107 protein-coding genes and 2 pseudogenes are annotated in these 112,413 nt (G+C 59.5%); 40 read left to right on the top strand and 69 right to left on the bottom strand.

The genetic code is table 11. The features are described 5' to 3' along the window. Positions 1–188 precede the first annotated feature (188 nt). The 3 genes from V6F78_RS07805 to V6F78_RS07795 form a co-directional block, all read right to left on the bottom strand. The gene (locus V6F78_RS07805) at positions 189–653 is read right to left on the bottom strand and encodes an inhibitor of vertebrate lysozyme family protein (protein ID WP_047278632.1); all 465 of its coding nucleotides are present in this window, start codon (positions 651–653) and stop codon (positions 189–191) included. 2 nt (positions 654–655) lie between these two features. Continuing rightward, the gene (locus V6F78_RS07800) at positions 656–820 is read right to left on the bottom strand and encodes a DUF1328 domain-containing protein (protein WP_019828122.1); all 165 of its coding nucleotides are present in this window, start codon (positions 818–820) and stop codon (positions 656–658) included. 84 nt (positions 821–904) lie between these two features. Beyond that, positions 905–1,189, bottom strand: a complete 285-nt coding sequence (locus tag V6F78_RS07795; protein ID WP_047296259.1) for a hypothetical protein — start codon at positions 1,187–1,189, stop codon at positions 905–907. A 436-nt stretch (positions 1,190–1,625) separates the two neighbouring features. On the opposite strand from V6F78_RS07795, the gene algB reads away from it, so the two are divergent. Further along, complete coding sequence (gene algB / locus V6F78_RS07790) at positions 1,626–2,972, top strand: sigma-54-dependent response regulator transcription factor AlgB (protein ID WP_047296261.1); 1,347 nt, start codon at positions 1,626–1,628, stop codon at positions 2,970–2,972. 10 nt (positions 2,973–2,982) lie between these two features. After that, positions 2,983–4,770 (top strand): ATP-binding protein, encoded by a 1,788-nt coding sequence (locus V6F78_RS07785; protein WP_070414043.1) that lies wholly within the window; start codon positions 2,983–2,985, stop codon positions 4,768–4,770. 7 nt (positions 4,771–4,777) lie between these two features. On the opposite strand, the gene V6F78_RS07780 is transcribed toward V6F78_RS07785, so the two are convergent. The 7 genes and pseudogenes from V6F78_RS07780 to V6F78_RS07750 form a co-directional block, all read right to left on the bottom strand. Further along, a complete protein-coding gene (locus V6F78_RS07780) occupies positions 4,778–6,418 on the bottom strand; it encodes an EAL domain-containing protein (RefSeq protein WP_332726934.1) in 1,641 nt (546 codons plus the stop codon). A gap of 15 nt (positions 6,419–6,433) precedes the next feature. Beyond that, a complete protein-coding gene (locus V6F78_RS07775; protein ID WP_332726933.1) occupies positions 6,434–7,210 on the bottom strand; it encodes an N-acetylmuramoyl-L-alanine amidase in 777 nt (258 codons plus the stop codon). Between the two features lie 55 nt (positions 7,211–7,265). Further along, positions 7,266–9,290: a diguanylate cyclase gene (locus V6F78_RS07770; RefSeq protein WP_332726932.1), complete on the bottom strand. Its 2,025-nt coding sequence runs from the start codon at positions 9,288–9,290 to the stop codon at positions 7,266–7,268. After that, complete coding sequence (locus V6F78_RS07765; RefSeq protein ID WP_048375127.1) at positions 9,287–10,165, bottom strand: endonuclease/exonuclease/phosphatase family protein; 879 nt, start codon at positions 10,163–10,165, stop codon at positions 9,287–9,289. Before V6F78_RS07765 ends, V6F78_RS07770 begins: the two co-directional genes overlap by 4 nt. A 14-nt stretch (positions 10,166–10,179) precedes the next feature. Beyond that, complete coding sequence (locus tag V6F78_RS07760) at positions 10,180–10,821, bottom strand: thiol:disulfide interchange protein DsbA/DsbL (RefSeq protein WP_047296314.1); 642 nt, start codon at positions 10,819–10,821, stop codon at positions 10,180–10,182. A gap of 198 nt (positions 10,822–11,019) precedes the next feature. After that, positions 11,020–11,640, bottom strand: coding sequence for a c-type cytochrome (locus V6F78_RS07755; RefSeq protein WP_047296315.1), 621 nt, complete (start codon positions 11,638–11,640; stop codon positions 11,020–11,022). Positions 11,641–11,686: 46 nt separating this feature from the next. Beyond that, positions 11,687–11,939 (bottom strand): annotated as a pseudogene (locus V6F78_RS07750) (c-type cytochrome). A gap of 215 nt (positions 11,940–12,154) precedes the next feature. On the opposite strand from V6F78_RS07750, the gene yihA reads away from it, so the two are divergent. Further along, complete coding sequence (gene yihA / locus V6F78_RS07745) at positions 12,155–12,799, top strand: ribosome biogenesis GTP-binding protein YihA/YsxC (protein ID WP_169858407.1); 645 nt, start codon at positions 12,155–12,157, stop codon at positions 12,797–12,799. Between the two features lie 268 nt (positions 12,800–13,067). Here yihA and polA read toward each other — a convergent pair whose 3' ends face one another. Beyond that, positions 13,068–15,836: a DNA polymerase I gene (polA, locus tag V6F78_RS07740; protein ID WP_047296318.1), complete on the bottom strand. Its 2,769-nt coding sequence runs from the start codon at positions 15,834–15,836 to the stop codon at positions 13,068–13,070. Positions 15,837–15,910: 74 nt separating this feature from the next. On the opposite strand from polA, the gene V6F78_RS07735 reads away from it, so the two are divergent. Next, complete coding sequence (locus V6F78_RS07735) at positions 15,911–16,201, top strand: DUF2782 domain-containing protein (protein ID WP_047278657.1); 291 nt, start codon at positions 15,911–15,913, stop codon at positions 16,199–16,201. Between the two features lie 57 nt (positions 16,202–16,258). Beyond that, entirely contained in the window at positions 16,259–17,209 is a 951-nt protein-coding gene (locus V6F78_RS07730) for a homoserine kinase (RefSeq protein WP_094990160.1), read from the top strand. Positions 17,210–17,289: 80 nt separating this feature from the next. Here the strand turns inward: V6F78_RS07730 and V6F78_RS07725 are convergent, their stop codons facing one another. Continuing rightward, on the bottom strand, positions 17,290–18,210 hold the full coding sequence (locus V6F78_RS07725) for a zinc ABC transporter substrate-binding protein (protein ID WP_047279542.1): 921 nt from the start codon (positions 18,208–18,210) through the stop codon (positions 17,290–17,292). 66 nt (positions 18,211–18,276) lie between these two features. Here V6F78_RS07725 and V6F78_RS07720 point away from each other — a divergent pair, with 66 nt between their 5' ends. The 4 genes from V6F78_RS07720 to V6F78_RS07705 are packed head-to-tail and all read left to right on the top strand — an operon-like array spanning position 18,277 to position 21,082. Then, on the top strand, positions 18,277–18,759 hold the full coding sequence (locus V6F78_RS07720; protein WP_047278664.1) for a Fur family transcriptional regulator: 483 nt from the start codon (positions 18,277–18,279) through the stop codon (positions 18,757–18,759). Then, on the top strand, positions 18,759–19,547 hold the full coding sequence (gene znuC / locus V6F78_RS07715; RefSeq protein ID WP_047278667.1) for a zinc ABC transporter ATP-binding protein ZnuC: 789 nt from the start codon (positions 18,759–18,761) through the stop codon (positions 19,545–19,547). The genes V6F78_RS07720 and znuC overlap by 1 nt, the downstream gene beginning before the upstream one ends. Next, entirely contained in the window at positions 19,540–20,328 is a 789-nt protein-coding gene (gene znuB / locus V6F78_RS07710; RefSeq protein WP_047296324.1) for a zinc ABC transporter permease subunit ZnuB, read from the top strand. The genes znuC and znuB overlap by 8 nt, the downstream gene beginning before the upstream one ends. 37 nt (positions 20,329–20,365) lie before the next feature. Beyond that, a complete protein-coding gene (locus V6F78_RS07705; RefSeq protein ID WP_332726931.1) occupies positions 20,366–21,082 on the top strand; it encodes a PA5502 family lipoprotein in 717 nt (238 codons plus the stop codon). A gap of 68 nt (positions 21,083–21,150) precedes the next feature. Here the strand turns inward: V6F78_RS07705 and katE are convergent, their stop codons facing one another. After that, complete coding sequence (katE, locus tag V6F78_RS07700) at positions 21,151–23,289, bottom strand: catalase HPII (protein WP_332726930.1); 2,139 nt, start codon at positions 23,287–23,289, stop codon at positions 21,151–21,153. A 308-nt stretch (positions 23,290–23,597) separates the two neighbouring features. On the opposite strand from katE, the gene V6F78_RS07695 reads away from it, so the two are divergent. The 3 genes from V6F78_RS07695 (at position 23,598) to V6F78_RS07685 (ending at position 26,132) form a co-directional block, all read left to right on the top strand. Then, positions 23,598–24,605, top strand: a complete 1,008-nt coding sequence (locus tag V6F78_RS07695; RefSeq protein WP_047278675.1) for a methionine ABC transporter ATP-binding protein — start codon at positions 23,598–23,600, stop codon at positions 24,603–24,605. Next, positions 24,605–25,279: a methionine ABC transporter permease gene (locus V6F78_RS07690; RefSeq protein ID WP_047296338.1), complete on the top strand. Its 675-nt coding sequence runs from the start codon at positions 24,605–24,607 to the stop codon at positions 25,277–25,279. Before V6F78_RS07695 ends, V6F78_RS07690 begins: the two co-directional genes overlap by 1 nt. Before the next feature lie 82 nt (positions 25,280–25,361). Further along, a complete protein-coding gene (locus V6F78_RS07685) occupies positions 25,362–26,132 on the top strand; it encodes a MetQ/NlpA family ABC transporter substrate-binding protein (protein ID WP_332726929.1) in 771 nt (256 codons plus the stop codon). Between the two features lie 87 nt (positions 26,133–26,219). On the opposite strand, the gene V6F78_RS07680 is transcribed toward V6F78_RS07685, so the two are convergent. The 9 genes from V6F78_RS07680 to coxB are packed head-to-tail and all read right to left on the bottom strand — an operon-like array spanning position 26,220 to position 34,423. Further along, entirely contained in the window at positions 26,220–26,855 is a 636-nt protein-coding gene (locus V6F78_RS07680) for an SCO family protein (protein ID WP_047296342.1), read from the bottom strand. Next, entirely contained in the window at positions 26,852–27,751 is a 900-nt protein-coding gene (gene cyoE / locus V6F78_RS07675) for a heme o synthase (RefSeq protein ID WP_047296344.1), read from the bottom strand. The genes V6F78_RS07680 and cyoE overlap by 4 nt, the downstream gene beginning before the upstream one ends. Beyond that, the gene (locus V6F78_RS07670; protein ID WP_047296345.1) at positions 27,739–28,818 is read right to left on the bottom strand and encodes a COX15/CtaA family protein; all 1,080 of its coding nucleotides are present in this window, start codon (positions 28,816–28,818) and stop codon (positions 27,739–27,741) included. The genes cyoE and V6F78_RS07670 overlap by 13 nt, the downstream gene beginning before the upstream one ends. A 10-nt stretch (positions 28,819–28,828) precedes the next feature. Beyond that, positions 28,829–29,422, bottom strand: a complete 594-nt coding sequence (locus tag V6F78_RS07665) for a hypothetical protein (protein ID WP_047296346.1) — start codon at positions 29,420–29,422, stop codon at positions 28,829–28,831. Beyond that, the gene (locus tag V6F78_RS07660; protein ID WP_094990156.1) at positions 29,397–30,134 is read right to left on the bottom strand and encodes an SURF1 family protein; all 738 of its coding nucleotides are present in this window, start codon (positions 30,132–30,134) and stop codon (positions 29,397–29,399) included. The genes V6F78_RS07665 and V6F78_RS07660 overlap by 26 nt, the downstream gene beginning before the upstream one ends. 11 nt (positions 30,135–30,145) lie before the next feature. Then, entirely contained in the window at positions 30,146–31,033 is an 888-nt protein-coding gene (locus tag V6F78_RS07655) for a cytochrome c oxidase subunit 3 (protein ID WP_047278692.1), read from the bottom strand. 12 nt (positions 31,034–31,045) lie between these two features. After that, the gene (locus tag V6F78_RS07650; RefSeq protein WP_047296349.1) at positions 31,046–31,615 is read right to left on the bottom strand and encodes a cytochrome c oxidase assembly protein; all 570 of its coding nucleotides are present in this window, start codon (positions 31,613–31,615) and stop codon (positions 31,046–31,048) included. A 56-nt stretch (positions 31,616–31,671) separates the two neighbouring features. Further along, a complete protein-coding gene (gene ctaD, locus V6F78_RS07645) occupies positions 31,672–33,261 on the bottom strand; it encodes a cytochrome c oxidase subunit I (RefSeq protein WP_047278696.1) in 1,590 nt (529 codons plus the stop codon). A gap of 34 nt (positions 33,262–33,295) precedes the next feature. After that, the gene (coxB, locus tag V6F78_RS07640) at positions 33,296–34,423 is read right to left on the bottom strand and encodes a cytochrome c oxidase subunit II (protein WP_047278698.1); all 1,128 of its coding nucleotides are present in this window, start codon (positions 34,421–34,423) and stop codon (positions 33,296–33,298) included. A gap of 331 nt (positions 34,424–34,754) precedes the next feature. On the opposite strand from coxB, the gene V6F78_RS07635 reads away from it, so the two are divergent. Next, entirely contained in the window at positions 34,755–35,396 is a 642-nt protein-coding gene (locus tag V6F78_RS07635) for a hypothetical protein (RefSeq protein WP_047296350.1), read from the top strand. Between the two features lie 88 nt (positions 35,397–35,484). Here the strand turns inward: V6F78_RS07635 and V6F78_RS07630 are convergent, their stop codons facing one another. The 3 genes from V6F78_RS07630 to V6F78_RS07620 form a co-directional block, all read right to left on the bottom strand. After that, positions 35,485–36,216 carry a carbonic anhydrase gene (locus V6F78_RS07630; RefSeq protein WP_047278703.1) on the bottom strand — a complete coding sequence of 244 codons (732 nt, stop codon included), beginning with the start codon at positions 36,214–36,216 and terminating at the stop codon, positions 35,485–35,487. 93 nt (positions 36,217–36,309) lie between these two features. Then, positions 36,310–36,792 (bottom strand): DUF523 domain-containing protein, encoded by a 483-nt coding sequence (locus tag V6F78_RS07625; RefSeq protein WP_047296351.1) that lies wholly within the window; start codon positions 36,790–36,792, stop codon positions 36,310–36,312. After that, a complete protein-coding gene (locus tag V6F78_RS07620) occupies positions 36,789–37,424 on the bottom strand; it encodes a 2OG-Fe(II) oxygenase (protein ID WP_169858431.1) in 636 nt (211 codons plus the stop codon). Before V6F78_RS07620 ends, V6F78_RS07625 begins: the two co-directional genes overlap by 4 nt. A 152-nt stretch (positions 37,425–37,576) precedes the next feature. Here V6F78_RS07620 and V6F78_RS07615 point away from each other — a divergent pair, with 152 nt between their 5' ends. Then, complete coding sequence (locus V6F78_RS07615; protein WP_047296353.1) at positions 37,577–38,329, top strand: DUF2059 domain-containing protein; 753 nt, start codon at positions 37,577–37,579, stop codon at positions 38,327–38,329. Positions 38,330–38,338: 9 nt separating this feature from the next. On the opposite strand, the gene V6F78_RS07610 is transcribed toward V6F78_RS07615, so the two are convergent. Continuing rightward, entirely contained in the window at positions 38,339–39,286 is a 948-nt protein-coding gene (locus tag V6F78_RS07610) for an alpha/beta hydrolase (RefSeq protein WP_169838829.1), read from the bottom strand. 109 nt (positions 39,287–39,395) lie between these two features. Between V6F78_RS07610 and V6F78_RS07605 the strand changes: the two genes are divergently transcribed. Both V6F78_RS07605 and V6F78_RS07600 read left to right on the top strand, forming a co-directional pair. After that, positions 39,396–39,980 carry a DUF6436 domain-containing protein gene (locus V6F78_RS07605; protein WP_047296358.1) on the top strand — a complete coding sequence of 195 codons (585 nt, stop codon included), beginning with the start codon at positions 39,396–39,398 and terminating at the stop codon, positions 39,978–39,980. Between the two features lie 28 nt (positions 39,981–40,008). Next, the gene (locus tag V6F78_RS07600; RefSeq protein ID WP_047296360.1) at positions 40,009–42,390 is read left to right on the top strand and encodes a penicillin acylase family protein; all 2,382 of its coding nucleotides are present in this window, start codon (positions 40,009–40,011) and stop codon (positions 42,388–42,390) included. A gap of 18 nt (positions 42,391–42,408) precedes the next feature. Here V6F78_RS07600 and ubiA read toward each other — a convergent pair whose 3' ends face one another. Beyond that, the gene (gene ubiA / locus V6F78_RS07595) at positions 42,409–43,299 is read right to left on the bottom strand and encodes a 4-hydroxybenzoate octaprenyltransferase (protein ID WP_047278716.1); all 891 of its coding nucleotides are present in this window, start codon (positions 43,297–43,299) and stop codon (positions 42,409–42,411) included. Then, positions 43,299–43,853, bottom strand: a complete 555-nt coding sequence (locus V6F78_RS07590; protein ID WP_169835784.1) for a chorismate--pyruvate lyase family protein — start codon at positions 43,851–43,853, stop codon at positions 43,299–43,301. Before V6F78_RS07590 ends, ubiA begins: the two co-directional genes overlap by 1 nt. 209 nt (positions 43,854–44,062) lie before the next feature. Here V6F78_RS07590 and V6F78_RS07585 point away from each other — a divergent pair, with 209 nt between their 5' ends. The 4 genes from V6F78_RS07585 (at position 44,063) to V6F78_RS07570 (ending at position 46,469) form a co-directional block, all read left to right on the top strand. Continuing rightward, positions 44,063–44,230, top strand: a complete 168-nt coding sequence (locus V6F78_RS07585; protein ID WP_041071620.1) for a rubredoxin — start codon at positions 44,063–44,065, stop codon at positions 44,228–44,230. A 34-nt stretch (positions 44,231–44,264) separates the two neighbouring features. Beyond that, positions 44,265–45,413 carry an NAD(P)/FAD-dependent oxidoreductase gene (locus tag V6F78_RS07580; protein ID WP_047296364.1) on the top strand — a complete coding sequence of 383 codons (1,149 nt, stop codon included), beginning with the start codon at positions 44,265–44,267 and terminating at the stop codon, positions 45,411–45,413. A 189-nt stretch (positions 45,414–45,602) separates the two neighbouring features. Then, positions 45,603–45,878, top strand: a complete 276-nt coding sequence (locus V6F78_RS07575) for an HU family DNA-binding protein (RefSeq protein ID WP_047278724.1) — start codon at positions 45,603–45,605, stop codon at positions 45,876–45,878. Positions 45,879–46,085: 207 nt separating this feature from the next. Beyond that, positions 46,086–46,469, top strand: a complete 384-nt coding sequence (locus tag V6F78_RS07570; RefSeq protein ID WP_047278726.1) for a hypothetical protein — start codon at positions 46,086–46,088, stop codon at positions 46,467–46,469. 48 nt (positions 46,470–46,517) lie between these two features. Here V6F78_RS07570 and V6F78_RS07565 read toward each other — a convergent pair whose 3' ends face one another. The 6 genes from V6F78_RS07565 to exbB all read right to left on the bottom strand — a co-directional run bounded on the left by V6F78_RS07565 (position 46,518) and on the right by exbB (position 53,348). Further along, a complete protein-coding gene (locus V6F78_RS07565) occupies positions 46,518–47,918 on the bottom strand; it encodes an aminoacyl-tRNA deacylase and HDOD domain-containing protein (RefSeq protein ID WP_047296373.1) in 1,401 nt (466 codons plus the stop codon). Positions 47,919–47,996: 78 nt separating this feature from the next. Continuing rightward, positions 47,997–50,072, bottom strand: coding sequence for an ATP-dependent DNA helicase RecG (gene recG / locus V6F78_RS07560; protein WP_332726928.1), 2,076 nt, complete (start codon positions 50,070–50,072; stop codon positions 47,997–47,999). A gap of 8 nt (positions 50,073–50,080) precedes the next feature. After that, positions 50,081–51,001, bottom strand: coding sequence for a hydrogen peroxide-inducible genes activator (locus tag V6F78_RS07555; protein ID WP_047278730.1), 921 nt, complete (start codon positions 50,999–51,001; stop codon positions 50,081–50,083). A gap of 161 nt (positions 51,002–51,162) precedes the next feature. Then, complete coding sequence (locus V6F78_RS07550; protein WP_047278733.1) at positions 51,163–51,912, bottom strand: TonB family protein; 750 nt, start codon at positions 51,910–51,912, stop codon at positions 51,163–51,165. Continuing rightward, on the bottom strand, positions 51,909–52,334 hold the full coding sequence (exbD, locus tag V6F78_RS07545) for a TonB system transport protein ExbD (RefSeq protein WP_047278735.1): 426 nt from the start codon (positions 52,332–52,334) through the stop codon (positions 51,909–51,911). The genes V6F78_RS07550 and exbD overlap by 4 nt, the downstream gene beginning before the upstream one ends. A gap of 6 nt (positions 52,335–52,340) precedes the next feature. Then, positions 52,341–53,348, bottom strand: coding sequence for a tonB-system energizer ExbB (gene exbB / locus V6F78_RS07540; RefSeq protein WP_047296377.1), 1,008 nt, complete (start codon positions 53,346–53,348; stop codon positions 52,341–52,343). Between the two features lie 185 nt (positions 53,349–53,533). Between exbB and V6F78_RS07535 the strand changes: the two genes are divergently transcribed. Beyond that, positions 53,534–54,391: an NAD-dependent epimerase/dehydratase family protein gene (locus V6F78_RS07535; RefSeq protein WP_048375156.1), complete on the top strand. Its 858-nt coding sequence runs from the start codon at positions 53,534–53,536 to the stop codon at positions 54,389–54,391. A 45-nt stretch (positions 54,392–54,436) separates the two neighbouring features. Here V6F78_RS07535 and V6F78_RS07530 read toward each other — a convergent pair whose 3' ends face one another. From V6F78_RS07530 to V6F78_RS07505, 6 genes are all read right to left on the bottom strand, one after another. Further along, positions 54,437–55,180 carry a hypothetical protein gene (locus V6F78_RS07530; protein WP_047279567.1) on the bottom strand — a complete coding sequence of 248 codons (744 nt, stop codon included), beginning with the start codon at positions 55,178–55,180 and terminating at the stop codon, positions 54,437–54,439. 70 nt (positions 55,181–55,250) lie between these two features. Then, the gene (locus V6F78_RS07525) at positions 55,251–55,631 is read right to left on the bottom strand and encodes a RidA family protein (RefSeq protein WP_047279568.1); all 381 of its coding nucleotides are present in this window, start codon (positions 55,629–55,631) and stop codon (positions 55,251–55,253) included. 34 nt (positions 55,632–55,665) lie between these two features. Further along, complete coding sequence (gene spoT, locus V6F78_RS07520; protein ID WP_047278746.1) at positions 55,666–57,771, bottom strand: bifunctional GTP diphosphokinase/guanosine-3',5'-bis pyrophosphate 3'-pyrophosphohydrolase; 2,106 nt, start codon at positions 57,769–57,771, stop codon at positions 55,666–55,668. A 60-nt stretch (positions 57,772–57,831) separates the two neighbouring features. Then, positions 57,832–58,095, bottom strand: coding sequence for a DNA-directed RNA polymerase subunit omega (gene rpoZ, locus V6F78_RS07515; RefSeq protein WP_016782707.1), 264 nt, complete (start codon positions 58,093–58,095; stop codon positions 57,832–57,834). Between the two features lie 168 nt (positions 58,096–58,263). Continuing rightward, positions 58,264–58,884 (bottom strand): guanylate kinase, encoded by a 621-nt coding sequence (gene gmk, locus V6F78_RS07510; protein ID WP_169838824.1) that lies wholly within the window; start codon positions 58,882–58,884, stop codon positions 58,264–58,266. A gap of 13 nt (positions 58,885–58,897) precedes the next feature. Beyond that, positions 58,898–59,761 carry a YicC/YloC family endoribonuclease gene (locus tag V6F78_RS07505; RefSeq protein WP_169838823.1) on the bottom strand — a complete coding sequence of 288 codons (864 nt, stop codon included), beginning with the start codon at positions 59,759–59,761 and terminating at the stop codon, positions 58,898–58,900. A 284-nt stretch (positions 59,762–60,045) separates the two neighbouring features. On the opposite strand from V6F78_RS07505, the gene rph reads away from it, so the two are divergent. Both rph and V6F78_RS07495 read left to right on the top strand, forming a co-directional pair. Continuing rightward, positions 60,046–60,768, top strand: a complete 723-nt coding sequence (gene rph / locus V6F78_RS07500; protein ID WP_047278753.1) for a ribonuclease PH — start codon at positions 60,046–60,048, stop codon at positions 60,766–60,768. Positions 60,769–60,800: 32 nt separating this feature from the next. Beyond that, positions 60,801–61,175 (top strand): DUF4870 domain-containing protein, encoded by a 375-nt coding sequence (locus tag V6F78_RS07495; protein ID WP_047296380.1) that lies wholly within the window; start codon positions 60,801–60,803, stop codon positions 61,173–61,175. Positions 61,176–61,274: 99 nt separating this feature from the next. On the opposite strand, the gene V6F78_RS07490 is transcribed toward V6F78_RS07495, so the two are convergent. Further along, entirely contained in the window at positions 61,275–61,478 is a 204-nt protein-coding gene (locus tag V6F78_RS07490; RefSeq protein WP_047296383.1) for a hypothetical protein, read from the bottom strand. A gap of 229 nt (positions 61,479–61,707) precedes the next feature. Then, positions 61,708–62,487 carry an exodeoxyribonuclease III gene (locus tag V6F78_RS07485; protein WP_047278759.1) on the bottom strand — a complete coding sequence of 260 codons (780 nt, stop codon included), beginning with the start codon at positions 62,485–62,487 and terminating at the stop codon, positions 61,708–61,710. An 83-nt stretch (positions 62,488–62,570) separates the two neighbouring features. Here V6F78_RS07485 and pyrE point away from each other — a divergent pair, with 83 nt between their 5' ends. Further along, positions 62,571–63,212: an orotate phosphoribosyltransferase gene (pyrE, locus tag V6F78_RS07480; RefSeq protein WP_047278761.1), complete on the top strand. Its 642-nt coding sequence runs from the start codon at positions 62,571–62,573 to the stop codon at positions 63,210–63,212. Positions 63,213–63,276: 64 nt separating this feature from the next. On the opposite strand, the gene argB is transcribed toward pyrE, so the two are convergent. From argB to coaBC, 4 genes and pseudogenes are all read right to left on the bottom strand, one after another. Next, complete coding sequence (gene argB / locus V6F78_RS07475) at positions 63,277–64,182, bottom strand: acetylglutamate kinase (protein WP_047278764.1); 906 nt, start codon at positions 64,180–64,182, stop codon at positions 63,277–63,279. 25 nt (positions 64,183–64,207) lie between these two features. After that, positions 64,208–65,593, bottom strand: a pseudogene (locus V6F78_RS07470) (phosphomannomutase/phosphoglucomutase); the annotation flags it as partial. 316 nt (positions 65,594–65,909) lie between these two features. Further along, positions 65,910–66,365, bottom strand: a complete 456-nt coding sequence (gene dut / locus V6F78_RS07465; RefSeq protein ID WP_047278770.1) for a dUTP diphosphatase — start codon at positions 66,363–66,365, stop codon at positions 65,910–65,912. A 5-nt stretch (positions 66,366–66,370) separates the two neighbouring features. Further along, positions 66,371–67,579, bottom strand: a complete 1,209-nt coding sequence (gene coaBC / locus V6F78_RS07460) for a bifunctional phosphopantothenoylcysteine decarboxylase/phosphopantothenate--cysteine ligase CoaBC (RefSeq protein ID WP_047278771.1) — start codon at positions 67,577–67,579, stop codon at positions 66,371–66,373. Positions 67,580–67,702: 123 nt separating this feature from the next. Here coaBC and radC point away from each other — a divergent pair, with 123 nt between their 5' ends. Next, on the top strand, positions 67,703–68,377 hold the full coding sequence (gene radC, locus V6F78_RS07455) for a RadC family protein (protein ID WP_047279572.1): 675 nt from the start codon (positions 67,703–67,705) through the stop codon (positions 68,375–68,377). Positions 68,378–68,380: 3 nt separating this feature from the next. Here radC and V6F78_RS07450 read toward each other — a convergent pair whose 3' ends face one another. Continuing rightward, positions 68,381–69,967, bottom strand: coding sequence for an ABC transporter substrate-binding protein (locus V6F78_RS07450; RefSeq protein WP_332726927.1), 1,587 nt, complete (start codon positions 69,965–69,967; stop codon positions 68,381–68,383). Positions 69,968–70,479: 512 nt separating this feature from the next. Here V6F78_RS07450 and rpmB point away from each other — a divergent pair. Beyond that, positions 70,480–70,713 (top strand): 50S ribosomal protein L28, encoded by a 234-nt coding sequence (rpmB, locus tag V6F78_RS07445; RefSeq protein WP_019410280.1) that lies wholly within the window; start codon positions 70,480–70,482, stop codon positions 70,711–70,713. An 11-nt stretch (positions 70,714–70,724) separates the two neighbouring features. Next, complete coding sequence (rpmG, locus tag V6F78_RS07440) at positions 70,725–70,880, top strand: 50S ribosomal protein L33 (protein WP_003437824.1); 156 nt, start codon at positions 70,725–70,727, stop codon at positions 70,878–70,880. 123 nt (positions 70,881–71,003) lie between these two features. Here rpmG and V6F78_RS07435 read toward each other — a convergent pair whose 3' ends face one another. The 4 genes from V6F78_RS07435 to V6F78_RS07420 all read right to left on the bottom strand — a co-directional run bounded on the left by V6F78_RS07435 (position 71,004) and on the right by V6F78_RS07420 (position 72,862). Beyond that, positions 71,004–71,615 carry a hypothetical protein gene (locus V6F78_RS07435; RefSeq protein WP_332726926.1) on the bottom strand — a complete coding sequence of 204 codons (612 nt, stop codon included), beginning with the start codon at positions 71,613–71,615 and terminating at the stop codon, positions 71,004–71,006. A gap of 9 nt (positions 71,616–71,624) precedes the next feature. After that, the gene (locus V6F78_RS07430) at positions 71,625–71,924 is read right to left on the bottom strand and encodes an I78 family peptidase inhibitor (protein WP_047296392.1); all 300 of its coding nucleotides are present in this window, start codon (positions 71,922–71,924) and stop codon (positions 71,625–71,627) included. Positions 71,925–71,986: 62 nt separating this feature from the next. Next, entirely contained in the window at positions 71,987–72,283 is a 297-nt protein-coding gene (locus V6F78_RS07425; RefSeq protein WP_332726925.1) for a hypothetical protein, read from the bottom strand. A gap of 216 nt (positions 72,284–72,499) precedes the next feature. Next, positions 72,500–72,862 carry a cupin domain-containing protein gene (locus V6F78_RS07420; RefSeq protein ID WP_047278777.1) on the bottom strand — a complete coding sequence of 121 codons (363 nt, stop codon included), beginning with the start codon at positions 72,860–72,862 and terminating at the stop codon, positions 72,500–72,502. Between the two features lie 237 nt (positions 72,863–73,099). On the opposite strand from V6F78_RS07420, the gene V6F78_RS07415 reads away from it, so the two are divergent. Further along, entirely contained in the window at positions 73,100–74,593 is a 1,494-nt protein-coding gene (locus tag V6F78_RS07415) for an aldehyde dehydrogenase (protein WP_047279577.1), read from the top strand. Positions 74,594–74,738: 145 nt separating this feature from the next. Further along, the gene (locus tag V6F78_RS07410; RefSeq protein WP_047296506.1) at positions 74,739–75,884 is read left to right on the top strand and encodes an MFS transporter; all 1,146 of its coding nucleotides are present in this window, start codon (positions 74,739–74,741) and stop codon (positions 75,882–75,884) included. On the opposite strand, the gene V6F78_RS07405 is transcribed toward V6F78_RS07410, so the two are convergent. Together V6F78_RS07405 and V6F78_RS07400 are read right to left on the bottom strand one after the other, a co-directional pair. Continuing rightward, entirely contained in the window at positions 75,881–77,437 is a 1,557-nt protein-coding gene (locus V6F78_RS07405; RefSeq protein WP_332726924.1) for a phospholipase D family protein, read from the bottom strand. The two genes, V6F78_RS07410 and V6F78_RS07405, sit on opposite strands and share 4 nt — an antisense overlap. A gap of 24 nt (positions 77,438–77,461) precedes the next feature. Next, entirely contained in the window at positions 77,462–78,886 is a 1,425-nt protein-coding gene (locus V6F78_RS07400) for an aminotransferase-like domain-containing protein (protein WP_332726923.1), read from the bottom strand. 181 nt (positions 78,887–79,067) lie between these two features. Between V6F78_RS07400 and V6F78_RS07395 the strand changes: the two genes are divergently transcribed. After that, the gene (locus V6F78_RS07395) at positions 79,068–79,301 is read left to right on the top strand and encodes a DUF1127 domain-containing protein (RefSeq protein ID WP_047278787.1); all 234 of its coding nucleotides are present in this window, start codon (positions 79,068–79,070) and stop codon (positions 79,299–79,301) included. Positions 79,302–79,310: 9 nt separating this feature from the next. Here V6F78_RS07395 and V6F78_RS07390 read toward each other — a convergent pair whose 3' ends face one another. Beyond that, the gene (locus tag V6F78_RS07390; protein WP_047296501.1) at positions 79,311–80,612 is read right to left on the bottom strand and encodes an NAD(P)/FAD-dependent oxidoreductase; all 1,302 of its coding nucleotides are present in this window, start codon (positions 80,610–80,612) and stop codon (positions 79,311–79,313) included. 147 nt (positions 80,613–80,759) lie between these two features. On the opposite strand from V6F78_RS07390, the gene V6F78_RS07385 reads away from it, so the two are divergent. Then, on the top strand, positions 80,760–81,113 hold the full coding sequence (locus V6F78_RS07385; protein WP_047278792.1) for a YkgJ family cysteine cluster protein: 354 nt from the start codon (positions 80,760–80,762) through the stop codon (positions 81,111–81,113). Between the two features lie 24 nt (positions 81,114–81,137). On the opposite strand, the gene V6F78_RS07380 is transcribed toward V6F78_RS07385, so the two are convergent. After that, entirely contained in the window at positions 81,138–81,626 is a 489-nt protein-coding gene (locus V6F78_RS07380) for an Lrp/AsnC ligand binding domain-containing protein (protein WP_047278794.1), read from the bottom strand. Between the two features lie 156 nt (positions 81,627–81,782). On the opposite strand from V6F78_RS07380, the gene dadA reads away from it, so the two are divergent. The 7 genes from dadA to V6F78_RS07345 all read left to right on the top strand — a co-directional run bounded on the left by dadA (position 81,783) and on the right by V6F78_RS07345 (position 88,938). Next, positions 81,783–83,084, top strand: coding sequence for a D-amino acid dehydrogenase (gene dadA, locus V6F78_RS07375; RefSeq protein WP_047296499.1), 1,302 nt, complete (start codon positions 81,783–81,785; stop codon positions 83,082–83,084). Continuing rightward, positions 83,056–83,409, top strand: a complete 354-nt coding sequence (locus tag V6F78_RS07370; RefSeq protein WP_047296497.1) for a RidA family protein — start codon at positions 83,056–83,058, stop codon at positions 83,407–83,409. Before dadA ends, V6F78_RS07370 begins: the two co-directional genes overlap by 29 nt. 98 nt (positions 83,410–83,507) lie before the next feature. Beyond that, the gene (gene alr, locus V6F78_RS07365; protein WP_332726922.1) at positions 83,508–84,584 is read left to right on the top strand and encodes an alanine racemase; all 1,077 of its coding nucleotides are present in this window, start codon (positions 83,508–83,510) and stop codon (positions 84,582–84,584) included. Between the two features lie 127 nt (positions 84,585–84,711). Beyond that, positions 84,712–85,260 carry a cupin domain-containing protein gene (locus V6F78_RS07360; RefSeq protein WP_047278802.1) on the top strand — a complete coding sequence of 183 codons (549 nt, stop codon included), beginning with the start codon at positions 84,712–84,714 and terminating at the stop codon, positions 85,258–85,260. Between the two features lie 182 nt (positions 85,261–85,442). Continuing rightward, the gene (locus tag V6F78_RS07355; protein WP_047278804.1) at positions 85,443–85,853 is read left to right on the top strand and encodes a c-type cytochrome; all 411 of its coding nucleotides are present in this window, start codon (positions 85,443–85,445) and stop codon (positions 85,851–85,853) included. A gap of 299 nt (positions 85,854–86,152) precedes the next feature. After that, positions 86,153–86,899 carry an S-type pyocin domain-containing protein gene (locus V6F78_RS07350; protein ID WP_332726921.1) on the top strand — a complete coding sequence of 249 codons (747 nt, stop codon included), beginning with the start codon at positions 86,153–86,155 and terminating at the stop codon, positions 86,897–86,899. A 110-nt stretch (positions 86,900–87,009) separates the two neighbouring features. Next, a complete protein-coding gene (locus V6F78_RS07345; protein ID WP_332726920.1) occupies positions 87,010–88,938 on the top strand; it encodes an acetyl-CoA hydrolase/transferase C-terminal domain-containing protein in 1,929 nt (642 codons plus the stop codon). Between the two features lie 69 nt (positions 88,939–89,007). Here V6F78_RS07345 and V6F78_RS07340 read toward each other — a convergent pair whose 3' ends face one another. Together V6F78_RS07340 and rep are read right to left on the bottom strand one after the other, a co-directional pair. After that, on the bottom strand, positions 89,008–89,580 hold the full coding sequence (locus V6F78_RS07340) for a xanthine phosphoribosyltransferase (protein ID WP_047296491.1): 573 nt from the start codon (positions 89,578–89,580) through the stop codon (positions 89,008–89,010). A 56-nt stretch (positions 89,581–89,636) separates the two neighbouring features. Further along, positions 89,637–91,646 carry a DNA helicase Rep gene (gene rep / locus V6F78_RS07335; RefSeq protein ID WP_047278813.1) on the bottom strand — a complete coding sequence of 670 codons (2,010 nt, stop codon included), beginning with the start codon at positions 91,644–91,646 and terminating at the stop codon, positions 89,637–89,639. 263 nt (positions 91,647–91,909) lie between these two features. Here rep and V6F78_RS07330 point away from each other — a divergent pair, with 263 nt between their 5' ends. Continuing rightward, complete coding sequence (locus V6F78_RS07330; RefSeq protein WP_047278816.1) at positions 91,910–93,577, top strand: putative bifunctional diguanylate cyclase/phosphodiesterase; 1,668 nt, start codon at positions 91,910–91,912, stop codon at positions 93,575–93,577. Positions 93,578–93,598: 21 nt separating this feature from the next. Here the strand turns inward: V6F78_RS07330 and V6F78_RS07325 are convergent, their stop codons facing one another. Continuing rightward, complete coding sequence (locus V6F78_RS07325; protein WP_048375178.1) at positions 93,599–94,984, bottom strand: NorM family multidrug efflux MATE transporter; 1,386 nt, start codon at positions 94,982–94,984, stop codon at positions 93,599–93,601. A 152-nt stretch (positions 94,985–95,136) separates the two neighbouring features. Here V6F78_RS07325 and V6F78_RS07320 point away from each other — a divergent pair, with 152 nt between their 5' ends. Continuing rightward, a complete protein-coding gene (locus V6F78_RS07320; protein ID WP_332726919.1) occupies positions 95,137–96,057 on the top strand; it encodes a LysR substrate-binding domain-containing protein in 921 nt (306 codons plus the stop codon). Between the two features lie 33 nt (positions 96,058–96,090). On the opposite strand, the gene V6F78_RS07315 is transcribed toward V6F78_RS07320, so the two are convergent. The 11 genes from V6F78_RS07315 to V6F78_RS07265 form a co-directional block, all read right to left on the bottom strand. Then, the gene (locus V6F78_RS07315) at positions 96,091–97,323 is read right to left on the bottom strand and encodes a VWA domain-containing protein (RefSeq protein ID WP_070412870.1); all 1,233 of its coding nucleotides are present in this window, start codon (positions 97,321–97,323) and stop codon (positions 96,091–96,093) included. Between the two features lie 63 nt (positions 97,324–97,386). After that, on the bottom strand, positions 97,387–97,890 hold the full coding sequence (locus V6F78_RS07310) for a lipoprotein (protein WP_047278824.1): 504 nt from the start codon (positions 97,888–97,890) through the stop codon (positions 97,387–97,389). A 4-nt stretch (positions 97,891–97,894) separates the two neighbouring features. Further along, positions 97,895–98,629 (bottom strand): hypothetical protein, encoded by a 735-nt coding sequence (locus V6F78_RS07305; RefSeq protein WP_047278827.1) that lies wholly within the window; start codon positions 98,627–98,629, stop codon positions 97,895–97,897. Between the two features lie 33 nt (positions 98,630–98,662). Further along, positions 98,663–100,210, bottom strand: coding sequence for a formylglycine-generating enzyme family protein (locus V6F78_RS07300; protein ID WP_047278829.1), 1,548 nt, complete (start codon positions 100,208–100,210; stop codon positions 98,663–98,665). Beyond that, positions 100,200–101,423 (bottom strand): ABC transporter permease, encoded by a 1,224-nt coding sequence (locus V6F78_RS07295; protein ID WP_048375183.1) that lies wholly within the window; start codon positions 101,421–101,423, stop codon positions 100,200–100,202. Before V6F78_RS07295 ends, V6F78_RS07300 begins: the two co-directional genes overlap by 11 nt. Then, the gene (locus tag V6F78_RS07290) at positions 101,407–102,111 is read right to left on the bottom strand and encodes an ABC transporter ATP-binding protein (protein ID WP_169839496.1); all 705 of its coding nucleotides are present in this window, start codon (positions 102,109–102,111) and stop codon (positions 101,407–101,409) included. Before V6F78_RS07290 ends, V6F78_RS07295 begins: the two co-directional genes overlap by 17 nt. Before the next feature lie 10 nt (positions 102,112–102,121). Beyond that, positions 102,122–104,065: a vWA domain-containing protein gene (locus tag V6F78_RS07285; protein WP_332727050.1), complete on the bottom strand. Its 1,944-nt coding sequence runs from the start codon at positions 104,063–104,065 to the stop codon at positions 102,122–102,124. Between the two features lie 41 nt (positions 104,066–104,106). After that, a complete protein-coding gene (locus V6F78_RS07280; RefSeq protein ID WP_332726918.1) occupies positions 104,107–105,138 on the bottom strand; it encodes a hypothetical protein in 1,032 nt (343 codons plus the stop codon). 3 nt (positions 105,139–105,141) lie between these two features. Next, on the bottom strand, positions 105,142–107,850 hold the full coding sequence (locus tag V6F78_RS07275; RefSeq protein WP_048375189.1) for a putative virulence factor: 2,709 nt from the start codon (positions 107,848–107,850) through the stop codon (positions 105,142–105,144). Then, entirely contained in the window at positions 107,847–110,918 is a 3,072-nt protein-coding gene (locus V6F78_RS07270; RefSeq protein WP_047278841.1) for a virulence factor SrfB, read from the bottom strand. The genes V6F78_RS07275 and V6F78_RS07270 overlap by 4 nt, the downstream gene beginning before the upstream one ends. 18 nt (positions 110,919–110,936) lie before the next feature. Next, positions 110,937–112,352 carry an SrfA family protein gene (locus V6F78_RS07265; protein WP_047296474.1) on the bottom strand — a complete coding sequence of 472 codons (1,416 nt, stop codon included), beginning with the start codon at positions 112,350–112,352 and terminating at the stop codon, positions 110,937–110,939. Positions 112,353–112,413 lie beyond the last annotated feature (61 nt).

Below are 112,413 nucleotides of genomic sequence, written 5' to 3'. Positions count from 1 at the left end.
AAGTGATCATTTTGCTATTAGTCGATAAAAGGTCGACGTTCGCAAAGGCGCCTCAGCCACATGTGTTTTGAAAAAAATGAGCCGTGAGAAGGTTTTACGCATAAGAAAGAGATTTTTCAGACGAAAAAAAACCAAGGTATGACCTTGGTTTTTTCACTGATCAACAGCTGAAGAAACTGCCCAACGGGTTAGTACCAGTTAGGGTCTTTCTTCAATTGTTCTTTAAGCAGTGCTTGCATACCGACATCAGGCTGACCCAAGAATCGATAATCGGCATGACGCGTCGGCGACTTGTCTGCCGGCAAACCCGCCGGGACTTCAACCAACATGGCGTAAGCGTCTTTCTTGTCGAGGCTGACCGCCACAATAAGACGCTTGTTTAAGCAGGTTTGCGCGGTTTCGCAAAGCGGGCCGACCAAGTAAGCATCGCCGTCTTCAGTCACCGCATTCATCTGCTCGGCACTGCCCGACAGGTTCATCACCCATTCCGGCAGTCGCTCTTCCTTTTTAACGACCTTTTGCCATGCATCGCGGTAAGCAGGGTCATTTAACAGTTCGTTGGCACGGGTCTGGCCATCGTTGGCGGCCATGACCATGGCGCTGCTGCCCATGAGCAGGGCAGCGGCCATTGCCTTAAAGGATCGGCTAAACATGGTTACCCTCGACCGCGGCGACCAAAGATGAAGGACACGACGAACATCACCAGGAACACGACAAAGAGAATCTTGGCGATACCCGTGGCGGTGCCAGCGATACCACCAAAGCCCAGAACGGCTGCGATGATGGCGATAATCAGAAAGGTAATTGCCCAACTCAACATGGTGATTCTCCTTATTACTGTGGGAAAGCGTGTCTGTATCAATGCAGCCCCTCAAGCCCGCAAGGGTCTCAAGGTTGTGAACACTTAAAACACCCAACGTTCCGGCGGCACTTCAGTATTTGCGATTTGCGTCTCATCGGCTGCCGTCAGGGCGTAGCCGGCGATCACCTCGGCGCTCGAGCCGATCGCACTGAAGTGCGTCTGCTGAGCGGGTTGGTGCAAAACTGTTTGTGCAGGTGGTGAAACCTGCTCAAAACGAACGAGCTGCTGACCACCGATCAACGTGACCAGAAGCGCCAAGCTGGCGAACAGGCCTTGCTGAAGCTGAAGCGAAGAAACGCGAATGCGGGATAGACCTAGACGATTCATGCTCAGACTCCTGCCACTCGGTGGTCATTGTTGGGTTGAGTCCGCCAGCGTTAACCGCTGCAAGACTGCGTTACAGGAGTTATTGCAGGCGGCATGCCAACTTTTTAACAACCATAAAACCCTTATAAATCAACGACTTATAAATAATAACAAAATGCGCTAGCGAGCATCCTGCACGATGCACGGAGGTTGGGTCGGGCGTTCTGCACGACGGACTGAGGCCGAGTTCCACTCAGGCCGGGAAGGGATGGCACAATGCAATTGTTTTAGTGAGAAGGGATGACCGGCGCCGGAGCTGAAAATCACGTTAAATCAGTGGGTTACAGCATGCAGGCAAGTGGCTACCCTGCTAGCCTCTGAATCATTCGTGAAAAATCATGCAACTTGCCCGATGATTCCGACACTAACCAACATCACTCACTAAGGAACGTAGGAAATGGAGTCAGCCAAAGAGCACCAAGGCCGCATTCTGCTGGTCGACGATGAGTCCGCCATCCTGCGTACATTCCGCTACTGCCTCGAAGACGAGGGGTACACCGTGGCCACGGCCAACAGTGCCGCCCAGGCCGAAGCCCTGCTGCAACGCCAAGTGTTCGATTTGTGCTTTCTGGACCTGCGCCTGGGCGAAGACAACGGCCTGGATGTGCTGGCCCAAATGCGCGTTCAAGCCCCCTGGATGCGCGTGGTTATCGTCACCGCGCATTCCGCTGTAGACACCGCGGTCGACGCCATTCAGGCAGGCGCGGCAGATTATCTGGTCAAGCCATGCAGCCCGGATCAACTGCGACTGGCCACGGCCAAACAGTTGGAAGTGCGTCAGTTGTCGGCGCGCCTTGAGGCGCTGGAAGGGGAAGTGCGCAAGCCTAAAGATGGCCTGGACTCCCACAGCCCGGCGATGATGGTGGTCCTGGAGACCGCGCGCCAGGTGGCCAGCACCGACGCCAACATCCTGATTCTGGGCGAGTCGGGCACCGGTAAAGGGGAACTGGCGCGTGCCATCCATGGCTGGAGCAAACGGGCGAAGAAGTCCTGCGTCACCATTAACTGCCCCTCATTAACGGCCGAGTTGATGGAAAGCGAGTTGTTCGGCCACACCAAAGGCGCGTTCACCGGCGCCAGCGAAAGCACTCTGGGCCGCGTCAATCAGGCCGACGGCGGGACATTGTTCCTCGATGAAATCGGCGACTTCCCACTGGCGTTACAGCCAAAACTGCTGCGCTTCATTCAAGACAAAGAATATGAGCGCGTCGGTGACCCGGTCACACGCCGTGCTGACGTGCGTATTCTGGCCGCCACCAACCTTAACCTTGAAGACATGGTGCGCGATGGCCGCTTCCGCGAAGACTTGCTCTATCGCCTGAACGTCATCACGTTGCACTTGCCACCCTTGCGCGAGCGTAGCGAAGACATCCTGACCCTGGCCGACCGCTTTCTGGCGCGTTTCGTCAAAGAGTACGCACGCCCCGCCCGCGGCTTCAGCGAAGAAGCCCGTCAGGCACTGGCCAATTATCGATGGCCCGGCAATATCCGCGAACTGCGCAACGTAGTAGAACGCGCCAGCATCATTTGCCCACAGGAAGTCGTTGACGTCAGCCACTTGGGCATGGCCGAGCAAACCACGCCAAACGCCCCGCGTATCGGGGCGGCATTAAGCCTCGACCAGCTGGAGAAAGCGCACATCGGCGCGGTACTGGCCACCAGCGACACCCTCGATCAAGCCGCCAAAACCCTCGGCATTGACGCCTCAACGCTGTATCGCAAACGTAAGCAGTACAACCTGTGAGTAATCTTCGATGAAACTCGCTATCAAGCTTCGAACACGCCTTTTTTTGAGCATTTCAGCGCTGATTACCGTGGCGCTGATGGGGTTGGTGCTCGGCGTGTTCGGCGTGATGCAAATGGCTAAAACCCAGGAAGCGTTAATCCGCAATAACTTCATCACCCTCGATCTGGGCCTCAAGCTGCGTCAGACCCTGGGGGATCAACTGATCCTGATGCTGCACAACGAGCCCGATACCGAAGCCCTTATAACCTCGTCCCAAAAGTACTTGAAATTGCTCGACGAGGGCATTGAGCACGAGCGCAAGCATGACTTGCCGAGCGGGTTTGCCAAAGCGCGAACCGATTACGTGAGCTTCCTCAAGGCGTTTAATCAGACGCACCACCGGGGCATTAATCTCAGTAACGACAATGAACTCACCGCACGCTTTAATGCCTTGCGCAACGGTCTGATTGACGAACACCGCAAGGCGCTCGAAACCATTAACACCGCACAGGCTCAGGCGCGTGAACGGGCCATGGTAATCGCCACGGTGCTGGGGCTAGTGGGCGTTGCGGTGCTGATCATCGGCTTTATTACCGCCCACGGGATCGCCCGACGTTTTGGCGCGCCCATCGAGGCGCTGGCCAAAGCAGCCGACAACATCGGTAAAGGCAATTTCGAAGTGGTTTTGCCGCTGTCTTCCGCCACCGAGATGAACCTGCTGACGCGGCGTTTCGGCATCATGGCCGAAGCCTTGCGCCAGCATCAGGCAACCAACGTCGATGAGCTGTTGGCCGGGCAACAACGGCTACAGGCAGTGCTCGACAGCATTGACGACGGGTTGTTGATGATCGATCAAGAGGGCCGTCTGGAACACCTGAACCCCGTCGCTCAGCGTCAGCTAGGCTGGGACGAAGGCCGTCTGGGCCAGCCGCTGGGCGAAGCCTTGCAGCGTCCGGAGCTGGATCAACAGCTGTTGACCGTATTACGCGGCGGCAGCCTGGAACGCTTGCCGGAAGACCTGAGCGTCGACATCGAGGGTGAGACACGCCTGCTGACGTACAGCCTGACCCCGGTCAGCCAGCCCAAAGGCCCGATCCTGGGCGCGGTGATGGTGCTGCATGATGTGACCGAGCAGCGGGCGTTCGAGCGGGTTCGCAGCGAGTTTGTGTTGCGGGCCTCTCACGAGCTACGGACCCCGGTGACCGGCATGCACATGGCGTTCGGTTTGTTTCTGGAGCGTGCGCATTTCGATGCGCAATCACGTGAAGCGGACTTGCTGAACACGGTCAACGAAGAAATGCAGCGGCTGATGCAGCTTATAAACGATCTGCTGAACTTCTCCCGCTATCAGAACGGCATGCAAAAACTCACCTTGGCACCGTGCGACCTTCAGGAAATGCTGGAGCAGGCGCAAGCCCGATTTGCTGACCGGGCCAACGCCAAAGATGTCGAGTTTGTGATCGACCTGCAGTCGCCACTACCGCGCCTCAATGCCGATCAGGCGCAATTGGAACGCGTGCTGGACAACCTGATAGACAACGCCTTGCGCCATACCCCTATTGGCGGGCAAATCCGCCTGCAAGCGCGGCGCCATGGAGAGCGGGTGATTATCAGCGTCGAAGACAATGGCGAAGGCATCGCCTACAGCCAGCAAGGCCGTATTTTCGAGCCCTTCGTGCAAGTAGGCCGTAAAAAAGGCGGCGCAGGGTTGGGGCTGGCGTTGTGCAAGGAGATTGTGCAGTTGCACGGCGGGCGCATCGGCGTCTACTCGCGTCCTGGCCAAGGCACCCAGTTCTATATGGCGCTGCCGTTATAGGCGCGGCTTACACGTCGTCGTCAGCACGACGTGGGCCGAGCCGTCGGCCACCGGTGATGCGCTCCCGGAACTGGTGCGCATTCAGCGGTTTCTCAAACAGCCAGCCTTGCCCATAGACCACGCCCTCGCTGCGCAACAATTCAACCTGATAGTCATGCTCGATGCCTTCAGCGATCACCTTGAGGTTCAGGGCGTGAGCCATGCGGATGATGTGTGGCGCCACGCCGCTGCTGGCCGCGTCATAGCCCAGCGCATCAATGAATGCCTTGTCGATTTTCAGGCAGTCCACGGGCAAGGTTTGCAGGTACGCCAGGCTGCTGTAGCCGGTGCCAAAGTCATCAATCAGGATCGAATGCCCCTTGTCGCGCAAGGCTTGAAGCTTGAGGCGCGCGACTTCGACATCGATCATGCCGCGCTCGGTGACTTCAAACGCGATCTGGCTGGCCGCCACCTCGTGAATGGCCAACAGACGCGCCACCACCTTGCCAATGCGCGGCTCCATCACGTCACACGCAGACAGATTAATTGAGACATACAGCTGCGGATTGGCGCGCAACACCGGCCCCAATTGCTCCAGGGTGCGCTCCAAGACGAAATCGGTCAGTTTACGAATCTGCCCTGTGCTTTCTGCCAAGGGAATGAACAACTCCGGACTGGTCATGGTGCCATCTGCATGTCGCCAGCGAATCAACGCTTCAGCCCCTACAAACTGGCGGGTGTTGAGGTCGACAATCGGTTGGTAACGCACCTTGAATTCGCCCCGCCGCAGGGCGCCCTGCAACTCGCCGCCCAGTGACTGACGCTGACGGGCCAAGTGCAACACCAGCGCCCCCATGCACAGCGCAATCAGCAGGCTGCCGGGGAGCATCCACCACAGCTCTGCCAGATACGCCTTGGCCTCGGCACGCGGCAGGCTCAACACCAATTGATAGTCGGAACTGTCCGTGGGCAAGCGGTACAACATGCGGTAATCGGTGACCACCACTTCGCCGTCGTCCGGTGGCCAGCCTGCACTGGGCGGCCAGTCCTGAGCCTGCCCCAACACAGGAAGCGCCCGTTTGCCCTCGTCGACCACCACCAACAGACTGCCACCGGGGGGCAAATCCACCGCGTCGCTCAAATGCCCGCGAGAAGTGGTGACTTCAAAATCGCCGCGACCCAGCATCAACCCGGCGAGATTGTCGTCCGGTTCATTGGGGCTGGTCAGCCAGTAACGATAGACCGGGCCTTTTATGTCGGGCTCGCGGCCGGGTGAAGGGGTCAGACTCAGACGCGCAGGCCAGTTGGAGCAGATCTGGGAACCATCATAGAAAATGGCTTCATAAATGAAGCGGTACTGAAAACTGACCTGCTGCAACTGGTCAATCATCGAGGGGCCGCAATCGCGCAGCGGCTGATTGTTCAAATCATCCAACCCTTTGCGCAGTTGGTTGAACAGTTGCTCAAGACGCTCAAGCAACCGTTCGCCATGCACGCTCATTTGCTCGCGCTCGCGCATCTGAACCTGATGCATGGCAATCGGTACGCTCAGCGCCAGCAACAGGCTGGCACTGAGCAAGGTCGCCAGTATGGCCAGCGACCATGGACGATAAAGAGCATTGCGCAGGCTGTTGGTAAAAGTCCGCAGCGTCAAACGTCCTGAGGCCAATCCCTGCTCCTGATCCTATTGAGTGGTGTTCAGCACATTTAACATAGCTGCCGTTTCCGCGTCCGGGAGGCCGTCAAAGCGAGAAGGGCGGAAACGCATCTGGAACGCGGCCAAAACGTGTCGCGTCGCGACGTCCAGTTCACCTGTTTGCGGTGTTTCATAGCCGAACAGGGCCAATTGTTGCTGAAACCAGGTGATGCTCGGCAGCTGTCGGTCATACACAGCCTGAGCGCGGGCAACCGCCTGGGCATTGGGCCAGACGCCGAAACCTGCGTCTGCCAGACGTTTCCAGGGGAACAGCGGGCCGGGGTCGAGCTTGCGCGTCGGCGCAATATCGCTGTGACCGATGATGTTCTGCGGGTCGATTTTGTAGCGCGTGGAAATGTCCTTGAGCAGGGCGATCAGGGTCTGGATCTGACCTTCGGTATACGGGTACCAGACCCGACCTTGAGGCGTGTCGCGAAAGCCCTTGTTGACGATTTCGATGCCGATGGAGCTGGAATTGAGCCAGGTGCGGCCTTTCCATTGGCTTTCGCCGGCGTGCCAGGCGCGCTGGTTTTCATCCACCAGTTTGTAGAGGGTCGGCGGGGTATCGCCAATCAGGTAATGGCTGCTCACAGGACCGTGGGTGAGCAACGCAAGCGAGCGCTCCAGCGAGGTCGATGTGTAATGCAGCACGATGAATTGCACACGGCTGTCGTAGTTGACCGAAGGATGGCTGGTGTCCATGCGCGGCCCGCTGGCACAACCGGCCAGCAGCAGGGCAGACAAAATCAGGGTGATTACTTTCATGGTTTAGGTTTTAGCGTAAGGGCAGACAGGCAACAGCATAACGTAAGGCTGGCGTTTAACCCTGTTCAATGGTGTTGCGGCCTGCCGCTTTGGCGCGGTACAGCGCTTGATCCGCGCGCTTGAGGACCTGATCGCTGCGCTCGCCGGACTTGAACGCGGCCAGGCCGATCGAAACCGTGACGGTCACAGGCTCGCCCTTAAAGTGAAACGGGCACGCCTCGATGGCAGCCCGCAGCGTGTTGGCCAGTTGCATACCCACCGCCATGCTCGTCGCGGGCATCAGCATGACGAACTCTTCCCCCCCAAAACGCGCAATAAAGTCGTTAGGGCGCAGGCGCTTGCGCAACTGAGTGGCGATGATCTTCAAGACTTTGTCGCCCGCCAGATGACCATAGCCATCGTTGATGCGTTTGAAATGATCCAGATCGAGCATGGCCACCAGCAGCATGTTGCCGTGTTGTTGCCATTGTTCGACCTCGTGGGCCAATCGCTCGCCCCACGCCGCCCGGTTGGGCAAGCCGGTTAACGGATCAATCAGGGCCTTTTGCCGCTGCTCTTCAAGGTGCTCGCGGTAGCCTTGGGCTTCCTGCTCCATATGCGCCACCCGCTCGGCCAAGCCTTGCAGGTGCGTGGCAACTTCCTGTTCGCGGGCATCGCGCTGTTGCTGATGCTGGTCCATGGTGCCCAGCAACGCCTCCAAGCGGCTTTCGAGGATGTGTTTAAGGCTGTTGAGGTCCGCGGCGTCTTGCACGCTGCTCTGCAGATCGTCGACGTGTTCGCGCAGTTGGGTGTGCATGTCATCGGCTGCGGTACGGCCTTCAGCATGGCCCGCACTCGCCGCCTGGAGATTGCCTTGAAAGGACTCCAAGCGCTCGTTGAGCTGCTTGAGGTAAGCCTCGAACTCATGTTGACCGCTGTCCGTGATGGCCAACATCAACACGGCAAGATCGTCGAGGATCGGCAGTAATTCGTACCAGTTCAGACCTTTTTCGAGACGGCTGCGCATCGCCTCGGCTTGCGGGCGATGATGCTCCGGCAACGAAAGATCGCTCAACAAGCCCAGCAGGGTCGATTCAATGTGCGAAGCGACCGAGCTATAGGACGGCTCGGGCGTGTCGGGCAGTGCGTAAACCGGGTCTTCTTCGGCACTGAGCGGTTCAAGCGCATCAGGGTCGGGGGCCAGCGATTCAGAAACGGGCGACACCCCGGCCTCGACCCGCTCAGCTTCGGCCTGGGCGAGCACCGACTCCAGCGCGCCACTCGAGCCCTCATCTGCATCGGTTTCGATAGCATCAGGCACCTCCACCGCTGCGGCCTGCGCAACAGGCTCAAGGGGTGGCAGCGACAGGATTTCGACTTCAATGGGCGAGGGTTGAAGCGCCTCGGGCGCCTGTTGCGGTACCTCCGCGACTTCCACATCGGGTTGCGGCACAGGCGCAGGCTCGACAGCCGGCGCGGGCTGCACTGCAAACGGTTCAGCACTGACGGCCACCGGGTCTGCGTTGATGGGCTGCGGGCTCGAGGTTTCGAACTCCGGCGCAGCCTTTTGCGCGTCTGCGCTGCCAAACAAACGTTGCAGCAAGCCCGGCTTCTGCGGCTCTGCATCGTTGAGTTGAGGCGCAAGCGCCTGCCCCTGCAAGGCACTTAGTTCGCCCAAAAGCAGCGGAATCTCACGCGCCTGTGTCACGCGGCTGTCGAGCTGCTTGGCAAAGGTCTTCAGGGGCTTTCGGACATCCCTGGGCAGGGGCAGCGCCTGCAACTGATTGACCAGCGTATTGAGCGCAGTACTGATCTGTTCGACACGGGTTTCACGGCGCTGCTCGGAGTCGAGCACGGCCTTTTCAAGGCGTGGCATAAGGGCTGCCAGCGCCGCGTCCATCTCGTCCGTGCGCACCGCCTCGCGCATCTCTTTCATGCACTGATCGACCGTACGGTCAGAACCTTCGGCGGCCAGCGTGCTGCGCACCAGTCCACGGCGCAGCAAGTCGAGCCGTGCGTTCCAGCGACGCTCGAGTTTTTCTTGGTGCTCGATGCTTTTAAGGTACTTCTCTTTCCAGCGCTTGGCGTCGTCGGCGGTCATGCAGGGGGCTCACTGGCGGGGGGACTCAACACGGGCAGTGAGTCGACACCCACCGAACCGGGCAAACGTATTTCAACCGCGACCGGTAAATGGTCTGAAATGGGTTGATCCAGTACCTGAACCCGCTCCAGGGTCAGGGTTGGACTGAGCAAAATATGATCAAGGCAACGCTGCGGACGCCAACTGGGGAAGGTGGCTTCCATTTGCGGGGCCAGTAAGCCTAGATCGCGCAGTGGCGAAGTATGTAACAGATCACTGGCATGGGTGTTCATGTCCCCCATCAACACTTGGTGCTGATAGCCGCCAATCAGCTCGCGTACATACGCCAGTTGCAAGGTTCGGGTCTTGGTGCCCAACGCCAGGTGCATCATGACGACGACCAGAGCGTCCGCTCCTTCACCAAACCGCACCAGAATCGCGCCACGACCCGCAGGGCCGGGCAGCGGGTGGTCTTCAATCGCGGTAGGGCGCAAACGGCTGAGCACCCCGTTGCTGTGCTGGGCCAGGCGCCCGAGATTGCGATTGAGTTGTTGATACCAGTAAGGGAATTCGCCCTGCTGGGCCAGGTACTTGACCTGATTGATGTAGCCGGAACGGTGGCTGCCGCCGTCCGCCTCTTGCAGCGCAACCAGATCGAAGTCGCTCAGCAGGTCGCCGATTCGATCCAGGTTGCCAGTGCGCCCCTTGTGCGGCAACACGTGCTGCCAACTGCGGGTCAGGTAATGACGATAACCCTGGGTGCTGTTGCCGACCTGAATATTGAAACTGAGCAGCCGCAAACGACGATCATCCGATAACCCACGGGTTACCAGAGGGTCGTCATTGACCTGCGGCTCATGCAGGCCAACGATGCGATCATTCTTCCAGCGCCGCACAGGAAAGGCGCCCCTTACTTCGCAGCCTCTGCACGCTCTTTGGCGATCAACTGATCGGCCACGTTCAAGGTTTGCTCAGGGCCACCTGAAGTACCCAGGTCAAAACGGTACTTGCCGTTGACGATCATGGTAGGCACACCGGAGATTTCATATTTTTTGGCAAGTTCTTTGGCTTTAGTGATTTGGCCCTTGATGGCGAACGAATTGAAGGTCGACAGGAACTTGTCTTTGTCTACGCCTTGAGTGGCCAGGAATTCAGCCATTTCATCAGGCTTGTCCAGGCGCTTGCCTTCTTTTTGGATGGCGTTGAACACCGCATTGTGCACTTTATGCTCAACACCCATGGCTTCAAGGGTCAGGAACATTTGCCCGTGAGCATCCCATGGGCCGCCGAACATGGCAGGAATACGCACAAAATTCACATCCGCAGGCAGCTTCTCGACCCATGGGTTAATCACTGGCTCGAACGAATAGCAATGCGGGCAGCCGTACCAGAACAACTCAACAACCTCGATCTTGCCAGGCTCAGCGACCGCAACAGGACTAGACAACTGAACGTATGTTTTACCCGCTTCGAGCGGTACATCGGCAGCGTGGGCCGACATGCCAAACAGGCTGGCACTGACGAGAGCGGCGCTGAGGATCAGATTACGCATGCTTTACTCCTGGACAAATAAGGTCGCTGTCACGTGACCTGTATTCAGACAGGCCCGCGCAGTCTTGAGTTCGGTAGTGTAACGGCAGATGCCATAAAAAAGGGCAGCCAACGCTGCCCTTTTAAACTCACACTCAAGGATTAAACGATCGTTAACATGGCCAACGACTCTCGCCTTGGCTCATCGACCGCAGAAACCTTAGTGCAGACCTTGAATGTAGCTGGCCAGGGCTTTGATGTCCTTGTTGCTCAGCTTGGCCGCGATACTGCGCATGACCATGGTGTCGCCGTCGTTTGTACGGTCGCCTTCACGGAAAGCTGTCAGTTGTTTCTCGATGTAGCCGGCATGTTGGCCACCCAGGTGCGGGAACCCGGCGGGTGCGTTGCCCTGACCGTCTGGCGAGTGGCAACCGGTGCAGGCTGGCAGGCCTTTCTCAACATCCCCACCACGGAACAATGCTTGGCCACGCTCGACCAGTTTTGCGTCAGCCGCGCCGACAGAGCCCTTCTGGCTGGAGAAATAAGCGGCAATGTCTGCAAGGTCCTGGTCACTCAGGTTGGTCAGCATGCCGGTCATTTCCAGCACCTCACGCTTGCCGTCCTTGATTTCGTGCAGCTGTTTGAGCAGGTATTTGTCACCTTGCCCAGCCAGCTTCGGGAAGTTTGGCGCCATGCTATTGCCGTCGGGACCGTGACAAGCGCCACATACAGCGGTTTTTGCCTGACCGGCAGCAGCATCGCCCACAAGAGCAGTGCCTGCGGCCTGGGCAACACCGGTGACGCCCAAGGTCAACAGCAGACTCACGAGTAATTTGTTCATCAGCTAATCCAACTACGGCTAAGGGTTAAAGAGTTATGGGCCGGGCTCACTCATTCATCACACGATGATCATTACGGTAAACCTCGACACTGCAGTCCATGCACAAACCACGCGGCGGCATCGCCTTGAAACCCTGGGTCACGTGCTGCACCAGCGTTTTCATACCCTGTTTGCCTCTAGTCTCAGGCTTTCCGACGACCGGTTTCGGGTCGGTTGGCGCGGGCCAGAACGTCAGGTCATACAAACGCGGTTGTACACGGCTTCCGGATCCTGTGTAGCCTGAGCGCTATTCGCGGCATCAAGACACCGACAGCCAGCAGTCATAAAACGACCTTTCAGGGTTGGGAGCTTGCTGCGTTCTAATGCGCAACCTAGGTCAATCGCTCCCGTGTACTTCATCCTACGCTGGGACAAAGCGCACACAAAATCTGCGGCATTATATACTGGCGTCACTGAAACGGAAACGACACTGCTCGCCGCGTCCATTCCTGACGCCGCTCACATCGGAAATCCCATGCAACTCAAGAACCCCATTCTCGGTCTGTGCCAACAGGCTAAATTCATGCTCAGCGCCGCCAAAGTCGATCAATGCCCTGACGATCAAGGCTTTGAAGTCGCTTTTGCCGGCCGTTCCAACGCCGGTAAATCCAGCGCCCTGAACACCCTGACACACGCCAGCCTGGCGCGCACCTCCAAAACCCCGGGCCGCACCCAACTGCTGAACTTCTTCCAGCTCGACGAAGAACGGCGCCTGGTCGACTTGCCGGGTTACGGCTACGCCAAAGTGCCCATCCCGTTGAAACTCCACTGGCAGCGCCACCTGGAAGCCTACCTGGGCAGTCGTGAGAGCCTCAAAGGGCTGATTTTGATGATGGATATCCGTCATCCCATGACTGACTTCGACAAGTTGATGCTCGACTGGGCGGTGCAAAGCGGCATGCCGATGCACATCTTGCTGACCAAAGCCGACAAACTGACCTTCGGCGCCGCCAAGGGCGAGTTGTTGAAAGTGCAGTCGCAAATCCGTAAAGGCTGGGGCGACGCGGTGACCATCCAAATGTTCTCGGCCCCCAAGCGCATGGGCCTGGAAGAGGCGTACACCGTGCTCGCAAACTGGATGGAACTGCCGAACAAAGGCGAAGAAAACGCGGGCGAGTAACAAATCGCAGGCAAAAAAAACCCCGGACTTCGTATGGGGAGGGGGAAGTTCGGGGTTCAAGTACTGAACCGCTAGGGCGGGGTTCAGAATTCTGCCAACACTTAACACAACATTAGGAGCATTGAAGGGCTTCACCACCCATTCAACAGATCTGAGTGGTGAAGGAGGATTTAGTTCCAGACGCCTAAAAACTCTTTGATCTAAGCAAATTCCCTTCAGAACTAATGGCAAATTGCCTGTGACGATCAGTCGCAGGCAATTCAGCGTTTTAGTGCGCCTCATCCCAGTTATTACCGACGCCCACTTCCACCACCAGTGGCACATCCAGCGTGGCGGCGTCACTCATGTGTACGCGCAGCGCTTCGCTCACCTGTTCCACCAGGTCTTCGCGCACTTCCAGCACCAATTCGTCGTGCACTTGCAGGATGACGCGCGCCTCAAGCCCCGAAGCGCTCAACCAGTTATCCACCGCCACCATGGCTTTCTTGATGATGTCAGCCGCCGTGCCCTGCATCGGTGCGTTGATCGCGGTGCGCTCGGCGCCTTTGCGCAAGGCCGGGTTCTTCGCATTGATCTCGGGCAAGTACAGGCGACGGCCGAAAATGGTCTCGACATACCCTTGCTCAGCCGCCTGCGTGCGCGTGCGCTCCATGTAGTCGAGTACGCCGGGGTAGCGTGCGAAATAACGGTCGATGTACGCCTGCGACTGCTTGCGGTCGACCCCGATTTGCTTGGCCAGACCGAAAGCGCTCATCCCGTAGATCAAACCAAAGTTGATCGCCTTGGCACTGCGTCGCTGGTCCGTGGTGACATCGCTCAGCTCAACCCCGAACACTTCCGCCGCGGTCGCACTGTGTACGTCCAGATTATTGCGGAAGGCATGCAACAAGCCTTCGTCCTTGGCCAGATGCGCCATGATCCGCAGCTCGATTTGCGAGTAGTCCGCCGCCAGCAATTTGTAGCCTGGTGGCGCGACGAATGCCTGACGAATCCGGCGACCTTCCGCCGTCCGAATCGGGATGTTCTGCAGGTTCGGATCACTGGACGACAAACGGCCTGTCGCCGTGACCGCCTGGTGGTAGGACGTGTGAATCCGCCCCGTACGCGGGTTGATCTGTTCAGGCAGGCGATCGGTGTAGGTGCTTTTCAGCTTGCTCATCGAACGGTACTGCATCAGCACTTTGGGCAGCGGGAAGTCTTGCTCAGCCAACTCGGCCAGAACGGCTTCAGCGGTTGAAGGCTGACCTTTGGCCGTCTTGCTGATAATGGGCAGGCCCAACTTTTCGTACAGGATCACGCCCAATTGCTTAGGGGAGCTGAGATTGAATTCTTCGCCCGCAATTTCAAACGCCTCACGCTCCAGCGCGACCATTTTGTCGCCCAGTTCAACGCTCTGCACACCCAACAGCTTGGCGTCCACCAAGGCACCCTGGCGCTCGATGCGCGCCAATACCGGTACAAGCGGCATCTCAATGTCGGTCAGCACGCTGTTAAGGCTCGGTATCGCCAGCAGTTTTTCATGCAGGACATTGTGCAAACGCAATGTCACATCGGCGTCTTCGGCGGCGTAAGGGCCAGCCTGTTCCAGCGAGATCTGGTCAAAGGTCAGCTGCTTGGCCCCTTTGCCGGCAATATCCTGAAAACTGGTGGTGCTGTGACCCAGATACTTGAGCGCCAGGCTGTCCATGTCGTGGCGAGTGGCCGTGGAGTCGAGCACGTAGGACTCCAGCATGGTGTCGAAAGCAATGCCTTGCACACTGATCCCACACGCCGGATCGCCGCCGATCGCGCAGTTGGCGAGGATGTTCATGTCAAATTTGGCATGTTGCCCGACCTTGGCCTTGTTCGGGTCTTCGAGCAGCGGCTTAAGGGCGCGCAGCACGGTGTCACGGTCCAGTTGCTCAGGCACGCCCATGTAGGAATGCGTCAACGGAATGTAAGCCGCTTCACCCGGCTTGACTGCAAACGACAGCCCCACCAACTGCGCTTGCTGAGCATCCAAACCGGTGGTTTCGGTATCAAACGCGATCAGTTTGGCGTCCTGTAACTTCTTCAGCCACACCTCAAAACGGGCCTGATCGAGGATGGTTTCGTACTGCACCTCGGTATCGGCGCTCTCGACAGGCGCTTCCTGGGCAATCACCTGACCCGCCCGCTTGGCTTCGCGCTCGACTTCAGCGATCCAGCTCTTGAACTCCAGCTCGGTGTACAACGCGATCAGCTTTTCGCAATCGGGCGCTTTGAGGTGCAGGTCTTCAAGGCCGATATCCAGCGGCACATCGATTTTGATCGTGGCCAATTGATACGACAAAAATGCCATTTCCCGGTGTTCTTCAAGCTTCGCGGGCAGGTTTTTGGCCCCGCGAATGGGCAGCGTCGGGACGATGTCGAGTTTTTCGTACAAGTCGACCAGACCGCCGCCCACGCCAACCAGCAAGCCAGACGCCGTCTTCGGGCCAATGCCCGGAACACCCGGAATGTTGTCGGAGGAATCACCCATCAGCGCCAGGTAGTCAATGATCTGCTCGGGCGAGACGCCAAACTTCTCTTTCACACCTTCAACGTCCAGCACACTGCCGGTCATGGTGTTGACCAAGGTGATGTGACCGTCAACCAGTTGCGCCATGTCCTTGTCGCCGGTGGAGATCACCACCGGGCGGTCTGCGGCGGCGCTGCTGCGCGCCAGGGTGCCGATCACGTCGTCCGCTTCAACGCCTTCGACACACAGCAGGGGGAAGCCCAGCGCGATCACGCTTGCATGCAAGGGCTCGATTTGCACGCGCATGTCATCGGGCATGCTCGGTCGGTTGGCCTTGTATTCGGCGTACATGTCATCGCGAAATGTCCCGCCCTTGGCATCGAAAACAACCGCGAACGGGCTGTCCGGATACTGCTTGCGCAGACTTTTCAGCATGTTCAACACGCCCTTCACGGCACCTGTCGGCAGGCCCTTGGACGTGGTCAGCGGCGGCAGCGCGTGGAAAGCGCGGTACAGATATGAAGAACCGTCCACCAGGACGAGGGGTGCTTGGCTCATGAGCAGGATCAACCTTTTCCGCGAGTCCGGCGCTAGAATGTCCGGACCAATGACGACAAAGGGACAAGGTTATCATGCGTACACTTAATCGCCTGTTGCTCACCGGCTTGATTGCAGCCATTCCGCTGGTAACCTTCGCGGCAGATGAGGCACCTTCCGCCGATCCGGAAGTCACCATTCGCACGGAAGGCGACAAAACTATCCAGGAATACCGTCAAAACGGCTTCCTGTACGCCATCAAGGTCACCCCAAAAGGGGGCAAACCGTACTTTCTGGTACGCGCTGATGGTTCAGAAGGCAATTACATCCGTTCCGACCAGCCGGATATGCTGATTCCATCGTGGAAAATTTTCGAATGGAAATAGCGTCTTAACTTTAATCGGCGCCGCACCCTCGCGGCGCCCGTACTGGCAGTTTTAACCATGTCTGTTTTCACGCAACTGGCTCGTCCCGAGCTGGAAACCTTTCTTGCACCTTATGGGCTCGGCCGTTTGCTCGACTTCCAGGGGATCGCCGCTGGTAGCGAAAACACCAATTACTTCATCAGCCTGGAGAAGGGCGAATACGTTCTGACCCTGGTTGAACGCGGTCCTGTAGACGAAATGCCGTTCTTCATTCAATTGCTGGACGTGCTGCACGACGCCGACTTGCCGGTGCCCTACGCTTTGCGCACGCTGGACGGCCAGGCCTTACGTGAACTCAAAGGCAAACCGGCGCTCCTGCAACCGCGCCTGGCGGGCAAGCACATTCGCGAAGCCAATGCTCAGCACTGCACACAAGTCGGCGAGCTGCTGGGCCATTTGCATGTGGCGACCCGCGACAAGGTGCTTGAGCGCAAGACAGACCGAGGTCTGGACTGGATGCTGGCCGAAGGCCCCGCGCTGAAAAAGGACCTGACCGCTGAAGCGGCCCGGCTGCTGCAACTCGCACTCGATGAGATCAGCGAACGCAAATCGCAGATTCTGGCGCTGCCACGGGCCAACCTGCACGGCGACCTGTTCCGCGACAACGCGATGTTCGAAGGCACGCACCTGACCGGCCTGATCGACTTCTACAATGCCTGTTCCGGGCCGATGCTGTACGACGTGGCCATTGCACTGAACGACTGGTGCGCAGACGAAGCAGGCCACCTGGACGCTCCCCGTGCCCGCGCCTTGCTGGGTGCCTACGCAGCATTGCGCCCGTTTACCGCCAGCGAAGCCGAGTTATGGCCCACCCTGCTGCGCGTCGCCTGTGTGCGTTTCTGGCTATCGCGCCTGATTGCAGCACAGACGTTCGCAGGCCAGGACGTACTGATTCACGACCCGGCCGAATTCGAACGACTGTTGGCCGTTCATCAAAACGTCAGTATTCAATTGCCGTTCGCGCTGTAACAAACACGGCCACGCCGTGCGATTGAGGGGCAGGGCTGCGATCACCGTGATAGCGCAGCCCGCCCCTCAGCGGCGCCAAGTTACAAATTTTCCAGACAACCCGCCAGGTCGTTGCCCAGTTTCTCCAGCAACTGCTCATAGCCTTGAGCCGTCGCCGGGGTGTAGCCGCCCAATGCATCCAGTTCTGCCAAGGTCACGGGCATCCCGGCCGTCAGCGTCTGCGCCAGACGCGGACGCAGCGGCGGCTCGCTGAACACACAGGTTTTGCCCACTGCCTGCAATTGCTTACGCATGGCGGCCACATGCTGAGCGCCCGGCTGGACTTCCGATGCCACGCTGAATACGCCCGCATGCTTGAGGCCGTAAGCGCTCTCGAAGTAATCGTACCCCTCGTGAAACACAAAGAACGGCTTGTCGGCCACGCCTGCCAGACGCGCCTTGAGCCGCGCATCAAGTGCGTCCAGGCGTTCGTTGAAGGCCTTCAGGTTGCGCTGATACGTCGCCGCATTGGCCGGGTCTTTCTCACTCAGGTCAGCCGCCATTTTGGCTGCGATAACCCGTGCATTCGCAGGCGCCAGCCACAGGTGAGCATCCAGCGTACCAGGGCGATGATCGTGATCGTGTTCGGCAGCATCCTCAGAGTGGGAATGGCTGTCCTCGGTAAAGTGGCGCAGCGTCAGGCCAGGCAAGGTCTGTACCGAGACCGACGGAGCCGTGCGCCCCGTCAGCACGCGCGGCAGGAACCCTTCCATGTCCGGGCCGATCCAGTACAGCAGGTCGGCCGATTGCACACGCCGTACGTCGGATGGCCGAAGCGCGAAGCTGTGCGGCGATGCGTTGGGCGGCAGCAACACGTCTGGCTTACCGACGCCGTCCTGCACCGCCGCAGCGATCAGCTGCAAAGGCTTGATGCTGGTCAGCACGTTAACGTCCGCTTGAGCAGGGCCAATCACCAACAAACTGGCGCTGAAAGCAATAAAAATCGAAAAAAGACGGGGCACGATGAGCACTCAGGGTGGTTGAAACGGGTAACATAATAACGTCTCTCTCAGAAATCGTCGCCGCCCATGCCTATTACACCGCTTGCCAGCCGCCCTCACGACCACTCCCATTGCGTTCACAGCGCCCTAAGCGAGGCCGATACCTTGTGCGCGCAAAAGGGCCTGCGCCTGACCGCATTGCGCAAGCGGGTGCTGGAGCTGGTCTGGCAGAGCCATAAACCGCTGGGCGCCTACGACATTCTGGCTGTGCTCAGCGAACAGGACGGCCGCCGCGCCGCGCCTCCGACCGTGTACCGGGCACTCGACTTTCTGCTGGAAAACGGCCTGGTGCACCGCATCTCATCTCTGAATGCCTTTGTGGGGTGCAGCCACCCCGAGCACCCGCATCAGGGGCAGTTCCTGATTTGCCGCACCTGCCACGCCGCCATTGAGCTGGAGCAAAAATCCATCAGCGACGCGATTATCAGCAGCGCACACGATGTCGGCTTTACTGTCGAAGGCCAGACGGTCGAAGTCGTCGGCTTGTGCGCAGGCTGCCGGGAGGCTTGATGAGCGCTGCATTGATTCGCCTTGAACACGTCACCGTGACCTACTCGGGGCAAAACGTGCTCGACAACATCGAGCTGAGCGTCGAGCCGGGCCAGATCGTGACGCTGATCGGGCCCAATGGCGCGGGTAAAACCACACTGGTCAAAGCCGTACTGGGCCTGATAAAGCCGACGAGCGGCAGTGTGTGGCGCAAACCCAAACTGCGCGTGGGCTACATGCCCCAAAAACTGCACGTCGATCCGACGCTTCCGTTGTCAGTGCTGCGTTTTTTGCGCCTGGTACCGGGGGTTGACCGGGCTCAGGCGCTCGAAGCCCTGAAAGAAGTGGGCGCAGAAAAGGTCATCGACAGCCCGGTGCAGAGCGTGTCCGGGGGCGAAATGCAACGCGTGCTGCTGGCCCGCGCCTTGCTGCGCAAGCCTCAACTGCTGGTGCTCGACGAACCCGTACAAGGTGTGGACGTCGCCGGTCAGTCCGAGCTGTACGCCCTGATTACCCGCCTGCGCGACCGTCATGGTTGCGGCGTGTTGATGGTGTCCCACGACCTGCACCTGGTAATGAGCACCACTGACCAGGTGGTGTGCCTGAACCGTCATGTCTGCTGCTCAGGCCACCCGGAACAGGTCAGCGGCGACCCCGCTTTCGTCGAGCTGTTCGGCAAAAACGCACAAAGCCTGGCGATTTATCACCACCATCACGACCATGCCCATGACTTGCATGGTTCGGTGGTCAACGCAGACGCCCAAAGCACACACCCCCACGTTCATGGAGAAGGCTGCAAGCATGGCTGATTTTCTGGTTTACGCCCTGCTGGCAGGCTTGGCTTTGGCGATGGTAGCAGGGCCTTTGGGCTCGTTTGTGGTGTGGCGGCGCATGGCCTATTTTGGCGATACGCTGTCCCACGCGGCCTTGTTGGGCGTAGCGCTGGGTTTCTTGCTGGACATCAGCCCGGCCATTGCCGTGACGGTCGGTTGCCTGTTGCTGGCCATCCTCTTGGTGACCTTGCAACAACGGCAACCACTGGCTTCAGACACGCTTCTGGGAATTCTCGCACCCAGCACCTTGTCCCTCGGCCTGGTCGTACTAAGCTTCATGCATGAAGTGCGAATCGACCTGATGGCCTACCTGTTCGGTGACCTGCTGGCGATCAGCCCGACCGACCTGATGTGGATCGTGGGCGGCAGCGCCGCGGTACTGGCGCTATTGGTCGCATTGTGGCGGCCGTTGCTGGCGATTACAGTGCACGAAGAGCTGGCCATGGTCGAAGGCTTGCCCGTCGCCGCATTGCGCATGACCTTGATGCTGTTGATTGCTGTCGTGATTGCCGTGGCAATGAAAATTGTCGGGGTGCTGTTGATTACATCGCTGCTGATCATCCCGGCAGCGGCGGCTCAACGCCATGCCCGTTCCCCTGAGCAAATGGCCCTCGGGGCCAGCGTTCTGGGGATGATGGCCGTGTGTGGTGGCCTTGCGCTGTCATGGTTCAAGGACACACCGGCTGGCCCTTCAATTGTGGTCTGTGCCGCTGCACTGTTTCTGCTGAGTTTTGTTCTGCCCCGTCGAGGGGTGTAGACTTGCTCGTTTTTTGCGCACTTAGAGAGCCGCAGGAATGAAGCTGTTCAATTACCGTTATGTGCTTCTGGTCGCATTTTCCGTGCTGCTGGGCGCCTGCCAAAGCACACCGTCTGCCGACCAGCTCGCGCAGCAGCAACGCGCTGCAGCCATCGCTCAGCTGGAGCAAAACCTGGCCAGCAGCGAACTGGCGACCGCCGAAGACGAACTGGCGGCCCTGCAAGCGCAAACCCCGGACGACCCCCAGTGGGTGCAGTACCAGCGCCAACTGGCCGAAGCCTACCTGCAACGCAGTCAAATCTACCTGCAAAAGGGGGATGTGAATGCGGCTGCCACGGCCCTGAGCCGCGCCCGCACCCTGATGCCCAAAGCGCCGGCGCTGACCAGCGGCGTCAACAGCGCCATTGCCCATGCACGCAAAGCCGAACTGGACAAGGCAGAAGCCGCCCTCAAAGCGGCTGAAAAACGGCCACCGGCCAAGGTCATCGACCCGGCAGCAGAGAGCACCACCGTTGCGCTGAACATCACCGATATCAAGAAACTTCGCCATCAACTGGACCTGATCGCGCAGGACATCGTCAATTATCAGTGCGCCGTGACGTTACAAGTGCCGCGCACCGCCGATTACCCATGGCTGGCGACCCTGATCACCAAACGCGTTAAAAAGCTCAAGCCCGGCTTCGACTTCAAACTTGATCGCCACATCGTGCGCCACGTCCCGGCGCAAATGGTGCTGATTCCAAGCAAGCCTTAACCGACAGGCTCCAGACGTAAAAAAACGCGCTTGCAGGCTCTGCAAGCGCGTTTTTTTTCAGGCTCACCTTATGCCGGGATTGCTTTGGCCTTCGGCTCGCGCGCCCAGACACGATGCTGGCCAATGGCAGCAAAGAACGCCTTGAAGTCCTTGGCATCCTTGAGCACCAACAGCCCCTCATCCGCCTGCAAATGCAGCACATCCAGCAACTGCTTGGCTTCGCCGTGCAGCGCAATCGCTTTCAGGTGTTTGTAGGCTTCCAGTACGTAATGCAAAGCTACGCCATCGCCGCTGAGCGCTTTGATCGATGCTGCGCCGCCCGGCACATACACCGCGTCGAAAACCACCGAGGGCATGCCTTCCATCGACGCATCCACTGGCAACGCCTTGCCATCCGCTGTTTTCACAGGCGCTGAAGTCGGCCCGAGCAGCTTGGCATGCGCGCCTTCAGCCGCCAGCGCCTGCTTAAGTGCATCAATCGCGGCACCCTCGACGCCGTTGGCAGCCAAAATCGCCACTTTGCGAGTCTTGATATTGCCTGGCAGCAGGTTGGCCTGGCTTAGCGCAGGGGACTGGCTAACCGTGGTTGCGCGAGCCTCCACCGTGCCGGCTTTAGGCGCTGGCAGACCGAGGTTTTCAGCCACACGCTTGGCCAGTTCGAGATCGATGTTGGCCAAAATCTCGTTTACCTGACGCGCGCGGATGTGTTCGCGCTCCACCTTGCCCAGCTCAAAGCTATACGCCGCAATGATGTGCTCTTGCTCGTGCTTGCTCATGCTGTGGAAAAACAGCCGTGCCTGGGAGAAGTGGTCGCTGAACGACTCACTGCGCTGGCGAATCTTGTTCGCATCAATACGCTCAGGGTAGCTTTCAAAACCGCCATCCTGTGCCGCTGGAGGGGTTTCTTTCGGCCAGCCGCCATCAATCGAGTTAGGCTCGTAAGACGCCCGACCTTTATGAATGGTGCTGCGGTGCTGTGCATCACGCTGGTTGTTATGGAACGGCGCGACCGGGCGGTTGATCGGGATCTCATGGAAGTTCGGCCCGCCCAGACGGCTGATCTGCGTATCGGTGTACGAGAACAGACGACCTTGCAGCAACGGGTCATTCGAGAAATCGATACCGGGCACGATATGACCAGGGCAGAACGCAACCTGCTCGGTCTCGGCAAAGAAGTTATCCGGGTTACGGTTGAGCACCATTTTGCCCAGAGGCGTGATCGGCACCAGCTCTTCCGGGATCAATTTGGTCGGATCGAGGATGTCGAACTCGAATTTGTGCTCGTCTTCTTCGGCAATGATTTGAACGCCCAGCTCCCACTCCGGGTAATCGCCGACTTCAATCGACTCCCACAGATCACGGCGATGGAAGTCGGTGTCTTTACCGGCCAGTTTTTGCGCTTCGTCCCACACCAGTGAGCAGGTGCCAGCACTTGGGCGCCAATGGAATTTGACGAAATTGGATTGACCTTCGGCGTTGACCAGCCGGAAGGTATGCACGCCAAAACCTTGCATGCTGCGCAGGCTTTTCGGGATGGCGCGGTCAGACATCGCCCAGATAACCATGTGCGCGGACTCGGGCACCAGTGAAACAAAATCCCAGAACGTGTCGTGGGCTGAACCGCCGGTAGGAATTTCGTTATGCGGCTCAGGTTTTACTGCGTGTACGAAGTCAGGGAATTTGATGGCGTCTTGAATGAAAAAAACCGGCATGTTGTTGCCGACCAGATCGAAGTTGCCTTCATCGGTAAAAAATTTCACGGCAAAACCGCGAACGTCGCGCACCGTATCACCCGACCCGCGAGGTCCTTGCACCGTGGAAAAACGCACAAATACCGGGGTTTTCTTGCTCGGGTCTTGCAGGAAACCCGCTTTGGTCAGGGCGGTGTGGGCTTCGTACGTCTGAAAGTAACCATGGGCGCCGGTGCCCCGGGCGTGGACGATACGTTCTGGAATGCGTTCGTGGTCAAAATGCGTGATCTTCTCGCGCATGATGAAGTCTTCAAGCAACGAAGGGCCTCGGGCGCCGGCTTTCAAGGTGTTTTGATTGTCTGAAATTTTCACCCCTTGATTGGTGCGCAACGCCTGATCGGTGGCGTCATCCCGGAAGCGTTCCAGGCTCTCCAGTTTGACGTTCGTGTTGCCACGATCCAAGGTGTCGGTTCCGGCCATCTGGCTCTTGTTCGAAGACGGTTTTTTGGTACTCATCAGACTTCACTCCTTGTAGGCAAAAGCCCCATGGGCCGGGCTTTGTAGACAAATCTCCCGAAACGGGATGTGAGTTGCTTCAGGGTCTGTTCCCGTTTGATCGCCGCCGCTTTCATTGAAACGTGAACAGACCCTAGTACTGACTTGTCACCCTTAGCGGCGTTCCTTTTTTCTGACCTTTGATCGTCTTATTGCCAAATCGATGGTTGGAGCGCAAATAAATGCTAAGAACCTCTATACGGACAGGCTAAAATGCGCGCCCGGCTAACCGCTGATCTTATTTTTTCGCGCCCCACAAGGTTCGCTACGTGATTGAGTTCCATAACGTTCATAAAACTTACCGGGTCGCCGGTAAGGACATTCCCGCGCTGCACTCCACCAGTTTGCGTGTCGAGAGCGGCCAGGTATTTGGTCTGATTGGCCATTCCGGCGCGGGTAAAAGTACATTGCTGCGCCTGATTAACCGCCTCGAAACACCGAGCGGCGGGCAGATCATCGTCGACAACGAAGACGTCACGGCGATGGATGGCAACGGCCTGCGCCGTTTCCGTCAACAAGTCGGCATGATCTTTCAGCACTTCAACCTGCTGGCCTCCAAGACCGTGGCGGACAACGTCGCGCTGCCTCTGACGCTGGCCGGTGAATTGTCCCGCAACGAAATCGACAAACGCGTCGCTGAACTGCTGGCGCGGGTAGGCTTGTCCGACCACGCCAAAAAGTACCCGGCGCAACTGTCAGGCGGCCAGAAACAGCGCGTGGGTATCGCCCGCGCCTTGTCCACCCAACCAAAAGTGTTGCTCTGCGACGAGGCCACCAGTGCCCTCGACCCGCAAACCACGGCTTCGGTGTTGCAGCTACTGGCCGAAATCAACCGTGAGTTGAAGCTGACCATCGTGCTGATTACCCACGAAATGGACGTTATCCGTCGCGTGTGTGATGTGGTGGCGGTCATGGATGCGGGCAAGATCGTCGAGCAAGGCCCTGTGGCCGACGTGTTCTTGCACCCCAAGCACCCGACGACCAAACGCTTCGTGCAGGAAGACGAGCAGATCGATGAAAGCGAACAGCGTGACGACTTCGCTCACGTGCCAGGCCGTATCGTGCGCCTGACGTTCCAGGGCGAATCCACCTACGCGCCATTGCTGGGCACCATCGCCCGTGAAACCGGGGTGGACTACAGCATCCTGGCCGGTCGTATCGACCGCATCAAAGACACCCCTTATGGGCAACTGACCCTCGCCATCACCGGTGGCGACATGGAAGCTGCTTTCGCGCGCTTCACCGCCGCAGACGTACATATGGAGGTGCTGCGCTAATGGAAACCCTCTTGAGCTTCTTTTCCAACATCGACTGGTACGAAATCTGGCTGGCCTCCGTCGACACCCTGATCATGCTCGGCGGTTCGCTGCTGTTTACGGTGTTGCTCGGTTTGCCGCTGGGCATTCTGTTGTTCCTGTGCAGCCCGCGCCAACTGCTGGAACAGAAAGCCCTGTATTCGGCCCTGTCGTTCGTGGTGAACATTCTGCGTTCGCTGCCGTTCATCATCCTGCTGGTCGTGATGATCCCGTTCACCGTCCTGATTACCGGCACCTCGCTGGGCGTCGCCGGTGCGATTCCGCCATTGGTCGTGGGGGCCACGCCGTTCTTTGCGCGCCTGGTCGAAACGGCGTTTCGGGAAGTGGACCGCGGCATCATCGAAGCCACTCAGGCAATGGGCGCCAACACGCGTCAGATCATTACCAGTGCGTTGTTGCCTGAAGCACGTCCCGGTATCTTTGCGGCAATTACGGTGACAGCCATTACGCTGGTCGGCTACACCGCCATGGCGGGTGTGGTTGGCGCGGGCGGTCTGGGCGATCTGGCCATCCGCTTTGGTTATCAGCGCTTCCAGCCTGACGTGATGATCGTGACAGTGGTGATGTTGCTGATTCTGGTGCAAATTCTGCAAACCGTTGGCGATCGGCTGGTGGTGCACTTTTCGCGCAAGTGAGCGCGACCCTCGTTAATAAACGTAACCGCCAGCCTACGGGCTGGCAGGCGCCTGAAGTCAGGTGTTCACAAGGAGTTGCTGGATGAAGAAGTTATTTGCTGCGGTCGCCGCTATTGCGGCATTTTCAGCCCACGCGGGCGATCTGACGGTGGCGGCCACCCCGGTGCCGCACGCCGAAATCCTTGAATTCGTGAAGCCAGCCTTGGCCAAAGAAGGCGTCAACCTCAAGGTCAAGGTCTTCACCGACTACATCCAGCCCAACGTGCAAGTTGCCGAAAAGCGCCTGGATGCCAACTTCTTCCAGCACCAGCCCTACCTGGATGAGTTCAACAAGGCCAAGAGCACCCACCTGGTCAGCGTGGCCAACGTTCACCTTGAGCCGCTGGGCGCTTACTCGTCCAAGTACAAAAAGCTTGAAGAACTGCCCAATGGCGCAACCGTGGTGATCCCCAACGACGCCACCAACGGCGGCCGTGCCCTGTTGCTGCTGGACAAGGCGGGCGTGATCAAGCTCAAAGACTCGACCAACATTCTCTCGACGATTAAAGACGTTACTGAGAACAACAAAGGCCTGAAATTCCGTGAACTGGAAGCGGCCACCATCCCGCGTGTGCTCACCCAGGTAGACCTGGCGCTGATCAACACCAACTACGCGCTGGAAGCCAAGTTGGACCCGGAAAAAGACGCACTGGTGATCGAAGGCAGCGACTCGCCTTACGTGAACATTCTGGTGGCTCGCCCGGACGACAAAGATTCGGCTGATATGAAGAAACTGGTTGATGCGCTGCACACGCCGCAAGTGAAAGCGTTCATCAATGAGAAGTACAAAGGCGCCATCGTTCCGGCGTTCTAATGCCTCAGACCCTCGCCTGATCGCTGCCGCAGGCTGTGAGCTTTGATCCGCAAGCTCGCAGCCTGTGCCCGCAGCAACCGCTTTGCCTTATTTCCTTTCGACCAAACCCGGCAACTGGGCAACCATTTTCTGGTTGTTGAACGGTGCGCGGATGAAACCCCGCTGAGTGCCGTCCGGGCCAATCAGCGCCAGATTGCCACTGTGGTCGACCGTATAGTTGGGTTTGCTGGTATCCGCCGGAATGAACGGAATACTCACCGCATTGGCCAGGGTTTGCAGCTCTTCAATCGAACCGGGCGTCAGGCCCACGAACTGCGGATCGAAGTAACCCAGGTACTGCTTGAGCTGCTGCGGCGTATCACGGTTCGGATCGACGCTGACCAGCACGATTTGCAGTTTGTCTTGCGCGGCTTTGGGCAGCTCACTTTTGATCTGACGCAGCTGGGCCAGGGTGGTCGGGCAAATATCGGGGCAGAAGGTGTAACCGAAGAACAACAAGCTCCACGTGTCGGTCAGTTCATTCATCTGCACCGGCTGACCGTCCTGATTGGTCATCTTGATTGCCGGTAACGGACGGCTCTGCGGCAGCAGAATGATGCCCGCATCGATCAGCGCCGTATTGTCGCTCTGGCTGTTGCCGGACATGATTTTGTTAAACGTCAGGCCCATGACCAATGCCACCAGCGCAACGAGGATGTAGACGGTTTTTTGAGTTTTAGTCATAGGTTCAACACTGAGTAATGGTCGACAAGCAGCGCGATGAACAACGCGAACAGGTAGTAAATAGAGTACTTGAAGGTGTTGATCGCGGCGTGCGGCAGGGTGCCACGGTACAGCACCCACGCCCAATACAGAAAGCGTGCGCCCAACCCTAGCGCACACACCAGATAGAGCAAGCCGCTCATGCGAATCACAAACGGCAGCAGGCTCACGGCCAGCAGCACACAGGTGTAAAGCAGGATGTGCAACTTGGTGTACTGCTCACCATGGGTCACGGGCAGCATGGGAATGTCGGCTTTCGCGTATTCAGATTTGCGATGGATCGCCAGCGCCCAAAAGTGCGGCGGGGTCCAGGCGAAGATAATCAGCACCAACAGCAGCGGTTCGGCAGTCACATGCCCGGTCACGCAGACCCAGCCCAACAGCGGCGGCGCAGCCCCGGCCAGCCCGCCGATCACGATGTTCTGCGGCGTGGCGCGCTTGAGAAAACCTGTGTAAATCACTGCATACCCCAACAACGACGCCAGGGTCAGCCAGGCCGCCAGTGCATGGGTGAACACCCATAACACCCCCAACCCCGACACGGACAACAACAGGGCGAACGCCAGCGCAGAACCCGCTGAAATCCGGCCCTCGGCCAACGGACGCTTTTGAGTACGCGCCATCAGCGCATCAATGCGCCGGTCCACCACATGATTGACCGCCGCAGCGCCTGCGGCACACAAACCAATGCCCAGATTGCCAAAGACCAGCACCGTCCACGGCACACCTGCGCGCGTGGCGAGGAACATGCCCACCAACGAGGTGATGAGCATCAACATCACCACCTTGGGTTTAGTCAGCTCCAGGTAGTCGCGCCAGGACGCCGGACGTGAACGCTCAACGGTCAAGGTCGCCATGGCAGTTCTCCTTTAAGCATGATCGAGCCGGGCACCGGTGGCCGAGGACTGAAACGCCAGCGGGCAAGACGCGGTGCCTTGACCCTGACCAGTGCCGTACGTGCGTGGTAGTTGACCAGCACCAGCGTCAACAACAGGGCCGCGCCGCCAGCGTTATGCGCCACGGCAACCGCCAGGGGCAGACCGAACAGCACGTTGCTGATCCCCAGACTCACTTGCAGGCCCAGCGTCAGCATCAGTAACCCCGCCAGCCGCGTCATGCCCACCCGCCGCAGCTGCCAGGCCAGCCCCAACAGCACCACCGTGAGCACCAGCGCGCCCAAACGGTGGGTGAGATGAATCGCTGTGCGCGCGTCGCTGTCCAGTTGGCCGCCCAAATAGTTCGGCCCTATGTGTTGGGTCAGATGAAAACCGTTGGCGAAATCGGCCGACGGCCACCATTGACCGTGGCACGTCGGCAGGTCGACACACGCCACGGCGGCGTAGTTGGAACTGACCCAACCACCCAGCGCGATTTGTCCAATCGCCAGCACCAGCCCGGCAGTCGCCCAACGCTGTAAACGGCGGGGCACGGCAAGCGCTGGCAGCACGCCCGATAAACGCAGGGTCAGCAAAAACAGCAAACTCAAGGTCGCGAAACCGCCCAGCAAATGCCCGGTCACCACCTGCGGCCAGAGTTTGAGCGTGACGGTCCACATGCCAAAGGCCGCCTGCGCCAGCACCACCAACAGAATGAACAACGGCAATTTGAGTGGCTGGCCGGGCAGTGTGCGCTGGCGCCAGGCCCGCGCCGCCAACAGCACAATCACCAGCGCCAGGGTGCCTGCGAAATAGCGATGCACCATCTCGCTCCGGCCTTTTTCGACGTGTACCGGGGTGTCGGGAAAGTGCCGTTGGGCATGCGCCAGTTGTGCATCGGTTTTGGGCACGCTGATGAAGCCATAGCAGCCGGGCCAGTCCGGGCAACCCAGCCCGGCGTGGGTCAAACGCGTGTAGGCACCGAGTAACACCACCACCAGTGCCAGCACGGTGGCAAGTAATGCGAGACGAAATCCGGCTTTGGCCATGACGGTTTTCCTACCCGATGTTGGACAGTTTCAACAGGTGGCGCAGGTCGTTGAGCACGTCCTTGCCTTTGACACTGGGGTCGTAACGCAGCACCAGATTGCCGTGCGGGTCGATGATCCACAGCTGAGCGCCGCCATTGCCCTGCGCGCCCCGGGTATACGCTGGCAAGTCCATCGCGTAACGCTGCAACTGCGGGTATTCGCGTTGCAGCCTTGCCACATAGTCAGCGTCCAGCGCCTGCGCGCTCGCCAGCGCATGGGTGGCACGGGAGGCATCGCGGCCCAGGCCGATCTGTATCTGCCGTGCCAAGTACACCAATTGCTGACACGCCACCGTGCAGGTTTGTGGCGCGGTCACCAGCAACTGCCAGCGCTGCTCGTCCGTTTGCACGCCCAGCTCAGCGCGGGTCGGGCCGTTACCTATCAGTTCACCGTGATAGCTGCGGCTTTCGGGCACCCAGAACTTGAGCGTGTACATCCCGGTGGCCAACACCATCGGGCCGATGGTCAGCAACAGAATAAGGATCAACTGCAGCCGTCCACGGCGCCGCGAAGCCGGTGCCGCGTGGTGAGCCGTTTCAGACGGATTGATGGCCGTTCCCATGGCGCTTCTCCCGAGCGTTATGCCAACCGAGGTACCCATAAAGCCCGCACAACGCCAGCGCCATGGCGAACCATTGCACGGCATACGCGGTGTGTTTTTCCGGGCCCATGCCCGTGGCGATCACTGGCCAGTCGGCCTGATACGCCGCAAGGCCGGGCGCAATACGCACTTCATCGTTAAAACCGCTTCGCCCCAGCTCAGCCCACACCTTGGCGGGGAAGACTGCCGTCACCAGCCGCGGCCAGTTACCCGTGGCCGGGTCGGCCTGCAGCTGGAAGGGCGTACCGGGCGACTCATACACCCAGCCTTCCAGCTCCACTAATTGATCCGGGGTACTGAACACCGGCGGCGTGCGCCGACTGGGCCATTCGATCCAGCCCCTATTGAGCAACAGCCACTGGCCACTGGCCTGATCCTGAAAAGGCTGCAACAGCTCCACCCCGACCTTGCCGTCTCGCACCCGGTTGTCCAGCAGCAGGCTGTGCTGCGCATCCAGATGCCCACGCAACTGCACACGGCGGAAAGCGGGCGTTGAGGTGCTCATTAATTGGCCCACATTGAGGGGCGCGGCGGTCCGGTGTACGGCATAGCTGTCGAGCAGGGTGCGTTTTTGCTCGGCACGCCCCAGTTGCCAAACCCCCAGAAACACCAGCACCGGCAAAAGCGCCAGTACCACCACGGTGGGCACACGTCCGGGCGCGAAGGCGGCCATGGTCGCGGCGTCTACAGCACGTAGACAAACAGGAACAGCGCCACCCACACCGCGTCCACAAAGTGCCAGTACCAACTGGCCGCCTGAAAGCCGAATTGATGTTCGGCGTTGAAATGCCCGCGCACGATACGCACCAGCATCACCAACAGAATCAGGGTGCCGATGGTGACGTGGGCGCCATGGAATCCGGTGAGCATAAAGAAGGTCGCGCCATACACCCCTGAGCCGAGCGTCAGCCCCAGCTCTTTATAAGCGTGAATGTATTCCTCGGCCTGAAAGCCCAAAAAAGCGATGCCCAGCACCACGGTCAGGCCCAGCCAGGCTTTCAATGCACCACGCTGGCCCTTGTTCAACGCATGATGGGCAAGGGTGAGGGTGACGCTGGAACTGACCAGCAATACCGTGTTCAGCAGCGGCAAGCCCCACGGGTTGATGATGTCTTTGGGCGCCGGGTAAAGCACCGGATCAGGGGTGTTCAGCAATGGCCAGGCGAACTGAAAGTTGGGCCACAGCATGTGTGCCAGCCCCTTGCTGCCCTCACCGCCCAGCCACGGGCCCGAGAAATGGCGCACGTAAAACAGCGCGCCAAAAAACGCCGCAAAAAACATCACTTCCGAAAAAATGAACCACGTCATGCCCCAGCGAAACGAACGGTCCAGTTGCGGGCTGTACAGCCCGGCGCGGCTCTCTTTAATCACCGCGCCGAACCAGCCGACCATCATGTAGGCCACCAGCAGGCTGCCGACAAAAAAGATTAGCGGTCCATGGGATTCAGGGCGCGTGGCCTTGAGGTCGTTGAACCACGTGGCCAGCCCCCACACCGTGACCAGCAGGCCGACCGTGGCAATGATCGGCCACTTGCTCTGCGCCGGGACATAGTAGTGATCGTGAGTTGCCATGGAGCGTTCTCCTTATCGGGCTGGCCGTTGAGCGTCATTGCCAGCAGCGGCAACGGGCGGATGGCGCGCAGTGATATCGAACAGCGTGTAGGCCAGCGTCAGGTGTTTCACGTCCTTGGGCATGTCGCGGTCGACGATAAAACGCATGGGCATTTCGATGCGCTGTCCCGCTTGCAGCACTTGCTGGGTGAAACAGAAACATTCGGTCTTGTGGAAGTACTGCGCCGCCTCGGCCGGGGAAATACTCGGCACCGCCTGGGCCGACATCGGGTGGTCAGACGGGTTGGACGCCACAAACACCATCTCGTACACGCCGCCGGGGTTGACCACTAACTGATCGCCCTTTGGGTAAAACTCCCACACCATGCCCACGTTGTTGGTGGCCAGAAACTGCACCCGCACCTGCCGCCCGGTGTCCACCACCTGCGCGCCCTCATACTGCCCGGCGGTCTTGCCGTTAATGCCGAAGGCTTTGCACATCACGTCGTAGAGCGGCACCAGGGCAAAGCCGAAGGCAAACATCACCACCACCATCAGCAACAGGCGCATGACCAGGCGTTTGATCGATGTTGAGTCAGCCATGAATCCTCCTGACCCTCTGCCAGCCCTCCCGAAGAGGGTTGGCAGAGGGCACCGGCTCACTTGATTTCAGGGGGCGTCGTAAAGGTGTGATACGGCGCGGGCGAAGGCACGCTCCATTCCAGACCTTCGGCACCGTCCCACGGTTTGGCAGGCGCTTTGGGCCCGCCGCGAATGCACTTGATGACGATGAACAGGAACAGCAACTGCGTAGCGCCAAACATGAACCCACCGATCGACGACACCATGTTGAAGTCGGCAAATTGCAGGTTGTAGTCAGGAATCCGACGCGGCATACCGGCCAGTCCCACGAAGTGCATCGGGAAGAACGTCAGGTTCATGCCCACGAAGGACAGCCAAAAATGCAGCCTGCCGAGGGTTTCGTCGTACATATGCCCGGTCCACTTCGGCAACCAGTAATAGGTCGAGGCGAAAATGCCGAAGATGGCGCCCGGCACCAGCACGTAGTGGAAGTGCGCCACCACGAAATAGGTGTCGTGGTACTGGAAGTCCGCCGGGGCAATGGCCAGCATCAGCCCGGAAAACCCGCCGATGGTGAACAGAATCACAAACGCCACGGCAAACAGCATCGGCGTCTCGAACGTCAGCGAGCCTTGCCACATGGTGCTGGCCCAGTTGAAGACTTTGACCCCGGTGGGCACGGCGATGAGCAACGTGGCGTACATGAAGAACAACTCGCCCACCAGCGGAATGCCCACCACAAACATGTGGTGCGCCCAGACGATGAAGGACAGGAAGGCAATGCTGGCCGTGGCGTAGACCATTGAGGTGTAACCGAACAGCGGTTTGCGCGAGAAGGTCGGGATGATGGCACTGATCGCGCCGAAGGCCGGCAGGATCATGATGTACACCTCGGGATGACCGAAGAACCAGAACACATGCTGGAACAGCACCGGGTCCCCGCCGCCGGCCGCGCTGAAAAAGCTGGTGCCGAAATGGATGTCCATCAACATCATGGTGACCACGCCTGCCAGCACCGGCATCACGGCGATCAGCAGGAACGCGGTAATCAGCCAGGTCCAGACAAACAGCGGCATTTTCATCAACGTCATGCCGGGCGCACGCAGGTTAAGGATGGTGGCGATCACGTTGATCGCGCCCATGATCGAACTGATGCCCATCAGATGGATGGCAAAGATGAAGTACGTCACGCTCTCGGGTGCATAAGTGGTGGACAAGGGGGCGTAGAAGGTCCAGCCAAAATTCGGCCCGCCCCCGGCCATGAACAAGGTCGACACCAGCATCAGAAACGCCGCCGGCAGCAGCCAGAAACTGAAGTTGTTCATGCGCGGCAAGGCCATGTCGGGCGCGCCGATCATCAGCGGAATCATCCAGTTGGCCAACCCGACGAACGCGGGCATCACCGCGCCAAATACCATGATTAGGCCGTGCAGGGTGGTCATCTGGTTAAAGAACGCCGGCTCGACGATCTGTAAGCCCGGCTGGAACAGTTCGGCACGGATGACCATCGCGAATGAGCCACCGAGCAAAAACATGCAGAAGCTGAACCACAGGTACAGGGTGCCGATGTCTTTGTGGTTGGTGGTCAGCACCCAGCGCATCAAGCCTTTGGCCGGGCCGTGAGCGTGGTCGTCCGCGTGCCCGTGGTCGTCGATAACAGCACTCATGTCCTGACTCCTTGCGCGCACATCAATGAGCGGCTCATTTGCCTTGCGCCTGTTTCAGCGCGAGCACGTCTTTGGGGGTGACCATGTCGCCCTTGTTGTTGCCCCACGCGTTGCGTTCGTACGTCACCACCGCCGCGATGTCGACTTCCGACAGTTGCTTGCCGAAGGCGGCCATGGCCGTGCCCGGCTTGCCGAAATACACGCGATGCAGGTGATCGGCGGCGGGGCCGGTGGCAATCGGAGAGCCCTTGAGCGCCGGGAACATCGGCGGCAACCCTTGGCCTTCGGCCTGGTGACAGGCGACGCAAGCGGTGTGGTAGACCTTGTCACCCCGAGCGACCAACTCGTCGAGGGTCCACTCCTTGCTGGTCAGTTCTTTAAGCTGCGCAGCCTGTGCTTTGCGTTCGGCAAGCCAGGCGTCGTAGTCAGGCCGGGTTTTGACATCCACCACAATCGGCATGAAGCCATGGTCCTTGCCGCACAACTCGGCGCATTGCCCCCGATAAACGCCGGGCTTTTCAACGCGGGTCCAGGCCTCGTTGATAAACCCCGGAATGGCGTCGCGCTTGACCGCGAACGCGGGCACCCACCACGAGTGGATGACGTCGGCCGAGGTCACCAGAAAGCGCACTTTGGCGCCAATCGGCAGCACCAGCGGCTCATCGACTTCGAGCAGGTAATGTTCGTCCTTGGGGGCTTTGTTATGGATTTGATCGGCGGGGGTGGCCAGGTTGCTGAAGAACTCGACGTCTTGACCCAGGTATTTGTAATGCCATTTCCACTGATAGCCCGTGACCTGGATATCGACATCCGAATCACTGCTGTCGTAGATGTTGATCAGGGTTTTGGTGGCGGGCACCGCCATCGCCACGAGGATAAGAAAGGGCACGACCGTCCAGAGGATTTCGACCGTGGTGCTCTCGTGGAACTTGGCCGCTTGCTGGCCCGTGGAACGCCGGTGAACGATCATTGACCAGAACATGGCGCCGAACACGATGAGGCCGATCACCACACAGATCCAGAAAATGGTCATGTGCAGGTTGAAGACCGCCTGGCTGACCTCAGTCGCGCCGGGCGTCATGTTCACGGTCCAGGCGGCCTGCGCCTGGCTGAAAACGGACCACAACAGCAGGCCCATCCATAGGTTTGGATGTCGCTTCATTGCGGGTTCCCCTTTATTTTTCTTGTTATTGCGCCGGTCTATACCTGCGTTACAAGGGGGCGGTTTTCAAACCAGTGAACCTTGACCGCCGAGCCTCGCCTGCTCAGGCAGTCGGGCATCATCAGAAAACGTTTACAAAATCGAGTATAGCCAGCGCCTTCAACCCCGCAACGCGCTGGCTGAAAACTGTAAAAAACTGACCCCAACGACAAATGGCACTCACTGCCCGCTCACAAAATGAATAACAATACGCGCCCTCTGAAAAAGGCCCTCTGATTCACGGGGCCATTTTTCAACGATATTCCCTGTCTAGTGTCTCCCTGGAGTTCCCATGAACACCGCCGCCATCCGCGAGCAGATCTTGTGTGCCCAAGAACATGAGGCCGATACGGGCCTGCTCGCTCGCCAACTGGAAACCAAACTGCCGCACCTTCACACCGCCATCCGTGTGCCTGAAGAAGACCACCCTAAAAATCTGGTGATGACCCGTTTTGTCAGCGCCTACATCGATCAAGTGCCTGACTTGCTGGAGGCGGCCAATGAAGTCGCGCGCGAAGCGGGCATCGAGTCGCAGATCACGCCGGTGCTGAAAATTGCCGAACAGTTTTTCGTTCAGCCGCCAGCCGTAATGAACGGACACGTCGGTCTGGAAGGTTTGCTGGATGAAGCGTATCTGGCCCACCGCCTGGTGGAAGAGGTCAACGACCTCTATATCAAGCATTTCAACCAGCCGCTGATCCCGCTGGACACCACGGTGGCCAATGTAATCGCCCACCACTTGATTGGTGAAACCTTTGCCAATCAGTTGGATGAAGTGGTTCACCACGCGGTTGATTGCATGCTGGACGACGAATGTTTCACGCTGGAATCGGTGGAAGCCTACCGCGACAAACTCACCAGCCCGGACACCGGCGCTGCCTGGAAGCGCTGGCCGTGCCTGTCCAAACAGTTGGGTGTCGGTTTGAATTTGTAAGCTGACACCTGTCGCACGGGCTCAATGACGTGCGACGGCGCCGCCGCCGAATCAGCCTCTGGTGTTCGGCGGCGACGCTGGGCAACGGTTAGAACCGCGCCTTGGGCGTTGCACTCGGGATCGGGTTGGTCCCGTCGAGCGGCAGGAAAGCGCCTTTATCGGCGTCATACGCTTTGATCTGGCTGGTTTCGATGTCATACACCCAGCCATGAATGAACAAATGCCCGCTGGCCATGCGCGAAGCCACTGACGGGTGCGTGCGCAAATGCTGCAACTGAGCGATGACGTTTTCTTCGGTCAGTACGTGCATGCTTTCGGCTTCATTGGCGCAGTTGCAGTTGTCCTGCACCATGGTTTTAGCGACTTCCACGTGATGCAACCAGGCGCGTACCGTCGGCATTTTTTTCAAACTGGCCGGGTTCAGCACCGCGCGCATCGCGCCACAGTCCGAGTGGCCGCAAATAATGATGTGCTGCACACCCAAGGCCAGAACGGCGTATTCGATGGCGGTTGAAACACCACCGTTCATCTGACCGTACGGCGGAACAACGTTGCCCACGTTACGGGTCACAAACAGATCGCCCGGCGCGCTTTGGGTAATCAATTCAGGCACGATCCGCGAATCCGCACAGGCAATGAACATTGCCCGCGGACGTTGTGCGGTGGCGAGCTTTTTAAAGAAGGCTTCTTGTTCAGGAAAAATTTCGTGATGGAAATGCAAAAAGCCATCAACGATATGGTGCAAGGCTGCGTCGGCGCTTTCAGCGGGTGAAGGGCCAGTGGCCGAAGCAGCAGGCTGCGGTTTTTGTTTATCACTCATCGCGTATTCCCCAAGGCAAAGTGGCACCGGATGTTACCTGAACTCAAATCGGGGCTCTACGCCAAACCGGCGCATGGCCCCGACGATTGCGGGTCATTGTTCCAGCGCTTTGGCCGCATCATCGAGTTCGAGTTCACTGAACACTTGCACGCCAGCCTCACTCAGTAGCGCGGCCGTCACGCCCTGACCGGCCACTTTGGTTGCGCTGAAACTGCCATCGTAGGTTAGCCGGTTGCCGCATGAAGGGCTGTTGGCCTTGAGAATCGCCACGCGGATGCCGTGTTTTTGCACCAGTGCCAGCGCTTGCCGGGCGCCCGATACAAAGGCCTCGGTGACATCGTCGCCGTCTGTCGTTATCACCGCAACCTTGCCGCTGAGGACTTCAATGCCCTGGCCTCCGGGAATTTCGGCCGCCGCGCGCGGCGTGGGCAAACCGCCCGCGACCTCAGGACAAAGTGCAATCACCCGGCCTTGCGCTTGCCACTCCAGCAGTTGCGGATACGGGCCGCTGGCGCCTGCGTCATACCGCACGCGATGCCCCAGCAAGCAGCGGCTGACCAGCACTTTGGACTTCACAGCACGATCTCTGTGGGACGACGCCGGAACCAGCCCGTCAATGACAAGCGGTCACGGGTCGCGGGCATCACTTCATGCGGAACTTCACCCGACAGGAACACCACCAGACAACCGCCCGTCGGCAGCACATCGTATTCGCCGCGGTCATTGAGGTACATGCGCAGGTGTCCACCATGCTCGGGCAACCACGCCTGATTGAGGTACACCACGGCCGACACCATGCGCCGGTCGTCGTCGCGAAAACGGTCCAGATGCTTGAGGTAAAACGCGCCGGGCGGGTACATCGCGAAGTGGCTTTCGAAGTCCTCCAGGCCCAAAAAAAGCCTGCGGTTCATGGCGACTCGCAGGCTTTCCATCAAGCCGAGATAACTGTCACAGGCCAGCGCTTCTCCGGGCTCCAGCCATTGAATGTGGTCCCCGCGGATCCCCTCGCGGACCTCCTGATTCAGCCCGCGCCCGACCGCAGCCGGGGTCAGTTCCCCTTCGGCCGAACGTTTGCGGCACTCAGCCGCCAACTCAAAGGTCAAAGCCTCGGGCAGGAAGATGTTTTGCTGTGACCATCCCTGTGCGTACAGGTCGTCGACAATGCGCAGTAATAGCGGGTGATCAGAGGATATGTGCATGGCGCGCATAGTATCCATACGCCTCAAAATCTGACAGAGCCATATAGCGGTGTTCCACGAAAAAATACCGCTCGCACTTTAAAAGCCCTTTGGACCAGACGAATTCTCGACAAGTCCTACGCCACACCCGGACAATAGCGACTTGTTGACAGGAGTCCTTCATGCGCCGCTTGGTTTTATCGTTGCTTATTTTTTGTTCATTACCCGCATGGTCAGACAGCCTGGATGATTTGTACAAGGTCGCTGGCTGGTCGGATCAACGGGCGCATTTCAATGACGCGCTGACGGCAGCCCAAGAACGCTATCGCAGCAATTTGCCGCCCGCTGTGTATCAAGCCCTGGTCAACAACAGCAGTCAGCGTTTCGACCCGCAAGCCATGGACACCCGCGCCAAGGATCAGATGCGCAAGCATCTGCCCGAACCGGCCCCGGCACTGGCTTTTTTCCAGTCCGAGCTGGGGCGCAAGATTGTCGCGGCCGAGCTGCTGGCCACGCGTCGCGACCAGTTGGCCCAGCACGCCCAAGGTTTGCCGCGCATCGAAGCCAGCGCCACCCGCCAATTGTTGATTAATCATTTGTCCAACGCCTTGCCGGCGCGCGAAGCAGGGGCGGAAGTCAGCCTCGCGATTGCGGGCGTGGCGGCAGACAGCCTGAGCTCGATGATCCCGGGACTGCTCGGCGGCGGTCAGGCCCAAGGCATGCTCAACGGTCAGCGCCAGCGGCTGATGGAGCAGATCGGCGGCGAGCTGGATAACACGTTGCTCTATGTGTACCGCGACTTGTCCGATCCCGAGCTCGAAGAATTCGTCACTTTTGCAGAGTCGCCGGAAGGCAAAGCGTATTACCAGGCCGCCTTGAGCGCCGTGCGCGCCGGGCTGGCGGTCGGGCAGAGCACCTCAAATCTGGCGCCGTAACCTTACGGGTTACGCGTCGAAGTGCTGGTCCAGAAACGCGAAATAGCGATCGCGTATGTCATCCGTTTCATTGGCCAAATGATGGCGGGCGCCGGGTAGCAACAACACGTGCGGCTGATGGAATTTGCTTTTGAGCACCTGCAGGTTGTGTCGCCAATCCACTGTTTTGTCCGCGTCGCCCTGAATGATCAGCGGCTGACGCGCGCTGGGTGTTGCGCCTTCAATGCGCGGGATCCAGCGGGCCAGCGCACCGACCCAGGCGGTCGGTAAACGCAGCGGCTGCAACGGATCGGCCTGCAAAAACGGCATGAAATCAGGGTTATTGGTGTTTTCACTGAAACGCCGGGCAATGCCTTTGACGAACGGCCGCAGCAGGTAATAGCTGAATTTGGACCAATGCCAGTCCTTGGGCCGTACCAACGGGGCCATCAATATCGCCTGCCCTTGTGCCGGGCTGCTGTCGCCCTGCCGCAACACATGATCCAGCACGATCGCGCCGCCGGTGCTTTGCCCGTACAGGTGCCACGGCTGAGGCAGCGACAGTGATTGCGCCTCAATGAACAGGCCCTGCAAGGCTTCCTGATACTGATAAAAATCCCCGATGCTGGCCCGCTCGCCACTGGACAGGCCGTGCCCCGGCAAGTCGCAGGCAATGACCGCAAAACCCCGATTGAGCCCCCATTCAATGATGTGGCGGTACAACCCCATGTGGTCGTAAAAACCGTGTATCACGAATAGCGTGCCCACTGGCGCAGCCTCCGGCCACCACACTTGGCTGACCAGGTCGTAGCCCGCCGCACTGTAGCGCCCCAGTTGCCGCTTCACGGGCGTGGCGCGATGAGGGAAGTCCAGCCCGTAAAACCGTTGGTACGCCAACCCCTCACTCGATATCGGGCCCTCTGCGGCCAAGGGCTGCAAACTGGCGCGCAAGGTATCGGGGGAAAACGGGGCAGGCATAAGGGGTTCCAGGCAGGGCGCGTGTGCGCAAAACAGGCTTTATAGAACGTCGATATTCTTCTGTCAGGTCAAGCATGGCAAGCTACGCGGCCTTCGAGGACCTAATTTGATGCCTGTGCCCACTTTCAAAACCCTGCTTGCCTGCGTGCTGATCGGTGTCTGTGCGGCCGGATTATGGGCCGCTTATGACTGGTTTCAAGGCCAGTACATTCGTCCCTTCAGTGAGCAGACCGCGCTGTTCGCCGGGGATGTGCTGAGCCTGCCCGCCGAGCTGTCCGGGCCGGGCCCCATCCGCGTGGTGCATTTCTGGGACCCGGCCTGCCCGTGCAATGTCGGCAATCAGCAGCACTTGAGCGAACTGTTGGCGCATTACGTGCCACTGGGCATTGAGTTTTATGCGGTGCAAAAATCAGGCACTCAAGGCCAACTGCCCGAGAGCCTCGGCGCGATCAAATCCCTCGCCCAACTGCCCGGCGCCGAACACGTGAGCGCCAGCCCTGCCGTCGCCATCTGGGACCACAGTGGTCAACTGGCGTACTTTGGTCCTTACAGCGAAGGGGCCACCTGTAACGCCAGCAACAGTTTTATCGAGCCGATCCTGCAAGCGCTGAGCACCGGTCGTCCGGTAAAAGCCACGCACACCATGGCTGTGGGCTGTTATTGCCCGTGGCAGGCCGATCACGTCGCCCCGTGATGGCGTTTTAACGAACAGGAGCTCGCCCATGAAACGTAACCTGACTGTCATCGCCCTTATCGTCGCCTCCGTGGCCGGGGGTGGTGTCTGGTACGTGCAGAGCAAATTGCCCACGCGTCAGGGGCAGGTTGAGCTGCCCACACTGCAAGAGCCCGTCACCGTGCGTTACGACGAGCGCGGCGTGCCGCACATCCGCGCGGGCAATCAGCTGGATATGTACCGGGCGCTGGGGTATGTGCAGGCACAGGATCGGCTGTTCCAGATGGAAATCATGCGCCGCCTGGCCCGGGGTGAACTGGCTGAAGTGTTGGGCCCTAAACTAGTGGACACCGACAAACTGTTTCGCAGCCTGCGCATTCGCGAGCGAGCGGCCAGTTATGTCAGTGAACTGGATCAGCAATCGCCCGCCTGGCAGGCGCTGCAAGCGTATCTGGACGGTATTAATCAATACCAGGCCACCCACGCCACACCCGTGGAGTTCGATCTGCTGGGCATCACGCCCCGCGCGTTTACTGCCGAAGACACCATCAGCGTCTCCGGTTATATGGCTTACAGCTTTGCGGCCGCTTTCCGTACCGAGCCGCTTCTGACCTATGTGCGCGATCAACTGGGCAGCGATTACTTGAAGGTCTTTGACCTCGACTGGCAACCCAAAGGGGTCTTGCCCCCGACGCTGGCGGCCAATGACTGGAAATCCCTCGGCGCACTGGCGCAGCTCAGCGACAGCGCCTTGAGTCAGGCCGGGTTGCCGCAATTTGAAGGCAGCAATGCCTGGGTCGTGTCAGGCAGACGCACGCAAAGCGGTAAGCCACTGCTGGCGGGCGATCCGCACATCCGCTTTTCAGTGCCGTCGGTGTGGTACGAAGCGCAGCTGTCGGCCCCTGATTTTGACCTGTACGGCTATCACCAGGCGCTGGTGCCGTTCGCGTTTCTGGGCAACAACCGCGCGTTCGGCTGGAGCCTGACGATGTTCCAGAACGATGACCTGGACTTGATCGCCGAGAAGACCAACCCTGCCAACCCGAATCAGGTCTGGTATCAGGGCCAATGGGTCGACATGACCCGCACCGAACAGGAAATTGCCGTCAAGGGCCAGGCCCCCGTGACGCTGGTACTGCGTCAGTCGCCGCACGGGCCGATCATCAACGACGTGCTGGGTGGCATCGCTGGCAATACGCCCATCGCCATGTGGTGGGGCTTTCTGGAAACCAAAAACCCGATTCTGGAAGGTTTTTACCGGCTCAACCGCGCGGACACGGTCAGCAAAGCGCGTCAGGCCGCGACGTACATCCACTCGCCGGGGCTCAATGTGGTCTGGGCCAATGCCTCAGGCAACATCGGCTGGTGGGCCGCCGCGCAATTGCCCAAACGTGCGGCCGGGGTGAACCCGGCGTTCATTCTGGATGGCAGCACCGCGCAGGCCGACAAGCCCGGGTTTTACCCGTTCAGCGCCAACCCGCAGGAAGTGAACCCGCCGCGTGGCTATATCGTGTCGGCCAACTTCCAGCCGGTCTCACCCGCCGGCATTGAGATTGCGGGCTATTACAACCTGGCGGACCGCGGCCAGCAGCTCGATCGACAGCTAAGCGCCCCCGGTGTGAAGTGGAACCTGAAAAACAGTCAGGCGCTGCAACTGGGCACCACCACAGGTTATGGGCCGCGCGTGCTCACCGCCCTGCTGCCGGTACTGCGCAAGGTGGTGAGCGACCCGGCCGAACTCAAACTGGTGGAGCAACTGGCGCAGTGGCAAGGCGACTACCCGCTGGAGTCCACCAGTGCCACGCTGTTCAATCAATTGCTGTTCAGCCTGGCCGATGCCGCGATGCAGGATGAGTTGGGCGATGCCTTCTTCGACATTCTGCTGACCACCCGGTTGGTGGATGAAGCGCTACCTCGCCTGATTGCCAATCCGGCATCGCCGTGGTGGGACAATCGCCACACCCTGGCCAAAGAGTCGCGGGCCGACACGGTGCTGGTCGCTTGGCAAAACAGCATCACTGCGCTCAAAGCCACCTTAGGGGACGATCCCGCGCACTGGCAGTGGGGACGGGCGCACACGCTGACCCAAGAACACCCGCTGGGCAAACAGAAGCCGCTGGACTGGCTGCTCAACGTCGGCCCGTTCGACGCGCCGGGGAGCCATGAAGTGCCCAATAACCTGTCGGCCAAACTCGGGCCGGCGCCGTGGCCGGTGAGTTACGGCCCGTCCACGCGGCGTTTGATCGATTTCGCAGACCCGACCCACACCCTGACCATCAACCCGGTGGGCCAGAGCGGGGTGCCGTTCGACAAGCACTATAAGGATCAGGCGCAAAGCTACATTGAAGGCCAGTACGACAAACCGTACCTGGAAGAAGCCGATGTGCAGCTCAACACCCGTAGCACCTTGCGCTTGATGCCCCAGCCGTAAGCGCTGATCTGACCAGGGTCAGGCCAGGGCGTAGTTGAGGACGATGCCGACGAAGATTGCCAACCCGGCCCAGTGGTTGTGCAAGAAGGCCTTGAAGCAACGCTGCGGATCGCGGTCGCGGGTGTACCAGAACTCCCACACGAAGCAGCCCGCAGCCACCAGCAGACCCAGGTGGAACCAGCCGCCCAACTCAAAATGCGTCCCGGCCAGCCACAAGCAACCCAGCGCCAGGCCTTGCAGGCTGAGGTTGATCACGCGATCCGCATCACCGAACAGGATGGCGGTGGATTTGACACCGATTTTCAGGTCGTCTTCACGGTCAGTCATGGCGTAGTAGGTGTCGTAGGCCACGGTCCAGAGCAGGTTGGCGATGTACAGCAACCAGGCCGCCGCAGGCAGGCTGCCGGTTTCGGCCGTGAACGCCATCGGCATGCCCCACGAGAACGCAGCACCGAGCACCACTTGCGGGTAATAGGTGTAGCGCTTCATGAACGGGTAGCTGGCCGCCAATGCCAGGCCCCCGAAGGACAGCCAGATGGTGGTCGCATTGGTGCACAGCACCAGCAGGAAGCTGACCCCCATGAGCAGGGCAAAAAACACCAATGCTTCTTTACTGCTGATTTTTCCGCTCACCAAAGGGCGTTGTTCAGTGCGTTTGACGTGGCCGTCGACCTTGCGGTCCGCAAAGTCGTTAATCACGCAGCCACCGGCCCGGGTCAGGATGACGCCGAAGACAAAAATCAGCAGGTTGCTCAGGGACGGCACCCCTTTAGCGGCAATCCACAGCGCCCACAGGGTGGGCCACAGCAGCAGGTAAATGCCGATGGGTTTGTCCATGCGCGTCAGTTGGATGAAGTCCCATGCGCGGGGGTTCAGGCGATTGAGAGATTTGAGCAAACGCACGTACATCAGTTGGTCTCCGGCCGGGCACTCACTGCGGCCCACAGGTTGGGTAAAAACACTTCAGCCACCAGCACACTCAACGACCCGCGCATAAAACGTGAGCGCCGCGCCCACAGGTTGTCGGTGCGGTCGGCGTCCGGCAACCAGTCCCGAGGGTAGCGGCACACCTGCAACGGGCCACGCTCGAACGCCTGATCGCTGAACAACAACTCGCCCAGCGAACGCGTGCCCAGCGCGTCCATATTCAAACCACCCGCTTCAAGGGCGGACTTGGACGCCACACTGCGGGCAAACACCCACGGCACCTGATGCCCGCGTAAATACACTTCACGCACCCAGCCCAGACTGCCAGCGGGCAACTCGAGGGCGCGGCATTCGTCCTCGCGCAGGGTTTGCCAGCCTTCAAACAGTGGCGACACGCTGAAGTGGTCATTCGACACAGCAGTGAGGCGGCGGGTCAGGGAGCCTTCATCGAACAACCAGTCGAGGGTGAGGGCGTCGGGCAGGGCGCCAAGCTGACTTTGCTCAAGCCAGACGGGGGAGATCAACGGGGAAGTCATGTGCGGCACAGTCGGTCATAATTGGCAGCCATTGAGGGCGCCGAGCTTATCACGCTGCCCTTGCCCTGAGCGCTTGAGTAGCGATTGGTCGTCATCAGGCTTGCATCTGCGGCGTGCGATCAGTACAAAACGCCCTGATTTCACCTAGCACCACGTGCCGTTGTTAAGAAACCGTGGGCTTGTCTAAGCCTGAACCCGAGGAAATCCCCATGAAAAAGTGGCAATGCATCGTCTGTGGACTGATTTATAACGAAGCCGATGGCTGGCCGGATGACGGCATTGCGCCCGGCACCCTGTGGCAAGACGTGCCCGAAGACTGGCTGTGCCCGGACTGCGGCGTCGGCAAACTGGATTTCGAGATGATCGAAATCAACTGATCCTTTTTTGAGTTTGACCCCTATGGAGAATGGAATGAACGCACCTGTCGTGATCGTGGGCACCGGGCTGGCCGGCTACAACCTGGCTCGGGAGTTTCGCAAACTGGACAGCGAAACCCCACTGTTGTTAATCACGGCCGATGACGGGCGCTCCTACTCCAAGCCCATGCTCTCCACCGGTTTTGGCAAAAACAAAGAAGCCGACGGCCTGAGCATGGCCATGCCGGGCGCGATGGCCGAGCAACTCAAGGCCCAAGTGCGCACCCATACGCGCATCAGCGGCATCGACCCCGGCCATAAACAATTGTGGATCGGTGAAGAAGCCGTCCCGTATCGCGACCTGATTCTGGCGTGGGGCGCGCAGACGGTGCAGGTGCCGGTAGAAGGTGACGCTCAGGACGCGATTTTCCCGATCAACGACCTGGAAGACTACGCACGCTTTCGCGCCGCGGCTGCGGGCAAGCGCCGTGTGCTGATATTGGGCGCCGGTCTGATTGGCTGCGAATTTGCCAATGACCTGATCGCTGGCGGCTATGAAGTGGACCTGGTCGCCCCGTGCGAACAAATCATGCCCACCCTGCTGCACCCGGCCGCCGCCACGGCGGTGAAAACAGCCCTCGAAGGGCTCGGCGCACGCTTTCACCTCGGGCCGGTGCTGACCCGCCTGCAACGGACTGAGGACGGGCTGCACGCACAGCTGTCCGACGGCAGCGTCATCTCGTGCGACGTGGTGGTGTCCGCCATCGGTTTGCGCCCGCGCATCGACTTGGCGGCGGCTGCCGGGATTCGGGTCAATCGCGGGATCGAAGTGGATCGCCTGCTCAAAACCTCCCACGCCAACATTTTCGCGCTCGGGGACTGCGCCGAGGTGGAAGGCCTGAGCTTGCTGTACGTGATGCCGTTGATGAGCTGCGCCCGCGCGCTCGCACAAACCCTGGCGGGCAACCCGACGGCCGTCAGCTACGGCGCCATGCCGATCACCGTCAAAACGCCGGTGTGCCCCTTGGTGGTCTCGCCTGTACCCCGTGGCTGCGAAGGCGTGTGGTCGGTTGAAGGCGCTGGCGCTGATATCAAGGCGCTGTGCCGCGATGCTGATGGCAAATTGCTGGGCTATGCACTGACAGGCGAAGCCGTTCGCGAGAAATTGGCGCTCAACAAAGAGCTGCCTGCGCTTTTGGCGTAAATGCTGCGAATTCTGTCGCATATGCCTTTGCCTTGGGGCAACAAAGGCCGGATCGATGCTGGCGTCGGCTTTGGCCGCATGCCATTCTCACACCGGTCTGCCGCAGCGTAGAGCCTGCGGCGCCTTAGGCGTTGCTCCACAGAGAGCAGCACGGACATAACAACAAAAAACCGTCAAAGAGGCTTCATCATGCGTAAACCAGATCTCGCCGCCGCCATCGCTGAAAAGGCTGACCTCACCAAAGAACAAGCCAACCGTGTCCTGAATGCGGTACTGGAAGAAATCACCGGCGCCCTGCATCGCAAAGACACCGTCACGCTGGTCGGTTTCGGTACGTTCCTGCAGCGCCATCGCGGCGCCCGTACCGGTCAAAACCCGCAAACGGGCCAGCCGGTCACGATCAAAGCCAGCAACACGGTTGCATTCAAGCCTGGCAAATTCCTGAAAGACAGCGTCAACCCTTAGTCTTCGCCCGGCCATTAGCTGCACCTGGCCATGAAGAATGGGCACGCTGGCCCGGCCAGTCGCCCATTCTTGATAGACAATGAGACAATCGTGCGGCCATAAGTGGCAAAATCTCGCCTATCTACGCCTATCCCTACAGATATATGGCGTTCCCTGAGCAAATCGCTACACTGCGCCGGCCATTTATTTTTCCCTGAGGCCGCGTAGATGAAATTTCGTTTTTTGCTCTGGATGCTGGGCTTCCTGATGAGCAAGGCCAGCCGTAAAAACCCCGCGTTCCAGCAGCAACTGGTGGACAAGGATCTGGTGTTCCAGCTGCAAACCCTCGATGGCAAGGTTGCCCGTCACTTCAAGGTCAAAAACCAACGCATCACCAGCCACGCCGGGCTGTACCCGGAACCGGCTTTTGCGATTGCGTTCAAGGATGCGGCGTACGGGTTTGCGACCCTGCAGGCCAAGAACAAGCAATTGGCATTCATGACCGGGATTCAGGACAAGTCGATTCAGATCAAGGGTAATCCGGCACAGGTGATCTGGTTTCAAGGCCTGACCAAATACCTCAAACCGCGCAAAAAACCAAAAGCCCAGTGAATCCTGACCCTCTCCCGCCGGGAGAGGGCATTGAGTGGCGTGGCGGCTTTACGCCTGACTGAACTGCGCTGCCAGCTCACGCAGCAGCACCTCAGCCTCCAGCACTTTGCTGACCACGTCTTCGGCTTTCTCGCGCGTCACGCCAAGGCTTTCAAACAACGCGTCCGGCAGCGGCTCATAAGGCCCGTGACCGATGCTTCGGCTACGCAACAGGCCAACGGCCACACACACCAGATTCGGATACTGGGCATGTTCCCCGGTGTAATGCGGGTCGTGCTGGAAGCGCAGCGCGGTCGCCAACTCGTCAGGCATGTCCCAGTAACGCATCAGCCATGCGCCGATTTGCTCGCGCGTAATGCCCAGCAAATGGTGTTCGACAAGGCTGTGGCTGACGTGAGGGTTCACTTCCAGATGCCGGCAAATCAGCGAAAAGTGTGGCGGAAACACGTGCGCCAACAGCAGATAACCGAAGTTGTGCAGCAAACCCGCCAGATAGGTCAGACCGGTTTCAGGGCGGCCGGCCCGGGACATGGCGCGGGTCAACCCTTCAATGACCGCCGCCGTGTAAATCGACTGCTGCCAGTAAGGCGTGCTCGATTGCGGATGGTCCTTGGGCAAGCTCAGGGTTTTGCCCAAGGCCAGACCTAACGCCAGATTAATCACCAGGTCAAAACCCAGTACCCGCACGATGGCATCTTCTACGGAGCGAATCTTGCCCGGCGACGCGTAGTACGGCGACGCCGCCCAGCTCATTACTTGAGCCGCCAGCGCCGGGTCGGTTTCGACAACCCCGGTGATGTCGTCGATGGTGGCGTTGGGATCGACGCGCAAGCGGATGATTTTGCGTGCGGTTTCGGCCAGCGGTGGAATCTCGATGGTGGCTTCCAGCCGCTGCTGGATGCGGCGCGCCGTAAACGCATGCACCGCCTCAGTGATGGCTTCGCTGTCGTCATCGGGCCGATCAAGGTTGAGTTTGATCCCCGCCAGCGGTTCGGCAAAACGGCCCGCGCTGGCTTTGGTCAGCATGCTTTTGAAGTCCTCTTGCGAGATCTCCAGCAACAGGCCCGACTCCCCGGCATTAATCAGCAGCAGCGGCTGTTGCAGCAGTTGCTCTTCATACAGACAAGGCGAACTGGTGAGCGCCGGCAACCCCGGCAACAACGTCAGTTCGTGTTTGCCGAGCATGCGTTCCAGCGCGGCCGGAGCCACAGCCGTCATGCGCCGACCGGTCAGTTCCGCCAAACGGTTGAGGTCGAGCAAATGGCTCTGCGGGAACAGCACCATGAGTGCACCGACCGAATCATCGAGCAGTGCGGCTTGGACCTTGCGGGCGGGATTCAGGCCGGGGTGGTCAATGACTTCCCGGTATGGGATGGCCAACTCGCCGAGCAATTCCCGGATAACGGAGGGTGTGCTCGGGGAGGTTGGGGCGCTGGCGACTTCAGTCATGATGTGTGTCCGGTTCTTACAACTCGAATGTGGTTATCAGGCAGTTAATCGGCCGCTGATCTATTTACTGAACGCGCTTTAGACTTGCCCGTATTGCTGGCCATGCCGCAACCATCGGTCCAGCAACGGACTGACATGGGTTGGCCAACGCTCCAGGAGGGCTTGCGCGGCATCACGCACCGCAGGCAGCAGGTCAGCATCGCGCATCAGGTCCGCGACCTTGAATTGCAGCAGGCCTGTTTGCCGGGTGCCGAGCATTTCGCCGGGGCCACGCAGCTCCAGGTCTTTTTCCGCGATAACGAAACCATCGTTGGTCTCGCGCATGATGCCCAAACGCTGACGGCCGATTTGCGACAGCGGCGGGTGGTACAACAGCACGCAATGGCTGACGGCGCTGCCACGCCCGACGCGGCCGCGTAACTGGTGCAATTGCGACAGGCCCAGACGCTCGGGGTTTTCGATAATCATCAGGCTGGCGTTGGGCACGTCGACCCCGACTTCAATCACGGTGGTAGCAATCAGCAATTGCAGCTCACCGGCCTTGAAACACGCCATGACTTCGGCCTTTTCTGCGGCTTTCATGCGGCCGTGAATCAAGCCGACGCGCAGCTCGTCCAAGGCGCTGGACAGGTCTTCAAACGTAGTTTCTGCCGCCTGGCAGGTCAGCTCTTCAGATTCTTCGATCAAGGTGCACACCCAGTACGCCTGACGGCCTTCGGCACACGCAGCGCGCACCCGCTCGATCACTTCGACACGCCGGGTGTCGACCACCAGCACGGTGTTGACGGGCGTGCGGCCGGGGGGCAATTCGTCGAGGATCGACGTGTCGAGGTCAGCGTAAGCACTCATGGCCAGCGTGCGCGGGATCGGGGTGGCGGTCATGATCAATTGGTGCGGACATATCACACCGCCCGCCCCCTTATTGCGCAGGGCCAGCCGCTGCTGAACACCGAAACGGTGCTGCTCGTCGATGATGACCAGGGCCAGGTTCTTGAACTGCACTTGATCCTGAAACAACGCGTGCGTGCCCACCACCATCGGCGCGCCATTGGCGATCTGCTCCAGCGCAGAGGCGCGTGCCTTGCCCTTGAGCTTGCCCGCCAGCCACGCCACTTCAAGCCCCAGCGGTTCCAGCCAGCGTTTGAAGCTGATGAAGTGTTGCTCGGCGAGGATCTCCGTTGGCGCCATCAATGCCACTTGATAGCCTGCCTCCAGCGCCTGCAACGCCGCCATGGCCGCGACCACCGTTTTACCGGCGCCAACATCGCCCTGGATCAGACGTAGCATGGGCTCGTGCTGACTGAGATCGTAGGCAATTTCGTTGCCCACACGGACCTGGGCACCCGTGGGCGAAAACCCAAGATTGTTCAAAAATTGAACAGGCAGCTGTTTGGCCTTGGGCAAAACCGGAGCACGCAGCGACCGCAGGCTTTCACGCAGCCGCTGCTGGGAGAGCTGATGGGTGAGCAGTTCTTCGAAAGCCAGCCGGTGTTGAGCCCAATGATGGCCGAGGGCAAGCTCTTCTACATCCGCATCGGCCGGCGGCTGGTGCAAATAGCGAATCGCTTCGTCCAGCGGGGCCAGTTGGTAGTCTTTGGCCAGCTCCGGCGGCAGCCAGTCCGGCAGGCTGCGCGGTCCCAGCATGGCCAGGCATTGCTGGCTTAACTGGCGCAGCCGTTGCTGGGTCAAGCCTTCCGTCGTGGGGTAAATCGGAGTCAGGGTGGTGTCCACCGGAGGCGGCTCATCGCCCGTGATGGCGCGGTACTCCGGGTGGTAGATTTCCAGCCCCGATGCGCCGGGACGCGCTTCGCCGTAACACCGTACTTCGGTGCCGCGCTTGAGGCTTTCCTTTTGCGCATTGCTGAAGTGGTAGAAGCGCAGACTCAGGCCGCCGGTGCCGTCATTGATACGCACCAGCAGACTGCGACGCTTGCCCATGACCACATCGGCGCCGATCACCCGCCCTTCGACCACCGCATCCTGACCCGGCCGCAACGCGCCGATGGGCACGACGCGGGTACGGTCCTGATAACGCAGCGGCAAATGGAACAATACGTCTTGTACGGTTTCCAGCCCGACCTTGGCCAATTTCTCGGCCATGGCCTCGCCCACACCCTTGAGCGCAGTGACCGACACCTTCGACAACTCGGCCATGGCAGCACTTATGTCGCCGCAGGCGGCTTGGCCACCGAGCACAGGCGAATCGAATCAGCGAGGATCTCAATGGCTTTGGGCCGCGGGAAACTGGCGCGCCATGCAATCGCAACCGTCCGAAATGGCACGGGCGGCGTCAGTGGACGTACCGCAAGCACGCCGGGGGAATAGTGATGGCTGTCTACCGCCGACAGCGGCAGGATCGAAATCCCCAAACCGGAGGCCACCATGTGGCGAATGGTTTCGAGCGAGCTGGATTCCACCGTGGTGTGCTTGGCGCCGTCATTGCCTTTGGTCAGGGTCGGGCACGCTTCAAGCACCTGATCGCGGAAGCAATGGCCTTCACCCAGCAACAACAAGCTCTTGTCGTTCAGCAGGCTGGCGTCGATGGTTTCTTTTTTGGTCCACGGGTGTTCGCTCGGCATCAGCACGTAGAACGGCTCGTCGTAGAGCGGCAAGGTCAGCACGTCCGCTTCCTGGAACGGCAGGGCGATGATGATCGCGTCCAGTTCGCCGTTGCGCAGTTTGTCGCGCAGCACATGCGTGAAGTTTTCTTCGATGTACAACGGCATCTGCGGGGCGACCCGGTGCAGTTGCGGGATCAGGTGCGGAAACAGATAGGGGCCAACGGTGTAGATCGCGCCGACCTTGAGCGGGGCAGTCAGCTGGTTTTTACCCGCCTGGGCCAGCTCGCGAATGCCTTGCGCCTGCTCCAGTACTTTTTGGGCCTGGGCCACAATGCCTTCACCCACGGGCGTGAGTCGCACGGCGCTTTTGCTGCGCTCAAAAATCAGCACACCGAGTTCGTCTTCCAGTTTTTTCACGCCCACCGAGAGGGTGGGTTGGCTGACGTGGCAACGCTCAGCCGCATGGCCGAAATGTTGCTCTTGGGCAAGAGTAACGATGTAACGCAATTCTGTAAGAGTCATAGCGGGCGTCCATGGGGTTGCGGGCCAAAGCATAACGGCTGCAATCGATAGACGCACGTTATCAGACATTACCCACGCAGCTACAGTCGCTAATCAGTGCCTGAGCTGTTTTCTTGCGCTAGCAGACGCAAAAAGGGCACCTCGCGGTGCCCTTTCTGATGTTAGCGCCTACGTTTATCGATCGAATAAACGAAAGGCGCCACAATTTCGATGCTGCCGTTGGTCAGCATGTCTGCCGGAGGCTTGGGCAGCGGCTGTGCCCGGCGGATCATTTCCAGGGTGGCCCGGTCCAGATCGGCGTTGCCCGAGCGTCCTACCAACTCATAGGACAGCACCTTGCCCTCGGCATCGACTACGAAGCGCAGCCGGTTCAGGCCTTCCTTGCCACGCGACTGAGCAGCCGCCGGGTACTTTTTGTACTTGCCCAGGTGAGCCAGCAAGGCGCCTTCCCAACTGGCCTTCGCCGCCAACTGTTGTGCCGACGGCCCTTGGACCGGTGCGGCTGACTTCTCGCTTGGCGCCTTGGTAGGCGTCGCATCGCTCGGTTTTTCTTCAGAAGGTTTCTCTTTGACCGGCTCCTGCTTCTTTTCCACAGGCTTGGGAGGCTGCGGCTTCTGCTTGGGCTTGACCGGTTTAGGAACGGAAATCTTCGGCTTGGGCGCTTCGGCCAGCTTGGGGATCGGCAACTCTTCTACCGGTGCCGGCGGCTGTGGTGGGGTCACCACTTTCGGCGGCGCAGGAGGAGGCGGTGCCGGCAGTGGCGCGAGATCGATCATCATCGCCTGAGGCGGCAGTTCGATCGCGCGCGGGTTAGACCATTGCAGGGCGAGGATAACCGCCACTGCATGGACGCCCAATACCACGGCCAGGCTGATTCCGTAACGCGTCATCTTTTGGCGCGTCATGCTCATTTCTTGGCTGCCGTCTCAAGTCCGACCAGACCCACCTTCAAGTAACCGGCTGCGCGCAATGCATCCATTACGCTCATCAAGTCACCGTAATCCACGCCTTTATCGGCCTGGAAGAAGATCGTCGTGTCCTTGTTGTTGTGCGTGCGGGCATCCAGGGTCGGGCCCAGCGCTTCGACCGATACCGGCTCTTCGCCCAGGAACAGACGCTGGTCAGCCTTGACGCTCAGAAACACCGGCTTCTCGGGACGAGGCGCAGGCTTGGCCGTCGAAGCGGGCAGGTCCACTTTGATGTCCACAGTAGCCAGCGGAGCGGCCACCATGAAGATGATCAGCAGCACCAACATCACGTCAATGAAGGGCGTGACGTTGATTTCATGGTTCTCGGCGAGATCGTCTGCGCCTTCTTTTAAATGCAGGCCCATGGCCGATTACCCCACTTTCACCATGTGCGGTTGCGAGCTGCGCTCAGGCGGCAGGTGATCGAGGTCACGGCTGACCAGCAACAACACCTCGGCCGACGCGTCTGCCACCTGGGCCTTGTAGCCGGTGATCGAGCGGGCAAAGACGTTGTAAATCACGACCGCCGGGATCGCTGCAACCAGGCCCAAAGCCGTCGCCAGAAGGGCTTCGGCAATACCGGGCGCAACAACAGCCAGGTTGGTGGTTTGCGTTTTAGCGATGCCGATGAAGCTGTTCATGATGCCCCATACGGTCCCGAACAAACCAACAAATGGGGCAGTCGAACCGATGGTGGCCAATACACCTGTGCCGCTGCTCATGTTACGGCCGCATGCTGCAACCAGGCGCTCCAGGCGGAAGCTCACACGCTCCTTGATGCCTTCTTTTTCACGGCTGTTTGCCGACAAACGCATCTCTTCGAGAGCGTCTTGCACCAGCAGGTGAGCAAGGGTGCCTTCTTTGGCGGCCGACTCGCTGGCTTCCTTAAGGGTGCGGGCCTTTTTCAGGTTGGCGATTTCGGTACGCAGGCGACGCTTGGCGCCCAGCACTTCAAACCCTTTGGCAATCCAGATGGTCCAGGTAATGATCGAAGCAATAGCCAGACCGATCATCACAATTTTGACGATGATGTCGGCATTTTTATACATGCCCCAAGGCGACAGGTCGTGGGCCATGCCCAGGCTGTTGCCTTCTTCGGCGACGATTTGTTGTGCGTCTTCAGCGGGCACCGCAGCACCGTCAGCAGCATTGGCCGGCGCAGTAGCGTCAGGAGTGGCAACAGGAGGCGTGGCAGGAGCTGCCGCATCCGCCGGAGCAGGCGCGACGGCAGCAGGCTGGGTGGCAGGCGTCGTTGGCTCATCGGCAAACGCCGCAGCAGGAGCAAGTAACAGGCTGAACATCAGCGCCGCCACTCCACGCCAAAGGCGTGTCGGGCTCAACGGCTGGGTTGGCGAAGCGGTGGAATGATTGCGTGTCATGCTAGCCGGACCTGAGAAAGTATTAGGGTTTTGCCCTACAACGCGTGTAAGACCAAGGACAAATGATGCGTTATTATTGCAAGTAATTCTTGTTAACAAAAGCAATAGCACCTGTTTTTTTCCAGCGTCACGACCAACGTCTGACCTTTTCGTGCCGCTTTGTTGCTTTTCTTTAGGAGTTTGAGATGACCAAAGGCGCTGTTTTGATCGTCGGCTGTGGCGATGTCGGAAGCCGACTTGCTGCCCAACTGATGGATGCCGACTGGAAGGTGTACGGATTGCGACGCTCCGTTGATCGACTGCCCAAGGGGGTGATCGGCGTTCCCGCTGATCTGTTCAACGCGCAGTGCCCGGCCCAATGGCCCACTGAACAGATTGATTACGTCGTCTATAGCGTTGCCGCGACCGAGCATGACGAAGCGGGCTATCAAGCGGCGTATGTGCAAGCCCTCACCCACGCGTTGAGCTGGCTGAAACAGCACAACCAGCACCCCAAGCACTTGTTGTTTGTCTCCAGCAGCGGTGTGTATGTGCAGCAAAGCGGGGAATGGGTCGATGAGAACTCCCCGGCCGAAGCCACCCGGTATTCAGGCCGCATCATGCTCGATGCCGAACAGCTCGCGTTGAACAGCGGCATCCCCGCCAGCGTTGTACGCCTGACCGGTATTTATGGACCGGGCCGGGAGTGGCTGCTGGGGCAAGTGCGCAAAGGCTATCGCGTAGAGCGTGATCCGCCGCTGTATGGCAATCGCATTCATGCGGACGATGCGGGCGGGTTGCTGGCCTTTCTGTTAGAAGCGCACCGGCAGGGCAAAAAGCTGGACGATTGTTACATCGGTGTCGACAACGAGCCTGCACCGCTGGCAGATGTGGTCGACTGGCTGCGCGGGCAGTTGGGCGTCACACAATGGAGCGACGAAGCTAGCGTGCGACGCGCAGGTAGCAAGCGGTGCAGCAACGCGCGGGCCAGGGCATTGGGCTGGGAACCGCGCTACCCGAGCTACCGTGAAGGTTATGCGGCAATTCTGGCAGGGCAGTCTTAATTCAGAGAGGAGGGCGGGAGCTGTTAATCAAGCTCCCGCGCACGCTTAACTCTGTTTCTCAAGCACCCATTCACGCTTGCCCGGATACAACTGAGGCATTTCGTCAGGTTGCGATGCATCCAGCGCTTCAAAGATTTCGAGCTGCTTACCTTTACGCACGAAAATGTGAGCGGCACCCGCATCACCCTGCTGCAGCCACAGGCTGTCGTACTCACCGCTCATCGACGCACAATCGCCCGCCAGACACAGCGCGTAGGCATTCATGCCCGGCAACCCCGTGAGCTGGCCACCCGGTGAAAACGTCACCGTACCACCTTGCCCAGTGCCGCTCTGAATGCGCCACGGGCCACCCAGGTAAGCTGCTTTGAGCGCTTTTTCGAAGCTGGTTCCAAGCGGGTCATCGGCCATCACATTGACGCGTGACCGTACGAAAGATTGCTGAGGGTCGGCGTCAGCCGCAGCCTGGATGAGTTCATCGCCCTCCACACTCAAGGCCGTTGCCGCGCTGCCATAAAAATTAACCTGCCACACACCCTTGTCTTCGGGCTGCAATTTGCCTTCGACACGCTCGAAACCATTGGTGTAGCGGGCTTGAGCACGCTGGGTGTCAATGTCCCACTCAAGGTTGGGACCGTAAGTCAGCAACGCTTCACGCAGGTTGCCACCTTGGGCAGCTGCATCAATCGCAGCCTGGTTGATCCAGATACCACTGACATCGCGGTGGGCGGGTTCGTTGGCACAGCCACCCAGAAAAACGGTGAGCAGTGACAAGGCTAGCGCTTTGCGCATGGTGGAATCCTTTTAAAACGGGGAAAAGCGGGGGAGTTGGCGCAGCATGAGGACGCTGCGCCGAGGGGCATTACTCGATAACCAGAATGGCATCCATCTCAACCTGCGAACCCTTTGGCAGGGCTGCAACCCCAATGGCTGCACGAGCCGGGTAAGGTTGTTCGAAGTACGTGCCCATGATCTCGTTGACCTTGGCGAAGTGGCTCAAGTCAGTCAGGAAGATGTTCAGCTTGACGATATCTTTGAACGAACCGCCTGCTGCTTCGGCCACCGACTTCAGGTTTTCAAACACTTGGATGGTCTGGGCTTCGAAGCCTTCAACCAGCTCCATGGTGTTTGGGTCCAGCGGGATTTGACCGGACATGTAGACGGTATTGCCAGCTTTGATCGCCTGGGAATAAGTACCGATGGCCGCAGGTGCCTTGTCGCTGGTGATAACAGTCTTGGTCATGATTGACTCCTTGTAATGGCCGCAGGTAGACGGCCTATGCACGCATCCGAGTGATGCGGATAACCCCGGTAAGGGCACGCAGTTTTTTGATCACGCGAGCCAGGTGCACGCGATCGTGCACGCTGACCACCAGTTGGACCACGCTGATTCGACCATCGCGTTCGTCCATGCTGATCTTTTCAATGTTGCCGTCGGCGGCGTTCACGCTACTGGCCAGCAGCGCGATCAAACCGCGCTGGTGCTCCAGCTCGACGCGCAATTCGACGTTGAATTCGCCCGTTACATCCTTGGCCCATGCCAACTGGATGCACTTCTCAGGGTTGTGGCGGATTTCGCTGATATTGCGGCAGTTGTCCAAGTGCACAACCATGCCTTTGCCCGCGGACAAATGACCCACGATCGGGTCGCCCGGAATAGGCGTACAGCACTTGGCGTAGCTGAGCACCAACCCCTCGGTGCCACGGATGGCCAGTGGCCCTTCCGGGCTTGGCAACTGCTCACCTTCGCCCATCAGGCGGCGGGCGACGACGTAAGCCATGCGATTGCCCAGACCGATGTCTTCGAGCAAGTCTTCGATCTGTTCCAGGCGATATTCGTTGAGCATCGCCTGCACACGCTCGGCCGGGATCTTGTCCAGCGAGCTGTTGAACCCGTTGAGCACCTTGTTGAGCAGCCGCTCGCCGAGGTTCACCGACTCGGAACGACGCTGCAACTTGAGGGCGTGACGGATGTGGGTGCGGGCTTTGCCTGTCACCACAAAATTAAGCCACGCCGGATTCGGGCGGGCGCCGGGGGCACTGACAATCTCGACCGTAGAGCCGCTTTGCAGCGGTTCGGACAGCGGCGCAAGACGACGGTTGATCCGACAGGCAATGCAACTGTTGCCCACGTCAGTGTGTACCGCATACGCAAAGTCGACCGCCGTGGAGCCTTTTGGCAGCTCCATGATCCGGCCTTTGGGGGTGAATACGTAAACCTCGTCCGGGAACAGGTCGATTTTCACGCTTTCAATGAATTCGAGGGAGTTGCCTGCGCGCTGTTGCATTTCAAGCACGCCTTTGACCCATTGCCGTGCGCGGGCATGGGTGCCGGTGTGTTGCTCGTCGCCACTGGATTTGTACAACCAGTGGGCGGCAATACCGTTGTTGGCCATTTCTTCCATTTCACGGGTACGGATCTGGATTTCGATCGGTACACCATGCATGCCGAACAGCGTGGTATGCAGCGACTGATAGCCGTTGGCTTTGGGAATGGCAATGTAATCTTTGAAGCGCCCCGGCAGCGGCTTGTACAAATTATGTACAGCGCCCAACACGCGATAACAGGTATCGACCTTATCAACGATGATGCGGAACGCGTAAACGTCCATGATCTCGTTGAACGCCCGACGCTTGCCGCGCATCTTCTTGTAGATGCCGTAGATGTGTTTCTGGCGACCACTGACTTCGCCCTGAATGCCGTCCACGGCCAGACAGTGGCTCAGCGACTCTTCGATCTTGTTGACGATTTCCTTGCGATTGCCCCGGGCACGCTTGACGGCCTGATAGATGCGCGCCGAACGCATCGGGTACATCGCCTTGAAGCCGAGGTCTTCGAATTCGATTCGAATGTTGTGCATGCCCAGCCGGTTGGCAATGGGTGCGTAGATTTCCAGGGTTTCCTTGGCAATCCGCCGGCGTTTCTCGCCGGACAACACTTCGAGGGTACGCATGTTGTGCAGACGGTCAGCCAGTTTGACCAGAATCACGCGAATGTCCCGCGCCATGGCCATGGCCATTTTCTGGAAGTTTTCGGCTTGGGCTTCAGCTTTGGTTTCGAAGTTCATCTGGGTCAGCTTGCTGACACCATCAACCAGTTCTGCCACGGTTTCGCCGAACTGCGCGACGAGCGCCTCTTTGGCAATACCGGTGTCTTCGATGACGTCATGCAGCATCGCCGCCATCAGGCTTTGATGATCCATGTGCATGTCGGCAAGGATATTCGCGACTGCCAGCGGATGCGTGACATAAGGTTCGCCGCTGCGGCGGCGTTGGCCGTCGTGGGCTTGTTCTGCGTAGTAGTACGCTCGGCGGACCAGATTGACCTGGTCCGGGCCGAGGTACGCCGACAAGCGATCGGCGAGGGCGTCTATGCTCGGCAAGAGTAAGCCTCCTGCCAAAACTGTGTACCCTTCGCCGTGCTACGTCGACCGGGCATAGGCTTAGTTCGCCTCGTTGGACTCGTCCTCGAACGCTGCAAACAGCGGTTCGTCTTCGACGATTTCAGCGTTGGCGATAAACTCGTAGCTCATCAGGCCTTCAGCGATTTCACGCAGGGCTACAACAGTAGGCTTGTCGTTTTCCCACTGAACCAGCGGCTCTTTACCACCGGTGGCCAGTTGGCGGGCACGCTTGGTAGACAGCATGACCAGCTCAAAGCGGTTATCCACGTGTTCTAGACAGTCTTCAACGGTTACGCGGGCCATGGTCTTCCTCGTAGCAAATGCAATATGCGCGCTGCCCGGATGGGCGAGCGGACTGAACAGTTTAAAAAATCACCAGCCATTAGGGAAGCGCTGATTTTTCGAGCGCTCTCCCAAAACCGTCTGTAAGCGCCAATGTAAAGGCCTTACAGGGGTTTTGGGAAGAGCCCTTTAGCCGAGCAGTTCGGCCAGTAATTTGCCATAACGCTGCTGCTGACGCTTCTGTTGGAGGCGATTGGCACGGAAAATAGCCTTCAAATCCTCCAGCGCCAGCGCAAAGTCATCATTGATGATGAGGTAGTCATAGTCGACGTAGTGACTCATTTCACTCACCGCTTCGCGCATGCGGCCGTCAATGATTTCATCGCTGTCCTGCCCGCGATTGTCCAGACGCTCACGCAATGCTTGCTGGCTGGGCGGCAGGATAAAGATCGAACGCGCCTGCGGCATCAACTTGCGCACTTGTTCGGCACCCTGCCAGTCGATTTCCAGAATCAGGTCGTGACCTTCATCCAGCGTCTGCTGCAAATAGCTTTGGGACGTGCCATAGAGGTTGCCGAACACTTCTGCGCGCTCAAGAAAGTCGCCGTGCTCGATCATTTTCACGAATTCTTCGCGCTCGACGAAGTGGTAGTTCACGCCGTCGACTTCACCCGGACGCATCGCCCGCGTGGTGTGCGAAACCGAGACGCGGATTTGCGGCTCAAGGTCGATCAACGCCTTCACCAAGCTGGTTTTTCCTGCGCCCGAAGGTGCAGAAACGATGTAAAGGGTGCCAGTACTGTGGGTCATGTCAGGGGAAGCCTTACTCAATATTCTGTACTTGTTCACGCATCTGCTCGATCAACACTTTGAGGTTGACCGCTGCTTGCGTGCTGCGGGGATCAAAAGCCTTGGAGCCCAGTGTATTGGCTTCACGATTAAGCTCTTGCATCAGAAAATCCAGGCGCCGGCCCGCGGCACCACCGGACTTGAGTACACGCCGCACCTCAAGGAGGTGGGTACTCAAACGGTCAAGTTCTTCGGCCACGTCACTTTTTTGCGCCAGCATGACCATTTCCTGCTCAAGGCGCTGGGGGTCCATCTCAGCCTTCATGTCAGCAAAACGGTCGAGTACTTTTTGACGCTGGGTTGCCAGCATCTGCGGCACGAGCTCACGCAGGGTTTCAACATCGCTTTCGATGGCGGCCAGACGATCACTGATCAGCCGTGCCAGCTCGGCGCCTTCGCGCTCACGACCCTGCTTGAGCTCTTGCAGACCTTGCTTGAACAAAGCCAGTGCCTGCGAATTCAGTGCTTGCGGATCAGTCGCATCGGCCACCAGGACGCCAGGCCAGGCCAGGACCTCCAAAGGGTTCAGCGCAGCGGGTTGTTTAATCAGGCTGGCGATAGTCTCTGCAGCCGCAACCAGTTGCGCGGCGCGCTCATGATCAACCTGCAACGGCTTGCCCGTGGTTTCCTCAGTGAAACGCAACGTGCATTCCAGTTTGCCCCGCGAAATGCCCTGACGCAGCGCTTCGCGCACCGCGCCTTCCAGATCCCGAAAAGACTCGGGCAGACGCAGATGCGGCTCCAGGTAGCGGCTGTTGACCGAACGCAGCTCCCAACTAAGGGTGCCTTGAGTGCCAGCGCTTTCGACGCGGGCAAAGGCGGTCATGCTATGCACCATGGAGGTACCTCGCGGTCTGATGAATTAAGCCAAGTGGCCATTAAGGCGGCGGATTGTAGCGCAGAGCGGGGGATGCCCCCAAATGACGTCTGTCGCAAAACTCACGTCGTCATCACCCGCCGGTCATTGAAACGCTGCACGTTGTGCTGATTCGTCTTCAATTGCTGTAACTGAAAGCCTAAACGGTTGCCTCCTACACACCGCAGGGAGGTTTTAGATGTGACCCTGCCGGTCTATGGCCTTTATAATGCTCGCCAGTTTTCCGTCCCGTACAGGTATCCCACATGAAACGTCCAAGTGGTCGCGTTGCCGATCAGCTCCGTCCGATCCGCATCACCCGCAACTACACCAAACACGCAGAGGGTTCTGTACTGGTCGAGTTCGGTGACACCAAAGTCATTTGCACCGTCAGCGTCGAGAACGGCGTTCCACGCTTTCTCAAAGGTCAGGGCCAGGGCTGGTTGACCGCAGAGTACGGCATGCTGCCACGCGCCACGGGCGACCGTAACCAGCGTGAAGCCAGCCGTGGCAAACAAGGTGGCCGCACCCTGGAAATCCAGCGCTTGATCGGTCGCTCCCTGCGCGCGGCACTGGACATGTCAAAACTGGGCGATATCACTCTTTATGTCGACTGCGATGTGATTCAGGCAGACGGCGGCACCCGTACCGCTTCGATTACTGGCGCCATGGTTGCCCTGGTCGACGCGCTGAAAGTAATCAAAAAACGTGGCGGCCTTAAGAGCGGCGACCCGATCAAACAAATGATCGCCGCGGTATCGGTTGGCATGTATCAGGGCGAGCCCGTGCTTGACCTCGACTACCCTGAAGACTCGGCAGCCGAAACCGACCTCAATGTGGTGATGACCAGCACCGGTGGCTTCATCGAAGTGCAGGGCACCGCCGAAGGTGCGCCGTTCCAGCCAGACGAGCTGAACGCCATGCTGGCACTGGCTCAAAAAGGCATGACTGACATTTTTGCACTGCAACACGCCGCACTGGCAGACTGACAACACCTTTCGTTAACCCTTCGGAGAACGCCATGAGTGAACTGGACCTGTCAAAAACCGAGCCGGGCCCGAGCCGCGAAGCTCGGCAGTGGGCCATGTTTTGTCACTTCTCGGCGTTCCTCGGAATGTGGTTTCCGTTTGGCAGCCTGATCGGCCCACTGATCCTGTGGCAGATGAAGCGCGAAAGCGATCCGTTCATCGACGATCAAGGCAAAGAGGCGCTGAATTTTCAGATCACGGTAGCGATTGCTTCGGCCATTTGTTACGTCCTGATGTTTATCCTGATCGGTTTCGCGTTGCTTGGACTGGTGTTGATTGGGGCGGTGGTGCTGGTGGTGATCGCCGGGGTCAAAGCCAATGATGGCGTGACTTACCGTTATCCATTCACGTGGCGGCCGATCAAGTAAATGTGCCAGCACATTCAGCAGAATTTACCTCGCTCCCATTAAAAAACCCGCACCGAAAGGTGCGGGTTTTTTAATGCTTGTTTGGCCGTGTATCAGCTATCAACCGAACTGAAAGGACACAATGCAATTGTTGTCGTCAGCTTTAATGTTGATTCGGTCAGCGTCGAACTCTTTGGTAGACACTTCGTTGACGCCGACGACACGGGTGCGGCCCGTCAGTTCGCTGATATAGGCTTTGACGCTAGGTACGTAACGGGTGCCAATCAAATGGCTGATGAGCTGGGAAACTTGTTCATTGTTCATTTTTTAATCCCTTAAATGTATGAAATGTCCTACTGGACCACGCCATTTTCTAGGGTTTGCCAGCTCACTCCGCGGTATATATTTATCGTTTTTTTCCGCAAGGCACCCTCAAAACGTATCTCCATGTAATCCCTGACAGGTCCGGCCATCAGTCGACCCGCTCTCGTATTTTTGACAAAAAAAACCCGTTTCTCTCGAAACGGGCATTCTTCTGACAGCGACCGAACACTTAGATAGTCAGCGTCCAGTCGTAGTCCACGATCAAGGGCGCGTGCTGCGAGAACCGTGGCTGACGCGGCATCCGAGCGCTACGGACAAAACGGCGCAGGCCGGGTGTCAGCAACTGATAGTCGAAACGCCAGCCGAGGTTAAGCATCTCGGCCTGTTCGTTATCCGGCCACCAGCTGTACTGATCGCCTTCACGGCTGACTTCACGCAGGGCATCGACATAGCCCATGTTGCCGACAATCTCGTCCATCCAGGCACGTTCGGGCGCCAGAAAGCCGGGAGACTGCTGGCTGTCACGCCAGTTTTTAATGTCAAGTTTCTGCTGCGCCACATACAGCGAGCCGCAGTAGATGTACTCGCGACGCTTGCGACGCTGTTTATCCAGATAGCGTGCGAAATCGTCCATTAGCTTGAATTTTTGATTCAAGTCTTCATCGCCGTTCTGCCCCGAAGGAAGCAGCAAGGTCGCGATGCTGACCTTGTCGAAATCGGCTTGCAGGTAGCGCCCGTAGCGATCGGCGGTTTCGAAGCCGAGCCCAGTAATGACCGCTTTCGGCTGCAACCGCGAGTACAACGCCACGCCACCTTGGGCAGGGACTTCAGCTTCGCAGGCATAAAGAAAGTAGCCATCCAGCTGGTAGGCCGGATCGTCCAATTCAAAGGCGGAGGCGCGGGTGTCCTGCAGGCAAATAACGTCGGCATTCTGAGCTTGCAGCCAACTGAGCAAACCGCGCTCGACTGCCGTCTGAATACCATTAACGTTCACACTGATGATCCGCATAAATGGCCCCAAAAATCACGTGCGTGTATGATACACGCCGTCTTACTATTTAGCTAAATCCGCGGTATTCAGGGGCTTTTTTCATGCAAGCGTATCAGCGCGATTTCATCCGTTTTGCCATCGATCGCGGCGTTTTGCGCTTCGGCGAGTTCACCCTGAAGTCCGGGCGCACCAGCCCATACTTCTTCAATGCCGGCCTGTTCAATACGGGCTCTGCGCTGGCACAGCTGGGACGCTTCTATGCCGCCGCCATCGTAGACAGCGGCATCCCTTTCGACGTGCTGTTTGGCCCGGCCTACAAGGGTATTCCTTTGGCAGCGACCACTGCCGTGGCGCTGGCCGAGCATCATGACCGTGATGTGCCATGGTGCTTCAACCGCAAAGAAGCCAAGGCCCATGGCGAAGGCGGCAGTCTGGTCGGCTCCCCACTGGAAGGCAATGTACTGATCATCGACGACGTGATCACCGCTGGCACTGCCATCCGTGAAGTGATGCAAATCATTGGTGCTCAAGACGCCCGGGCTGCCGGTGTATTGATCGCGCTTAACCGGCAGGAACGCGGCAACGGCGAGTTATCAGCCATTCAAGAGGTCGAGCGCGACTTCGGCATTCCTGTCGTCAGCATTGTTTCTCTCACCCAGGTTTTGCAGTTCCTGGCGGATGATGAAGCGCTCAAACAGCATTTACCGGCCGTTGAAGCCTATCGGGCGCAGTACGGGATCTAACCCGCCGCCCATAAAAAAGGCCTCGCCCGAGATCGTCGGGCGAGGCCTTTTTATGTGGCGCGGCTTACACAGTTTTGCTGTTGGTAATCAGCGTGCCGACACCCGTGTCGGTGAAGATTTCCAGCAAGACCGCATTCGGCACACGACCATCCACGATGTGCGCCGTGGTCACCCCGCCTTGCACCGCTTCCAGTGCGCAGCGAATCTTCGGCAGCATGCCGCCGTAGATCGTACCGTCAGCGATCAGGTCATCCACCTGAGAGGTGGTCAACCCGGTCAGGACGTTGCCCTGCTTGTCCATCAACCCCGCGATATTGGTCAGCAACATCAGCTTTTCAGCCTTCAACGCTTCGGCCACTTTGCCGGCAACCAAATCCGCATTGATGTTGTAAGACTCGCCATTGGCACCCACGCCAATCGGCGCGATCACCGGGATGAAATCACCATTGGTCAGCATGTGCAGCAAGTCGGTATTGATCCCGACCACCTCACCCACGTGGCCAATGTCGATGATTTCCGGCGACGTCATTTCCGGCGTCTGACGGGTAACTGTCAGCTTTTTCGCGCGAATCAGCTCCGCGTCCTTACCGGTCAAACCAATGGCGCTGCCGCCGTGGCGGTTGATCAGGTTCACGATGTCCTTGTTGACCTGCCCACCCAGCACCATTTCAACCACATCCATGGTTTGCGCATCGGTGACACGCATGCCATCGATGAAGTGGCTCTCGATGGACAGCCGCTTGAGCAGATCCCCGATTTGCGGGCCGCCACCGTGAACGACGACCGGGTTGATCCCGACCGCCTTCATCAACACGATGTCACGGGCGAAACCGGTTTTCAGGTCATCGTTCTCCATTGCGTTGCCGCCGTATTTGATCACCAGCGTCTTGCCGACATAGCGGCGAATGTAGGGCAGCGCTTCGGACAAAACCTTGGCGACGTTGGAGGCGGCATCACGTTCGAGGGTCATTCAGGGCTCCGGTAGGACAAGTCGATCAAAACGGTAGTTGGAGATCAGGTGCCACACGCTTGAGTTGGGCGTGGAAAACATCCTTGATACGTTGCAGTTCGGCCTCGGTATCCGCCTCAAATCGCAGCACCAGCACCGGCGTGGTGTTGGATGCGCGAACCAGGCCCCAGCCATGCGGGTAATCGACCCGCACACCATCAATGGTGGTCAGCTCGGCGGCCTCACCCCATTGGGCATCGTGCAGGGCGCTAATGATGCTGAATTTGCTCTCATCCGTCACATCGATATTGATCTCAGGCGTAGAAATATCGTTCGGGAATGCCGCAAATACCTCTTCAGCGCTTTCTTGGCGGTGACTGAGGATTTCCAGCAGGCGCGCAGCACTGTAAATGCCGTCATCAAAACCGTACCAGCGCTCTTTGAAAAAGATGTGGCCGCTCATTTCGCCCGCGAGCAATGCACCCGTCTCTTTCATTTTCTTTTTGATCAACGAATGACCGGTCTTCCACATCAAGGGGCGACCGCCATATTCCTTGATCAGAGGAATCAGGCGGCGCGTACATTTGACGTCAAAAATGATCTCTGCGGCCGGGTTACGTACCAGCACATCCTGGGCAAACAGCATCAACAGGCGATCTGGAAAGACCATGGTTCCGGTATTGGTTACGACGCCGACACGGTCGCCATCACCATCAAAGGCCAGGCCCAGATCAGCGCCGACTTCCTTGACCTTCGCGATCAAATCCACAAGGTTTTCCGGCTTGCCCGGGTCCGGGTGATGGTTCGGGAAATGCCCGTCCACCTCGCAGAACAACGGGATGACTTCGCAATTGAGGGCCTCGATCAATTGGGGGGCAATCACGCCTGCCGCGCCGTTACCGCAATCAACGACCACTTTCAGACGCTTTTGAAGCTTGATGTCACGGGTAATTTGCGTCGCGTACTGCTCCAGAATCTCGACTTTCGCGATGCTGCCTTCGCCCCACGTCAGATCGTTGGTCTTGAGGCGCGTATGCAATGCCTGGATTTGCTCATTGGCCAACGTATCGCCCGCAATCACGATTTTGAACCCGTTGTAGTTCGAAGGGTTATGGCTACCCGTGAGCATCACACCGGACTTGCCAGCCAACACGTTGGCGGCGTAATACAACGCGGGTGTCGGCACCAGCCCCACATCGCTGACATGACAGCCACTGTCAGCCACACCTTGAATCAAACGCTCGACCAACTCTGGGCCAGAAAGACGGCCATCACGACCGACCGACACATTGGGCTCATCTTTGGCCAGGCTTTCAGCGCCAATTGCGCGACCTATCCAGTAGGCCGTTTCAGCGGTCAACGTCTCCGGAACTACGCCACGTATGTCGTAAGCACGAAAAATGCTGTCAGGGAATGCAGGGGCGACCGAAGTTGGGCTGCTCATTACAAGGTGTACTCCACTTTCAGGGAATTTGGGGCATGCGCTGAAATTCTCAGGCACACAAATGCCGACCCGGTGGCCGGACGTTTCGACGTCAGCGCACCGTCAGCGATCGAACGCAAACTGCAGGGTTGGACGGCGTTTTTACGGGAGAGTTCGTGAGGCCAATTGGCATCATTGCCCTTGTGGCAAAGGGCCGCCATCCGCTCAGGTAATGAATACGGGAACACTACGGGCGCGAACTTCATCCTGAATTACCACACGATCAATTAAGGCCGGGCAGGGCGCCCGGCCCGATGCAGCATAGTCAGAGGCTGCCGGAATGGCCAAAACCGCCTGCGCCACGCTGACTTTCGTCAAAGGTCTCAACCAGCTCGAAATGCGCTTGCACCACAGGCACCAGCACCAGTTGAGCGATGCGCTCACCGACCGCGATGTTGAACGCGGTTTGACCACGGTTCCAGCACGACACCATCAACTCACCCTGATAGTCCGAGTCGATCAACCCCACCAGGTTGCCCAGCACAATACCGTGCTTATGGCCCAGGCCCGAACGCGGCAAAATCAGCGCGGCCAAGCCCGGATCGCCAATGTACACGGACAGACCGGTCGGGATCAGCAGGGTCTGCCCCGGCTCCAGCACGGTGTCTTCTTTGAGCATGGCGCGCAGGTCGAGACCGGCGGAGCCTGGAGTGGCGTACTGCGGCAACGGGAATTCGTTGCCAATGCGTGGATCGAGAATTTTGGCTTGTAAAGCGTGCATACGAGTTAAACCTGGTTCAGACGTTCGGCGATAAATGTGACCAGCTGACGGGCGATCTTGCCCTTGCTGGTCTGAGCAAACACGGTGGCATGCAGTTGGCGATCAATCACGCTGCACGCATTTTCCTCGCTGTTGAAGCCAATGCTGGGGTTAGCCACATCATTGGCCACAATCAGGTCGAGGTTTTTGTCTTTGAGCTTGCGCGCGGCGTAGTCAAGCAAGTGCTCGGTTTCGGCAGCAAAACCGACACTGAACGGACGATCCGGGCGCGAGGCGATGGTGGCGAGAATGTCCGGGTTACGGACCATTTGCAGCAAGAGACCGTCACCACTTGTAGGGTCTTTCTTGAGTTTTTGCGGCGCGATCACCTCCGGCCGGTAATCCGCAACCGCAGCCGAGGCAATAAAGATGTCGCAAGGCATCGCGGCCTCGCAGGCTGCCAGCATGTCTCGCGCACTGACCACATCGATTCGGTTGACCCGATCAGGCGTCGGCAAATGCACCGGGCCGGTAATCAAGGTCACACGGGCACCGGCCTCCACAGCCGCTTCGGCCAGAGCAAAGCCCATTTTCCCGGAGCTGTGGTTCGTGATGTAACGCACAGGGTCGATGTTTTCCTGGGTCGGGCCGGCCGTAATCAACACGTGCTTGCCTGTCAGCACCTGACGCTGGAAGCATTCGGCGGCGCAGCTCACCAAATCATCAGCCTCAAGCATGCGACCAAAACCCACGTCTCCACAGGCCTGACTGCCGGAAGCCGGCCCAAACACTTTTACCCCACGGGTTTGCAACAGTTGAGTGTTGGCCTGGGTCGCCGGGTCACGCCACATGGCCTGGTTCATCGCGGGCGCAATGGCAACCGTAGCGTCAGTCGCGAGCACAAGGGTGGTCAGCAAGTCGTTGGCGATGCCTTGCGCCAGACGGGCAATCAGGTCAGCCGTCGCAGGCGCGATCAGCACCAGATCGGCCCATTTGGCCAGCTCGATGTGACCCATGGCAGCCTCGGCGGCCGGATCGAGCAGATCGAGATGAACCGGGTGGCCGGACAAGGCTTGCATGGTCAGCGGCGTGATGAACTCACTGCCACCACGGGTCATCACTACCCGCACTTCAGCGCCTTGATCCAGCAGACGGCGAACCAGCTCTGCACTTTTGTAAGCAGCAATGCCGCCGCCGACGCCCAAAACAATGCGTTTTCGATACAGCCGCTGCATAGGCCTGCCTTTTTAGTTCGATAATGACTGCGCGGAAAATGGCCAAATGCCACGCAAAAATGATGGGCTAAGATAACACAGCGCCTGCTATGGAACAGCGGCGCCCACTGACATGGAGGTGTTATGAGCATTAGGGATTGGCCCGCAGCCGAGCGTCCGCGGGAGAAACTTTTAGAGCAAGGATCAGCCAGCCTTTCAGACGCCGAGTTACTCGCTATCTTCCTGCGCACGGGAGTCACCGGCAAAAGCGCAGTGGATCTGGCACGTCACTTATTGGCTGAATTCGGCAGCTTGCGAGCATTGCTGGAAGCCGACTTGGGCTCGTTCAGCCGACAACTTGGGCTAGGCCCTGCCAAGTTCAGCCAGTTGCAGGCGGTGCTGGAGATGGGACGTCGTCACTTGGCCGAACGCTTGCGTCGCGACTCCGCGCTGGAGAGCCCGCAAGCGGTGCGCGATTACCTGAAATCGTTGCTGCGTCATGAGCACCACGAGGTGTTCGGCTGCCTGTTTATGGATTCCAAACATCGCATGCTGGCGTTTGAAGTATTGTTCAGAGGCTCGATCGACAGCGCCAGCGTGTACCCGCGCCAAGTCGTAAAGCGCGCACTGGCGCATAACGCGGCCGCGGTGATTTTTTGTCACAACCACCCTTCCGGTGTTCCGGAACCCAGCGAAGCCGACAGAACGCTAACCCAGCGCCTGACAGAGGCGCTGGACCTGATCGAAGTGAGGGTGCTCGACCATTTCATTGTCGGCGACGGTGAGCCGCTGTCCATGGTCGAGCATGGGTGGATGTGAAGGTTAAGGCTTGAGGCTGACCGAGGAAAAATCCTGACGGCCAAATGGACTCACCTGATAACCCTGTACGTCTTTATGCGTCAGCGCGTAAGCCGTTGGGTGTGCCAGTGGCAGCCACAACGCTTGCTGTTGAATCTGTGCCTGAGCCTTCTGATACAGCGCACTGCGCTTGTCCTGATCGCTCAGGTGTTTGCCTTCACTGATCAAGCTGTCCAGCGTCTTGTCGCAATAACGCGCAAAGTTGGTCCCCGACTGCACGGCCGCACAGGAAAACTGCGGCGTCAGGAAGTTATCCGGATCGCCGTTGTCCCCCGCCCAGCCCATAAACAGCAAATCGTGCTCACCCGCCTTGGCGCGGCGTATCAACTCGCCCCATTCGATCACCCGAATATCGGCCTTGATCCCGACCTTCGCCAAATCCGCTTGCAACAGTTGCGCCCCCAGGCTCGGATTGGGGTTCAACACGCTGCCTGTCGGACGCGTCCAGATCGTTGTACTGAAGCCGTCCTTGAGCCCGGCCTTGGCCAATAATGCCTTGGCTTTTTGCGGGTCATGGGGATACTCCGGCAAATCCTTGGCGTAGCTCCAGGTGGTTGCGGGATAAACACCCTTGGCCGCTTGACCGCTGTTTTCAAACACCGCTTTCAAGTAGGAGTTTCTGTCAAAAGCCAGATTGATCGCCTGCCGCACTTCGGGTTTATCCAGCGGTGGATGCTGAGTGTTGATCGCCACGAAAGCCGTCATGAATGCAGGCGTTTGCGCCACCTTCAACGTGGCCTCTTTGGCTGCGGCTTCAACATCCAGCGGTTTGGGCGAGAGCGCAATCTGACATTCGTTGCGTCGCAGCTTTTGCAGCCTGACGTTGGCATCCGGAGTAATGGCGAAGATCAGCCCGTCAACCTTGGGCTTGCCGGCGAAATAGTCAGGATTGGCCTTGTAGCGCACCACGGCATCCTTCTGAAAGCGCGAAAACACGAACGGCCCGGTGCCGATCGGCTGGCTGTTCATTTTTTCAGGCGTGCCCGCCTTCAGCAATTTGTCGGCGTATTCGGCCGAATAGATGGAAGCAAAGCCCATGCTCAACGCTGGCAGGAAGGTTGAGTCCGGATGGGTGAGGGTGAAGCGGACAGTCTGAGGGTCCGGGGTCTCGATGCTTTTAATCAGTGCAGGCAGTTGCAAAGACTGCGCGTGAGGAAAACCGCTTTGCGCCACTTTGTGCCAAGGGTTTGCAGGATCAAGCATGCGCTCAAAACTGAAGCGCACATCGTCGGCATTCAGCGCGCGCGTGGGGGTGAAGTAGGGCGTGGTGTGAAACTTGACGTCCGGGCGCAATTTAAAGTCGTACACGAGGCCGTCAGCGGACACTGACCAGCTTTGCGCAAGGCTTGGCACTAACTTCCCGGCCTGTGCATCAAAATCCACCAGACGGTTCATCAGCACGTCAGCAGACGCATTGGTGGTGCTGAGCGAGTTGTATTGCACGACATCGAACCCTTCAGGGCTGGCTTCAGTGCAGACGCTCAATGTGGCGGCGTGCGCCAACGGTGCCAAACAAAAAGAGAACAATAAAGGGGCGGCAGCGAGGCGCATGGTTGGTTTCCTTGACAAGTCGTTGGCCCATCTGCAGGCGCAGTCTGGAAAAGGCCTACCCTAGTGATCTATAGCGCAAATGACTACTTTTAAGCGCAACTCGTTCCCTAGTGAAGCTTCAGGAGGCCAAGGAAATTGACCGGACACCGTTTTTTTGTTTTCGTCATCGCGGTCGCGTCGCGGCTCAACGTGCGCCTTGAACGTAAACACGCCCCCTGTTGCACCTGAAACCTTTAACCCAGCGACGAGCGGTAAGGGCCCATAGGGCATAGGCTTTAGCGCGGATTGTCGCTAGAATGCCGCCTTTATCCATCAATGCAAATCACACTGCATGTTGTTGCTCAATAGTCTTTCTGGTATAAAGCAGCGCTCTTTTCTAGGGGCCCGGTTCCTTCGTTTGTAGGCGTAACCGGTAAGACCCTTAAAGAAACGCGGCGCCTAGCGCCAAATGACTGAGAGATTAAGCGGCCAACCCATGCCGGGTTGGGCATGTGGTTTTAGAGGGCTGAGGCATGTCGAGAGTCTGTCAAGTTACCGGTAAGGGTCCGGTGACTGGGAATAACATTTCCCACGCAAATAACAAAACCCGTCGTCGTTTCCTGCCGAACCTGCAGCATCACCGCTTCTGGGTTGAAGAAGAGAAACGTTTCGTGCGTCTGCGCGTATCCGCCAAGGGCATGCGTATCATCGACAAGCGTGGCATTACTGTCGTGCTGGCCGAAATCCGCCGCGCTGGCAAGATCTAAGGGAGCTAATCATGCGTGAATTGATCCGTTTGGTGTCGAGCGCTGGTACAGGCCATTTCTACACCACTGATAAGAACAAGCGCACCACTCCGGACAAAATCGAAATCAAAAAATTCGATCCGCGGGTTCGCAAGCACGTGATCTACAAAGAAGCCAAAATCAAGTAATTGATTTTTCTTCTTAACAAAGAAGGCCCGTATCTCACGATGCGGGCCTTTTTTGTGGCTCATGCCAAAGGGAACCTCAGCATGAGTGGTAGCAGGTAGCGTCAGCCCTTGAGGTTGAACACCTCATCCTGAAAACGGTAACCCCTGTCCCACCTCAAGCACTTTGAGGGTGAACGAACCCTCTTCTCCCGCCCCGCTTTCGTTCAGCAAAGGGTAACCCTCATCGTCCACTACTTTAACCTGACGTCCGTAAGGGCTGGTCAACTGCACACGTTCAACAACTTGCCCCATGCTTAAAGCCTCAGTTCCGAGGTTATCAAGCTGGAACAACAACTTGTTTAAATAATCGCCACCGTTAATATAGTCGGGGTGAACGTCGTACACACCTAAAAAGCCGTTTTTACTAATATCAACATGATGCCCATTAAACCGATGGTTTCGGTCATCCGACTGTTCAAGATGGCGTGTAAAGGCGGCGATACGATACAAGTGCCGACCATCCTCAAATACATAACAACCAAACCAAAAACTTAACTGCACCAAGTAACGATCCCAGACCATTCCATTACTTAAGCGCTTTGTATAGTTATCTTTTCCCGCAAACAACCAACCGTCGTTATTTTTAAATACGGTCTGATTATTCATGGTGGCAGCAACTTTATGCAGTACCTGGTCTTTACCCTTCCAGTAAACATCTGCACAAAAGCAATTTTGTGCCTTCAGTGTGCTTTTCATACGCCACCCTTAACCGCACATATAACCTTGAATAATATTGTTTTTATTGACGATGACGCGCAATCGATCTGCGTTGTATTCCATCGTGTAGACCTGACCGGGCCTTTCGACCCGAACCACCGTCGCGCCGGAGCGCTGGCGTATGCTTTCTACAAATTCAGGGGTTGCCGCATGCAGGATCTTGGTCAGGGCGAAGTCCAAGCTGCATGTTCCTGGTTCCTGTTCTGAAGCCGATGCCTGAACGCTTCCTGCACACAAAACGACCAGGCACGCAATGGCTGCTTTTTTCATATTGAATAACGTGCTCATTTCACTTCCTTGTCAAATTCAACAAAAACGTTTAACCCTGTTAAACGTTGACTCTCACCCCGTTACCCGCAGCGGTAGTAGCTCACTTTATTATCCGTACCCACGCCGATTCTCAGACGGTTCTCATTGAACTCAGTGGTATAGGCGACGCCCTTGCGCTCGACGCGAATATCTTTCGCTTCATAGACCTTACGCAATATTTCGAAGTTTTCAGGCGTGGCATCAAGGGGCACAACGGAATTGTAGGCAATATCAGTCCTGCACTTTCCACCTTCCGAAGCCATGGTCGGTGCAGACATAAATACCGCAGTAATAATAGCCGCTAAAGCCGTGTTTTTCGTTACCGTTAACGCGCTCATGTTAGTTCCTTATTGAGATAAGTGTTGGGGCGAATTCAGCCCACGTGCCGGTTTATATAATCAACCGCTGCACACTTAAAAGTCTGGATGTATTTTCCAACAGGGCGGGCGTCGAGCTGTAACTGAATTCGTCCTGTCTCCCCATTCAACCGGACACAAAAAAGCCCTGCCATTATCTAATGGCAGGGCTTTGGGCAACGCTCTAACTCGTCACTCTCAGCGTTTTTGCTCAAACACGACGTAAATTTTCCGACACGCCTCAAGCACTTCCCACGTGCCCTCAAACCCCGCCGGTATGACAAACCGGTCGCCTGCTCTCAGGGTTTTGGCATTACCTTCCCCGTCACGTAAAACTGAAACGCCCTGCAAGATTTCACAGTATTCGTGTTCGGTGTATTTAACCGTCCACTGACCCACCGCCCCTTCCCACACACCCGCGTTCATTTGCCCGCAGGGGCTGTCGTAATGGTTGTGGATAACTTGCTCGGGATCACCTTTGAGCACCTTCTCCGGTGCCGGGCGAAAGCGTTCAGCCTCGGTATTGGCGGTGTTGAAATCGACGATCGTTTCGATGCTCATGGTGCTTGTCCCCCCGAAATTGCGGTGTGTGTGGCCAGAAAGGCCAAAGTCTATGTTTATTAAAACGAACAAGCCACGCCGTTTACGACACGCGTGTCAAATATATTGAAAGTCTCACAGCCACTGGTTTAGGGTGGCGCATGTCTTGTGCCGATCACATGAGTGGATTGGACAGCATTCCTGAGGTGCCGCGTGAAAACCGTGGTGCATGTATATCAATAAGAGGAGGACACTCGAATGACCACCCTGACGCGTGCTGATTGGGAACAACGGGCCCAACAGCTGAAAATCGAAGGTCGCGCCTACATCAACGGTGAATACACCGCTGCGGTCTCCAATGAAACGTTCGAGTGTCTCAGCCCGGTCGATGGCCGTTTGCTGGGCAAGGTTGCCAGCTGCGATGCCGCAGATGCACAACGCGCCGTTGAAAACGCGCGCAAAACCTTCGACTCGGGCGTGTGGTCACGCATGGCACCGGCCAAGCGCAAAGCCACCATGATCCGTTTCGCGGGCCTGCTCAAGCAAAACGCTGAAGAACTGGCCCTGCTTGAAACCCTCGATATGGGCAAGCCGATCAGTGACTCCTTGGGCATCGACGTCCCCGGCGCCGCTAACGCGCTGAGCTGGAGCGGCGAAGCCATCGACAAGATTTACGACGAAGTGGCCGCGACTCCGCACAATCAACTGGGCCTGGTGACACGCGAACCGGTCGGTGTGGTGGCCGCCATCGTACCGTGGAACTTCCCCCTGATGATGGCCTGCTGGAAGCTCGGCCCTGCGTTGTCCACTGGTAACTCCGTCATCCTGAAGCCGTCCGAAAAATCGCCACTGACAGCCATCCGCATCGCCGCACTGGCCGTCGAAGCGGGAATTCCGGCAGGCGTGTTCAACGTTTTGCCGGGTTACGGCCACACCGTCGGCAAGGCACTGGCGTTGCACATGGACGTCGACACCCTGGTGTTTACGGGCTCCACCAAAATCGCCAAGCAACTGATGGTGTATGCCGGCGAATCCAACATGAAGCGTGTCTGGCTCGAAGCGGGCGGTAAAAGCCCGAACATCGTGTTTGCCGACGCACCTGACCTGCAAGCGGCCGCCGAATCGGCTGCCAGCGCCATTGCCTTCAACCAGGGCGAAGTCTGCACGGCAGGCTCGCGCCTGTTGGTCGAGCGCTCGATCAAAGACACATTCCTGCCGCTGGTGATCGAAGCCCTCAAAGGCTGGAAGCCGGGCAACCCGCTGGACCCGGCCACCACCGTCGGCGCACTGGTTGATACACAGCAAATGAACACCGTGCTGTCGTACATCAAATCGGGCCATACCGAAGGCGCCAAACTGGTTGCCGGGGGTAACCAGATCCTGCAAGAGACCGGCGGGACCTACGTCGAGCCGACCATCTTCGACGGTGTCAGCAACGCGATGAAAATCGCCCAGGAAGAAATCTTCGGCCCGGTGCTGTCGGTTATTACCTTCGACACAGCGCAAGAGGCGGTGCAGATCGCCAACGACACGCCTTACGGTCTGGCAGCAGCGGTGTGGACCGCCGATATTTCCAAGGCTCACCTGACCGCCAAGGCACTGCGCGCCGGCAGCGTCTGGGTTAACCAATACGATGGCGGCGACATGACCGCACCGTTTGGGGGGTTCAAACAGTCGGGCAACGGTCGTGATAAATCGCTGCACGCGTTCGACAAATACACCGAACTGAAATCCACCTGGATCAAGCTGTAACGCACCCGACCTTACCGTCGCACCACCCCTGTGGGAGCGAGCGAGTCTCGCGATGACCCTGCCCAACGGCAGACCCATCGCAGACCTGCCCGCTCCCACAGTTGCTTGAACACACAGAAACCACGTGATCCACAGGAGCACCCCCATGCGTTGGGCGACTTATTTTGCGGTGCTGGCTTCGGTCCTGAGCGTCGGGCTCGCGCTCGGCGTCAGCATGCCGCTGGTGTCGCTGCGCCTCGAAAGCTGGGGCTACGGCGGATTTGCCATCGGTGTGATGGCAGCCATGCCCGCCATTGGGGTACTGGTCGGCGCCAGCATTGCCAGCAAGCTCGCGGCACGCTTCGGCACGCCAGGGTTGATGCGTTTGTGCCTGTGGTGCGGCGCGCTGTCCATCGGGTTGTTGGCCTTGTTGCCCAGTTATCCCGTATGGCTGGTGTTGAGGCTGTTGATCGGGGTGGTGCTCACCGTGATCTTTATCCTCGGCGAGAGCTGGATCAACCAGTTGGTGACCGAGCAATGGCGAGGCCGCCTCGTGGCCTTGTACGGCTGCGCGTATGCCTTGAGCCAACTGTCCGGGCCTTTGCTTCTGGGGGTGGTGGGGTCTGAAAACGATTACGGCTTCTGGATCGGCGTCGCGTTGCTGACACTCTCGCCGTTGCTGCTGATGGGCCGCGATGGCGCCCCCGTGACGCAATCCTGCAGCGTGACCTTCAGCGATCTACTCGGTTTTTGTCGCGGTTTGCCGGCCATCGCGTGGGCTGTCGCGCTGTTTGCAGCCTTTGAGGCGATGATTCTGACGCTGTTGCCGGTGTACTGCCTGCGCCAAGGCTTCACCACCGACATCGCGCTGGCGATGGTCAGTACCGTGGTGGTCGGAGATGCCTTGCTGCAACTGCCCATTGGTGCGCTGGCCGACAAACTGTCGCGCCGCTCCTTGTTCACGGCATGCGCCGCCGCGCTGATGCTGTCCAGCCTCGCCGTGCCGCTCCTGATCGATACGCTGTTGATCTGGCCGGTGTGGGTGATGTTCGGTGCCAGTGCCGGGGGGTTGTTCACGTTGTCGCTGATCCTGATCGGCGAGCGTTACCGCGACGATGCGCTGGTGCGCGCCAATGCCCACGTGGCCCAGCTGTGGGGCATCGGCTGCCTGATCGGCCCGCTGGCGGCAGGGGCGGGCAGCCAATGGGTCAGTGGCCATGCGCTGCCTTTGTTCATGGCAGCCGGGGCGTTCGGGCTGGTGATTCTGGTGTTGCGTCAGGGCGCGTTTGGCGCCGAACAGTCGGCCGCCTAGAGCATCTTTTCCAGACCGAAACGCTTGCTGAACCAGGCATTGAACTGGCGCCACCCATTGCCCGGCTCACGCTTCAGGGTGTGCAATTGCCCGTTGTCTTCGGTCTGCCAGACGATGTTTCCGTCCTCCAGCACCGGCTGATAACTCAAGGCGGGCGACATCCCCTGCAACGCCAGCTTACGGGCCTGTGCCGCCAATTCAGGGCTGTCGACCAACACACCCACTTCGGTATTCCACAGCCCGGAACGGGGGTCGAAGTTGAATGAGCCAATAAAGGATTTTTGCTGATCGAAAATCATCGCCTTGCTGTGCAGGCTCGAATCGGAACTCAGGCTGGTCTTGAACAGATGCGGGCCGCTGCCGCCTGTACTGCCCGGCTGGCGACGCAACTCGTACAGTTTGACCCCATGCTCCAGCAGCGCTTTGCGATACGGCGCATAGCCGCCATGCACCGCGGGGACGTCAGTGGCTTCCAGCGAGTTGGTCAATAAACGTACATCGACCCCGGCGTCGGAGCGGCCGGTCAGGTAAACCAGGCCGGTTTCTCCCGGCACAAAATAGGCCGAGATCAGGATCAGTTCCTGATTTACGCCCGCCAGATCCGGCGCCAATTGCGTCGTCAACAATAAGTGCGGATCGGGCTCATCTTTGGCCAGCACTTTGCTCGGCGCATCCCACAAGGCCTGGTTCCAGGCCCAGATCAGCTCTTTGCGCCAGACCGCCAGTTGTGGCTTGGTTTCATACGACGCCAACTGCTCATAAAGCGCCGGGTTGCGCCGTTGCGCCTGGCTGAGTGACGCCTCCAGCTCTTTTCGGGCCTTGGACAGCTCGCGCCGGGACAGGCGCGACGAGACAAAATCCCCGATGGGCTGGCTTAACGCGCTGTTCCAGTACTGGTCAAAACTGTGCCCGAGCTGTTCAGCGACCGGCCCGACGCTCAACAAATCAATGTCGGTGAAGTTCAGGTCGGGCTGGGCGTCGAAGTACTCATCGCCCAGATTGCGCCCGCCCACAATGGCCACGCTGTTATCGGCCAACCACAGCTTGTTGTGCATGCGCCGATGCTGACGCGACAGGTTGAACAGCCGCCCCATGGCTCGCGTCACACCGGTGCTGCGCCCAAGCTGCAAGGGGTTGAACAGCCGGATTTGCACATTGGGGTGCGCCGCGAGCGTCGCCAGCAGTTCGTCGAGCCCGTCGCTGGCCGTGTCATCTAGCAGAATCCGCACCCGCACGCCGCGATCGGCCGCCTTCAACAACTCATCGACCAGCATCCGCGTACTCAAACCGTCATGCACGATGTAGTACTGCAAGTCGAGGCTGGTGTGCGCGTTGCGAATCAACTCGGCCCGCGCGCGAAAGGCTTCGCCACTGTTGGGAAGCAGGCGAAACCCCGAACGCCCCTGATAGGGCGCTACCTGTTGCTCAATGGAACGCCCGAAGGAGGATTTCGCCGCCGGGATGGCCTGACTCGGCCCGCGGGGCACGTCCAACGTGGCGCAGCCTCCCAGCAAGACGCTCAGCAAAACTGCGCACAGTGATTTCAACGGCAAGACCTCAATCCAATCATCGCAAGGTTAAAAGGGGTTTTCTGACAACAACTGGCTGACTGCCATGCCGACCTTGCGTACAGCGTCTTCGATCTGGGACGTAGGCTTGGCTGCGTAATTCATTCGTAAACAGTTCCGGTACTTGCCCGAAGCCGAAAAGATGCTGCCCACCGCGATCTGAACGCCTTGCTCCAACAACACGCGATTAAGCCGCAAGGTGTCGAATGCCTCTGGCAGTTCGAGCCACAACATAAAGCTGCCTTGCGGCCGACTGGCACGAGTGCCCGGCGGAAAATAACGGCTCACCCAATCCAGCATCAGGTCGCGATTACGCTGGTATTGCGCGCGCATCTTGCGTAAATGTGGCTCGAAATGTCCATTTTTCAAGAAATCGGCAATCGCCAGTTGCGGCTGCGGCGCAGTGGACCCGGTGCTGATGTATTTCATGTGCAGCACCCGCTCCAGATAGCGGCCGGGCGCGACCCAACCAATGCGCAAGCCCGGTGCCAACGTTTTTGAAAAAGAGCTGCAAAGCAGGACGCGTCCTTCGTCATCGAAGGATTTAATCGTGCGCGGGCGAGGGTAGGTGTAGGCCAGTTCGCCGTAAACATCGTCCTCAATGATCGCCACATCGAAGCGCTGTGCCAATGCCACCAAAGCCCGCTTGCGGGGCTCGGGCATGATGTACCCCAAGGGGTTATTGCAACTGGGCGTGACTTGAATGGCCTTGATGGGCCACTGTTCCAGCGCCAGCTCAAGCGCCTCCAGGCTGATACCGGTCAACGGGTCGGTGGGGATCTCCAGCGCTTTCATGCCCAACCCCTTGAGGGTCTGCATGGCGCCATGAAAGCTCGGCGAATCCACGGCCACGATATCCCCCGGCTCGCACACCGCGCGAATACTGCACGACAGCGCCTCGTGACAGCCCGTGGTGATCACCAGTTCGTCAGGCCCTAACTGGCAGCCAGAGTCGAGCAGCAAACGCGCCAATTGCTCACGCAAGCTCAGCACGCCATACACCGTGTCGTAATACAGGCCGGGCAAGTCCTGATGGCGACTCAGTTGCGCCAGGCTACGCAGCAACGGCTTGATGGTCGGCGTGGTGACGTCAGGCATGCCGCGGCCCAACTGAATCACGTCCTTGCGCGGCACCGAGCGGACCAGCTCCAGGACTTGCTCCCACTGGGAAATTTCCACCGGCCTTTGGGCTGGCTTGCCCATCCCCGGCAACGCAGGCAGCTCACGCTCCATCGGCACGAAATACCCGGATTTGGGCCGCGGCGAGGCCAGTCCGTTGTCTTCCAGCAACCTGTATGCCTGCTGCACGGTACTCAAGCTGACCCCATGCTCGGCGCTCAGTGCGCGCACTGACGGCAGGCGGTCGCCCGGTCGATAAAAGCCCTGCTCGATCCGCGTACCGATCAGGTCAGCGAGGTTGACGTAAAGGGTCATGACAGCACTCCCGGCAAGGGTTCGAACGTTAAAAACCAGTACAGATGCTGCCCATTTAAGAAATTCAGCGGCACAAAGCCGCATCTGTATGCACGCAAAAACAGTTCGGTGAATCTGTCATGGTTTCGCGATCAGGGCCATCCTTTTGACTCGTAGCCACCGAGGCAAAAGGAACCTGAAGATGAATGGTTTGAGCGATGTACGTCTGACACTGCACGGCCCGCAACTGCTAGAGGAGCGGGAGGTTTATCAACGGCCCAGCTCCCCTGCCGGTCTCAGTCGCTGGGGCCTGTTCTGGCACCGCTCACGCACCCGTCGCGTATTGCTGTCGATGGACGATCAGCAATTGCGCGACATAGGGCTGAGCCGCACCATGGCGCAACACGAAGGTTGCAAGCCGTTCTGGCGCTCGTAACGCCGGGGCTTAACGCAGCTCTTTGAGACGGTGCCACAACATCCCGAGTGCGAGCAGTGGAGAACGCAAGTATTTGCCACCCGGGAAGGTAATGTGCGGCACCTTGGCGAACAGGTCGAAGCCATCGCTGTGTTGTCCGCTGATGGCTTCGGCCAGCAGCTTGCCCGCCAAATGCGTGGCGTTCACGCCATGCCCGGAATACGCCTGAGCAAAGTACACGTTCGGCTGATCTGGCAAGCGGCCGATCTGCGGCAAACGGTTCGCGCCAATCCCAATCATGCCGCCCCACTGGTAATCGATGCGGACGTCTTTCAGATGCGGGAACACCTCCAGCATCTTCGGGCGCATGTAGGCCGCGATGTCCTGTGGGTCGCGTCCTGAATAGTGGCAGGCACCGCCGAACAGCAGGCGTCGGTCGGCGGACAGACGGTAGTAGTCCAGGGCCACGCGCTGATCGCAGACCGCCATGTTCTGCGGCAACAACGCGTGGGCCTGCGCTTCGCTCAGCGGCTCGGTGGCAATGATGTAACTGCCTGCGGGCAGCACCTTGCCGCTCAATTGCGGGTTGAGGTCTTTCAGGTAAGCGTTGCAGCCCAACACCAGGCTCTTGGCACGCACGGTCCCCCGGGCTGTGTGGACCCGCACTTCGGGGCCGTAATCAATGCGCGTCACCGCTGAATGCTCAAACAGCTGTACACCTAATTGCACGGCGGCGGCCGCTTCACCCAAAGCCAGATTGAGCGGGTGCAGGTGGCCAGACCCCATGTCAATCAACCCGCCCACATAACGGTCAGACCCGACCACGCTGCGCACTTCATGGGCTTGCAGCAGACGGGTTTCATGGCGATAACCCAGCGCGCGCAACGCTTCAGCCTCTTCGGCAAAACCTTCAAGGTCGCGCGGCTTATTGGCGAGGTCGCAGTACCCCCAGGTCAGGTCGCAAGCGATATTGAACCGCTCCACGCGCTGGCGAACGATTTCCACCGCCTCAAGCCCCATCAGCTTCATCTGGCGCACGCCGTCTTTGCCGATGATGCCTTCAAACTGCTCAAGGCTATGGCCTACGCCGCGGATCAGCTGCCCGCCGTTGCGACCACTGGCGCCCCAGCCGATCTTGTGTGCTTCGAGCACGATCACGCTCATGCCGCGCTCGGCCAGCTCCAGCGCCGTGTTCAGCCCCGAAAAGCCCCCGCCCACCACGCACACATCCGCCACATACTCACCTTGCAGCACCGGATGGTCGGGCTGCGGCAAGCTGCTGGCGGCGTAATAAGAAGCGGTGTGCTGGCTGCGCTGAACAGGGGCGTTCATGTGCGGGATCCTGATTATTTGTGTTTGGAAAATTTGACAGAGCATAAGCCGTGCCCTTCCCGTGGGGCAAGAACAGCTGGACGGCGCTGTCTAGGGCAGGGGTTTTCAGGCAGACTCTGTGGCCTTTTCAACATCGGTACGCGCTGAATGAGCTGTAACAGTCACAAAATCCGCTTTCTCAGGCAGCAAATCCCGTCGTTCGAATGCGTACCGGGTTGCCACGACTGCTGCGGGCCCGTGACCACCTCGTCCGAAGAAATGGCGCGTCTGCCGCGCAAAACAGCGGCCGAACAGGCGGCGGCCATGGACGAGCTCAATTGCGTACACCTGGGGCCGAACGGTTGCACGGTGTATGAAGAGCGCCCGTTGATCTGCCGCCTGTTCGGCACCACCCCGACATTGCCGTGCCCCAATGGCCGACGCCCTGTGGAGATGATTCATCCGAGCGCCGAAAAGCTGGTGCACGAATACATCGCCACCACCCGGCAAGTGCTGGTCTGAACGCTCGCGGCTGCACCCTCAGGTTCAATCCGGGATCGGCAGGTTCAGGCTTTCTTTGACCTCTTCCATCACGATGTAACTTTTGGATTCGCGCACGTGGGGCAGTTTCAACAGAATGTCCCCCAGCAACTTGCGATAAGACGCCATCTCGCTGATGCGCGCTTTTACCAGATAGTCAAAATCCCCTGACACCAGATGGCACTCCAGCACATGGGGAAGTTTCAGCACGGCACGTCGGAACTCATCAAAGGTGTCGCCTGACTTGTAGTCGAGGCTGATCTCAACGAACACCAGCAAACTGCCCTGCAAATGCTGCGGGTTGAGCCGGGCGTTGTAACCCATGATGATCCCTTCGCGCTCCAGCCTGCGCACCCGCTCGGTACACGGCGTGGTCGACAGCCCGACCTTCTCCCCCAGTTCAGTAAACGAGATGCGGCCGTCGGCCTGCAAAATGCGCAAAATATTGCGATCGATCTTGTCCAGTTCACGCTTTGTTTGGTGATTTGTGCGCATAGGAGAATCTCCTTTGTCAAAAGCGTTTAAGCCGAGAATTGTCGCCAAATATAGCCATTTATACAGTGAATTCCACTAGCCAATGGTTCATATACTGCGCCCATCTTCGCTTTGAACAATAAACGTCTGCGGCTGGCCGCGATGAGGGATATAAATATGCGAGTTATGGTATTGGGTGGCGGCGTCATTGGTACTGCCAGCGCCTATTATCTGGCCCGAGCCGGCTTTGAAGTGGTCGTGATCGACCGTCAGCCCGCCGTTGCAATGGAAACCAGCTTTGCCAACGCAGGCCAGGTTTCACCCGGTTATGCCTCACCGTGGGCTGCACCGGGCGTGCCGCTCAAAGCCATGAAATGGCTGCTCGAACGCCACGCGCCTTTGGCCATCAAAGCCACCGCCAATATCGATCAATACCTGTGGATGGCGCAGATGCTGCGCAACTGCACCGCCAGCCGTTATGCCGTGAACAAAGAGCGCATGGTGCGTCTGTCCGAGTACAGCCGCGACTGCCTGGATGAACTGCGCGCCGAAACCGGCATTGCCTACGAGGCTCGCAACCTGGGTACGACTCAACTGTTCCGCACCCAGGCGCAGCTCGATGGCGCCGCCAAAGACATCGCCGTCCTCAAAGAATCAGGCGTTCCTTACGAACTGCTCGACCGCGACGGCATTGCCCGCGTCGAACCTGCACTGGCCAGCGTCACCGACATTCTGGCCGGGGCTTTGCGCTTGCCGAATGACCAGACGGGCGACTGTCAGATGTTCACCACCCGCCTGGCAGAAATGGCGAAGAACCTGGGCGTGGAATTCCGCTTCGGCCAGGACATTCAGCGTCTGGACTACGCGGGCGACCGCATCAACGGTGTGATGATCGACGGCAAGCTCGAAACGGCCGACCGTTACGTGCTGGCGCTGGGCAGCTACTCGCCGCAACTGCTCAAGCCGCTGGGCATCAAGGCCCCGGTTTACCCGCTCAAGGGTTACTCGTTGACCATTCCGATCACCCACCCGGACATGGCCCCGACCTCGACGATTCTCGACGAGACCTACAAGGTCGCGATCACCCGTTTCGACAACCGCATTCGCGTCGGCGGCATGGCCGAGATTGCCGGTTTTGACCTCTCGCTTAATCCGCGTCGGCGCGAAACCCTGGAGATGATCGTCAACGACCTTTATCCTCGCGGCGGTGACTTGAGCCAGGCCAGTTTCTGGACCGGCTTGCGTCCCACCACGCCAGACGGCACGCCGATTGTCGGTGCGACCCCGTTCAAGAACCTGTTCCTGAACACCGGCCACGGCACACTCGGCTGGACCATGGCGTGCGGTTCCGGTCGTTACCTGGCTGATGTGATGGCCAAGAAAACGCCACAAATCAGCACCGAAGGCCTCGATATTTCGCGTTACGGCAACCACCAGGAGACTGCTAAACATGGCAATCCAGCGCCAGCTCACCAATGACCGCATGAGCCAGATCGTCGTCCACAACGGGACGGTGTACCTGTCCGGTCAAGTCGGCGATGACATGAATGCGGGTGTCGAGCAGCAGACCCGTGAAACGCTGGTTAACATCGAGCGCCTGCTGGATTTGGCTGGCACCGACAAGCATCACATCCTGTCGGTGACCATCTACCTCAAGGACATCGATGCTGATTTTGCCGGCATGAACCGTGTGTGGGACCAATGGCTGCCCAACGGTGTGCAACCGGCCCGTGCCACCGTTGAAGCCAAGCTGTGCGAACCCGAAATTCTGGTTGAGCTGTCAGTGATTGCAGCTCTGCCTTAACTGTTCTGCTCCGTGTAACAGTCCCTCTTGCGGCGCAGCTCGCAGTTAACGCTGCGGGTAGCGCCGTTTTTTTATTCATTAGCCGTTAGAAGCCCGCCATGCGCCCAGCCCGTGCCCTGATCGACCTTCAAGCCCTGCGTCATAACTACCAATTGGCCCGCGAAGTGACGGGGGCCAAAGCCCTCGCCGTGATCAAGGCCGATGCCTACGGCCATGGCGCCGTACGCTGCGCCCAGGCGCTGGAGGGCGAAGCGGATGGCTTCGCTGTCGCCTGCATTGAAGAAGCACTGGAGCTGCGCGAGGCGGGCATCCGTGCCCCGATCCTGCTGCTGGAGGGTTTTTTCACCGCCCAGGATGAACTGCCGCTGATCGTCGAGCACGACCTGTGGTGCGTGGTGCACTCGCTGTGGCAACTCGATGACATCCTCGCCAGCACGCTCGCCAGACCGATTCACGTCTGGCTCAAGCTTGACACCGGCATGCACCGCGTCGGGCTGCATCCGGCGGACTTTCAGGCGGCTTACCAACGCCTGCTCGCCAGCCCCAACGTTGCGAAGGTGGTGTTGATGAGCCACTTCTCCCGGGCAGACGAACTGGGATGCGGCCGCAGCGAAGAACAGGTGGCGGTGTTCGAAGCGGCCCGCGCTCAATTGAACGCTGAAGTGAGCCTGCGCAATTCGCCCGCGGTGCTTGGCTGGCCGAGTGTGCCCAGCGACTGGGTACGCCCTGGCCTGATGCTGTATGGAAGCACCCCGTTCGAAGAAGCCCATGCGCTGGCTGAACGTTTGCAGCCGGTGATGACACTGGAGTCCAAGGTCATTTGCGTGCGTGAATTGCCTGCCGGCGAACCGGTGGGCTATGGCGCCCGCTTCATCACCGACCGCCCCATGCGCATTGGCGTTGTGGCCATGGGCTACGCCGACGGTTATCCCCGCCACGCCCCCACGGGCACGCCGGTTTGGGTGGGCGGGCAACGCAGCCAATTGCTGGGGCGCGTGTCGATGGACATGCTGTGCATCGACCTGACGGATGTGCCAGAGGCGGGTCTGGGGTCTACCGTTGAACTGTGGGGTAAACACATCCTTGCCAGTGAAGTGGCGGCACATGCTGAAACCATTCCTTACCAGATTTTTTGCAACCTCAAACGCGTGCCAAGCCTCTATTCCGGGAGCTGATGGCAGACCGTCCAAATAAGGAGCCAAACGGTTGCGCAGGTTTGAAGTCGAAGTGTTGTAAATACTGAACGCTATCGCCATGATGGCGCCCATTCGACCTAAATCTGAACCCCAGGAGGCTCCCGCATTGGACGTCGGTGAACGACTGCAATCCATCCGCAAACTGAAAGGGCTATCTCAGCGTGAACTCGCCAAACGGGCGGGGGTCACCAATAGCACCATTTCAATGATCGAAAAGAACAGTGTCAGCCCTTCGATCAGTTCGTTGAGAAAAGTGCTGAGCGGCATCCCGATGTCGATGGTCGAGTTCTTTTCCGAAGAAATCCTTCAAGAAACACCGACTCAGATTGTCTATAAAGCCAATGAGCTGATCGACATTTCCGACGGTGCCGTGACCATGAAACTGGTCGGCCGCGCGCACCCCAGCCGGGCCATTGCCTTCCTGAACGAAATTTACCCACCGGGCGCCGACACCGGCGACGAAATGCTGACCCACGACGGTGAAGAAACCGGCATTTTGCTCGAAGGTCGTCTTGAATTGACCGTAGGTCTTGAGACGTTCGTGCTGGAAGCAGGTGACAGCTACTATTTCGAGAGCTCGAAGCCGCATCGTTTTCGCAATCCGTTCGACGTCGCAGCGCGACTAATCAGCGCAGCGACCCCGGCGAACTTCTAAGAAAAGAGGCGCCCTGCAGGCCCTGCAGAGGCGGCCCACGTTGCATTTCGCCACTTATAAGACCCCTTCTACTTTAGGGTTGTTTCAGAGTGGCGGGCTAACCGTTATACTTTCGCCCGCCCGCGAAACCGTGGTTGTGGGCGTGACTAGCCACCATTGAGGGTGAACGCGTGAACCTAATTATGAAAATGCTGGCCGTACCAGCAGCAGTAGTGGCCCTTTGGGCAGTCAACGCTCAAGCAACGACGAACGATGACATCGCAAAACGTCTTGAGCCTGTGGGTAAAGTTTGTATTGAAGGCCAGGAATGCAAAGGGATGGAAGTTGCAGCCTCGGTCGGCGGCGGCGGTATGTCGGCAGACGACATCATCGCCAAGCATTGCAACGCGTGCCATGGCACAGGCCTGTTGGGCGCACCGAAAATCGGTGACACCGCCGCCTGGAAAGAACGCGCAGATCACCAGGGCGGCCTTGACGGCATCCTGGCCAAGGCCATCACCGGGATCAACGCCATGCCGCCCAAAGGCACGTGCACAAGTTGCTCCGATGAAGACCTCAAAGGCGCCATCGAGAAGATGTCCGGTTTGAAATAAACCGATCTCCTGCAAAAAAGCCGCTGATGGGCGGCTTTTTTGTGCCTGCCGTTTCACCCCTGCCCACGGCCCTTACGCCGCAAGGCCGAAAGACCAAGTTACAAACCGTTCAGAAAACTCAGAATTCTCCTACGCGTCCCGTACCGGCATGTCGCTAGCATCGCGACACACCCATCCAGCGACTCATGCCTGTGTACGAAACGTGTGTGGCCTCATCTCATTCCCCTTGCCCCTGTCGCGCCTGCACCCGGCAGCGCAAGGCCGTCCCGGCGTTCAACGCACCTGCAAGCCCGCCAGGGATGGCACGCGGCAGCGTGTTCGCCAAGTCGTGTGCGCTGCCAGACGGGCTGATGGACTTCAGCAATTACAACGAGTTCGTCCCCGTGGAGGCGCTGACCCAGTACGGCGAATTTGCCGTGCTGGGCACCGACACCCGCATTGCCGGTGACCATACGGATTTGCTCTGGATTGGCGGCTCTCTCAGCGCCAGGCTGTTCGCCGCCCGCCTGCAGGGCAGCCTGGCCGTGAAGGCCCCACCGCGAAGCCGGGTCGTCGTCACCGTGCTGATGCCCAGCACCAATTCGGGGGACAGCGCGTTCTACCGTCACGAGCAATATGGCCAACTCACGGAAGGCAACACGCGTGTGAGGTTGACCGTCAAACATCTGCACGACGGCGCCATCAGCGCCTACGGTTTTTATACCGGCACCAAAAGAGAATGGCAGCGGGTCCCCGTCATCGCGGCACACGCGCACGCTGAACAACGGGTCGCCCGCGTGGGCAACGGCCTTGAAATAAGCTGGAAACCCGCACCCGACCCGTCGGCCATCGCCCCCCTTGCGCCCCTCGAAGGGGCATCCCTCAAACCGGCCGCCTGGGTGTTCCCGCCCTCCAATCAGGCCGACACGATGCTGGTCAACCCCGTCTACCCGCCCGACTATCAAGACGCCATTGTGTGGTTTCCCGGCCTTGCCCACCGTGCGCCTGTGTATGTTTCGATCAACGTGCGCTTGCCGGAAACCGGCGAAATCCACAGCGTGGGTTAAACACGCTGTTCCTGTTCCGGGCAGGCCGGTCGGGGTTAGTCTTGGTCAGTGCAACCAATACCCGTCACTCTCAGTCACATCTCTACACATGGATGGTTTTGGAGGATCAGATGGTGCAGTCCTGTTCAATCGAGCGCGCAGTCGATGACGTATTGGCGCGGCTTCCCTCGCATATTCACCTGGGTTTACCGCTGGGTCTGGGCAAGGCCAATCGCTTCGTCAACGCGCTCTACCAACGCATCAGGCAACTGCCCGAACGCCGACTGACGATATACACCGCCCTCAGCCTTGGCCGCCCGCCTCTGGGCGAAGGGCTGCAAAGGCAGTTTCTCGAACCGTTCATCGAGCGGGTGTTTGGCGACTACATTGAGCTGGACTACCTCGCCGACCTGCACCGCAACAGCCTCCCGGACAACATCCACGTCGAGCAATTCTTCATGCAGCCGGGCAGCCTGCTCAACAGCCCGTCGGCCCAACAAGACTACGTCAGCAGCAATTACAGCCACGCCGCCCGCGACATCAACGCCAATGGCTTGAATCTGGTCGCGCAACTCATCGCCCGTGATCCGCAGGATGCCAATCGCCTGAGCCTGAGCTGCAACCCCGACATCACCCTGGATCTGCTGCCGATGATCGCCAAGCGTCGGGCCGCGGGCGAGACCATCCTGATGCTGGGCCACGTCCACAGCGACCTGCCGTTCATGCCCGGCGACGCCGAAATGACAGCCGACGATTTTGACCTGCTCATCGAGGAGGAGGAGCGCACCACGCTGTTCTCCACACCCAATATGCCGGTGAGCCTGCAAGACCACTTTATCGGCCTGCACGCCAGCACCCTGGTGCGCGATGGCGGCACCTTGCAAATCGGGATCGGTGCCATGGGGGATGCGCTGGTGGCGGCATTACTGGCACGTCAGGCCGACAACGCAGGCTATCGCGCCTTGCTCGACGACCTGGACATCAGCCCTTGGCACAACCTGATCGAAGCAGAGGGCGGCATCGTGCCCTTCGCCCAAGGCTTGTACGGTTGCAGTGAAATGTTTGTACACGGGCTGATGGTGTTGGTGGACGCGGGCATCGTGCGGCGCAAGGTGTACCCGGACGCCGAACGTCAGGCGCTCGCCAACGCGGGCATGCTTGACGAGAGCCTGCACACTGACGGGGTGTGCGTGCATGGCGGCTTCATCCTCGGCCCGGCCAGTTTTTACCAACGCCTGCGGGAGGTGCCTCACAGCAAACGCAGCGAATTCAACATGACCGCCATCAGCTTTATCAACGAGCTGTACGGCCAGGAAGCATTGAAACGCCTGCAACGCCGCTACGCGCGCTTTGTGAACAGCGCGTTCACCATGACCTTGCTTGGCGCCGGGGTGGCCGATCAACTGCAAGACGGCCGCGTACTCAGCGGCGTGGGCGGGCAATACAACTTTGTCGCGCAGGGGCACGCCCTGCATGACGCACGCTCGGTCATCATCCTGCGCAGCTGGCGTGAGTCGGGCGGGGAGGTGAGTTCCAACATCGTCTGGGAATATGGGCACTGCACCATCCCGCGCCACCTGCGCGACATCGTGATCACCGAATACGGCATCGCTGATTTGCGCGGCAAAACAGACCGCAAGGTCATCGAAGCCTTGCTCAACATTACGGACTCACGCTTTCAGACCGAGCTCATCGAGCAGGCTCAGCACATCGGCAAGCTGCCCAAAGACTTTTGCCTGGATCCGCGCTTTGCCAACAACAGCCCGGAGCGCTTGCACGCCATCGCCGCGCGCCATCCGCACCTGTTCCCGGAGTACCCGCTGGGCTGTGATTTCAGCGCGCAGGAGCAAGACCTGCTGCGAGCCCTGAACTGGCTCAAGAGCAAATTCAAACTCACGCAGATCTATGAACTGGGCAAGGCCACGCTGGACGCACCCGCGCCCCATGCCTTCCCGGAGCACCTGGCGCGCATGCAACTGGCAAAGCCCACTGGCCTGCGCGAAGAGTTGTATCAGCGCTTGCTGCTGGCGGGTTTACAGGCAACCGCCAAGCCGCACTGAAACACAGGCACGCACGTGCTTTAACCGTTGGCGGCGCACGGCGTGGCCAGCGGTTAAAGAGGCAACGCCTTACTCGATAAAGGTCACTTTGCCGTCGGTCAGGGACTTGACCCGAGCCAACGACTCAACGCGATAACCCTGAGCGTCCAGTTCGGCACGGCCGCCCTGAAACGACTTCTCGATCACGATGCCAAGGCCTGCAACCGTGGCGCCCGCTTGCTTGATGATCGAAATCAGTGCCTGCGAAGCCTTGCCGTTGGCCAGGAAGTCATCGATGACCAGCACGCGGTCGGTGCTTTTCAGGTGACGCGGCGAGATCGCAACGGTGCTTTCGGTCTGCTTGGTGAACGAGTAAACGGTCGCCGTCAGCAGGTTCTCAGTCAGGGTCAGCGACTGGTGCTTGCGGGCAAAAATCACCGGCACGCCCAGGTTCAAACCCGTCATCACCGCAGGCGCAATGCCCGACGCTTCGATGGTGACGATCTTGGTGATGCCCGCATCTTTGAACAAACGCGCGAACTCGTCGCCGATCTCTTTCATCAATTGCGGATCGATCTGATGGTTCAAAAAGGCGTCGACCTTCAAAACCTGATCGGAAAGCACGATGCCTTCTTCGCGAATTTTCTTGTGCAGTGCTTCCAACGTAACGTCCTCAAATAGCGCTTATGCGCTGAAGGTAGAGTGAAAAATAGTCGATTTTAGCGTTTAAGCATGGCGCGTATATCGGCCAATGCCGTATTTCCGCGAACCGCTTTAACTTCGGTAGGGGTGTCGTCGTTACCTTCCCAGGCCAAGTCGTCCGGGGGCAGCTCATCCAGAAAGCGGCTAGGCGCGCAATCGATGATCTCGCCGTACTGTTTACGCTTGGCGGCAAAGGTAAACGCCAGCGTCTGACGTGCGCGGGTAATCCCGACGTAGGCCAGGCGCCGTTCTTCTTCAATGGTGTCGGCTTCAATACTGGAACGGTGCGGCAGGATTTCTTCTTCCATGCCCATGATGAACACGTAGGGGAATTCCAGGCCCTTGGACGCGTGCAAGGTCATCATCTGCACGCCTTCGGCGCCGTCTTCCTCTTCTTGCTGACGTTCGAGCATGTCACGCAACACCAGCTTGCCGATGGCCTCTTCGATGGTCATGCCGCCGTCTTCGTCTTTTTCGAGGGTGTTTTTCAACGCCTCGACCAAAAACCAGACGTTGGCCATGCGGTAGTCCGCCGCTTTCTCGCTCGAACTGTTGGTGCGCAGCCAGTTCTCGTAGTCGATGTCCATGATCATGCTGCGCAGCGCGGCTATCGGGTCTTCGCCCGCGCACTGCTGGCGGATGCGGTCCATGAAGCGCTTGAAGCGTGCCAGTCGGTCGGTGTAACGGGTGTCGAGGTGCTCGCCCAGGCCGATTTCGTCGGTGGCCGCGTACATCGAAATCTTGCGTTCGGTGGCGTAGTTGCCGAGTTTTTCCAGCGTCGTGGAACCGATTTCCCGGCGCGGCACGTTAATCACCCGCAGGAAGGCGTTGTCGTCATCCGGGTTCACGATCAAGCGGAAATAGGCCATCAGGTCTTTGACTTCCTGACGTCCGAAGAAGCTGTTACCGCCAGACAGACGATACGGAATCTGATGGTGCTGCAATTTCAGCTCAATCAGTTTGGCCTGATAGTTCCCGCGATAGAGGATCGCAAAGTCGCTGTAGGGCCGGTCGGTGCGCAAGTGCAACGTGAGGATTTCAACCGCCACACGCTCGGCTTCTGCGTCTTCGTTGCGGCAGCGAATGACCCGCACTTCATCGCCATGCCCCATCTCGCTCCACAGTTGCTTCTCGAACGCGTGCGGGTTGTTGGAAATGAGCACGTTGGCACAGCGCAGGATGCGGCTGGTGGAGCGATAGTTTTGCTCCAGCATCACCACTTTCAGGGACGGGTAATCGTCCTTGAGCAACATCAGGTTTTCCGGGCGGGCGCCGCGCCAGGCGTAGATTGACTGGTCGTCGTCGCCCACCACGGTGAACTGGTTGCGCGTGCCAATCAGGTACTTGACCAGCAAATACTGGCTGGCGTTGGTGTCCTGGTATTCGTCCACCAACAGGTAGCGCACCTTGTTCTGCCACTTTTCAAGGATGTCGGCGTGCTCTTCGAACAGCTTGACGGGCAACAGGATCAGGTCGTCAAAGTCCACCGCGTTGTACGCCTTGAGCGTGCGCTGGTAGTGGGTATAGACAATGGCGGCCGTCTGTTCCTTGGGGTTGCGGGCGTCCTCAAGGGCCTTGGCAGGCAGGATCAGGTCGTTTTTCCACGAGCCGATCATGTTCTTGATTTCATCGACCCCGTCGTCGCCCGAGTACTCCTTCTGCATGATGTCGGTCATCAGCGCTTTGACGTCCGCTTCGTCAAAGATCGAAAAACCCGGCTTGTAGCCCAGCCGCGCATGCTCCTTGCGGATGATGTTGAGCCCCAGGTTGTGAAACGTACTCACTGTCAGGCCACGGCCCTCGCCCTTTTTGAGCAATGTGCCGACCCGTTCCTTCATCTCGCGCGCCGCCTTGTTGGTAAAGGTCATGGCGACGATGTACTGGGCGCGGATGCCACAGTTCTGGATCAAGTGCGCGATTTTGCGGGTAATCACGCTGGTTTTGCCCGAGCCCGCGCCGGCGAGCACCAAAAGAGGGCCGCCGACGTAGCTCACGGCTTCTTGCTGCCGGGGATTGAGTCGGGACATGACGAGTCAGGGGGTCGTATCTGAAAAGGGCGGGCATTTTAACAGGCTGAGCAAATATTGCTGCCACTCTGCGACAGTGTGACGTAGCACTCTGTCTAAATTTGCTGCTTTTGTTACTTTCGCGCAGGATGCCGGGCGGATTTGAGGCTACCGTGAGAGGTGGACCACAAATATGTATTTGATAACCAATGTCATTTGCCATTGGTCGTCGGCGCGTCATAATGCTCACCGCCTGAAATTACTGCAGAGTCTAGGGAGCCAGCTTGTCTACGCCTGTCGAACCCTTGCGTTTGCTGCTATTGGCCGAAGAGCCTTCTTGGGCAGCGTTGTTGCGCGAGTGTCTGGCGCCCATAAAAACCGTTGCCGTTCTTGTGTGTGCGCCGAATTGGGAATCGGTCAGTTATCTGTTCGAAAACGACCGCAATGCGTTGCTGCTCACCACCCCCGCGCTACAACCCGCACCGGGCCGTTGCCGGTTATCGACCATTCTGCTGCTGGAGGCTGAACCCGATGCCTCGCCGCAAGGGGTCAGCGACTGGTTCGTGGCGTCCAACCTGACGACCGATTTATTGCGCCGAAGCCTGCGGCATGTTCGCGAGCGCGGCGTACTCGAACACACCTTGCAGCGCTTGGCCGAAGAAGACCCGCTGACCGGCATCGCCAACCGCCAGGGCTTTCAGACCCTGCTGGCCGTGCGTCTGGCGGAAAGTGAAGGCCGCGGCATCGCCCTCGGGCATCTGGACCTGGACAACTTTCGCCACGCCAACGATGCCCTTGGGCACCAGGCGGGGGATCGCCTGATCCTGCAAGTGGTGGCCCGGCTCAAAAGCCAGCTGGAAGCGGGCGATCAACTGGCCCGACTGGGCAGCGACGAATTCGCCTTGTTGATCGACACCCGCCGCGCCCCCGAACGCGCCGAGCAGATCGCTGAACGCATCACCGAAGCGCTGGCCGAACCTTACTGGATTGACGGCGAAAGCCTGTTGATCGGTTGCAGCCTTGGTATCGCCCATGCGCGCGCCAACGCCGGGGCCGATCCGCTGATGTGGCATGCGCACATCGCCATGCAGCAGGCCAAGAGCACGCAAGGCTGCACGTTTCACCTGTTCAATGAACGCATCAACCGCAACGCCCGCAGCCTGGCAGACCTTGAAAGCGAACTGCGCCGCGCCCTGCGCCGCGACGAGCTGGAGCTGCATTACCAGCCGCGCCTGGATTTGGGCACCGGGCAGATTGTCGGCCTTGAAGCCTTGGTGCGCTGGCGTCACGGCGAACGTGGCCTGCTGGCTCCCAGCGAGTTTGTGCCGCTGGCCGAACAAAGCGGGTTGATTGTGCCGCTGGGCTATTGGGTGATTTCCCGGGCGCTGCGCGACATGCAAGCCCTGCGCGAACACGGGTTTGCGCCGCTGCACATGGCGGTCAACCTGTCGTTCAGGCAATTTCAGGACAGCCAGTTGCTCTCCACCCTCAGCCGCTTGATTAGCGAGCGCGGGGTCGAGGCGCAGTGGTTGGAATTCGAACTGACTGAAACCGCCGTGATGCGGCGCAGCGACCTGGTCAAGCAGACGATGGATGCGCTGGGGCGGCTGGGCGTGAGGTTTTCGCTGGACGACTTCGGGACGGGGTTTTCTTCTTTCGTGCACCTCAACAGCCTGCCGATCGCCTTGTTGAAAATCGACAAAAGTTTCGTCGGCGGCATGGAGAGTCGCGAAGAAAACCGCAAGCTGGTGCCCGCCATGATCAACCTAGCGCACAACCTCAAGCTGGAAGTGGTCGCCGAAGGAGTCGAAACCCCCGAGCAACTGGCCCTGCTGCGTAGCTTTGGCTGCGATCAGGTACAGGGCTATTTCATCAGCAAGCCCTTGCCACTGACCGAACTGGTGGCCTTCTTGAGCCAGGCCATGGGCAAGCGCGAGGCGGCCTCGCGCTAACGTCGCGAGGCTCGGCTACCCCTACAGGCGGATCGCGGCGTTGTGCGCACGCCTGAGCATGCGCCGCATCTTCCACTCGAACGCCAGAGTCAGGCTGATGGCCGCGCACGCGAGCCCCAATGCCAGCCCCCACCAAACGCCCGCCGGGCCCCAGTCGAAGGTGAACGCCAGCAACCAGGCCAGCGGCGCGCCAATGGCCCAGTAGCAGAACAGGCCGACGAGAAAGGTCGTGCGGGCGTCTTTCAGCCCGCGAATCGCGCCCATGGCGATGGTTTGCGCACCGTCGAACAGCTCAAACCACGCCGCCACCGCCAGCAAGCTCATCGCCAGCTCGAACACCGGGCGGAACGCCAGATTGTCGTAGTCCAGCAAAAGGCCGACCAGCTCCTTGGGCCAGAACCAGAACACCACCGAAAAGCACAGCATGGTCGCCGCGCCAAAGCCGATCCCGACCCGTCCCGCCAGGCGTGCGCGCAACAAATCGCCTCCGCCGTAATGCTGACCGATGCGCATGGTGATCGCATACGACATGCCCGCGGGCACCATGAACGCAGCCGACACAATTTGCAGCGCGATCTGGTGCGCGGCCAGTTGCGTGCTGCCCATGGTGCCCATGCACAAGGCTGCAAAGGCAAACAACCCGACTTCCACCGCGTAGGTGCCACCGATGGGCAAGCCCAGGCGCCACAGTTCGCGCAGGTACGGCACGTTAAGCCGCGACAGACCTTTGCGCAGCGGATAGGCGTCGTAGGCCGGGTGCCGATGAATATGCCAGGCAAGCCCCAGCGCCATGGCCGTGGCCACAATCGCCGTCACCAGGCCGATGCCCATCAACCCCAGTTTGGGCAGGCCGAACATGCCGGTAATCAGCGCGTAATTGAGCAGGAAGTTGGCCACGGTGCCGATGACGCTAATGACCATCACGGGCACCGGGCGGCCCATCGCACTGGTAAAGCCGCGCAAGGCCATGAACGTCATGTAGCCGGGCAGTGCAAAAGGCAGTAACAACAAGAACTGACCAGCCATTTCGACGTTGCTCGGGGTTTGCCCGAACAGCAGCAACACCGGCTTGATGTTCCACAGGATCAATGCGGCGCCCAGCGCCAGCCCCCACGCCAGCCAAACGCCGGCCTGGGTGAGACGGGTCGCGCCCTCGATGTCGCCCGCGCCCTGGCGGATCGACACCAGCGTGCCCACGGAGGCAATCACCCCCAGGCAGAAAATCGACACGAACGAATAACTGGCCGCCCCCAAACTGCCGCCCGCCAGTGCTTCGGGGCTCAGGCGCGCCATCATCAGGGTGTCGGTGAGCACCATCAGCATGTGCGCCAACTGCGAAGCAATCAGCGGCCCAGCCAACCGCATGATGGCGCCGAGTTCGATACGTGCAGAATGCTGTTTGGTCATCGGTATGAATTCTTAAGATACGTTGAAAGGCTGGATTCTCGGCGCCTTCAGTGATTTAAGCAAAGGGATAAAAACGATCTATGGCATGATTAAAACTCATATCAAATACCTTTATGCCCGCATAAACCTCTCGTATACATGGAATATTCCTCATGTCTCGTAGCCTTCCTCCGCTGTATGCCTTGCGCGCGTTTGAAGCCGCTGCCCGTCACAGCTCGTTTACCCGTGCGGCCGATGAGTTATCCATCACCCAAAGCGCCGTCAGCCGCCACATCAAAACCCTGGAGGCGCACTTTGCCTGTCGACTGTTCCAGCGCAATGGCCGCACGCTGCAACTGACCGAAGCCGCACGCTTACTGGTGCCGGGCGTGCGCGAGGGGTTCCTCGCACTGGAGCGCGCCTGCACCACCTTGCGCGCAGAAGATGACATCTTGCGCATGAAGGCACCGTCGACCCTGACCATGCGCTGGTTGTTGGCCAGACTCAGCCGCTTTCGCCACTTGCAGGTGGGCAACGAAGTCCAGCTGACCAGCGCGTGGATGGACATCGACCATGTCGATTTCAATCAGGAGCCGTTCGACTGCGCGGTGTTGCTGAGTAACGGCCACTTCCCGCCTGACTGGGAGTGCACCTTGCTGTTCCCGGAAATGCTGATCCCGGTGGGCGCGGCCAACCTGCTCGACGAGCAACCGTGGGATGTCTCACGGCTGGCGGGCACCGAGTTGCTGCACCCCACGCCTGACCGTCGCGACTGGCGCCGCTGGCTGGACTGTCAGGGCCTGACCGGGCAGGTGTCGCTCAAGGGCGGGCAGGTGTTCGACACCCTCGAACTGGGGATGATCGCGGCGGCGCGCGGGTATGGCATCTCCATGGGCGACTTGCTGATGGTGGCCGAGGACGTCGCACAGGGGCGGTTGAGCCTGCCGTTTCCAACCGCCGTGGCCAGCGGCGAAAACTACTACCTGGTGTGGCCAAAAACCCGGCCCGGCGGAGAGCGCTTACGCCGCCTGAGCGGCTTCTTGCAGCAAGAAGTCGCCGCCATGGCGCTGCCCGACGTGCGGCGGCTGGCGTGAGGCTGGCGCGCCCGGCCTCACGCTACGACAGGGTCATTCGCACTCTGAAACAGCCTGGGTGGCATGTTTGAGGGCGTTGGCCAAGTCGCTGGCGTTACGGCTGGAGTAGATGCTGCCGCCGGTGTTTTCCGCAATGCAGTTGGACAGCGAGCTGTCACCGATATTGACCACATTCACCCGCAGCCGCGGTTGTTCGACAGCAATGCGCTGCGCCACCTTGCAGACGTTTTCATTGCAGCCGTCGTCGCCGTCCACAAACATCACGATCACCGCGTCGCGATCACGGCCATTGACCTGCCGGGCCGCCTTTTTCAGGCTCGACGCCAGCGGCGTGCCTTCGTTGGCGTTCAGCCCCTGAATCCCGGTGATCAACTGCGGGCGCTGCGCCGCGCTGAAGACACCGTGGTCGGGCTGGCGGAAACACCCGGCAAAGGTCATCAGCCGCGTGTCGATGTCGGGGTGCAGGTTGTTGATGATCCCGGTCAGCGCCGTTTTCGCGACGTCAAGACGGGTTTGCGGGGCGAAGATTTTCACCGTGCGCGGGTCATTGTCTTCGGGCTGGGGACGGCTCTTGAAGTACCAGTCCTCATCGTCCTTGGTCGCGTTGATGTTGAGGTTCATCGAACCCGATGTGTCGAGGATCACCACAAACTCAGGCGGCAACTCGCTGCCTTGCGGCGTGCTGGCACGGCACACAGGATTGCTCTGCACCGGCAACAGGTTCATCGGCGGCAAGCGCCAATGCCATAACGCCCACAGCAACAGGCCCAGCAGCAGAAACAGCGCCAGCAGCCACCACGGCCAGAGACGCCGTGGGCGCCGCACCACAACGGGTGCGGCTACGGGCGCAGGCGCCGGGGTCGCCACCGCGGGTTGTGCCTGCAACCCCCAGCGCACCACCACCGGATCGCCATTGATGCTGTAGAGGTTGTTCAGATCGGGCGCACCAATCAGGGTACGCAAACTGGCGGCCTGCTCCGGCTGACCGCGGGTGACCAGTTCATCGGCCAGTAACCCGAGGGTTTCCTGCCGCTGGCGATAGCGCTCCAGCAACGCCGCCTGCTGGTCTTCATTCAAGTCATGAAAGCGCGTGGGCTGGCCGCCCAGCTCGGTCCACCACTCCACCACGTCGCCACTGCCAATGCGCGGGATCGCGTAGACACTGGCCACCGACGGCGGGAAGTGCTTGAGGATCAGGGCGATTTTGTCTTTTAGCGCGTCCAGTCCGTGTGGCGTGGCGTGCTCGTCCCGGGTAATGCGCTGCATGGGGTGAATTCCTGAAAAAGACGTCGGCAGCGCCAGGCTGCCGACCGGGTCAAGCAGAAGGGCTTATTCGTAACCGAGGCTGAATTGCAGCTGGTTGACTTTCTTTTGCAGCGCCTTGAGTTCCTGTTGCTTGGCCGCCATTTGCTTGGCGTTGCCGGTGCTGGCGGGCTTGGCTTGCGCGGCTTTGAGCTGCTGCTCAAGCGCGGCAATTTGCTGCTGCACCTGCGCCTTGTTGCCGCTGCGGGTCTTGAGCGAACCCAGCAGTTGGCTCAGGGACTGGTTCAGCGCCGCCTGGGACTTCTGCTGCGCCAACAAGTCATTGCGCGACGCCGCCTGTTGCGCGGCAATGTCCTGGTACACCTGATGGAACATCGCGTTTTCTTGTTGGGATTTGGCCAGCGCCGCCTCGTTCTGGCGGATTTGCTCGCTGTAACCGCCGCCCGCGTCGCAGTTCACTTTGGTGAACAGGCTGGCATCACGGTTCGTGGCATCGCATTCACCCGGTTGGGTGGCGCAACCGGACAACACCAGCAACGCGCCCACCCCTAGCATCAATCGTACGTTCATGGTCTCAACCCAACGTGATCGCGGAACGCTGGCTGTACAAGCCATCGACTTCTTTTTGCAGGCTCGCCACTTTCTCGTTCATCTTCGAAATGTTGGCGTCGATCTGCTTCAACTCAGGGGCGTTGCCCTGGGCGCGCTCGACTTTCACCACGTCGTTGTAGCCCGCGACTTTGGTCTGCATGTTTTTCACTTCGCTGCGCAGTTGATCGATGTTGCTGTCGATCGCGGCAATCTGCTGTTGCGCCTGAGCCTTGTCGATTTTTTTGCTGGCCAGGTCGCGTTTGATCTGGGCGATCTGCGCCTTGTCATCGTTAATCACTTGCTGAGCCGTGGCGGTGCGCGTGACGACCTTTTGCGTGTCCAACTGCACGTCGCTGTTGTACTTCTGCAAGCGCTGCGTGGTGTTGGCGTATTCGCTACGACGCTGATCCACGTAGTAGTTGGCCCCCATCGCCACCCCACACGCCGCCACGCCTGCGGCAATCATGCACACCGCTTTATTCCCGGAGTTGCTCAGGGCACAGGTCAACACCGCAGCCCCCGCGCCCATGGCGCACGCCTGATAGCCCGACTTGCTGAAAAACTCGGCATCGGTGCCCTGGGTCAGGCGCGGATCGGGTGCCGGAGCGCCCGAACCCAACATGCCACTGCCAGTGCTGGCGCAACCGGTCAGCAGCACGCTGGCGGTGAGCATGAAACTGACCAGTAACTTCGAAGAGGACCAGAGGCGGCGCATCATTGTATTTCTCCTTGTTGAAGCGGGTTTCAGGGCTTATTGGGTGACGGACTTGCAGCTGCTCAGCCAGGCGTCAGTGTCGATCTTCTGCTTTTGCAGGTAGGTCTTCTGATTGGCCCAGTGGGTGCGCAGGTACGGTTTGAGTTCTTGCAGTTGTTTGTTCTGGCTGATGATTTCTTCCATCACCGGCACTTGCGGCTCCAGCAACGGCTGGCCGTACAAGGACGCGGACTCCACCAGGCTGCTGGCGTAATAGCGGCTGAGTTTGTGCAGGCGGTCCTTTTGCTCGTCGAGCTTGCCCTTGCGCATGTCGCAGCTCGGGTCTTTGTCTTCGGATTCACAGTTGAGTGCGTAGTTTTTCTGCAAGAAATCCAGGTAGCGGCCGTCATCAAGCATCTTGGTGCACAGGAAAGCGCCCAGGTTGAGGCTGGCGCGAATGGCTTGGTCGCGGGTCTCTTCCTGCTGCTGGTTGCTGGCGCGCAGCTGGTTTTCCAGCGCTTGCAGCTTCTCTTTGAGGGCTTTGTCTTCCACCGCGGAAGCGAGGTTGTTCAACTCCTGAACCGTGCCTTTGTCCTGCGACGCGTCCCCTTGCTGGGCGCCCGTGCCGAGTTTTTTCCAGCTCTTCTCGATGCTGCCCACGCGCTCGCGGGACGTCAGGGTGGGCGACACCAGCACCAGGCGCAAACCGGTGGTTTTGTTTTTCACCTGGCCGTCAGCGTTGTAGTACGGCTCTTCCTTGCGCAACGCGGTGCGAAGATCGGCCTGCGGCGTCAGGTAGTTGCCGCCGCGCACCACGTAACCACCGGCCTGACCGTGCTGGCGGTCCAGTTTGTTCAGGCGGAAGGGTTCAAACATCATTTCGTCGGCGTTGCCGAGCATGTCGTGCAGGCCCAGCGGGTTAGGCTTTTGCAGCCCTGAGAGTTGCAGCTTGCCGTTGGACGACTGCGCGCCGCCAAACCACTCATAGGCATTCAGGCCGTCGGGCATCGGGTAGCGCGTGTCGCTGAACTCGGCCGCGCCGACTTCCAGCCCGCCACGGGCCGCGAATTCCCACTCGGTCTCCGTGGGCAGGCGCAGGAAGCCCAGCGCACCATCTTCTTTCGGCAGTTTGTCGGCGGCGTTTTTACGCAACCACAGGTTGTACTTGTCCCCGGCATCGATGGCCTGCACCCAACTCACCGCCACCTGCGGCAGGCGCAGTTTGTTCGACGGGGTCGGGCAGGTCTCGGCGGTCAGCGCCTGATACTGCAACTGGCTCATCTCGTACTTGGCCATCAGGTAGTAACGGGACTTGTCGTTCTTGGCACCGGTGAAGCTGCCCGCAATGAACGCGGGGCGCTTTTGCTCGACATAACCCCAGTCCGGGCTGTCCTGACCAATGTTGATCGGGTAATCGTCCAGCGGGCCGGTGACCGGGATGAACACCTTGCGAAACACCATCGAGCCGTCGCACGGCATCGGCAGCACCACGTCACTGGCGTCGGGCACAGGGTTGAAATACTTCTCGTCCCAGCCTGCCGCCGAAGCGTTAAGCAAGTAGCCGAAGCTCAGGGATGCGAGCAACACAACACGTTTATAGCTCACGCAAACTCTCCGCAGGTTGGATGCTGATGGCCCGCAGCGCGCCGATCACGGCGACCAGTGCAGCGACCAACAGTGCAATCAGCAGGGCCGCCAGCCCGTGCCAGACAGTGATGTGACAAACAAAGGTGCCCGTGGCCTGACTGCTGCCGAGCAGGTGGTCGAACAGCAGGCTGCCAACCCCGTAAAACGCGAGCCCGCCGAGATACCCGGCAAGGCTTAACAGCATCGCCTGGGCGATCACGAACCCCGCCACCGCCGGGCTGCTGAAACCGAGCAGCCGCAGCACGGCGAGGCTTTTGCGTTTGCGGTCGATGTTGGCCAGAAACGCGCCGATCATCGACGCAATGCAGCCGATCAACGCCGCCCCGGCGATCACGCCAAAAATCAGACCCAGCACGTGGTTGATGGCTTTGACGTTGTCGATGTCGGCCAGGCGGCTGGACGTTTCAATGTTCTGCCCGTTCAACCAGCGCTCCAGCGGCGCGACGCCATCCACGTCGCGGGCGTACACCCGCGCCCTGGCGTAGAGCGGTTGCAGGTGGCCTAGTGGCTGACCGGTGTCGAGGCCGAACGCGGGCACCTGATAACCGTCGCGAAACCGCTCCAGCGCCAGCAGCAACGGTGGCGCGACAAACCCCGCGGCCCGGCCGAAACGGGCGGCGTCGAGCACCGCGACCACCTGCAAGGTCAGTTCGCCGCGTTCGTTGATGCCGTCCAGACGCCGGGTTGCGCGCAAACGCACGCTGTCGCCGACCTTGGCCTGCAAGCGTTGCGCGGCGCGGTCACTGAGGATCACTTGTTGGCCGCTCAGGTGGATCTGCGGCAGGTTGAGCAACGGGTCAGCGGCCTCGCTGGGGATAATTTCCGCGTTTTCGACAAAGCGCTGCAGGCCGACCAGCAAATCAGCCTGGGTGTTGAGCGAGCGGGTCTGGCCAATGGCAAAGCCGACTTCGGGTTGCTCACGCAACCGCGCGATCCAGGCCGCGTCGTAATTGCCGCTGCTGAGCATTTTCACTTCGAGGTTGCGCGGGTCGCTGAGCAGTTCGTTCTGCAACTGGCTGACCACGCCGTGCTTGAGGCCAAACAGCAGCAACAGCGGCGCAATCACTGCCACCAGCGAGGCAGCAATGCAAAACGACACCTTACGGTCATGCCAGAGGTCGTCGACCGCCAGCTTGCCGAGCAGGCCGAGACGGCTAATCCATGGCTTCAAACAGCGTTTCTCCCTGACGGCTGATCGCGCCCAGGCGCGGTAAGCCAAAGTCGCGCACCAGCGCCCAATCGTGGGACACCACCAGCGCACTCAAGCCAAGCTCATTGACCAGGCTCAGTAACAATTCGAACAGGCGCCGGGCGCTGTGGGGGTCGAGCGCGGCCGTCGGTTCGTCGGCCAGCAACACCTGCGGCTCATGGGCGATGGCCCGCACACAGGCCACCCGCTGGCGCTCGCCGATGGACAAGGCTTGGGGCAGCTTGCCCAGCAAACCGTCGAGGCGCAGTGCCAGCACGGCCCGATCCACCTGCGCGCTGTCGGCGGGCATGCCGAGCAAGCGGCGGGGCAGGCTGATGTTGTCGCGCACGCTCAAGAACGGCAGCAAGCCGCCGCTTTGCAGGATGAACCCCAAGTGCCGCGAGCGTACGGCCGACAAACCGGGCTGGTCATTCGCGGCAAGCATCTGCGCGATATCCAGCGAGGCCGTCGCCGGGCCGAGGCGAAATCGCCCCAGCTCCACGGGCTGCAATAACAAGCCGATGGCTTCGAGCAGGGTGCTTTTGCCGCAGCCGCTTTCGCCGGTGATGGCCAGAATTTCTCCGGGCTTCACCTGCAACGTCGGCAAACGCACATTGTGCGCCTGGGCGCCGCTGCCCCGGCGCACCCACATGTCCTGAATATCGAGCATGGGCGTCCCGTTAAGGCATCATTTCCAGCGGCACCGGGTACACGTTGTCCCGTGCATCGCTGTCTTTGGCCAGGGCCACCCAACGGTCCACGTCCGCGTTGTAACGCTGGTAGTGGCGCAGTTTGGTGCTCAGGTTGCGGATAAAGCGTTCTTGCGCCAGACCGTCCCAGCTCTTCCAGGTTTCTTCGTCCAGGTTGAGCACTTCGCTCTGGTACGGCAGGTCTTCGAGGTACTCACCGAGCACGCCCATGTCCGCCAACTTGGCGTTGCCGTTCTGCTTGAGCTGGTTGGGGTCGGCGCCCATGGTCGCCGCGACCGAACGCAGGCGATCAAACATTTCCGTCGGTGAGATCAACCCTTCGTTGGCCGCGTCCAGAATCTGTTTCATCACGTCGCTCAAATCGCTGAGCTGGGCTTTGGTCAGCAGCACACGCACATCGGTGGTGGGGATGTTTTGCTTGATCAGGTCGCGGTCCGTGATCCACGCCTCAAACACAGGCGGCGCCTGGCTGTTGGTTTTTTCACCCAGATACGCCAGTTGCATGGCATGACCGATCAAGGCCGCGTCATCGAGCATTTTTTGCTCGGCCGGATCTTTCTGAACAGCCACGTCCTGCTTGGCATTCAACGCGCTGCCGATGGCGTCATCGCCCATGTAGGCGGCCTTGACCTGCGCGGTGATGGCACCGGCCAGCGCATCGACCTTCTGACCGAACGCCTGCACGTCACCGGCATTGACCGGGTAGTACAGCGAGGTGTTGGTGCCGGGGTAGGTGGACAGGTTCTGGTACTGCGCCTCGGCCTTGCCGTGATCCTTGATCCCGGCCGGGGTTTTGAGGTGCAGGGTGTAAATCGCCACGCCAGGGTTGGCCGCTTCAAGGCGAACCTGATCGGCGCTGAGCCCGGTGCTGCTGAGCTTGTCATCGCCTTCAAGGGCACCCGCGTCGGTAATCAACACCACATACCGGGCGCCGAACTGTGACCAGTCGACCTTCTCGATGCTGTGCATCACACCGGCATACGAGTCTTCGTCGAAACTTTTGCTGGAGACCTTGGCTTGCTTGAGGTCCGCGACTTTGGCCAAAAAGTCTTCACTGCCGGTGACCTTGTTCGGGTCGGCGTACATTTTGGTCACGTATTCCAGCCCCGGCACCGCCTGGGTGTTGGAACGAAACGCCACCAGGCCGAACTTGACCTGATTGCCCAGGTTCTCGCTTTCGATCTGTTTGTAGACCTTGCGAATCGCTTCGCGGGTGCGGTCGATGTACGGGTCCATCGAGATGGTGGAGTCGATGACAAACACCACGGCCGCACTGAATTCTTTCAATTGGCTGGTTTTCACCGCGCCCGCGTCAGCGGCGTTGGCGGGGGCCGCTTGCACCGCTTTGTCCTCGGCCTTGCTCACCGACGAGACGTTGAGCAAACGCGTGCGGAAGCCTTCTTCGGTCATGACTTCTTCGCCGCTCAACACCGGCAGCAGGTAGAACTGCTTGTGCAGGTCGACGAAGTATTCCGGCTCCTGGGCCAGTACACCCGGCGCCAGCGTGCCCTGTTTGAGTTTGGCCCGCAGCGGCGCCACCTTGCTCACCGGGTCGGGCGCGTCGAGGATGCCTTCGAGCGTGGCGCGGTCCTTGAAGAACATCAGTCGATCACGGTTGGCCGGGTTGGTGAAGGCCAGTGTCAGCTGCATCTTCCAGTCCGTGGTGCAACTGGCCGGCAGCCAGCCGATGGTTTTGCCGTAGCTGTCAGGCCCGACCTTGAGCCACTGGGCATTGCCGGCGTCGGCCCGCTCGTACACGTAGAAACGGCTGAATGTCGGCTGAACCGCCCCGGCGGCGCCACCCGCGCTGCTGCTCAGTGCGCAGCCCGGCGTGGTGAGGACGCGCTGGAACAGGGTTTTCTTGCCTTCCTGAATCAGCGGCTTGTCGTCGGCCCAGGCCAGCGAAGTGCCCATGCACAGGGCCAGCAGGGCGCTGGCGGCCAAAGCAAAACGGCTCACGGCTTCAACTCCTCAAAACGCGCCTTGGCGTCGGCATTGTCCGGGTCCTGGCTGAGAATGGTTTCGTACCAGTAAGCGGCCGTGGCTTTGTCCGGCTCGGCAAAGCAGGTGCTGGCCTGATGGAATTTCGGGTCGTACTCATGGGCGTAGGCCATGGCGATGGGCAGATCACCGGCCTGTGCACGGTTGGCGTACAGCCGCTGGGCGACGCCGCAGTGGTTGTTGGCCTTGGCGACGTTGATGATTTCCAGCAGTTCGGCGCTGCCCGGCGCTTTTTTGATGCAGGTTTGCACAAACGTCAGCTCGGGCAAGGTGCTCATGCTCTCCAGCGTGCAGGCTTCGGCGCCCGTGATTGCCGGTGCAGGGGCGGGGGCCGGTTCAGGCGCAGGCGCTTGGGCCGCCGGGGTTTTGTTCAGCCAGAACCAGGCGCCCACCGCAATGGCCGCCAGCACCACCAGGGCGATGATCAAAGGCAGCAACCAGGATTTTTTGCGAGGCACAGGCGGGGCCGGGGCCGGGGTGGGTTCAGGGTCTGGTTGCGGGGTGACAGGTTCGACGACCGGCTCCGGCTCAACCACGGGCGCGGGTTCAGGCTGCGCCGGGGCGGGCGGAGGCGGCAGCTCGCCGGTGTCCTTGTGCTCGGGCAGCTTTTCTTCGGTGTTCGCTGACGACGGTTGCAAGCCCACCGCCGGTTTCAGCACCCCACGGTCGCTGTACCCGCCACCGCCCTGTTCGCGCAGCTCGATCATGAACTGGGCATTTGCCCCGCCTTCGAGCACCGGGTCGATCAGTTGCGGGCCGACCACGGTTTCCAATTCTTCTTCAGTGGCCCCCACGCTGAAATGCGCGACCTTGAACCAGTACGGGCTGTTGCTCCAGTGCTGGTCGCCCTGAAGGAAGTGGCCGTCCTGATTGCGCTGGATCGAAAACTCCAGGCACTCATGGCCGCCTTGCCATTTTTTGACCGACAGGCAGCCCTGACCGGCGATGTGGGGTTGCAACTTGAACAAGTCGACTCGAATGGTCATTGCTTATCTCGCAGGGAACATCTTGAGCACGTGGCCCAAGCGTTCATTTTGTTCTGGAGTGATTTCATTACCGGAGCCATGCCCGGCGTTTTCCATCGTGATGTAGGCCACGCCGCTCAGCCAGTCGCCCAAAAATTGCTGGGCCTGATTCGCCGGTTGCGCAGGCAGAATCGGCAGCTGGTCCGGGGCCACGTCGCCGTAAAACGCAAACAACGCCTCGCGATTTCCGGCATGGCTTTTCGGGCGCTCGGCCACAGGCTTTTGGGTGTAACCGAACCAGGCCACGAAGTCGCTCAGTACGCGCTGTACTTCCAGCACCTGACGTTCAACCATCTGATCGCGGCGTGACCCGCTTTGCGCGCGTTTGAGCACAGCGTCGCGCAGTTGACCGGGCAGATCGAGGCGATAGCCGCTGGTGATGAGTTCATCCACCAGCGCCTCAATCGATGGTTTGTCCAGTTGCAGCACGTCCATCAGGCCCTGACGGCCCGGGATCGCACGCAGGTAGGCAATCCAGTCCTTGAACACCGCACGGGCGAATTTGTGCTCGTTGCTTTGCAGTTCCGGGGCCTGGTTGGCCTCGGCCGCCGCGGCGACCGGCGCATCGAAGTCCACCGACAGATCCCCGAAGCTGTCACCGAAATCAAAGTCGCTGCTCGGCGCGTAGAGCTGCGGCTTTTTCTCCACCACCTGGTCGGCATCGTCTGCCGGTTCGCTGTCGTCCTCGTCATACACACCGTTGAGGTACAGCTCGCGGATGTCTTCGTTGGGCAATTGCAAGGTGTTGATCAGCTCGCCCAACACCGGGCCGCGGCGCTTGAGCTGGGCCAGAATCATCTGCGCCTGCTCGCGCTTGGCGGCGCTGGCGTCATCGCCATCGGCACGGTACAAGCGGCTCAAGGCCTTGAGCGTGTCGCCGTTGAGCGTCTGTTGCAGTTGTTCGCGGATGCGGCTGAGTTTGAACTCCAGCCCCGCCAGTTCGCTGAAACTTTCGCTGAACCGGGTGATGCCGCCATCGTTGAGGGTCAGCATCGCGTCCCACGCCTGATCGACGTCTTTGACGTGCTTGCTCACCAGCTCCGCCTTGACGAAGGTCTTGCGCATCAGCGTCAACTGCTCGCCGCAGCTGTCGGAGAATTGCTGCTCGTCCTTGCCCACAAGGTTGATAAACGGCGTCGGCATACGCGGTTTACGCACCAGATAGGTGTTGTTGAACGCCTGGTCGTTCTTCCAGTTGGCCATCCACGGGAAGCTCTTGAAGCGCTCCAGCATGGTGCGCGTCATCATGCTTTCCCACTCTTCGTCCAACTGAAGCGCGGTTTTTTGCAGGGACTGGGCGATGCACTTGTCGAACATGGTCAGGGCCCAGATCAGGCCGGTCGCACGGCCCGCACGCTCTTGCGCGGTCTTGCCCTGAGTGACTTCAATCCAGCGGCTGAGCACCGGGCCTACGTCATTCACGTCGCTCTGGTTGGTGGAACCGGTACACACCACCAGCGCGTTCATTTCCTGATCGTCGGTGTAGCGTTCGAACAGGTAGGCCACCTTGCCCCGCAGGATCAATTGCGAGACCGAGTTTTCCTGACCGTTTTCGCTGGAGATGCTGCTGATCTGACGTCGCCCGCGGTAGCCGGGGAAGTCGAGCAGGTCGACTTGTTCAACGATTTTCGCGTTCGGGGTTTCAACCAGCCGAAAGGTCATTTCCGCCGTCAGCGCCGCCAGTTGGGCAATGGGCAGGGAGTTGGGGTTCTGCAGCCGGCCGTCGGTGAACGGACGCACTTCGACCGGCAGATCCTGCGGGCTGGCGAAGCGCTCCAGGATGTCGACGCTCATGATGCTGTTGCGGCGGCTGTATTCCTCGCCCTGACGCTCCACCAGCACCGACAGCGGCGCGAACACGGTGGCGGGCATGCCCAGGCGGTTCAGTGAACCCGCCAATTGCTGATACACACGGGTCAGCGCGCTTTGCTCGCCCCACAGGATCGAAAACAGCTCGCCACGCTCCTGGAAATTCAGGCGCGGGGCCAGCTTGATCACTTTGGGCCAGTAGTGATGGGTCAGGGCCTTGAGGGATTTTTCGAAGCTCTTGTTCAGGTAATCGAGCAACGAGACCACGTCGTCAGCGTTTACACCCGGCTGCAAAGGCCCGGTTTCACGGCCTTCGAAGGGCTTGAGCGCTTTGCGGATGCACTCTTCGTCGATGACGTAATTGACCTTTTCCTGATCAAAATCCTTGAACCAGGTGTTGGCCAGAATTTTCGCCAGCTCGATTTCGTTGAACAGTTTGAGCTCGACCGGGAAGTTATCGTCTTCGCTCTTTTTCGCCAGACGGCTGAAACGCGTGACCAGCCCGGTGGCTTCTTTACCGCCGCCGCCGGGGTTCACGTGCTCGATGAAGTCCATGCGCTGAGGGCCGAAGTCGGTTTCCAGCGTGCCTTTGGGGCCTGCGGCGAGTGCCGAAATCAGAAAGGACTTGCCCGCCTGCGACAAGCCGAAAAACCCGGCCGTCATCGGCGTGGTCGCCACACGGCTCAGGCTCTTGGCCTGATTGCGCGCCTTGTGCAGTTCCAGACTGAGTGCGTCGGCTTCGCTGTCCAGGCGCGGGGCGGTGACACGGGTTTTCTCAACCCAGTCCAGCGCCTGACCGGCACCTTCATACACCGCGGCCCAGCTGTCACGCAGCGCTTGTTGCTCAGGGGTCAGGTTGCTCATTTGCGTTTTACGCTCCCGCTGTCCAGCCAATACTTGTTGTCGCTCAAGCCCGCCACCAGCAACGTGTTGAGTTGCAGCAGCAAGTCACTTTTGCGGAACTGCTTGTCGGTGTTCGATTCCACCTGGTCGATACTCAGCAGGTCACTGAGCTGTTCCTGACGCTTCATTTGCGTGGTCGGCTCAAGCACTTTGAAGGTGACCTTGACCACCGGCATCTCGCCTGCCACCACCGGCCGCGCTTCGGAGAAACGCTGACGCCCCGACGGCGTGAAACTCAGGGTGTACAGCGGCGAGGCGGACCAGCGTTCGGCCGCCAGTTGGCGGAAGCCCAACCGCATGTCACCGCGCATTTCCAGCGCAGGCGTGCGGGCGTCGAGGCCCTCACCGATTTCAGGCAGCACGATGCGCCCGTCCGCCGACTTCAGGTCGCGGTACAGCACGTCGGCGTCGGTGATGATGTTGCTCAGGTCGATCACGCCCAGGTGCTTGATGGTCGAATAGGGCTTGAGTGCCGAAGAACGGAAGTAGAAGTTCGGCACGCTGTGATTGGCGCACAGCAGGCACAGCATGGCGCCCACCGAGGCGGTGCTTTTCGGGTCGTCGATCAGGCCGTTCTTGTGGAACGGGTACCAGCCGCCGGTGCGGTAGTTTTGCAGCGCGAGAATGCGCCCCGGTGGCAGCGGCAGCATTTTGCGGATAAACGCTTGAATGCCCGGCAAGCGGGACGGGCGGCCGGTCAGCAGCAACATGTCGCACGGGTAGTGGGCGATCACTTCACACAGCGCACCGAGGATTTTGGTGATGTTGATCTGGCCGTTGAGGAACGCGCCATGCATCACTTGCAGGTCAAAGGTAATGGGGGTCTTGCACAGGTCGAAATCGGTCTGGCCGCCCAGCTCGCGGCGTACCGCGCTGTTCACGTAATCGAGCACGCTCTGGCTGATGGCGTCTTTGCCCAGCAGCTCAAGGTAGGTGTGGGTGCTGGCAACGACCGGGAACTCCGGGTTGTAAAGCTCGTACTGGCGCAGCAGTTCCAGCCCCAGCGGGGTGAACACCTGCAAGTTCAGTTGCTGGCGCAGCACCATGTCTTGCGCGCTGCCGGACTCGGCGCCGCACAGGCGCGACATCAGCGAAGCCGGGGCTTTTACGCCCGCATCCTGCAAAGCCTTCTCGAAGCTGGGCAGGATGAATTCCTGAATCACGTCGAGCAGGATGTCGTCGCCCGCCACCTTGAAGCCGTCCCGGAAACGCTGTTCCGGCACGATGTGCACGTTACTGCCGCTGGTGGCGTTGCCCGCACGGTCCAGCCGATAGTCGGTGATGACCAGGTCAGTGGTGCCGCCGCCGATGTCGATGGTGGCCAGCGTGATGCGCTCACGGTCTGTCTTGCCGGGGCGGGAAATGGCGTCGAAGAACTCTTCAGGATGGCCCGCGAAGTTTTCGTTCACTTCGGTGTAGAGGTACACCAGTTGCCCGCACGACGCCTCGTCCCACTCCACGCGCACTTTGGGCAGCGGCGTGGTGGACGGCGCGGCGTCCTGATCGTAAGGGTCCAGTTCATCGGTTTGCCAGTTCAGGCTTTTCCACACCAGGCCGATGGCGTGGCGCATGCGTTTCTCAAGGATGCTGCGCTCGGCCTGCGGCATGCCCGGCGGCACGGTCAGCGTGATGCTGTTCAGGCGACGCGGCACGCGGGTATGACCCTGACGCGAACGCTGGGCAGGGCTGTTGATTTGCATCAGTGCCTGCGCCAGCACTTCGGCCAGCATGAAGGTCATCAACGAGCTGCGTGAGTAACGCGGCATGAACACGGGCAGCTGTTCGTCAGGGTCGAGGCTGTACAGCGCGTCGCCGGTCTCGTTAATCAGGTGCGAAAACGGCGCGGCAGTGGCGAACGGCTCCTTGTCGGTCTTGACGTAGGCGCAGTTGAAGCGCCAGCCGTGGTCGTACGTGTTCTCATCCCACAGATAGCGTTTGGGGCTCGACAGCCCGGTCGACCCTTCGGTGCCACGGCGACGGCTGGCCAGGCGCCCGGCTTCTTTGCCCACGCGGGCGATGGTGGCCCACTGGAAGGCATCGTGACGGCCGCTCTTAACCGAGCAATGGTCCTTGCCGAACGAGGCTTGCGCAAACTCGACGCGGCTTTCGAACGCATCGTTGTAGGTGTGCTCGGGGGTAATCAGGTCACGCAACTCAAGCACATAGTTGTCCTTGAGGCCCGAACCGGTCTGGCCGTGGTCTTCGATGAGGATCCCACAGGTGCGCGAGTTGCCGACGTCGAGGACCAGGTCCACCGGAATCGGCGGCGTGACACCGCTGCCGTGGCTGGCCACAACCTTGAGTTCCGGCACTTTGACCTGCGGCGGCGGGGTGGTGTTGTCACGCGTGGTGCACGGTTCCATGAACAGGCTGAGCAGGTTGAGGTAGTGCGCCTCGGGCCAGCCTTCCTTGATGTCTTTTTCCAGCTCGTCACGCGGGGTTTTCGCGTTGCCTTCCTTGAACACCTCCAGCAGCCATTCCTTGACCCAGATCTGATCGAGGAACCAGCGCGCCTGCTGCGGCTTGCACGCCAGTTTGAAGGTGACGCCCGAGCTGGCGTCGTCCTTGTTGGGGCCCAGGTAGAGGCTGGTGTCGTGCTTGTCCATGGTGCGGGTGTCGAATGCCAGCGTCAGGCGATGGGTATTGCCATCGACATCCGGCTCGGCCAGGCGCACCAGGCGCATGCGCGACCAGTTGGTCGGGCCTTGATCAAAGGTGTACGGCGGGCGGTGACGGAACACCGGAATCGGCAGCCAAAGCCCGTCGTAGAGCTGCAGGCTGCTGTCCATGCTGATGTTCAGGGTGCTGCGCGCTTCGACGGTTTTGCCTGGCTCGCTTTCGTAAAAGTAGCTGGTCAGGCCATTGCGTTCGCCTTCTTCAAGGCGGCACAGCAAACCGTTGGTCAACGGCGCGAAGTCACCGGAGGGCAGCTTTTTCGGGTCCAGCCGCAGGGCGAAATCCATGAACTGGACGCCGGTGTCACCCACGAGGATGACGGTGTCTTCAAATTGGGTAACTTGAGGCAGCATGTCAGAGTCTTCCGGTCATTATTCGCCCGTCTGGCGCATGGAGATGGGGAATTTCTTGTCTTCGTAAACGCCGGTGCAATCGGCAATGCTGCGGGCACCCTGGCGGCAATCAATCTGCGGCATCTCGTAACTGCTGCCGTCGCTGCACGCCGCCTGACCCTGGCTATTGATCGCCAGACTGCCGCCCTGCATCGCAGCCGATACCGGGCCGGTGCAGTTGATGCCGTTGGCCTTGCGCACAATCACGTCGCCTTTGCCGTCCTTGAACTGGTATTCCAGGCGCAGTGGCTTGCCGGTGTTTTTGTCTTGAATGCCCGCACCTGCGCGGTAGTGGCCATTGAGGAAGTCCGCCTGACCATCAGGGCTTTGTGCCGGGATGGTCAGCGGTTCGCCGGGTACATTCGGCGCTGGCGGTGGCGTCGACGCTTGCGGCTCATCCGGGATCTGCGGCGGGGCAGGTGGCGTTTGGTCGGCAGCCTCGGCTGGCTCGGCTGCATCCGGCGCTGACGGCTCGTCTGCAGGGGCAGGCGGCGCGGCGTCAGGCTCCGGTTGCGGCTCGGACTCGGGCTGAGGCTCAGCAGCGGGCTGTGCATCCGGCACGGTGGGCACCTGAGCATTGGGCACCGAAGCCCCCAGACCTGCGCCCGGCACGGTGGGGCCGCCATTGGGCAGCGACAGGTCAGCGTTGACGTCAGGGGCGGGCACGCTCACGTCAGGCACGTTCACATCCGGCACGGTTGGCCATATCTGCGCGGGCAAGCCCAATTGTGGCGCGCAGCCGCGCAGGCCAAACAGCAGCAGGAGCAACAACAGCAAAAGCAGCGGCAACAGCCACCACCAACGACGCCACCATGGCCGCGCCACCACCGGCAACGGTGCAGGCGCGGGGACGGGTTCGGCAATCGGCGGCACCACGGGCGCAGGCGTGACCAGCGGCGCGGCCTGCGGGCGCAAGCAGTGCAACGGGTCCATGTTGTGATCGGCCCCGGGGCGACGGAACCCCCAGAACGTCAACACGGGTTTGCCGTTGACCAGGTACACGTAATGTTCGTCAGGGAAAGGCAGCACGTGCCCCAGCAGTTTGCCGAACACAGTACGGTCGACAGAAGGCTTGGTATCGCTGTTCGGGTCGAGGTAGGTGGCACTGAGCTGATTGAGGAACGCCTGGAGCTTTTCCAGCTCGCCGACGGCATGGGCGCGCTCATCAGGGGTGGCGCTGCTCCAGGGGATCACATCGCCCGGCAGCTCGCTGTACCAGTCAATGTTGTCGCCCAGTTCATCGCTTTGCGGGATGGCCAAGTGCTGAGCCATTTCTGGATTTTTGCGGCGAATGGCTTCGCGTAACTGCAGTGCTGCCCGGTAAACCGGCTGTCCGGTTTCGCCAAGGGCTGTGAAATCACCGCTTTTACCACTGCGTAGAAGTGCGCCGCGCATCCGAGCTCCATCTTTTTAAATTCGCGCGGTTAAACCCGGACGTGTGCCCGAACCGCTTCCC

This window comes from Pseudomonas sp. ESBL9 (assembly GCF_036668715.1).
GTDB classification, from domain to species: domain Bacteria; phylum Pseudomonadota; class Gammaproteobacteria; order Pseudomonadales; family Pseudomonadaceae; genus Aquipseudomonas; species Aquipseudomonas lundensis.
This window is presented reverse-complemented; position numbering and strand designations above follow the sequence as displayed.

Excerpts from the sequence above, each read along its gene's own strand:
- V6F78_RS07385 (WP_047278792.1), top strand. The coding sequence starts at position 80,760 with ATGAGCTGTAACAGTCACAAAATCCGCTTTCTCAGGCAGCAAATCCCG.
- V6F78_RS07380 (WP_047278794.1), bottom strand. The coding sequence starts at position 81,626 with ATGCGCACAAATCACCAAACAAAGCGTGAACTGGACAAGATCGATCGC.
- V6F78_RS07435 (WP_332726926.1), bottom strand. The coding sequence starts at position 71,615 with ATGAAAAGCACACTGAAGGCACAAAATTGCTTTTGTGCAGATGTTTAC.
- V6F78_RS07775 (WP_332726933.1), bottom strand. The coding sequence starts at position 7,210 with ATGAAAGTAATCACCCTGATTTTGTCTGCCCTGCTGCTGGCCGGTTGT.
- V6F78_RS07620 (WP_169858431.1), bottom strand. The coding sequence starts at position 37,424 with ATGCGCGCCATGCACATATCCTCTGATCACCCGCTATTACTGCGCATT.
- V6F78_RS07310 (WP_047278824.1), bottom strand. The coding sequence starts at position 97,890 with ATGAACGTACGATTGATGCTAGGGGTGGGCGCGTTGCTGGTGTTGTCC.
- coaBC (WP_047278771.1), bottom strand. The coding sequence starts at position 67,579 with ATGCAGCGGCTGTATCGAAAACGCATTGTTTTGGGCGTCGGCGGCGGC.
- V6F78_RS07585 (WP_041071620.1), top strand. The coding sequence starts at position 44,063 with ATGAAAAAGTGGCAATGCATCGTCTGTGGACTGATTTATAACGAAGCC.
- V6F78_RS07320 (WP_332726919.1), top strand. The coding sequence starts at position 95,137 with ATGTCTCGTAGCCTTCCTCCGCTGTATGCCTTGCGCGCGTTTGAAGCC.
- pyrE (WP_047278761.1), top strand. The coding sequence starts at position 62,571 with ATGCAAGCGTATCAGCGCGATTTCATCCGTTTTGCCATCGATCGCGGC.
- rpmB (WP_019410280.1), top strand. The coding sequence starts at position 70,480 with ATGTCGAGAGTCTGTCAAGTTACCGGTAAGGGTCCGGTGACTGGGAAT.
- dadA (WP_047296499.1), top strand. The coding sequence starts at position 81,783 with ATGCGAGTTATGGTATTGGGTGGCGGCGTCATTGGTACTGCCAGCGCC.
- V6F78_RS07670 (WP_047296345.1), bottom strand. The coding sequence starts at position 28,818 with ATGGCCAAAGCCGGATTTCGTCTCGCATTACTTGCCACCGTGCTGGCA.
- V6F78_RS07370 (WP_047296497.1), top strand. The coding sequence starts at position 83,056 with ATGGCAATCCAGCGCCAGCTCACCAATGACCGCATGAGCCAGATCGTC.
- V6F78_RS07285 (WP_332727050.1), bottom strand. The coding sequence starts at position 104,065 with ATGGGCACTTCGCTGGCCTGGGCCGACGACAAGCCGCTGATTCAGGAA.
- V6F78_RS07505 (WP_169838823.1), bottom strand. The coding sequence starts at position 59,761 with ATGGTGCATAGCATGACCGCCTTTGCCCGCGTCGAAAGCGCTGGCACT.
- V6F78_RS07400 (WP_332726923.1), bottom strand. The coding sequence starts at position 78,886 with ATGACCCTTTACGTCAACCTCGCTGACCTGATCGGTACGCGGATCGAG.
- exbB (WP_047296377.1), bottom strand. The coding sequence starts at position 53,348 with ATGACACGCAATCATTCCACCGCTTCGCCAACCCAGCCGTTGAGCCCG.
- V6F78_RS07525 (WP_047279568.1), bottom strand. The coding sequence starts at position 55,631 with ATGACCAAGACTGTTATCACCAGCGACAAGGCACCTGCGGCCATCGGT.
- V6F78_RS07270 (WP_047278841.1), bottom strand. The coding sequence starts at position 110,918 with ATGCTGCCTCAAGTTACCCAATTTGAAGACACCGTCATCCTCGTGGGT.
- V6F78_RS07795 (WP_047296259.1), bottom strand. The coding sequence starts at position 1,189 with ATGAATCGTCTAGGTCTATCCCGCATTCGCGTTTCTTCGCTTCAGCTT.
- V6F78_RS07315 (WP_070412870.1), bottom strand. The coding sequence starts at position 97,323 with ATGCAGCGCATTACCCGGGACGAGCACGCCACGCCACACGGACTGGAC.
- V6F78_RS07490 (WP_047296383.1), bottom strand. The coding sequence starts at position 61,478 with ATGAACAATGAACAAGTTTCCCAGCTCATCAGCCATTTGATTGGCACC.
- V6F78_RS07685 (WP_332726929.1), top strand. The coding sequence starts at position 25,362 with ATGAAGAAGTTATTTGCTGCGGTCGCCGCTATTGCGGCATTTTCAGCC.
- V6F78_RS07275 (WP_048375189.1), bottom strand. The coding sequence starts at position 107,850 with ATGAGCAACCTGACCCCTGAGCAACAAGCGCTGCGTGACAGCTGGGCC.
- rpoZ (WP_016782707.1), bottom strand. The coding sequence starts at position 58,095 with ATGGCCCGCGTAACCGTTGAAGACTGTCTAGAACACGTGGATAACCGC.
- V6F78_RS07565 (WP_047296373.1), bottom strand. The coding sequence starts at position 47,918 with ATGACTGAAGTCGCCAGCGCCCCAACCTCCCCGAGCACACCCTCCGTT.
- algB (WP_047296261.1), top strand. The coding sequence starts at position 1,626 with ATGGAGTCAGCCAAAGAGCACCAAGGCCGCATTCTGCTGGTCGACGAT.
- V6F78_RS07615 (WP_047296353.1), top strand. The coding sequence starts at position 37,577 with ATGCGCCGCTTGGTTTTATCGTTGCTTATTTTTTGTTCATTACCCGCA.
- V6F78_RS07630 (WP_047278703.1), bottom strand. The coding sequence starts at position 36,216 with ATGAGTGATAAACAAAAACCGCAGCCTGCTGCTTCGGCCACTGGCCCT.
- V6F78_RS07800 (WP_019828122.1), bottom strand. The coding sequence starts at position 820 with ATGTTGAGTTGGGCAATTACCTTTCTGATTATCGCCATCATCGCAGCC.
- polA (WP_047296318.1), bottom strand. The coding sequence starts at position 15,836 with ATGAGCCAAGCACCCCTCGTCCTGGTGGACGGTTCTTCATATCTGTAC.
- V6F78_RS07410 (WP_047296506.1), top strand. The coding sequence starts at position 74,739 with ATGCGTTGGGCGACTTATTTTGCGGTGCTGGCTTCGGTCCTGAGCGTC.
- exbD (WP_047278735.1), bottom strand. The coding sequence starts at position 52,334 with ATGGGCCTGCATTTAAAAGAAGGCGCAGACGATCTCGCCGAGAACCAT.
- znuC (WP_047278667.1), top strand. The coding sequence starts at position 18,759 with ATGAGCGCTGCATTGATTCGCCTTGAACACGTCACCGTGACCTACTCG.
- V6F78_RS07660 (WP_094990156.1), bottom strand. The coding sequence starts at position 30,134 with ATGGCCGCCTTCGCGCCCGGACGTGTGCCCACCGTGGTGGTACTGGCG.
- cyoE (WP_047296344.1), bottom strand. The coding sequence starts at position 27,751 with ATGGCGACCTTGACCGTTGAGCGTTCACGTCCGGCGTCCTGGCGCGAC.
- V6F78_RS07770 (WP_332726932.1), bottom strand. The coding sequence starts at position 9,290 with ATGACCGCCGACGACGCCAAGCGCTGGAAAGAGAAGTACCTTAAAAGC.
- V6F78_RS07415 (WP_047279577.1), top strand. The coding sequence starts at position 73,100 with ATGACCACCCTGACGCGTGCTGATTGGGAACAACGGGCCCAACAGCTG.
- V6F78_RS07705 (WP_332726931.1), top strand. The coding sequence starts at position 20,366 with ATGAAGCTGTTCAATTACCGTTATGTGCTTCTGGTCGCATTTTCCGTG.
- V6F78_RS07570 (WP_047278726.1), top strand. The coding sequence starts at position 46,086 with ATGAAATTTCGTTTTTTGCTCTGGATGCTGGGCTTCCTGATGAGCAAG.
- V6F78_RS07610 (WP_169838829.1), bottom strand. The coding sequence starts at position 39,286 with ATGCCTGCCCCGTTTTCCCCCGATACCTTGCGCGCCAGTTTGCAGCCC.
- V6F78_RS07760 (WP_047296314.1), bottom strand. The coding sequence starts at position 10,821 with ATGCGTAATCTGATCCTCAGCGCCGCTCTCGTCAGTGCCAGCCTGTTT.
- gmk (WP_169838824.1), bottom strand. The coding sequence starts at position 58,884 with ATGACCCACAGTACTGGCACCCTTTACATCGTTTCTGCACCTTCGGGC.
- V6F78_RS07280 (WP_332726918.1), bottom strand. The coding sequence starts at position 105,138 with ATGACCATTCGAGTCGACTTGTTCAAGTTGCAACCCCACATCGCCGGT.
- alr (WP_332726922.1), top strand. The coding sequence starts at position 83,508 with ATGCGCCCAGCCCGTGCCCTGATCGACCTTCAAGCCCTGCGTCATAAC.
- V6F78_RS07305 (WP_047278827.1), bottom strand. The coding sequence starts at position 98,629 with ATGATGCGCCGCCTCTGGTCCTCTTCGAAGTTACTGGTCAGTTTCATG.
- ctaD (WP_047278696.1), bottom strand. The coding sequence starts at position 33,261 with ATGAGTGCTGTTATCGACGACCACGGGCACGCGGACGACCACGCTCAC.
- V6F78_RS07600 (WP_047296360.1), top strand. The coding sequence starts at position 40,009 with ATGAAACGTAACCTGACTGTCATCGCCCTTATCGTCGCCTCCGTGGCC.
- V6F78_RS07730 (WP_094990160.1), top strand. The coding sequence starts at position 16,259 with ATGTCTGTTTTCACGCAACTGGCTCGTCCCGAGCTGGAAACCTTTCTT.
- V6F78_RS07785 (WP_070414043.1), top strand. The coding sequence starts at position 2,983 with ATGAAACTCGCTATCAAGCTTCGAACACGCCTTTTTTTGAGCATTTCA.
- znuB (WP_047296324.1), top strand. The coding sequence starts at position 19,540 with ATGGCTGATTTTCTGGTTTACGCCCTGCTGGCAGGCTTGGCTTTGGCG.
- V6F78_RS07290 (WP_169839496.1), bottom strand. The coding sequence starts at position 102,111 with ATGCTCGATATTCAGGACATGTGGGTGCGCCGGGGCAGCGGCGCCCAG.
- V6F78_RS07735 (WP_047278657.1), top strand. The coding sequence starts at position 15,911 with ATGCGTACACTTAATCGCCTGTTGCTCACCGGCTTGATTGCAGCCATT.
- V6F78_RS07420 (WP_047278777.1), bottom strand. The coding sequence starts at position 72,862 with ATGAGCATCGAAACGATCGTCGATTTCAACACCGCCAATACCGAGGCT.
- dut (WP_047278770.1), bottom strand. The coding sequence starts at position 66,365 with ATGCACGCTTTACAAGCCAAAATTCTCGATCCACGCATTGGCAACGAA.
- V6F78_RS07325 (WP_048375178.1), bottom strand. The coding sequence starts at position 94,984 with ATGACCAAACAGCATTCTGCACGTATCGAACTCGGCGCCATCATGCGG.
- V6F78_RS07665 (WP_047296346.1), bottom strand. The coding sequence starts at position 29,422 with ATGGGAACGGCCATCAATCCGTCTGAAACGGCTCACCACGCGGCACCG.
- V6F78_RS07590 (WP_169835784.1), bottom strand. The coding sequence starts at position 43,853 with ATGACTTCCCCGTTGATCTCCCCCGTCTGGCTTGAGCAAAGTCAGCTT.
- V6F78_RS07605 (WP_047296358.1), top strand. The coding sequence starts at position 39,396 with ATGCCTGTGCCCACTTTCAAAACCCTGCTTGCCTGCGTGCTGATCGGT.
- V6F78_RS07355 (WP_047278804.1), top strand. The coding sequence starts at position 85,443 with ATGAAAATGCTGGCCGTACCAGCAGCAGTAGTGGCCCTTTGGGCAGTC.
- rep (WP_047278813.1), bottom strand. The coding sequence starts at position 91,646 with ATGTCCCGACTCAATCCCCGGCAGCAAGAAGCCGTGAGCTACGTCGGC.
- V6F78_RS07535 (WP_048375156.1), top strand. The coding sequence starts at position 53,534 with ATGACCAAAGGCGCTGTTTTGATCGTCGGCTGTGGCGATGTCGGAAGC.
- V6F78_RS07265 (WP_047296474.1), bottom strand. The coding sequence starts at position 112,352 with ATGCGCGGCGCACTTCTACGCAGTGGTAAAAGCGGTGATTTCACAGCC.
- V6F78_RS07425 (WP_332726925.1), bottom strand. The coding sequence starts at position 72,283 with ATGAGCGCGTTAACGGTAACGAAAAACACGGCTTTAGCGGCTATTATT.
- V6F78_RS07635 (WP_047296350.1), top strand. The coding sequence starts at position 34,755 with ATGAACACCGCCGCCATCCGCGAGCAGATCTTGTGTGCCCAAGAACAT.
- V6F78_RS07680 (WP_047296342.1), bottom strand. The coding sequence starts at position 26,855 with ATGACTAAAACTCAAAAAACCGTCTACATCCTCGTTGCGCTGGTGGCA.
- rph (WP_047278753.1), top strand. The coding sequence starts at position 60,046 with ATGAAACGTCCAAGTGGTCGCGTTGCCGATCAGCTCCGTCCGATCCGC.
- coxB (WP_047278698.1), bottom strand. The coding sequence starts at position 34,423 with ATGAAGCGACATCCAAACCTATGGATGGGCCTGCTGTTGTGGTCCGTT.
- V6F78_RS07655 (WP_047278692.1), bottom strand. The coding sequence starts at position 31,033 with ATGGCAACTCACGATCACTACTATGTCCCGGCGCAGAGCAAGTGGCCG.
- V6F78_RS07650 (WP_047296349.1), bottom strand. The coding sequence starts at position 31,615 with ATGGCTGACTCAACATCGATCAAACGCCTGGTCATGCGCCTGTTGCTG.
- V6F78_RS07495 (WP_047296380.1), top strand. The coding sequence starts at position 60,801 with ATGAGTGAACTGGACCTGTCAAAAACCGAGCCGGGCCCGAGCCGCGAA.
- V6F78_RS07350 (WP_332726921.1), top strand. The coding sequence starts at position 86,153 with ATGGCACGCGGCAGCGTGTTCGCCAAGTCGTGTGCGCTGCCAGACGGG.
- V6F78_RS07345 (WP_332726920.1), top strand. The coding sequence starts at position 87,010 with ATGGTGCAGTCCTGTTCAATCGAGCGCGCAGTCGATGACGTATTGGCG.
- V6F78_RS07805 (WP_047278632.1), bottom strand. The coding sequence starts at position 653 with ATGTTTAGCCGATCCTTTAAGGCAATGGCCGCTGCCCTGCTCATGGGC.
- V6F78_RS07390 (WP_047296501.1), bottom strand. The coding sequence starts at position 80,612 with ATGAACGCCCCTGTTCAGCGCAGCCAGCACACCGCTTCTTATTACGCC.
- ubiA (WP_047278716.1), bottom strand. The coding sequence starts at position 43,299 with ATGTACGTGCGTTTGCTCAAATCTCTCAATCGCCTGAACCCCCGCGCA.
- V6F78_RS07430 (WP_047296392.1), bottom strand. The coding sequence starts at position 71,924 with ATGAGCACGTTATTCAATATGAAAAAAGCAGCCATTGCGTGCCTGGTC.
- V6F78_RS07575 (WP_047278724.1), top strand. The coding sequence starts at position 45,603 with ATGCGTAAACCAGATCTCGCCGCCGCCATCGCTGAAAAGGCTGACCTC.
- rpmG (WP_003437824.1), top strand. The coding sequence starts at position 70,725 with ATGCGTGAATTGATCCGTTTGGTGTCGAGCGCTGGTACAGGCCATTTC.
- yihA (WP_169858407.1), top strand. The coding sequence starts at position 12,155 with ATGCAACTCAAGAACCCCATTCTCGGTCTGTGCCAACAGGCTAAATTC.
- V6F78_RS07555 (WP_047278730.1), bottom strand. The coding sequence starts at position 51,001 with ATGACTCTTACAGAATTGCGTTACATCGTTACTCTTGCCCAAGAGCAA.
- argB (WP_047278764.1), bottom strand. The coding sequence starts at position 64,182 with ATGACCCTCGAACGTGATGCCGCCTCCAACGTCGCCAAGGTTTTGTCC.
- radC (WP_047279572.1), top strand. The coding sequence starts at position 67,703 with ATGAGCATTAGGGATTGGCCCGCAGCCGAGCGTCCGCGGGAGAAACTT.
- V6F78_RS07755 (WP_047296315.1), bottom strand. The coding sequence starts at position 11,640 with ATGAACAAATTACTCGTGAGTCTGCTGTTGACCTTGGGCGTCACCGGT.
- V6F78_RS07530 (WP_047279567.1), bottom strand. The coding sequence starts at position 55,180 with ATGCGCAAAGCGCTAGCCTTGTCACTGCTCACCGTTTTTCTGGGTGGC.
- V6F78_RS07450 (WP_332726927.1), bottom strand. The coding sequence starts at position 69,967 with ATGCGCCTCGCTGCCGCCCCTTTATTGTTCTCTTTTTGTTTGGCACCG.
- recG (WP_332726928.1), bottom strand. The coding sequence starts at position 50,072 with ATGGCCGAGTTGTCGAAGGTGTCGGTCACTGCGCTCAAGGGTGTGGGC.
- V6F78_RS07485 (WP_047278759.1), bottom strand. The coding sequence starts at position 62,487 with ATGCGGATCATCAGTGTGAACGTTAATGGTATTCAGACGGCAGTCGAG.
- V6F78_RS07550 (WP_047278733.1), bottom strand. The coding sequence starts at position 51,912 with ATGAGCATGACGCGCCAAAAGATGACGCGTTACGGAATCAGCCTGGCC.
- katE (WP_332726930.1), bottom strand. The coding sequence starts at position 23,289 with ATGAGTACCAAAAAACCGTCTTCGAACAAGAGCCAGATGGCCGGAACC.
- V6F78_RS07580 (WP_047296364.1), top strand. The coding sequence starts at position 44,265 with ATGAACGCACCTGTCGTGATCGTGGGCACCGGGCTGGCCGGCTACAAC.
- V6F78_RS07690 (WP_047296338.1), top strand. The coding sequence starts at position 24,605 with ATGGAAACCCTCTTGAGCTTCTTTTCCAACATCGACTGGTACGAAATC.
- V6F78_RS07720 (WP_047278664.1), top strand. The coding sequence starts at position 18,277 with ATGCCTATTACACCGCTTGCCAGCCGCCCTCACGACCACTCCCATTGC.
- V6F78_RS07395 (WP_047278787.1), top strand. The coding sequence starts at position 79,068 with ATGAATGGTTTGAGCGATGTACGTCTGACACTGCACGGCCCGCAACTG.